The 115343-nt window shown below is 60.0% G+C and carries 95 protein-coding genes (1 of these 95 running past the window's edge); 46 read left to right on the top strand and 49 right to left on the bottom strand.

The window, feature by feature from the left end; all coding sequences use genetic code 11:
- Positions 1-1643 carry the 3' portion of an excinuclease ABC subunit UvrC gene (uvrC, locus tag LGH70_RS14165; protein ID WP_226186816.1) on the top strand. 175 nt of this gene lie to the left of the window's left edge, so 1643 of the gene's 1818 nt are visible here — the last part of the coding sequence; the start codon falls outside the window, past its left edge; its stop codon occupies positions 1641-1643.
- A gap of 67 nt (positions 1644-1710) precedes the next feature.
- Here uvrC and porN read toward each other — a convergent pair whose 3' ends face one another.
- From porN to lipB, 10 genes are all read right to left on the bottom strand, one after another.
- Positions 1711-2598, bottom strand: a complete 888-nt coding sequence (gene porN, locus LGH70_RS14160) for a type IX secretion system ring subunit PorN/GldN (RefSeq protein ID WP_226186813.1) — start codon at positions 2596-2598, stop codon at positions 1711-1713.
- Between the two features lie 47 nt (positions 2599-2645).
- Positions 2646-4226, bottom strand: a complete 1581-nt coding sequence (gene porM, locus LGH70_RS14155; protein ID WP_226186811.1) for a type IX secretion system motor protein PorM/GldM — start codon at positions 4224-4226, stop codon at positions 2646-2648.
- Between the two features lie 55 nt (positions 4227-4281).
- A complete protein-coding gene (gene porL / locus LGH70_RS14150; RefSeq protein WP_262905356.1) occupies positions 4282-5049 on the bottom strand; it encodes a type IX secretion system motor protein PorL/GldL in 768 nt (255 codons plus the stop codon).
- Between the two features lie 110 nt (positions 5050-5159).
- Complete coding sequence (gene porK / locus LGH70_RS14145; RefSeq protein ID WP_135396255.1) at positions 5160-6164, bottom strand: T9SS ring complex lipoprotein PorK/GldK; 1005 nt, start codon at positions 6162-6164, stop codon at positions 5160-5162.
- Positions 6165-6401: 237 nt separating this feature from the next.
- A complete protein-coding gene (locus LGH70_RS14140) occupies positions 6402-7394 on the bottom strand; it encodes a PorP/SprF family type IX secretion system membrane protein (RefSeq protein ID WP_226186805.1) in 993 nt (330 codons plus the stop codon).
- Positions 7395-7535: 141 nt separating this feature from the next.
- A complete protein-coding gene (locus tag LGH70_RS14135; protein ID WP_226186801.1) occupies positions 7536-8366 on the bottom strand; it encodes a uroporphyrinogen-III synthase in 831 nt (276 codons plus the stop codon).
- 72 nt (positions 8367-8438) lie between these two features.
- A complete protein-coding gene (locus LGH70_RS14130) occupies positions 8439-9635 on the bottom strand; it encodes a DUF4271 domain-containing protein (RefSeq protein ID WP_226186798.1) in 1197 nt (398 codons plus the stop codon).
- A gap of 3 nt (positions 9636-9638) precedes the next feature.
- Complete coding sequence (locus LGH70_RS14125) at positions 9639-10655, bottom strand: MraY family glycosyltransferase (protein ID WP_226187201.1); 1017 nt, start codon at positions 10653-10655, stop codon at positions 9639-9641.
- Positions 10656-10773: 118 nt separating this feature from the next.
- On the bottom strand, positions 10774-11190 hold the full coding sequence (locus LGH70_RS14120) for a hypothetical protein (protein WP_226186795.1): 417 nt from the start codon (positions 11188-11190) through the stop codon (positions 10774-10776).
- Between the two features lie 2 nt (positions 11191-11192).
- Entirely contained in the window at positions 11193-11987 is a 795-nt protein-coding gene (gene lipB, locus LGH70_RS14115) for a lipoyl(octanoyl) transferase LipB (protein ID WP_226186793.1), read from the bottom strand.
- 258 nt (positions 11988-12245) lie between these two features.
- On the opposite strand from lipB, the gene LGH70_RS14110 reads away from it, so the two are divergent.
- Positions 12246-12608, top strand: coding sequence for a YraN family protein (locus LGH70_RS14110; RefSeq protein ID WP_226186789.1), 363 nt, complete (start codon positions 12246-12248; stop codon positions 12606-12608).
- Positions 12609-12677: 69 nt separating this feature from the next.
- Here LGH70_RS14110 and LGH70_RS14105 read toward each other — a convergent pair whose 3' ends face one another.
- The 3 genes from LGH70_RS14105 to LGH70_RS14095 form a co-directional block, all read right to left on the bottom strand.
- The gene (locus tag LGH70_RS14105) at positions 12678-13634 is read right to left on the bottom strand and encodes a toxin-antitoxin system YwqK family antitoxin (RefSeq protein ID WP_226186786.1); all 957 of its coding nucleotides are present in this window, start codon (positions 13632-13634) and stop codon (positions 12678-12680) included.
- A 234-nt stretch (positions 13635-13868) separates the two neighbouring features.
- Entirely contained in the window at positions 13869-15698 is a 1830-nt protein-coding gene (gene htpG, locus LGH70_RS14100) for a molecular chaperone HtpG (protein WP_226186784.1), read from the bottom strand.
- A gap of 287 nt (positions 15699-15985) precedes the next feature.
- The gene (locus LGH70_RS14095; protein ID WP_226186781.1) at positions 15986-16498 is read right to left on the bottom strand and encodes a hypothetical protein; all 513 of its coding nucleotides are present in this window, start codon (positions 16496-16498) and stop codon (positions 15986-15988) included.
- A gap of 513 nt (positions 16499-17011) precedes the next feature.
- Between LGH70_RS14095 and LGH70_RS14090 the strand changes: the two genes are divergently transcribed.
- From LGH70_RS14090 to LGH70_RS14040, 11 genes are all read left to right on the top strand, one after another.
- Positions 17012-17350, top strand: coding sequence for a hypothetical protein (locus LGH70_RS14090; RefSeq protein ID WP_226186778.1), 339 nt, complete (start codon positions 17012-17014; stop codon positions 17348-17350).
- A 145-nt stretch (positions 17351-17495) separates the two neighbouring features.
- Positions 17496-19904 carry a TonB-dependent receptor gene (locus LGH70_RS14085; protein WP_226186775.1) on the top strand — a complete coding sequence of 803 codons (2409 nt, stop codon included), beginning with the start codon at positions 17496-17498 and terminating at the stop codon, positions 19902-19904.
- Positions 19905-19940: 36 nt separating this feature from the next.
- Positions 19941-20507, top strand: a complete 567-nt coding sequence (locus LGH70_RS14080; RefSeq protein WP_226186773.1) for a hypothetical protein — start codon at positions 19941-19943, stop codon at positions 20505-20507.
- A gap of 170 nt (positions 20508-20677) precedes the next feature.
- On the top strand, positions 20678-23140 hold the full coding sequence (locus LGH70_RS14075) for a TonB-dependent receptor (RefSeq protein ID WP_226186770.1): 2463 nt from the start codon (positions 20678-20680) through the stop codon (positions 23138-23140).
- Between the two features lie 106 nt (positions 23141-23246).
- On the top strand, positions 23247-24197 hold the full coding sequence (locus LGH70_RS14070; protein ID WP_226186768.1) for a cation diffusion facilitator family transporter: 951 nt from the start codon (positions 23247-23249) through the stop codon (positions 24195-24197).
- Between the two features lie 3 nt (positions 24198-24200).
- Positions 24201-24536, top strand: coding sequence for a hypothetical protein (locus LGH70_RS14065; protein WP_226186765.1), 336 nt, complete (start codon positions 24201-24203; stop codon positions 24534-24536).
- 48 nt (positions 24537-24584) lie between these two features.
- Complete coding sequence (locus LGH70_RS14060) at positions 24585-25853, top strand: MFS transporter (RefSeq protein ID WP_226186762.1); 1269 nt, start codon at positions 24585-24587, stop codon at positions 25851-25853.
- Between the two features lie 64 nt (positions 25854-25917).
- A complete protein-coding gene (locus LGH70_RS14055) occupies positions 25918-26259 on the top strand; it encodes a hypothetical protein (protein WP_226186760.1) in 342 nt (113 codons plus the stop codon).
- Positions 26260-26377: 118 nt separating this feature from the next.
- Positions 26378-26827, top strand: a complete 450-nt coding sequence (locus tag LGH70_RS14050) for a DUF6526 family protein (RefSeq protein WP_226186758.1) — start codon at positions 26378-26380, stop codon at positions 26825-26827.
- Positions 26828-26969: 142 nt separating this feature from the next.
- Positions 26970-27272 (top strand): DUF4286 family protein, encoded by a 303-nt coding sequence (locus LGH70_RS14045; protein ID WP_100338541.1) that lies wholly within the window; start codon positions 26970-26972, stop codon positions 27270-27272.
- Positions 27273-27384: 112 nt separating this feature from the next.
- Positions 27385-28638 carry a sterol desaturase family protein gene (locus LGH70_RS14040; RefSeq protein WP_226186756.1) on the top strand — a complete coding sequence of 418 codons (1254 nt, stop codon included), beginning with the start codon at positions 27385-27387 and terminating at the stop codon, positions 28636-28638.
- Here LGH70_RS14040 and LGH70_RS14035 read toward each other — a convergent pair.
- From LGH70_RS14035 to LGH70_RS13985, 11 genes are all read right to left on the bottom strand, one after another.
- Positions 28572-29099 carry a GNAT family N-acetyltransferase gene (locus LGH70_RS14035; protein WP_226186753.1) on the bottom strand — a complete coding sequence of 176 codons (528 nt, stop codon included), beginning with the start codon at positions 29097-29099 and terminating at the stop codon, positions 28572-28574. The two genes, LGH70_RS14040 and LGH70_RS14035, sit on opposite strands and share 67 nt — an antisense overlap.
- Before the next feature lie 154 nt (positions 29100-29253).
- On the bottom strand, positions 29254-29493 hold the full coding sequence (locus LGH70_RS14030) for a hypothetical protein (protein WP_226186750.1): 240 nt from the start codon (positions 29491-29493) through the stop codon (positions 29254-29256).
- Positions 29494-29570: 77 nt separating this feature from the next.
- The gene (locus LGH70_RS14025; RefSeq protein ID WP_226186745.1) at positions 29571-31814 is read right to left on the bottom strand and encodes a prolyl oligopeptidase family serine peptidase; all 2244 of its coding nucleotides are present in this window, start codon (positions 31812-31814) and stop codon (positions 29571-29573) included.
- Between the two features lie 207 nt (positions 31815-32021).
- Positions 32022-32708: an OmpA family protein gene (locus LGH70_RS14020; RefSeq protein WP_226186742.1), complete on the bottom strand. Its 687-nt coding sequence runs from the start codon at positions 32706-32708 to the stop codon at positions 32022-32024.
- A 241-nt stretch (positions 32709-32949) separates the two neighbouring features.
- A complete protein-coding gene (locus tag LGH70_RS14015; protein ID WP_226186739.1) occupies positions 32950-34407 on the bottom strand; it encodes a hypothetical protein in 1458 nt (485 codons plus the stop codon).
- Positions 34408-34532: 125 nt separating this feature from the next.
- Positions 34533-34865: a hypothetical protein gene (locus LGH70_RS14010; RefSeq protein WP_226186737.1), complete on the bottom strand. Its 333-nt coding sequence runs from the start codon at positions 34863-34865 to the stop codon at positions 34533-34535.
- Between the two features lie 45 nt (positions 34866-34910).
- Positions 34911-36464 (bottom strand): hypothetical protein, encoded by a 1554-nt coding sequence (locus LGH70_RS14005; protein ID WP_226186733.1) that lies wholly within the window; start codon positions 36462-36464, stop codon positions 34911-34913.
- A gap of 76 nt (positions 36465-36540) precedes the next feature.
- Entirely contained in the window at positions 36541-40011 is a 3471-nt protein-coding gene (locus LGH70_RS14000; protein WP_226186731.1) for a hypothetical protein, read from the bottom strand.
- Between the two features lie 135 nt (positions 40012-40146).
- Positions 40147-41595, bottom strand: a complete 1449-nt coding sequence (locus LGH70_RS13995; protein WP_226186729.1) for a hypothetical protein — start codon at positions 41593-41595, stop codon at positions 40147-40149.
- A gap of 156 nt (positions 41596-41751) precedes the next feature.
- Positions 41752-42144: a hypothetical protein gene (locus LGH70_RS13990; protein WP_226186726.1), complete on the bottom strand. Its 393-nt coding sequence runs from the start codon at positions 42142-42144 to the stop codon at positions 41752-41754.
- A 108-nt stretch (positions 42145-42252) separates the two neighbouring features.
- Positions 42253-43626 (bottom strand): hypothetical protein, encoded by a 1374-nt coding sequence (locus LGH70_RS13985; protein ID WP_226186723.1) that lies wholly within the window; start codon positions 43624-43626, stop codon positions 42253-42255.
- A 318-nt stretch (positions 43627-43944) separates the two neighbouring features.
- On the opposite strand from LGH70_RS13985, the gene LGH70_RS13980 reads away from it, so the two are divergent.
- Positions 43945-44493, top strand: a complete 549-nt coding sequence (locus tag LGH70_RS13980) for a hypothetical protein (protein ID WP_226186720.1) — start codon at positions 43945-43947, stop codon at positions 44491-44493.
- Positions 44494-44572: 79 nt separating this feature from the next.
- On the opposite strand, the gene LGH70_RS13975 is transcribed toward LGH70_RS13980, so the two are convergent.
- Positions 44573-45571: a sugar phosphate nucleotidyltransferase gene (locus tag LGH70_RS13975; RefSeq protein WP_226186716.1), complete on the bottom strand. Its 999-nt coding sequence runs from the start codon at positions 45569-45571 to the stop codon at positions 44573-44575.
- Positions 45572-45765: 194 nt separating this feature from the next.
- Here LGH70_RS13975 and LGH70_RS13970 point away from each other — a divergent pair, with 194 nt between their 5' ends.
- The 3 genes from LGH70_RS13970 (at position 45766) to LGH70_RS13960 (ending at position 47695) form a co-directional block, all read left to right on the top strand.
- Positions 45766-46344 carry a LemA family protein gene (locus LGH70_RS13970; RefSeq protein WP_226186714.1) on the top strand — a complete coding sequence of 193 codons (579 nt, stop codon included), beginning with the start codon at positions 45766-45768 and terminating at the stop codon, positions 46342-46344.
- Between the two features lie 86 nt (positions 46345-46430).
- Positions 46431-46886 (top strand): TPM domain-containing protein, encoded by a 456-nt coding sequence (locus LGH70_RS13965; protein WP_226186712.1) that lies wholly within the window; start codon positions 46431-46433, stop codon positions 46884-46886.
- 20 nt (positions 46887-46906) lie between these two features.
- A complete protein-coding gene (locus LGH70_RS13960) occupies positions 46907-47695 on the top strand; it encodes a TPM domain-containing protein (RefSeq protein ID WP_226186709.1) in 789 nt (262 codons plus the stop codon).
- A gap of 82 nt (positions 47696-47777) precedes the next feature.
- Here the strand turns inward: LGH70_RS13960 and LGH70_RS13955 are convergent, their stop codons facing one another.
- The 5 genes from LGH70_RS13955 to LGH70_RS13935 all read right to left on the bottom strand — a co-directional run bounded on the left by LGH70_RS13955 (position 47778) and on the right by LGH70_RS13935 (position 56767).
- On the bottom strand, positions 47778-50201 hold the full coding sequence (locus tag LGH70_RS13955) for a T9SS type A sorting domain-containing protein (RefSeq protein WP_226186707.1): 2424 nt from the start codon (positions 50199-50201) through the stop codon (positions 47778-47780).
- 122 nt (positions 50202-50323) lie between these two features.
- Positions 50324-50929: a 3'-5' exonuclease gene (locus LGH70_RS13950; protein ID WP_226186704.1), complete on the bottom strand. Its 606-nt coding sequence runs from the start codon at positions 50927-50929 to the stop codon at positions 50324-50326.
- A gap of 44 nt (positions 50930-50973) precedes the next feature.
- Positions 50974-51600: a DUF1684 domain-containing protein gene (locus LGH70_RS13945; RefSeq protein WP_226186702.1), complete on the bottom strand. Its 627-nt coding sequence runs from the start codon at positions 51598-51600 to the stop codon at positions 50974-50976.
- A gap of 78 nt (positions 51601-51678) precedes the next feature.
- Positions 51679-54186, bottom strand: a complete 2508-nt coding sequence (locus LGH70_RS13940; protein ID WP_226186700.1) for a T9SS type A sorting domain-containing protein — start codon at positions 54184-54186, stop codon at positions 51679-51681.
- Between the two features lie 97 nt (positions 54187-54283).
- Positions 54284-56767 (bottom strand): T9SS type A sorting domain-containing protein, encoded by a 2484-nt coding sequence (locus LGH70_RS13935; RefSeq protein ID WP_226186698.1) that lies wholly within the window; start codon positions 56765-56767, stop codon positions 54284-54286.
- Between the two features lie 446 nt (positions 56768-57213).
- Between LGH70_RS13935 and polA the strand changes: the two genes are divergently transcribed.
- Together polA and LGH70_RS13925 are read left to right on the top strand one after the other, a co-directional pair.
- Positions 57214-60084: a DNA polymerase I gene (gene polA, locus LGH70_RS13930; RefSeq protein WP_226186696.1), complete on the top strand. Its 2871-nt coding sequence runs from the start codon at positions 57214-57216 to the stop codon at positions 60082-60084.
- Between the two features lie 118 nt (positions 60085-60202).
- Entirely contained in the window at positions 60203-60622 is a 420-nt protein-coding gene (locus tag LGH70_RS13925; protein ID WP_431357426.1) for a DoxX family protein, read from the top strand.
- A gap of 74 nt (positions 60623-60696) precedes the next feature.
- On the opposite strand, the gene LGH70_RS13920 is transcribed toward LGH70_RS13925, so the two are convergent.
- Positions 60697-61158, bottom strand: coding sequence for a lipocalin-like domain-containing protein (locus LGH70_RS13920; protein ID WP_226186691.1), 462 nt, complete (start codon positions 61156-61158; stop codon positions 60697-60699).
- A gap of 129 nt (positions 61159-61287) precedes the next feature.
- On the opposite strand from LGH70_RS13920, the gene LGH70_RS13915 reads away from it, so the two are divergent.
- Entirely contained in the window at positions 61288-62277 is a 990-nt protein-coding gene (locus LGH70_RS13915) for a YpdA family putative bacillithiol disulfide reductase (protein WP_226186689.1), read from the top strand.
- Between the two features lie 83 nt (positions 62278-62360).
- Here LGH70_RS13915 and LGH70_RS13910 read toward each other — a convergent pair whose 3' ends face one another.
- The 4 genes from LGH70_RS13910 to LGH70_RS13895 form a co-directional block, all read right to left on the bottom strand.
- Positions 62361-62852 carry a DUF5004 domain-containing protein gene (locus LGH70_RS13910; protein WP_226186687.1) on the bottom strand — a complete coding sequence of 164 codons (492 nt, stop codon included), beginning with the start codon at positions 62850-62852 and terminating at the stop codon, positions 62361-62363.
- A 341-nt stretch (positions 62853-63193) separates the two neighbouring features.
- A complete protein-coding gene (locus LGH70_RS13905; protein ID WP_226186685.1) occupies positions 63194-64666 on the bottom strand; it encodes an SGNH/GDSL hydrolase family protein in 1473 nt (490 codons plus the stop codon).
- Positions 64667-64687: 21 nt separating this feature from the next.
- Positions 64688-65983, bottom strand: a complete 1296-nt coding sequence (locus LGH70_RS13900) for an OmpP1/FadL family transporter (RefSeq protein ID WP_226186682.1) — start codon at positions 65981-65983, stop codon at positions 64688-64690.
- Between the two features lie 132 nt (positions 65984-66115).
- On the bottom strand, positions 66116-66928 hold the full coding sequence (locus tag LGH70_RS13895; protein ID WP_226186680.1) for a cyanophycinase: 813 nt from the start codon (positions 66926-66928) through the stop codon (positions 66116-66118).
- 415 nt (positions 66929-67343) lie between these two features.
- Here LGH70_RS13895 and mgtE point away from each other — a divergent pair, with 415 nt between their 5' ends.
- The 3 genes from mgtE to LGH70_RS13880 all read left to right on the top strand — a co-directional run bounded on the left by mgtE (position 67344) and on the right by LGH70_RS13880 (position 70547).
- Positions 67344-68729 carry a magnesium transporter gene (gene mgtE, locus LGH70_RS13890; RefSeq protein ID WP_226186678.1) on the top strand — a complete coding sequence of 462 codons (1386 nt, stop codon included), beginning with the start codon at positions 67344-67346 and terminating at the stop codon, positions 68727-68729.
- 117 nt (positions 68730-68846) lie between these two features.
- On the top strand, positions 68847-69767 hold the full coding sequence (locus LGH70_RS13885) for a magnesium transporter CorA family protein (RefSeq protein ID WP_226186676.1): 921 nt from the start codon (positions 68847-68849) through the stop codon (positions 69765-69767).
- A gap of 63 nt (positions 69768-69830) precedes the next feature.
- On the top strand, positions 69831-70547 hold the full coding sequence (locus LGH70_RS13880; protein ID WP_226186674.1) for a hypothetical protein: 717 nt from the start codon (positions 69831-69833) through the stop codon (positions 70545-70547).
- A 4-nt stretch (positions 70548-70551) separates the two neighbouring features.
- Here the strand turns inward: LGH70_RS13880 and arfB are convergent, their stop codons facing one another.
- Both arfB and LGH70_RS13870 read right to left on the bottom strand, forming a co-directional pair.
- Positions 70552-70980 (bottom strand): alternative ribosome rescue aminoacyl-tRNA hydrolase ArfB, encoded by a 429-nt coding sequence (gene arfB, locus LGH70_RS13875; RefSeq protein ID WP_348533748.1) that lies wholly within the window; start codon positions 70978-70980, stop codon positions 70552-70554.
- A gap of 27 nt (positions 70981-71007) precedes the next feature.
- A complete protein-coding gene (locus LGH70_RS13870; protein ID WP_226186672.1) occupies positions 71008-71442 on the bottom strand; it encodes a hypothetical protein in 435 nt (144 codons plus the stop codon).
- 247 nt (positions 71443-71689) lie between these two features.
- On the opposite strand from LGH70_RS13870, the gene LGH70_RS13865 reads away from it, so the two are divergent.
- The gene (locus tag LGH70_RS13865) at positions 71690-73744 is read left to right on the top strand and encodes a M13 family metallopeptidase (protein WP_226186670.1); all 2055 of its coding nucleotides are present in this window, start codon (positions 71690-71692) and stop codon (positions 73742-73744) included.
- Between the two features lie 154 nt (positions 73745-73898).
- Here LGH70_RS13865 and LGH70_RS13860 read toward each other — a convergent pair whose 3' ends face one another.
- Complete coding sequence (locus tag LGH70_RS13860; protein WP_226186668.1) at positions 73899-74372, bottom strand: nuclear transport factor 2 family protein; 474 nt, start codon at positions 74370-74372, stop codon at positions 73899-73901.
- A 164-nt stretch (positions 74373-74536) separates the two neighbouring features.
- Between LGH70_RS13860 and LGH70_RS13855 the strand changes: the two genes are divergently transcribed.
- A complete protein-coding gene (locus tag LGH70_RS13855) occupies positions 74537-75532 on the top strand; it encodes a DUF3667 domain-containing protein (protein WP_226186665.1) in 996 nt (331 codons plus the stop codon).
- Between the two features lie 15 nt (positions 75533-75547).
- Here LGH70_RS13855 and LGH70_RS13850 read toward each other — a convergent pair whose 3' ends face one another.
- Positions 75548-76084, bottom strand: coding sequence for a hypothetical protein (locus tag LGH70_RS13850; protein ID WP_226186662.1), 537 nt, complete (start codon positions 76082-76084; stop codon positions 75548-75550).
- A 213-nt stretch (positions 76085-76297) separates the two neighbouring features.
- Here LGH70_RS13850 and LGH70_RS13845 point away from each other — a divergent pair, with 213 nt between their 5' ends.
- The gene (locus tag LGH70_RS13845; RefSeq protein ID WP_226186659.1) at positions 76298-77245 is read left to right on the top strand and encodes a 3-oxoacyl-ACP synthase III family protein; all 948 of its coding nucleotides are present in this window, start codon (positions 76298-76300) and stop codon (positions 77243-77245) included.
- Between the two features lie 2 nt (positions 77246-77247).
- Here LGH70_RS13845 and LGH70_RS13840 read toward each other — a convergent pair whose 3' ends face one another.
- On the bottom strand, positions 77248-79314 hold the full coding sequence (locus LGH70_RS13840) for a T9SS type A sorting domain-containing protein (RefSeq protein ID WP_226186657.1): 2067 nt from the start codon (positions 79312-79314) through the stop codon (positions 77248-77250).
- 146 nt (positions 79315-79460) lie between these two features.
- Entirely contained in the window at positions 79461-80375 is a 915-nt protein-coding gene (locus LGH70_RS13835) for a DUF72 domain-containing protein (RefSeq protein ID WP_226186655.1), read from the bottom strand.
- 413 nt (positions 80376-80788) lie between these two features.
- On the opposite strand from LGH70_RS13835, the gene LGH70_RS13830 reads away from it, so the two are divergent.
- The 4 genes from LGH70_RS13830 to LGH70_RS13815 all read left to right on the top strand — a co-directional run bounded on the left by LGH70_RS13830 (position 80789) and on the right by LGH70_RS13815 (position 85220).
- Positions 80789-81550 (top strand): septal ring lytic transglycosylase RlpA family protein, encoded by a 762-nt coding sequence (locus tag LGH70_RS13830; protein ID WP_226186652.1) that lies wholly within the window; start codon positions 80789-80791, stop codon positions 81548-81550.
- Between the two features lie 122 nt (positions 81551-81672).
- On the top strand, positions 81673-82278 hold the full coding sequence (locus LGH70_RS13825) for an outer membrane beta-barrel protein (protein WP_226186650.1): 606 nt from the start codon (positions 81673-81675) through the stop codon (positions 82276-82278).
- A gap of 86 nt (positions 82279-82364) precedes the next feature.
- Positions 82365-84806, top strand: a complete 2442-nt coding sequence (locus LGH70_RS13820) for a penicillin acylase family protein (RefSeq protein ID WP_226186648.1) — start codon at positions 82365-82367, stop codon at positions 84804-84806.
- 105 nt (positions 84807-84911) lie between these two features.
- Positions 84912-85220: a hypothetical protein gene (locus tag LGH70_RS13815; RefSeq protein ID WP_226186645.1), complete on the top strand. Its 309-nt coding sequence runs from the start codon at positions 84912-84914 to the stop codon at positions 85218-85220.
- Positions 85221-85331: 111 nt separating this feature from the next.
- Here the strand turns inward: LGH70_RS13815 and LGH70_RS13810 are convergent, their stop codons facing one another.
- Positions 85332-86552, bottom strand: coding sequence for an alpha/beta hydrolase family protein (locus LGH70_RS13810; protein WP_226186642.1), 1221 nt, complete (start codon positions 86550-86552; stop codon positions 85332-85334).
- Positions 86553-86724: 172 nt separating this feature from the next.
- Here LGH70_RS13810 and LGH70_RS13805 point away from each other — a divergent pair, with 172 nt between their 5' ends.
- From LGH70_RS13805 to LGH70_RS13795, 3 genes are all read left to right on the top strand, one after another.
- Positions 86725-87141 carry a BlaI/MecI/CopY family transcriptional regulator gene (locus LGH70_RS13805; RefSeq protein WP_226186640.1) on the top strand — a complete coding sequence of 139 codons (417 nt, stop codon included), beginning with the start codon at positions 86725-86727 and terminating at the stop codon, positions 87139-87141.
- 289 nt (positions 87142-87430) lie between these two features.
- Positions 87431-88534: a TonB family protein gene (locus tag LGH70_RS13800; RefSeq protein WP_226186637.1), complete on the top strand. Its 1104-nt coding sequence runs from the start codon at positions 87431-87433 to the stop codon at positions 88532-88534.
- Positions 88535-88633: 99 nt separating this feature from the next.
- The gene (locus tag LGH70_RS13795) at positions 88634-89671 is read left to right on the top strand and encodes a hypothetical protein (protein WP_226186635.1); all 1038 of its coding nucleotides are present in this window, start codon (positions 88634-88636) and stop codon (positions 89669-89671) included.
- 247 nt (positions 89672-89918) lie between these two features.
- Here LGH70_RS13795 and LGH70_RS13790 read toward each other — a convergent pair whose 3' ends face one another.
- The 4 genes from LGH70_RS13790 to LGH70_RS13775 form a co-directional block, all read right to left on the bottom strand.
- The gene (locus tag LGH70_RS13790; RefSeq protein WP_226186634.1) at positions 89919-91490 is read right to left on the bottom strand and encodes a DHA2 family efflux MFS transporter permease subunit; all 1572 of its coding nucleotides are present in this window, start codon (positions 91488-91490) and stop codon (positions 89919-89921) included.
- Between the two features lie 383 nt (positions 91491-91873).
- Entirely contained in the window at positions 91874-92983 is a 1110-nt protein-coding gene (locus tag LGH70_RS13785; RefSeq protein ID WP_226186633.1) for an HlyD family secretion protein, read from the bottom strand.
- Positions 92984-93055: 72 nt separating this feature from the next.
- Positions 93056-93487 carry a universal stress protein gene (locus tag LGH70_RS13780; protein ID WP_226186632.1) on the bottom strand — a complete coding sequence of 144 codons (432 nt, stop codon included), beginning with the start codon at positions 93485-93487 and terminating at the stop codon, positions 93056-93058.
- Between the two features lie 141 nt (positions 93488-93628).
- On the bottom strand, positions 93629-94954 hold the full coding sequence (locus tag LGH70_RS13775; RefSeq protein WP_226186630.1) for a TolC family protein: 1326 nt from the start codon (positions 94952-94954) through the stop codon (positions 93629-93631).
- A 214-nt stretch (positions 94955-95168) separates the two neighbouring features.
- Here LGH70_RS13775 and LGH70_RS13770 point away from each other — a divergent pair, with 214 nt between their 5' ends.
- From LGH70_RS13770 to LGH70_RS13740, 7 genes are all read left to right on the top strand, one after another.
- Entirely contained in the window at positions 95169-97262 is a 2094-nt protein-coding gene (locus LGH70_RS13770; RefSeq protein WP_226186628.1) for a sigma 54-interacting transcriptional regulator, read from the top strand.
- Positions 97263-97318: 56 nt separating this feature from the next.
- Entirely contained in the window at positions 97319-98632 is a 1314-nt protein-coding gene (locus LGH70_RS13765) for an AAA family ATPase (protein ID WP_226186625.1), read from the top strand.
- 86 nt (positions 98633-98718) lie between these two features.
- Entirely contained in the window at positions 98719-99750 is a 1032-nt protein-coding gene (locus LGH70_RS13760; RefSeq protein WP_226186623.1) for a 5-methylcytosine restriction system specificity protein McrC, read from the top strand.
- 366 nt (positions 99751-100116) lie between these two features.
- On the top strand, positions 100117-101766 hold the full coding sequence (locus LGH70_RS13755; protein WP_226186621.1) for a TldD/PmbA family protein: 1650 nt from the start codon (positions 100117-100119) through the stop codon (positions 101764-101766).
- Positions 101767-101784: 18 nt separating this feature from the next.
- Positions 101785-103119, top strand: coding sequence for a TldD/PmbA family protein (locus LGH70_RS13750; RefSeq protein WP_226186619.1), 1335 nt, complete (start codon positions 101785-101787; stop codon positions 103117-103119).
- Between the two features lie 80 nt (positions 103120-103199).
- On the top strand, positions 103200-103892 hold the full coding sequence (locus LGH70_RS13745) for a hypothetical protein (protein WP_226186618.1): 693 nt from the start codon (positions 103200-103202) through the stop codon (positions 103890-103892).
- Between the two features lie 305 nt (positions 103893-104197).
- On the top strand, positions 104198-104644 hold the full coding sequence (locus LGH70_RS13740; protein ID WP_226186616.1) for a hypothetical protein: 447 nt from the start codon (positions 104198-104200) through the stop codon (positions 104642-104644).
- Positions 104645-104711: 67 nt separating this feature from the next.
- On the opposite strand, the gene LGH70_RS13735 is transcribed toward LGH70_RS13740, so the two are convergent.
- On the bottom strand, positions 104712-105344 hold the full coding sequence (locus tag LGH70_RS13735) for a porin family protein (RefSeq protein ID WP_226186615.1): 633 nt from the start codon (positions 105342-105344) through the stop codon (positions 104712-104714).
- A gap of 357 nt (positions 105345-105701) precedes the next feature.
- Between LGH70_RS13735 and LGH70_RS13730 the strand changes: the two genes are divergently transcribed.
- Positions 105702-106325, top strand: a complete 624-nt coding sequence (locus tag LGH70_RS13730) for a DUF4159 domain-containing protein (RefSeq protein ID WP_226186614.1) — start codon at positions 105702-105704, stop codon at positions 106323-106325.
- A 10-nt stretch (positions 106326-106335) separates the two neighbouring features.
- On the opposite strand, the gene LGH70_RS13725 is transcribed toward LGH70_RS13730, so the two are convergent.
- Complete coding sequence (locus LGH70_RS13725; protein WP_226186612.1) at positions 106336-106779, bottom strand: hypothetical protein; 444 nt, start codon at positions 106777-106779, stop codon at positions 106336-106338.
- A gap of 291 nt (positions 106780-107070) precedes the next feature.
- Positions 107071-107790: a hypothetical protein gene (locus LGH70_RS13720; RefSeq protein WP_226186610.1), complete on the bottom strand. Its 720-nt coding sequence runs from the start codon at positions 107788-107790 to the stop codon at positions 107071-107073.
- A gap of 189 nt (positions 107791-107979) precedes the next feature.
- Between LGH70_RS13720 and LGH70_RS13715 the strand changes: the two genes are divergently transcribed.
- From LGH70_RS13715 to LGH70_RS13695, 5 genes are all read left to right on the top strand, one after another.
- On the top strand, positions 107980-108957 hold the full coding sequence (locus LGH70_RS13715; RefSeq protein ID WP_226186609.1) for an AAA family ATPase: 978 nt from the start codon (positions 107980-107982) through the stop codon (positions 108955-108957).
- A 93-nt stretch (positions 108958-109050) separates the two neighbouring features.
- The gene (locus LGH70_RS13710) at positions 109051-109929 is read left to right on the top strand and encodes a DUF58 domain-containing protein (RefSeq protein ID WP_226186607.1); all 879 of its coding nucleotides are present in this window, start codon (positions 109051-109053) and stop codon (positions 109927-109929) included.
- Between the two features lie 77 nt (positions 109930-110006).
- Positions 110007-111557, top strand: coding sequence for a BatA domain-containing protein (locus tag LGH70_RS13705; RefSeq protein WP_226186604.1), 1551 nt, complete (start codon positions 110007-110009; stop codon positions 111555-111557).
- Positions 111558-111610: 53 nt separating this feature from the next.
- On the top strand, positions 111611-113812 hold the full coding sequence (locus LGH70_RS13700; RefSeq protein ID WP_226186601.1) for a DUF4175 domain-containing protein: 2202 nt from the start codon (positions 111611-111613) through the stop codon (positions 113810-113812).
- The coding region (locus tag LGH70_RS13695) for a hypothetical protein (RefSeq protein ID WP_226186598.1) at positions 113809-115343 on the top strand (1535 nt) is incomplete at its 3' end. The genes LGH70_RS13700 and LGH70_RS13695, both read left to right, overlap by 4 nt.

Here is a 115343-nt window from a genome sequence, read left to right as displayed (position 1 = left end):
TGCGCAACATCAAGCGTATCGAGTTTACCATCGTCGACAGTGAATCCGACGCTTTTCTGCTGGAAAACAACCTCATCAAGGAGAACCAGCCCAAGTATAACATCCTGCTCAAGGACGGCAAAACCTACCCTTACCTCTGCCTGACCAATGAGCGGTTTCCGCGGCTGCTGCCCACGCGCAAGAAAATTAACGACGGCTCGCGCTACTACGGTCCCTACGCCAACCTGACGGCCATGAACATCCTACTGGAGCTGATCAGGGCTCTGTACCCGCTGCGCACCTGTACTTACAACCTGTCGCCCGAGAACGTAGCCGCCGGCAAGTTCAAAGTCTGCTTGGAATACCACCTAGGCAACTGCAAAGGGCCTTGTGAGGGCTTGGTCAATGAAGAAGCCTACAACCAGAACATCCAGCAGATCCGCAATATTCTCAGCGGCAACCTGAGCGTTCCGAAAGCTTACTTCCGGGAGAAGATGATGGCCGCCGCCCAGGACCAGCAGTTTGAGCTAGCACATTCCTTCAAGCAGAAACTTGACCGTCTCGATGAGTTCCAAGCCAAGTCGACGGTCGTGAATGCTTCGCTCTCCAACATCGATGTCTTCAGCATCGCCGCCAACGAGAAAAATGCCTTTATCAACTACCTCAAGGTGATGAACGGCTCCATTATTCTCACTCAGTCGGTGGAAGTAGTGAAGAAGCTCGATGAAACCGACGCGGAGATTCTGGCTCCCATGGTGATGCAGATGCGGGAGGAGTTTGAAAGCCAGTCGAAGGAAATCCTGGTTAACGTCTCCTTACCTGACTTGCCGCTTGCCAACACGACGGTAGTCGTGCCCCAGATTGGGGACAAACGCAAGCTGCTGGAGCTGTCCATCAAGAATGTGATGTACCTGCGTAAGGAAAAGGAGAGCATGAATGATCGTTCCAAAGACCTCAACGAGGTCCGAATTATGGAAACGATTAAGAAGGATTTGCGCCTTACCGAGCTTCCTAAGCACATCGAGTGCTTCGACAACTCCAACTTCCAGGGCGACAACCCGGTGGCTGCTATGGTGTGTTTCCGCAACGCAAAGCCCAGCAAGAAAGACTACCGCCATTACCACATTAAAACAGTAGTCGGCCCCAACGACTTCGACTCAATGTACGAAGTCGTGACGCGGCGCTACCGGCGCCTGGTTGATGAGGGAGCATCACTACCGCAGCTCGTTATCGTTGATGGTGGTAAGGGGCAGCTCAGCATGGCTGTCAAAGCACTGAAAGACCTCAACCTCTGGGGCCAGATACCGGTCATCGGTATTGCCAAGCGTCTGGAGGAAATATACGTTCCCAACGACCCACTACCCCTCTACATCGATAAGAAGAGTGAGTCCCTCCGCTTATTCCAGCGCATGCGCGACGAAGTACACCGCTTCGGCATTACGTTTCACCGCAGCCGGCGCGACGCGGCTACGCTCAAAACCGAGCTTACCGATGTAAAAGGCTTAGGCCCCATCTCCGCCGAAAAGCTGCTGAGCAAGTTCAAGTCCGTCAAAAAGATTCGGGAGCTAAGCGAGGAGGAGTTGGTAACTGAGATTGGCAAAGCAAAAACCCGCATTCTGCTCTCTTACTTTCAGGAACAGGATCAGAAACAGGAAAGCCAGTAACCTTCAGCAACAAAAAAACCCTTGCTCACGAGCAAGGGTTTTTTTGTTATGTAATCCTAGACAGCTATTAGAAGCTCCAGAGGTTGTACTCATACTCGATAAGGTCAGACGCGGCCTGCTGAGCAGCCAGAACGCCTTGCTGAGGACCACCATACACTTCGTCGAGACGAGAGTCGTTGGGGTTCGACACCTTTACGATGTAGGAGTTAAACAACCAGAGCTCAAACGCGTCAGCCAGGTTCTTATGCTGAGCATCGTTCTGCGAGTTAAACCAGATAGCCTTATCAGGGTTAGCGCGGAACACCCGAACCAAGTCGCTATACTTGAACGTCCCAATTGGAGTTTCAATACCCGATACGTTGGAACTGAGCGTCGAAGGAACCAGCAGCGTAACGGTTTTGATATCGTGATACATCCGTGACCGTTTCTTGTCAAAGATCATATCCTCCTTCAATTCCATCTGATACAAGTCCTTGTAACGGTACTCATAGCTTGGGGGCGCAGCAGGAGCTTTAGGCTTGGCAGCCGTCTTGCCCTTTTTACCCTTGGCTTTGGGCGTGCCCCAATCATCGTCGGTGCTTTCTTCGCTGAAACCAGCGGCCTTCTCTTCTTCGCTCAGACCGGCGCTAGCTTCTACATACGACATCCGGCCGGATACTTCCGTAGGAGTGAAGGTAGAAGTCAGCGAGTCATTGCGGTAAGCCTGAAGTTCACCGCGTTTCACGGCTTCCATGATTACCCGGCTGATTTCTTTGCCCTCCGAGAACATTGGCTTGTTCTGCTTTTCGCGAAGGTCAACCGCACGCCAGATCGTCTTCCGGAACATGATATCCGAATTAGGAATCGGGCGATACGAGCCGTTGCTGCTGGCGGTCGTAGCTTGCTCCTGAGCCGATGCTGAGACCGACAGCGTCAGGCTGGCCGCCAAAGCGGCGAAGGAAAGGAATTTGTTCATACCGTGGTAATCAAAAAAGCGCTGCAGTTAGTTCAGATGAATAACGCTTACAGCAACGGAATATTGAACTGCTTCGCTACGTTAACTTCTTCCTGCTGATCCTGGAAGTTCAAACGACGAACCTCTTTCACTTCGATGTAGAGACGGTCGCCTTCACGAGCCGAGTTTACTACATCCGACAGGTTGGCCTCAGGGCCGCTGATGGTACGGGTTGGAATAGCAGGACGCTTACCACGTACCAGAGTCACTTCGTAACGGGTTACGCGGTACCGGGCATCATCAGGAAGGAAGGTAGCGAAACCAGCGTCCGGCACAGCCTTCAGGCTCATGTTACGGACTGCGGTAATCGGGGTGCCTTGCTTTTCGTTAGCCTCACGGCCACCTACGATGCACTTAATCTCGGGCTTAGGAATGGGACGAACCTGGAAGGTCTGCGAGCCAATAGCGTTGCCGCTGCTGCTTACGCTCAGAGTTACTTCACGTGAGTTGGGCACCAACGTTACATCACCCGTTTTCGAACCCGAAATAACCGAAGCACCGGAAGCAGAGAAGCTAGGCTTGTACTGGGCACCCAAAGCAGGTACCTGTACGCTCAGCTTGTTGCCACACTTGAAATACAGAGCCTGCACCGAAGCCGACTGAATCTGCATTACGGGCTTGGTTACCGTGTAGGGAACCGTCACCTTGAAGGTCGTGTCGCGGCCGTTCTGCTTGAAGCGGATCGTACCAGTCCACTGAGCTTTAGCATTGCCAGCAGCATCAAACGAGCCGGGACGAGCCGTGAATTCCACTTTGCCTTTGCCATCGGGACCAACTGCCAGCGGGCTGCCGTTCAGGGTCATCGAGGGCTTCAGGCCCGTGGCCGAAGCCGTCAGAAACAGCTCAGCTTTGTACTTGGTGCCAGCGGCTACCGTGTTCGACTCAGCACTGGCGAATGCACCAACTTTGTCGAATACGATGATGTTGCCACCTACTTTTGCCGACTGTGCGGCAAGAGCATCCGATTCGTACTTCAGCACCTCAGCTTCTTTCTGGGAAAGAGTGGCCAGAGCAGCTACTACTGGGGTGTTTTCGAAGTTCAGCTCAGCGAAGTTCTTATTCCGCTGCTCTTTATCCGTAACCATTGGGTCATCCTTGGCATCAAGTGCCAGAGGAGCAATACCAGGAACGTACTTCTGGATATAAGTAGAATAAGCATTGAGCTTGTTCTTCATATCGTAAGCAATACCGTCCTTCTTGCCACCCAACATGGTGCTAGCGACTTTGTCTTCAGCACTCATGTTCTTAAACTCATTTTTGCCCGTGTTTTCGGTGGCAGCCAAGAGTTTTTCACGTACTGAACCCAGGTAGGTAATCATCTCCTGAGTTGTCTTGCGAATTTCTTCGCTTTGCTTTAGAACGGCTAGGTCAGAGGCTTGATTGCGGTTTTTCTCAACCTGCGCCTGAATACCCTTAACCGTACCATCGTTCGACTTCGACACCTTATTGTTAATAGCAGAAAGGCTATCGTCGAGGAACTTGAATTTGAGCAATATTGCCGAGTTTACCTGAAGGGCTAGAAGAGCAGTCAGTACTAGGTACATCATGCCAATCATCTTCTGCCTTGGAGTTTCTTTTCCTCCCGCCATCGTGTCGTGCCTAATCTATATGTAGTGGACGGAAATTAGTATCGCTGCTACCAAATTAGCTGGTAGCGCGCATAGCATTCAGCATGTTGCCATACACCCGGTTCAACGAACCCAGGTTGCTGGTCAGCTGCGTTACTTCCTGCTTGAACTGGTCGGTTTCCTTGCCAGCTTCGGTCAGGTTTTCCATAGCCTGGCTCAGGGTGCCATAGAACTTGTTCATGGACTTCAGGTGCGTGTTGGCATCCTGCAGTTCCATTTCGTACACGGCATTCAGGGCGCCCAAGTTCTTGGTTACGTTCTGCACCTGCAGGTGATACTCCTTGGCATCAGCCGTAGCACTCGACATGGCTGTGATGGCCTCTACCGTGTTCGAGTAAGCACTGTTGATTTTCTCCAGCGACTGAGCCGCGGAGCGAACTTTAGTCGTGTACTCTTCCGTAGCGTTGGTAGCGTCGCCCAAGGAAGACAACTGCTGAGTTGTCGTCGACAGACGGTTCAGACCAGCACCCAGCGAGGAAATAGCCTCTGGAGTTACGTTGGCATCCTTCAGCATGTCGTCCAACTTCTTGGTTAGGCCCTTGCTGTTGTTGTCGGCCGAGAAGCTGTTGCTATTCGTCGATGGGTCATAGCCCTCGCTCAACTCTGGGTAAACCAATGACCAATCCGGCTCGTGCGAAGCAGGCTGGAAAGCACTCAGTAAGAAAATCAGTGCTTCAGTGCCAAGACCAACGATTAGCATTTCGCTAGCGCCATCCCAGTGCTGAATTTTAAACAAAGCCCCGACGATTACGACTGCGGCCCCGATGCCGTACACCTTAGGCATAACCACGTCATACAGGAAACTTCCGCCTTTTGCTGCCATTTGAATTTGAAATTGAAAAAATGTTGTGTGATGATGTAAAAGCGAGGGGGGATGCGAGTATTGAGTTTTCGCTAGAGAGCTGAACCGATTTGGATCATAGCCGTCCGGAAACCAATGTAAGAGCGAGCAGAATCCTGGTATTCGAAGTTCCGAGTGCCAGTCTCCAAGAAGTAAGAAATGTCTTTCCAGGAACCGCCACGCACTACTTTGCGGGGCTCATTGTCATCAGGGTTCGTTGGGTTCATATCCCAAACCACTGGCACCGATGCCTCCATGTAAGCATCATCGCACCATTCCGATACGTTGCCCGACATGTCGTACAGGCCAAAGTCATTCGGGAAGAAGGCACCTACTGGAGCTGTGTAAGCATATCCATCGCTGGCATAGTCACCGCGGCCGGGCTTGAAATTCGCCAGCATGCAACCTTTGGAGTTGCGCAGGTAAGGACCGCCCCAGGGGTAAGTAGCCAAGTCACGGCCACCGCGGGCGGCGTATTCCCATTCGGCCTCGGAGGGCAGACGGAAGTTGGGAGTGGGAGCTAAGCCAGCTTCGGCGTTAGCAGCATTTTTGTTTTTGGTGCGCCAGTTGCAGAAATACTTAGCGGCAAACCAGTCAACACCTACTACTGGGTAGTCATCGAAGGCGGGGTGAGTATAGTAGTACTCCATCAGCGGGTCACCCATATGATAGGTGAAGTCGCGCACCCATACCGTGGTATCGGGATAGAGCTCAGTCATTACATACTCTTCGCCGAGAACGTCAATTGAATCCTGCCGGATGGCATTCATAAACTGACGGTATTCATTGTTAGTAATTTCGGTTTCATCCATGTAGAAGCCGGCGATAGTCACCTGCTTGTTCATGTTAACCATAGAGGCAGATATATCCTGATCGGTCTGACCCATATGGAAGGTTCCGCCGGGGCAAGGAACCATGCCGAAAGGCACCTCCTGGGGATTGAACTCGGGGCGGTCCTCCGCTCCGACCAAATCGCCTTGCGGTCCTTTGCCGAAACCACAGCCTCCCAGAAACAGCGCCGAGAGGGCTACTAGGGGCAATACGAGAAACTTGTTCATGTTAAGGAAAAAAAGACTGTTCAGGCGGCGATACCCTAAGATTACAATTTAATGAGCCGGCAAATCTAGCGAATATTACGCTCGCTCGCAAGCCTGTCGCTCAATGCTTGCCTTTTGTCTACGAACTGGTACGGATACCGGTTAAACGATGGAAAGCAATGAGTTAGTGTAAATGCCCCTCTTGATTCATCAGATACGCAATCAACCACCCAACAATCCTGGAAAACGCCCCTAGAATTAGAAGCTGTAGCGAGGAGTACGGATAGCTGGACGAGTGGCCAGCCCTGGCTTGGGCAAGCGGTAGGAGAGCATGATTTCGTGGGAGCTGAATGCACGCGCGTCTTGATTAAATGCAATAAAGTCGAAGGCATAGCCGAAGCGCAAAGCATTGTCTTTAGCAAAGCTCATGCCTAATAAACCGGTAATTGATTCATCGTAACGGTACCCCACGCCTCCCCAGAACTTATCGTTGATCGTAGCCCGAACACCACCTTCGTAGGAGTTGTTCTGCAAGTTGAATTTATTATTATCGCCGAATTTGCCGGGCAGTACCATCTTTACAAGCACTGTGGGGGTAACTACAACGGAAGAAGTAGCTTCGATATTGTAGCCAGCGGTGAGATACGCATGGTTCTCACCGATAGCCTTGGCACTGTTTTCTCCTCCAACACTCTTAAAACGGTACTCGGAACGCAGCAAATTATTGGCGCTTAAACCCGCGTACAGTTTGTCTGATTCGTACCAGACCCCTATTCCTGTGTCAAACTTCTGGTCAGAGCCATTCCTGGGCACACTGTTATCGACACGCTCATCGGCCGTGCGGTACTCTCCTTTGCCCAAGTGGTTTAAAATCCCCTGAACGCCGAGACCTAACATACCCTCCCCTACTTTGATATGTTTGGAGTAGGACAGCTGTACGTTAGTAATACTGGCCTCACCTATCTTATCCCGGAAGATGCTCAGGCCAACGCCCCCGCCAATAGCAGCTACCGGCAGGGAGGCGCTCAGAGCGTAGGTTTGAGGAGAGCCCCCGTCGTCGAATGACCCGTCGTAACCTAAGTACTGATAGCGCCCCAGCGTGGTGATATCCCCCTGACCTTTTATACCGGCGTAGGCAGGGTTCAGGTACATCCCGTTAAAGCCGTAGTGGCTGAATTGGGGCTGCTGCTGAGCGAAGGCAGTAGAGAAAATTGCTGAGGTCAGCAATACAGAAAGTAAAGTTCTCTTCATAGAACTGATTGATTAGTGGTCTGTTAGGGCTCGGGTGGGCCAACGTAGGTGTTTCCAAATGTATGGAAAAAACCATGCGCAACAAACCGCGAAAAAAACAAGCGGAAGTGCCTTTGGGAGCACTTCCGCTTGTCTTACGCACTAAACGTTCTGTTTGCCGCTTTTATTTTTCTCTTTTCCGACATCCGGTCCGTGATGCAAACGGATGTAAGCCTCTATGGCTCCGGTCATTGACGGAGCATTCGGCTGGGGCGCTTCAATGTCTAACTCAAGCCCGGCGTCGAGCACAGCTTTGGCAGTAGTAGGGCCAAAGGCAGCTATACGGGTACCATTCTGCTCGAAATCAGGGAAATTGATAAAGAGCGAGCTAATCCCGGAGGGACTGAAGAAGGCGATGCAGTCGTACTTCACATCGGAGAGGTCAGACAGGTCGCTGGCAACGGTATGGTAAATTACCGCCTCCGTAAACTTGAAGTTGTTGGCCCGCATAAACTCCGGAATATCGTCTTTGCGGATATCGGAGCAGGGATACAAGAACTTTTCGCCCTTGTGCTTTTTAATCACATCGAAGAGGTCGGCAGCCGTACGCTGTCCGACAAACAGCTTGCGCTTACGCAGCACGATGTACTTCTGCAGATAGTTAGCGGTCTGCTCGGAGATACAGAAATACTTCATCTCCGCTGGCATCTCAAGCTTGGCTTCCTGGCAAATGCGGAAGAAGTGGTCCACCGCATTGCGGCTGGTAAAAATCACAGCCGTGTGTTCCGCAATATTGACTTTCTCTTTGCGAAAATCTTTATACGAAACGGGGTCAACCTGAATAAACTCGCGGAAATCAACCTTAATACCATACTTCTCAGCAATGGCAAAGTAAGGGGAGACGTCGTTGGTGGGCTTAGGCTGGGTAACCAGAATGCTGGAGATACGCTTGGCATGACGGCCCGTTCCCGGTTTGTCTGTGCTCTCGGCCATAGGGTAGAAAAAAGTAAAGCTAGGGCAATAAGGCGGCGCTGGGAGTAATAGAAGGCTCCTGCTAAAGCCGGATCAGTAGGTGAACACTATCAACTTGAGCAGAACGATCAAGGGAATCACTTCTGTGGCGCAAAGGTACGAAAACAAATGCAGATTTAGTAGGGACGCCCGGCGGTGTAACGTCCGGGCGATGCGAACGACCGTACCAATCAACATCAAGGAAACCACCCCGTTGGACACCCACAGTACTGTTTCGGGCAGGGTCTGGTTCAGCCCGAGGTAGAGCAGCATTACGCCGGGCAGGAAAAGACCCATAAATAAGATTGTGCGCATAAACTCCCGGTACTGTACCATAACCAGCTGCGTCACGTCGAAGATATAGCCCATTACCTCCAGAAAGAGGTATTTACCCAGCACGAAGGCCACAATCAGGGCGGCGTAGAGCAGTACGCGCACAATAATGGCCGACTCGGGCACGTCGAAAAGTCGGCGCAGAATGATAATACTCTGAATGTTGGTGTGGATGGCTACCAGCAGCAAAGCAAAGGAAAGCGAAAAGACGACGACCAGCAGCAGGTTTAGCCAAGTGACGGTCGGCTTCGTCAGGAAGTCCTGGTCATTGGAGGTTTTACCCCACAGGCCCTCGAAATGATAAATGCGGGCAAAACCTGACTGATAAGCCGACCGGATGCTCCCGTAGAACAAACCAATCAGGAGCAGAAAGCTCAGGAACACGTTCTGCCCCTGATGCCCACGGGGCAACGGCATGGCCGCTACAGAGGCCACCGGGCTCCTACTGGCTTTGACGACCGGCACGGCATTCACAAAAGAAGCCAAGTTGGGGGCTATTTCGGGATGCCAGATACACAGCAGATGCGGCCCTGGCGCCGAACCCGCAGGCAACAGCTTGGTCAGATCGAGAGTGTAGGGAGCCGATGTGGCGGCGGTAAAGACCAACCGGTTATTCAGGAAGAGGCTGAGTCCCTTGGGAGCAGCAAACGTAATGGCCAACGGGCGCCCCGGCTGGATGGATACCCACTGGTAGTAGGCCAGCGCCGGCGCGTGGTAATCGGGGAGGTAAAGAACCAGACGGTTGCGCGCGGCATCGTGAATCAGCCAATCGGCAGACAGCCCCCGCTTAGGCGTAGGGGGCAGCGGGCGGTATTCGGCGGCAAATGCACCGGGCAGCGGCAGCAGCCACAGAAAGCTAATCAGCCATACTAGTTGCCGGTAGATGCCCTGCCTGACCCGTAACACAGATACTGTCAAACGTTAGGATGCAACGCGCTGCTGCGCGCTTCGGCTCTGGTAGACCCCCAGGAAAATGCTGATCAGAACTGAAAAGGCTACCAGTGCCCCAATCAGCAGCGTGTTGCCGAGAGCCGAGAAGTTGATGACAAAAAGAATAACAACCAGATTCAGCAGGCCCAGCAGCATTACGGTACTGATTTGCTGGAAGCCCATGGCTAGAATACGGTGGTGAACGTGGTTCTTATCGGGGGAAAACGGCGAGCGGCCGGCCATCATCCGGACGATAAACACGCGCAGCGTATCGAAAAGCGGCACGAACAGAATGCCGATAGCCACGGCCGGGGAAGAAGTGCTGAACGGGTCGCCGACGCGCAGGCCCATCTCGATGAACTGAATGGTCAGAATCGAGACGATGAAGCCGCAGACCAAGGAGCCGGTGTCGCCCATAAAGATGCTGGCCCGATGAAAATTGTAGCGCAGAAAGCCCAGCATACCTCCAATCAGGCAAACCGAAACAAAAACGTAGTTGCCGTAGCCAGCACCACCGTAGCGGGCAAAGTAGTAGCCATAGGTGCTGGTGATAATCAGCACAATAGTGCCGGCCAACCCATCGAGTCCGTCAATGAGGTTGATGGCATTGGTGATGCCCACAATGGCCAGAAAGGTGAAGGCGTAGCTGATACCAATGGGCAGCTCGTGAATGCCAAGAATGCCCTGGAAGCTGGTGACGCGAATGTCGGCCATAATCATGACCACGCCGGTAGCCAGCAGCTGGCCCACAAACTTCTTCGACACTGAGATACTGACCAGGTCGTCTTTCAGGCCCACGAAGAACAGCACGATGCAGCCGGCCAGCAACTGCTGAATGCCATTGCCGAGGTCGGCGAAGATGGTGAGGGCCGACATAAAGCCGGCAAACACGGCAACGCCACCCAGGCGGGGCGTCAGTGACTCATGCACGGTACGCACGTTGGGCGTATCCAGCATATTCTTCAGGTGGGCAATATAGATGATGGAGGGCACCGCGAAGAGTGCCACCAAAAATGCCCAGAGAAAGGACAACCCCAACTGAATTCCGAGTGCATTCATCACGTATCGGCTCAAAATTAAGCAAATAGCTCGGAAAATATACCCGAACTGGTTTGCGACTTGGTGATTAGCTGTGCAACACGCCTTCGCGGTCTAGCAAAGCAATATGGATCAGGTTGGCGGCGACAATCGAATCGGGAACGAAGATGAACTTCTTATCGAAGATCTGCGCGCCCCGGTAATAGCTCACCCAGTACTGATTGTTGAGGTGAAACAGGTCGGGGTCGATGGGCTCGATGGGCACGGCCGACTGCGGTGCCACTTCCAGCAGTACGTGCCGGAGCGTGGAAGTTCGGACACTGTCCCCATTTTCCTGCGTGCCATAGCCGTTGGAACTCACAATGACGTTGCTGAGCGGAAAGGAGTTATGGTTGAGCAGATATACCTGCCACCCGGCCTTGCCCTGGTCTGTAGCCGCCGCCTCGTCGGGCACTATAGCAATGGAAACGCCCTCAACCGGGTCGAAAGTAATGTGTTCTTTCATGGTTACGCGGCAATAAAATCTGCCTCAAACAAGTCGGCCAGGTGCCCCACCAACAGGTGTTCGACTTCGGCCAAAGGCACTTCCCGGCCCAGCTCCTGCTGAAGGGAAGTAACGGCTTTGTCGGTGATGCCACAGGGCACGATGTGGCCGAAATACGAAAGGTCGGTGTTAATGTTGAAGGCAAAGCCGTGCATAGTCACCCAGCGGCTGCATTTTACGCCCAGCGCACAGATCTTGCGTGGGTTGACGGCGCCTTCTGTAAAGTCCAGCCATACTCCGGTGAGCCCGGCAATACGGCCGGCGGCCAGGCCGTAGCTGGCCAGCGTACGGATAACGGCTTCCTCCAGCAGCCGCAGGTAGCGGTGAATGTCGGTAAAGAAGTTGTCGAGGTCGAGAATAGGATAGCCTACCAACTGGCCCGGGCCGTGGTAGGTAATGTCGCCGCCCCGGTTGATGCGGTGAAAGGTGGCACCATGCCGGGCCAGACCATCCTCATCAAGCAGCAAATGCTCGGGCTTGCCGCTTTTGCCCAGCGTGTACACGTGCGGATGCTGGCACAGCAGCAGGTAATTGGGTGTAGGCTCAGGGGTGCGGCCTTCCTCCGCAGCCAGCCGGTTCTGCACCTTAATAGCCAGTATCGAGGCCAAGAGCTCCTCCTGATACGCCCAAGTTGCTTCGTACGGAGCTAATCCTAAGTTCCGGACGAGCACCTGCCGGTTGAGCCCAGGCTCACCGGATGCAGCACTGGCTGGTGCCGGGGTGCCGGAGGAAGTAGCGTAGGAGCTGGATAGAGACATAACAAGCGTATTAGGAAGCAGACTGCCGAAACTCACTTCGGAGCATTGCCCGGAGAACTGCCGACGGCTCCATAAAAGATGGAAACCGGAACAGCTTTCCAGATAACACCAGCCAGGCTAAAGTGTCTAAAAAAGACTTGCCAGTCGATTTTTACCGTATTTAGCCCGCTCAACCGGAACCGCAAGAGTACCAGAGAAAGTCCGCAAAGGTACTAGATTTAGTCCCAAAGCCAATCTGACCACCTTCCCTCCCTGCTTATGGCGGCCTTTGCAGCACACGAACTTGGCCAGGCGGGTGAGCAGGCCGCGGCTGCTTTCCTGATCAGCTTGGGCTACACCGTGGCCAGGCGCGGCTACCGGTACCGACGCGCCGAAGTAGACCTTATTGTGCAACGGGGACAGGAGTTGCTGGTCTTTGTGGAAGTAAAAACGCGCTCCTCCGCTCAGTTCGGATTCCCGGAGGAATTCGTGACCGAGCGCAAAAAGCAGCTGTTTCGCCTGGCGGCCGAGAATTACCAGGAGGAAACCAACTGGGCCGGTGACATTCGCTTCGATATTCTGGCCCTGGCCCCCAACAGCGCCGGGTTCCGCATCGAGCACTTCGAAGATGCTTTCTACTAGGCCCCGCACGAAAAAGTCCACCCGGGGCCGGATGGACTTCACTCCTATATAGTATATAGCGCAGAAAGGTTACTTCTTGCCGCCGGGCCGGTCGGTTACGGCGTCGCGCTTGTCGATGCCTTTCTCCTTATCGTAGACCAGCACGGCATTGCGGTTGTACTCCTTCACCAGCTCCGGCTCGGCTACTTCCGGGTCGTAGCCCGACTCGCCGTACTGGTACTCGTAGTGACGACGGTTGCGGAAGCCCCAGTACTTGGTCCAGACTCCGACTTTCTTGCCGTTCTCAAACTGCCCGTCCCAGTCGCGCTGGCCGTTTTCGAGGTAGCGAACATAGTCGCCCTCAATTTTGCCGGCCACATAGGGAATCACCTCTTTGATTTTCTTACGCTCCGCGTCATAGTAGCTCACGGCCGCGTCGCGCGGGAAGCCCATTTCGTAGTGCGTTTTGGTGAGCAGCACATTGTCCTTGTTGAACCGCTCCCAGCGCAAGTGCCGGGTGCCGAGGGCGAAATAGCCGGTTTCCACCACTTTGCCGCCCTGCATCTTTTTGTAGGGCCCGTGCAGCACCTTGTCGGTAGCCGGGTTCAGCTCGGTTGTCGCCTTGAAAATCTTGCGCTTCTTGGGATTGAAGTAGTACAGGGCCGGCGCATACTCGCTGGGCTGCTGGAACGCTTTGAGGAAGTAAAACACCTCTATCACCTGGTTGCGCCCCTTGGGGCCCGACTTGGTGAAGCTCTTTTTGATCTTCTCCCCCAGGAATACGTTTTTCTTCTTTTTGGTCTTGCGCTGCCCTTCCTTCTCCTTTTCCTTGGCGGCGCGCTCCTGCTCCTTGGTCATGGCCAGGCGCTTAACGAGCAGCGAGGGTGCTTTCGTCGTGTCGGCGCTGTTGGTCAGCGAGTCGGTTAGCAGTACGGCCAGGCCGGGTTGCTCGGGCTTGCTGTTAAAGGAAACCGTCTTTTTGCTGCAGGCTCCTAGTATTAGCAGCAGCAACAGCATGGGCAGAAAGGAGAACCGAAGTAGGCGCATCAAGGAAGCAGTCTGAATTCGTAGGGTCGAACGTAAAGATAGAGGGATTTAGTGCCGCCGCGGTGAGACGGTAAAGTCGCGAAATGGTGAGTTTGCTGTTCCGGCAGCTCTTCAAAACACAAAACGGCTCCGGTAGCAGTGCCACCGGAGCCGTTTTATCTTCTTGCGCTGTGAAGTGTGGATAGCGCCGGCGGAACGACAACGCACCATTTCACCACTCCACTAGTTCACCACTTAAGCTGTCAGCAAATCAGCGCTGCGCTTCACAAAGGCCGTCAGGGCTTCGCCTTTCAACAAGCCTTGGGCCAGCAAGGCCAGATCGAAGGCTTGCCGGGCCAGTTTCTGGCTGGCTTCGTCCTCGGCGCTGAGCACACGCTGGGCCACGGGGTGGTTGGCATTCACGCTCACGGTGTAGCTGTCCGGCAGGGAGCCAAACATCTGCATGCCACCACCACCGCCAGCGCGCTGCATATCCTTCATGCGGCGCATAAATTCGGGCACCGTAATGATAACCGGCGCATCCTGGGGCGACAAAGCCTCGACCTGCACGTGCATCTGCGGATTGCTGATGGCCTTGCTGAACAGCTCCTGCAGCTTGGTCTTGTCGTCGTCGCTCAGTACACTTTCCGTCGTTTCCTCTTTCTCGATGAGCTTCCCGATGGTATCGGCGTCCACGCGCTTGAAGGTGACCTTCTCGAGCTTCTGCTCCAGCTGGCCAATGAAGTGAGAATCGAGTACGGCGTCGAGCTTCAGCACATCGTAGCCCCGGTCGAGGGCGGCCTGCACGAAGCCGTGCTGCGCTTCCGCATCGGTGGTATAGAGCACCACCGTCTGCTCGTTCTTGTCCTTCTGGTTGGCCTGCACGAACTCCTGGTACTCGCTTAGGGTAAAGAACTTACCGGCGGTGTTCTGCAGCAGCACGAAGTCCTTGGCCTTGTCGTAGAACTTGTCGTCGGAGAGCATGCCGTACTTCACGAACAGTCCGATATCCGACCACTTCTCCTCGAAGCCCGCGCGGTCCTTGCGGTAGAGCTCGGCCAGCTTATCGGCGACTTTCTTGGTGATATAGGTGTTGATTTTCTTCACCGCCGCGTCGGCCTGCAGGAAGCTGCGCGACACGTTCAGCGGAATATCCGGCGAGTCAATCACGCCGTGGAGCAGCATCAGGAACTCCGGCACCACGTCCTTCACCTCGTCGGTAATGAACACCTGCCGCGAGTAGAGCTGAATTTTGTTGCGCGAGAACTGCAGCTCGTCCTTCACCTTGGGGAAGTAGAGAATACCGGTCAGATTGAACGGATAATCCACATTGAGGTGAATCCAGAACAGCGGCGGCTCCGAGAAAGGATACAGCTCCTGGTAGAACTTGGTGTAGTCCTCGTCGGTCAGCTCCGAAGGCTGCTTGGCCCAGATGGGCTGGGTCTGGTTGATTACCTCGCCCTCAAACTCGATTTCGATGGGCAGGAACTTGCAGTACTTGGTCAGGATGGTACGCAGGCGGGCCGGCTCCAGAAACTCGTCGGAGTCGGCGGCTACGTGCAACACTACATCAGTGCCGCGGTCAGCCTTGTCAGTAGTTTCGAGGCTAAACTCGGTGCTACCGTCGCAGGTCCAGTGGGCGCCTTCGGTGTTATCCTTGTAGCTCTTGGAGAAGATTTCCACGTTGTCGGCCACCATGAAGGCCGAATAGAAGCCCAGGCCGAACTGACCGATAATCTGGTCTTTAGCCGCGGTGTCCTTCTCTTTGTACTGCTCCACAAACTCGGTGGCGCCGGAGAAGGCAATCTGGTTGATGTATTTCTTGATTTCCTCGGCCGTCATGCCCAGGCCGCGGTCCGAAATGGTGATGGTGCGAGCTTCCTTGTTCACGCTCACCTTCACTTTCAGCTCGCCCAACTCCCCCTTGAACTCGCCCAGCTGGCCCAGGCTCTTGAGCTTCTGGGTGGCGTCTACGGCGTTGGAAACCAGTTCCCGCAGGAAGATTTCGTGGTCGGAGTAGAGAAACTTCTTGATGATGGGGAAGATATTCTCGGTATGAATCGAGATGCTACCTTTCTCTTGCATAGCGCGTTGGCAAAAGGGTTTGAAATAAGAATCCGGACGAAACGCCAGCCTCTACGGGCGGCTATTCGCAGGACGAGCCGCTTCAAAACCTGTTCCACGACTGCTCAACTGTCAGTTTGACAGCAGCCTGAAGCTATTTTATCTAATAAATGGCCCCCGCCACCTTCGCTCTTCGTCTTTCCGCCCGGGCACCATGCCTTCCTCTCCTACCCCACTATGTTCCTCCTCCTAGTCAACCGCCCAGCTTACGGTCAGGCTACACTTTGGCTTATTTAAATCGGGTTCTTTTAGAACGTACGCGGGAAACGCCCAGCCGCAACGAATGAACCATGCTTGTGCTCTATATTATACTTTTCTATTTCCTCCTTATGCTGACTTTCCCATTCAGCTTCCAGCTCCGGGCCACGCCCCGATGAATTCGTAAGCCAGTCAAGTGCCGAAGTAACATCCGAGAAGAATTGAATTTCTCCACAGTCATAACGCTGTCCATCAGCCAAAACCGTTTCAATAACGAGCTGATTGTGCAGGTTAGCCGGCAAGATGATGGCAATGTCTTTTACCTGCAGCCCGGCGAAGAGAGGCAGCCAGGTTTCGCTAAGCCAGGCCTGCTCATCGATACCAACTACCGGCATGTCGGAAGTATCTACCAACCAACGCCTAACTTTCTTGTTATCAGAAACTTCCAGCAGATAGTAAAAAGCCGATTGAAACTGAACGGGATGCATTGCTCCTTTCCATTGCCAGCGTAGCAAGCGGAGCCCTTCATCGTGGTGTACAAACAGAGAATTTGATGCAATCATGAGTTCTTAAGACAACACAACATACGGGATGCCTAGTAAACAAAGATAGATTGCAAAAAGGCTACTTCTATAACTTTTCGACTACAGTGCTTTATTGCCTGCTTAAGCTCGCTGTGGTGGCGCCTAAGGGCCGGGAGCAAACTACAGCAGGGCTTTTTTCTTAAGCACGGCCACAACAACTGGCTTATTAAATTGCATTAAATACATAGCAAAGGCCTATCAATATGGCTAACAATGGATTGACCCCATCATGCGCGTATTGCACTATACATGTAAGTCACTACCATTTGCGTGAAAAAATGTTTATCCTAACCAATCTTATACACTTACCGTTTTAGACGAGCTATTCTAACATCAGCATAGGCACCAAGAAGAGAAGCTCTGGCTTTATACCTGCATGCTGTCAGTAACTTACCCAAGAGCACCGCCACCTAAAGCAGTTTATGAGCGGCATACTTTGTCAGCTCAGATTTTGTTTTACCTTTGAAGCCTGCTTCTGATACATTGTTGCAAATGCACGCACTCCGGTCCCGTTTAGCTATTCTGCTGCTGCTCTGCTTTACGCGGGTGCTGCTGCCGGATGCGTGGATTTTGGCCTTGCACTCGCACGAGCACACGCTGGAGGAAACGGCGCCACCGCCCGGGGTATCAAAAGCCAAGGCCGTGCTATCGGCCAAGCACCAGCACTGCGCCGTCGACCATTTCTTCGACGTACCCTTCCAGGCGGCGGTGCCGCTTGAATTTACGCTTTTCACAAGTTATCAGGCTCCGAAGGCGGAGTCGGTAGCTTCTGTGTGGCGGGCTGCGGCCCCGGCCACTGCCGACCTGCGCGGCCCGCCCTGCCAGGGGTAATTTCCTGTTTTTCGAGCTACGCAGTGTGCCTGCCCCACTTTGGCAGGGCTACCGACGGCTCGTACTCAGCGTTGCTGCGCCCTAGCAAGCCCTAGTGTGCCTTGGCATGCGCAGCAGCGGGTTTCCCACTGGCTTCCTTTTTTTTATGGATTTTCGCTTCTTGGCCGTTGCCAGGGTAGCGGGTGCCCTCTGGCTGATGCTCTTAGCGTCGGTAGTAGCGGCACGCGCTACCCAGGCACAGCCCGAGTGCATGCTCTCTTTGAGCGGCCGCATCACCGACCATGAGTCGCGTGAGGGGCTGCCGGGCGCGACCGTAGTGGTGCTGGAAACCCAGCAGTCTACCCAAACGGATGCCGCCGGCAACTACCATTTCCACCTGTGCGCGGGCTCATATCAGGTGCAGGTTTCCTACGTGGGCTACAGCCGCGAAACGGCAGTCGTACGCCTCGACGGGGCCTATATCCGGAACTTCCAGCTGCATCCCGATGCGGTACTGCTGAGCGGAGCGCTAGTACAGGGCCAGCGAGCTACAGCTCCCTCTCCCCAACCTTCCACTACCCTGACGGGAGCCGCCCTGCAACAAACCCGCGGTCAGGCCCTGGGAGAAGCGCTACAGAAGATTGCGGGCGTAACGGCCATTCAAACCGGCCCGGGCATTTTTAAGCCCATGATTCATGGCCTGCACTCCAACCGCGTAACGGTACTGAACAACGGCGTACGCCAGGAAGGGCAGCAGTGGGGCACCGAGCACGGACCAGAAATTGACCCTTTTATTGCGTCCCGCCTGACGGTGGTGAAAGGCGCGGCCAGCGTCCGTTACGGCTCCGACGCCATTGGTGGAGTGGTGCTGGTAGAACCAAAACCGTTGCGTGATTCAGCAGGCCTCGGGGCCGAGCTGAATCTGGTGGGAATGAGCAATAATGGCCTGGGAGCGGCATCGGCAACGCTTGATGGCAACATTGGCAAGCTGCCCGCCCTGCGCTGGCGGGCCCAAGGTACGCTGCGCCGGGCCGGCACCATGCAAACGCCGGACTACTATCTGAAAAACTCCGGCTTTGCTGAGCAGAACTTTTCGGGCGCGGTAGGCTGGCGCAAGGCGGGCTACGGCCTGGAGCTGTTCCACAGTCAGTTCAATACCCGTATCGGGATTCTGCCGGCTTCGCACGCGGGCAGCAAAACGGATCTGCTGCTTGCCGTAGCCCGCCCTGCTCCCCTAGAAACCACAGGCTTCAGCTATGACATTGACCGTGCCTATCAACAGGTACGGCACGACGTAACCAAGCTCACGGGCTTTCTGCAGACTGGCACGGCCGGGCAGCTGCAGTTTACCCTAGCCCAGCAGACGGACTACCGGGATGAGTACGACAAGTTTCGGCCGCGCAACGACAACCTGGCTTCCCGCAACCTGCCCGAGCTGAGCTACACCAACCGCACCAGTACCGGCGAGCTGCTGTGGGAGCACAAAGCCTGGCACCGTCTTACGGGCAGTCTGGGCGTGGCCGGCACCTACCAGTTCAACCGCTACGCCGATGGTAGCCGGCAGTTTATTCCCTACTACACTAATCTGACGGGGGGCATCTTCTGGATTGAGAAGTGGCAACTCAACAAATGGCTGCTGGAAGGCGGGCTGCGGCTCGACCGCCGTGACCTGGCCGTGAAGCGCGGCGACCGGAGTGCCAACGGCGCCTTTTTCGTGGACCGCACCCGCTTCCGTTACACCACCCCGGCGGCTTCGCTGGGTGCCACCTACGACCCCACGGCCCACCTTACCCTGAGCCTGAACACCGGCCTGACCCGCCGAGCACCGGCCGCTAATGAGCGGTTCAGTGAGGGCGTGCACAATGGCATGTATGAGTTGGGCAACGACCTGGTGCCCGGCGCGGCAGCCTTGGCGCCCGAAACGGCCCTGAACACGGGACTGAGCGTGCACTGGCACACCAACCCGCGGTTCAACGGCGAAATAACCGTGTACCAGAATCGAATTCTGGACTTTATCTACCAAGTGCCCCTGACCGAGCCCGTGCAAACGGTGCGCGGCAGCCACATCAGCTGGCAGTACCAGCAAACCGATGCCACCTTCCGGGGCATCGACCTGAGCAGCAGCTACCAGCTGGCGGCCCGATGGCTGCTGGCGCTGAAAGGCTCGATGGTGCGCACGCGCGACACGCGGGCCGATGAGTGGCAGATTCTGATGCCCGCCGACCGGGCTGCCGCCTCCCTGCGCTACGACTGGACCGAGCATACGGGCCGGTTTCGGGGCCGCTACGCGCAGCTGGGCGTGGATGCCGTGGCCCGGCAAACCCGTGTGCCAGACAACTACGAAGCCCGCGACCTGCTGGCGACTCCGGCCGGCTACGTCCTGCTAAGCCTGGAAGCAGGAGCGACGGTGCGCTGGGGCCGGCTGCCCCTCTCCGTGAGCCTGGCGGCTACCAACCTGCTCAACCAGCGCTACCGCGACTACCTGAACCGCTACCGGTATTTCGCCGATGAAATGGGCCGCAACCTGACGCTGCGTCTGCATATTCCCCTGGAACTGTCCCGTTCCGCCCAGTAAATCTTTCACCCTGACCTTTCTTTTTACCCCCTTCTCATGAAAAATCCTGTGTTCAAGAAATCCCTGTTTGCCCTGCTGCTGGTGGCACCCTTGCTGGGGGCCTGCAAAAAAGATAACGACGAGGAACCCACTCCCGACGACGACAACGAGCAAATCACGACGGTGCGCTATGAGCTGACGCCGGCAGGTGGTGGCACCCCTGTGACGGTGCAATACCGCGACCTGGACGGCGACGGCGGGGCCGATCCTACCATTGGCACCCTGACCTTGGCTGCCGGTACCACCTACACGGGCAAGCTGGTGCTGCTCGACGAAACCAAGAATCCGGCTGTCATCATCTCCGATGAGGTGAAGGAGGAAGCGGATGAACACATGTTCTTCTTCGAGCCCAGCAACGTGAACCTGACCATTACGCGCACCGATAAGGATGCCAAAAGCCTGGAGGTGGGCCTCGAAACCCGTGTAGTGGCCGGCACGGCTAATGCGGCCAACACCACGGGCACCCTCAAAGTGACGCTGCGTCACCAGCCCGGCACCAAAAATGGCACGTTTGCCCCCGGCGACACCGATGTGGAAGTCCGCTTCCCGACGGCCGTCCGCTAGGCTGGCTCTCCGATAGTAAGGCCCGGCTTGGCCGGTGCCTGTGTCTCCATATGGTTTGGTTTGGAGAACAAAATGAAGGCATCGGCTTCTGGCCGATGTTTTCTTGTTTCCGGGCGCATCCTCCCGCCCTATTTCCCGTTCATGCGCTACGACGCTTTCTGCAGTATTTTATGTCTCGTTCTTTCTGGGCCACCGGCCTGTTCTTTGTTGCCTTTTCCGGAAGCCTGCTGGCCCAGACAACCGAGCCCACCCCTACCCTCGCCCCGGCCCTGCGTACTGCCCGGCTCCCCGCGAATTCCGTAACGGGCCGCATTCTGGATGGCGCTACCCAGGAACCCTTGCCGGGAGCCACCATCGTATTCCCGGATTTGCGCCAGGCCACTACCGCCGGCCCCGACGGCACGTTCCGGTTTGCCAATCTGCCCCGGGGGCGTTTTCTGATGCAGGTCCGGTTTGTGGGTTACAACACCGTGGCTAAGATTGTAGATACCGGCACCGGCCAGCCGGTAGATGTGGCCCTGACCACGGCCACCACCGAAATCGGCCAGGTGGTCGTCACGGGCGTATCGGCTTCCACGGAAATGCGCCGCTCCCCGGTGCCCACCACGGTGGTTGACCGGACGCAGCTCAATCAGGCCGCCGCTACCAACGCCATTGACGCCATTGCCCACACCCCGGGAATCTCGCAGATAACGACCGGGGCCGCCATCAGCAAGCCCGTCATTCGGGGGCTGGGCGCCAACCGCGTAATTACCTTGAACAATGGCGCCAAGCAGGAAGGCCAGCAGTGGGGCGATGAGCACGGCATCGAAATCGACGAGTACGCCATTGAGCGGGCCGAGATTATCAAAGGGCCGGGCAGCCTGCTCTACGGCTCCGATGGCATGGCCGGCGTGGTCAACTTCTTGGCGCCCGACCCGGTGGAGGAAGGCAAAGTGCTGGGCTCGGTGGCTGTCAACTACCAGACCAACAACCGCCTGCAGGGCTACTCGCTGATGAACGCCGGCAACAAGAACGGCTTCAACTGGCTGGTGCGCGGCAGCGGCAAAATAGCCGGCCCCTACCGCAACCGCTACGACGGCCCGGTCTACAACTCCGGGTTTCGGGAGCTGGACGGCAACGGCTACGTGGGCGTGAACAAAAGCTGGGGCTTCTCGCACCTCACCTTCAACTCGTTTAACCAAGAAGTGGGCCTGGTGGAAGGTGAGCGGGACGAAGAAACCGGCCGCTTCCTGCGCCCCGTGAACGTGGGCGGGGATGCCGTGGCCGAAGTGCCCGTATCCGACCAGGACCTGCGCGGCTACGACCTGGACGTGCCCAAGCAGCAAATCAACCACCTGCGCATTGGGTCCGACAACAACTTTATCCTGGGCCAGAGCCGCCTCACGCTGAACGTGGGCTGGCAGCAGAACCTGCGCCGGGAGTTTGGCGACGTGCTGGCTCCCACCGACCCGTCGCTCTACTTTCAGCTGCGCACCCTGGACTATGCCGCCCGCTATTTTCTGCCCGAAGCCAATGGCTGGAACACGACCATCGGACTGAGCGGCATGCGCCAGGAAAACATGAACAAGGGCGTCGAATTCCTGATTCCGGCTTACCGCCTACTCGACGGCGGCGTGTTTACCGTGACCAAGAAAACCTTTGGCAGCTTCGACCTGAGCGGCGGCCTGCGCTACGACATCCGCCGCATCACGGCCGACGCCCTCTACCTGGACCCCGACACGGAGCAGCCCGTAAGTAGTGGCGAAGGCGAGGAAAAATTCGGGGGCTTCACCAGTACCTTCCGCAACGTATCGGGCAGCCTGGGCGGGGCGTTCAACGTGACCGAAAAGCTGCTGCTCAAGGCCAATGTGTCGCGGGGCTTTCGGGCGCCGAACATTGCCGAGCTGGGCTCCAACGGCATTCACGAAGGCACTATCCGCTACGAGCTGGGCGACGCGGGCCTCAAAGCCGAAACCAGCCTGCAGCTCGACGGTGGCGTGAGCTACGACACGGAGCACATCAGTCTCAGCCTCGATGCCTTCCGCAACCAGATTCAGAACTACATCTTCCCCGAACGGGTCGAGGATGCGGTGAGCGAGGAGGGTGACCCGATCTTCCGCTACAGCCAGGGCGACGCCCGCCTGACCGGGGGCGAGGTTACGGTCGACGTACACCCCCACCCGCTCGACTGGCTGCACTTCGAAAACTCGTTTTCCATGGTGCGCGCCCTGCAGCTCAACCAGCCCGAAGGCCAGCAATACCTGCCCTTTATTCCCGCCGACCGGTTGCAGTCGACGCTGCGGGTGAATTTCCGCAAGGTGGGCAACTCCCGCCTGAGCAACCTCTATGCCCGCGGCGGAGTGGAGCATACTTTCGCCCAGAACCGCTTCTTCTCGGCCTTCGACACCGAAACCCGCACACCCGGCTACACGCTCGTAAACCTGGGCCTGGGGTCCGACATTGTGAATGCGCGGGCCCAAACGCTGTTTTCGCTCTACCTGACCGCCAACAACCTATTCGACGTGGGCTACCAGAGCCATTTGAGCCGGCTGAAATACGCGGCCTACAACGTAAGCAACGGCCGCACCGGGGTCTTCAATATGGGCCGCAACGTGAGCCTGAAGCTGGTTGTGCCGCTGGCTTTTAATTAGCCCGTAGCACCCTGCGCAGCGCTTTTGAGGACACTTTTGTCGGCAAGCCGCAGTTGGCAGCAAGTAGGTATCTTGCTGCCAACTGCTTTTCAGCCCCTTGCACTGTATGGCTCATTCTCACGACCATTCCGGCCACGACCACCATCACCATCATACTCCCACCGAGTTCGGGCGGGCGTTTGGGGTGGGTATTGCCCTCAATATTGCCTTCGTTATAGTTGAAGTAGCGGGCGGGCTATGGGCCAACTCCTCGGCTCTGCTTTCGGATGCGGGCCACAACCTGAGCGACGTGCTAAGTCTGGCCCTGGCCTGGGGCGCCACGCTGTTGGCCCAGCGCCGCTCCTCGGCGCGCTACACCTACGGCTATAAGGGCGTTACCATTCAGGCCGCTTTGCTGAACGCGGCCCTGCTGTACGTGGCGCTAGGCGCTATTCTGTGGGAAACCATCAGCCATTTGCGCCACCCCGAGCCGGTGAACGGCAAGATGGTGATGCTGCTGGCCGGGTTGGGCATCGTTATCAATGGCTTCACGGCCTGGCTGTTCAGCAGCGGGCAGAAGGGCGACGTGAATGTACGCGGCGCCTATCTGCACATGCTCACCGACGCGCTGGTATCGGCGGGCGTGGTGGTCGGGGGCGGCCTGGTGCTCTGGACCGGCTGGCTGTGGCTCGACCCGCTCATCAGCTTCCTCATTCTGGCTTTGATCGGCTACAGCTCGTGGGGGCTGCTGCGCGAAACCCTGCAGCTTAGTTTGCAGGCCGTACCCGCCGGCATCGACCTGGAGCAGGTGCGGACGTTTCTGCTGGCCCGGCCCGGCGTCACGGAAGTCCACGACCTGCACGTGTGGCCCCTCAGCACCCAGGATACCGCCCTTACGGCCCACGTAGTGCGCCCCGGCGGCAGCCCCGATGCCAACCAGTTCCTCCAGAAACTGCAGCACGACTTGGTCCACGAGTTCAACATCGGGCACTGCACCGTGCAGATTGAGCAGGACACGGCCGTAGCCGGCCACCACGGCTGCTGCGACGCGGAACATCTAGAAAAAAGAGTCAGTTGAGCAATGGCCTTGCCGAAAGAATATAAACGCCGAATTGACGACCCACAACTTTTGCTTATTGGTGAGCTGGAGGGCTACGCTCCGATACAAGGCACCGGTACGGTAGCCGGCAACCCGTTTTATTTCCGTTCACGCTGGGATACATGGAGCTTCGCTATTTCCGATGATCCAGAAGTTGATGTGCTGGATATCTGCGTTCCGGAGTCAGCCAAGTACGGCTTCTTCGCCGAGGCTACGGTATCTGGTGGCCCATATGCTGCCAGTTACTTGCCCTTAGACACCGCTGAGCAAATCATCAAAGACTGCTGCCGCCAATACCACGAGTTGCGGAGCCGGTAAATCTTTGTAATCTGCGTGCCTAAGTCCTTTCCTGCTCTTTTCCTTCGCATGGCTCTTACCTCCCGCCCTGGTTCCGCTCCCAAAACGGCTTCCCTCTTCAGCGCCATCGTCATTGTGGCCTCACTGGGCTACTTTGTTGATATCTACGACTTGATTCTATTCAGCATCGTGCGGGTCAAAAGCCTCAACGACCTGGGCATTACCGATCCGGCCGCCGTGACCGACCAGGGCCTGTTTCTGATTAACATGCAGATGGGCGGCATGCTGCTCGGCGGTATTCTGTGGGGCATTCTGGGCGACAAGCGGGGCCGGCTCTCGGTGCTGTTTGGCTCTATCCTGCTGTATTCGTTGGCGAACCTGGCCAATGGTTTCGTGCAAACCATCGACCAGTACGCCTGGCTGCGCCTGATTGCGGGCATTGGGCTGGCCGGGGAGCTGGGCGCGGGCATCACGCTGGTTTCCGAAACGCTGCCCAAGGAAAAGCGCGGCTATGGCACCATGATAGTGGCCACCGTGGGCGTATCGGGGGCCATGCTGGCCTACTGGGTGGGCGAGGCTTTGGGCTGGCGCAACGCGTACTTCGTGGGCGGCGGCCTGGGGCTGGCGCTGCTGGCGTTGCGGGTAGGCGTATACGAGTCGGGGATGTTTGAGCAGGCCAAGCAAACCGAGGCCGTACGCGGCAACTTCCTGAGCTTGTTTACCAAAGGCCCACGGCTGGCCCGCTATGTGAAGTGCCTGCTTATCGGCGTGCCCCTGTGGTTTGTGGTCGGCATCTTGATTACGCTGGCCCCGGAATTTGGCCGCGAATTGGGCATCACCGGGCCGGTTTCGGCGGGCCTGGGCGTGTTCTGGTGCTACTTCGGCCTCGTCTTCGGCGACTTTGCCAGCGGCACGCTCAGCCAGCTGCTGCGCAGCCGCAACCGGGCACTGCAGCTGTTTTTGTTGCTCTGCGGCCTGCTGTGCGCCGTGTATCTGTTTGCCATTCGCGGCGCTTCGCCCACGGCTTTCTACGCAGTTTGCTTCGTGCTGGGCTTCACGGTGGGTTTCTGGGCCTTGTTCGTGACGGTGGCCGCTGAGCAGTTTGGCACCAACCTGCGGGCCACGGTAGCAACTACGGCGCCCAACTTTGCCCGCGGCTCAGTGGTGATGCTGGTGCCTATGTTCACCGGGCTGGCCAAGCTGCCAGTGGGCGGGCAGCCGCTGGGTATTATCGGCAGCGCGGCCATTATTGGCGTGGTGTCGTTGCTCATAGCCTTCTGGGCCGTAAGCACCTTGCCCGAGAGCTACGGCAAAGACCTTGATTATCTGGAAGAATAAACGCAAAACTTATGCCCTGCCGCTACCGGGAGCCGTTACAGACTAAACAGTAACTCCCTTAGCCATGAAAAAGATTTTCGCCATACTTGCCATTGCCGCGCTGGGTACCAGCGCCGCGCAGGCCCAAACCCAAGTAGCTCCTACCGATACGGCCCAGGCCCGCCTGCAGATGCAGCAGCAGCGCACCGCCGATGCCAAAGCCACGCTGGCCAGCCAAAAGGATCAGGCCACGGCCAGCAGCAGCGCCGTAGCCGACACCAAAGCCCAGCTCCGGCAGCAGAAAGCGCAGCTCAAGGAGCAGGAAGTGGCCGCCAAAGAAGCCCGGCGGCAGGAGAAAATAGCTAAACAGGCCCTGCGCGACGAGAAGAAGCGCACCCGGGCGGCCAAACAGGCTACCAAAGCCTAGGCTTTGCTGCTACCTTTCTACGCTGCTCCGCGTATAGAATTTCGCACTCCGGCTCTTGAGCCGGAGTGTTTTTTATGTTCCTTGCCCTCTTCCCTTACTCTCACTTCTTTTCTGCACTATGGCCGACCAACCGACGAAAAACAAACCCATGTACTACCCGTGGCACCACTTTGTGCTGTTTCCGGCCGCCGTGGTGCTGGCCGGCTACGGCATCCGGCGCTACCTGAACGTAGCCGGCAACGACGATGAGATTTCGCGGCTCTGGTTTACCATCATGCTGCTGGCCGTGGTTGGGCTGGGTGTGCTTATCATGCTGCGCCAGCACTACGCCTTGGCCCTGCAGGACCGCCTGATTCGGCTGGAGGTACGCCAGCGCTACTTTGAGCTGACCGGCAAGAGCCTGCGGGCCTGGGAGCCTCAGCTGCAGATGAGCCAAATTCTGGCTTTGCGCTTCGCCGGTGATGCCGAACTGCCGACGCTGGTGGAGGCCGCCGCCCGCGAAAAGCTCAGCTCCAAAGATATTCAGGCCCGGATTCAGGACTTCCAGTTCGACCACCTGCGGGTGTGATTTTCGGCTGGCAGCGGGCGAAATACCCGCGGTTGGATTTTTCCGCCGACTTTTGTGTTAGTCTGTTTCGCCGGGGCTGTAGGCTGCGGCGCCACTAGCGCGACTTCCTGAAAAAGCGCCTTTAAGTACCCCAACAACGCATATGATTCTCTACAACGTCACGACCAGCCTTGATCCGGAAATTGCCGAGGAGTGGCTGGTGTACATGCGCGACACGCACATGCCCGAAGTAATGGCCACCGGCTTTTTCCTGAAAAGCCAGCTGTGCCGCATGCTCAATGAGGAAGACAACGGTGTTACCTACGCCTCGCAATACTACTGCGTGAGCTTGGAGCAGCTCGAAGAATACCAGCAGGTAGCCGCCCCGGCGCTGATCCGGGAAATGGAAAAGCACTTCGGGGGCCGCTACGCCTCGTTCCGCACCATGCTGGAAGTAGTAGACTAAGCTTCGGCTGAAGTTTTCGTATCGTTTTAAAAGGGCCGCTTCCGTCAGGGAGCGGCCCTTTTTTAGTATATTTCTCTGCCCGACCTGCCCTCTCCCACCCCACTATTTGGCCATGAGCATCAACCCGATTGTCTTGTCCATCCCGATCTACTTCGCCCTTATCGGGGTAGAGCTGCTGGTCGAGCGGCTGCAGCACACGGAGCGCTACCGCTTCCACGATGCCATTACCAACATCAGCTGCGGCGTCACGTCGCAGATTACGGGCGTGCTGCTCAAGGTCGGCGTCATTGGCATGTACGAGCTGCTCTACACCCACTTTGCGTTGTTCCGGATTCCGCGCACCTGGGCCTGGGGCATCGTGCTGTTCGTGCTGGCCGACCTCTGCTACTACTTCGCCCACCGCTACTCCCACGAAATCAGCTTCTTCTGGGGCGGCCACGTGGTGCACCACCAGAGCGAGGACTACAACCTGTCGGTGGCCCTGCGCCAAAGCTCGTTGCAGGGCTTCTTCACCTTTCTGTTTTACCTGCCGCTGGCCATTCTGGGCTTCGAAACCGAGTTCTTCGTCTACGTTTCAGCCCTGGTCACGCTCTACCAGTTCTGGATTCACACCGAGTTTATTGGCAAGCTGGGGCCGCTGGAATGGGTGCTGAACACGCCTTCCCACCACCGCGTGCACCACGGCCGCAACCCCAAGTACATCGACAAAAACTACGCGGGCACCTTCATTATCTGGGACCGGATGTTCGGCACGTTTCAGCCGGAAGAGGAAACCCCGGTCTATGGTATCACCACACCCGTGCGCTCCTGGAACCCACTGTGGGTGAACTTCAGCCACTATTTCCAGATGCGGGAGCAGCTGCGCGAAACGCCCGGCCTGGGCAATAAGCTGCGCATAGTAGTCGGCCGGCCCGGCTGGCGCCCCGCCGCGCTGGGTGGCCCCCACCAGATTCCGGAGGTCAGCGCCGGTACCCTGCAGAAATACACGACCAGCGCCCCGCGTACTGTCAACTTCTATGTGCTGCTGCAGTATGTGGTGCTGCTGGGCGTAGCGGCCGTATTCATGTTCACCCAGAAAGACATGGCCCCGATGCTGCGCTACCTCGTAGCGGGCTGGTGCCTGTGGACGGCCGTGGCCTGTGGGGCCCTGTTTGAAGCCAAACGCACGGGCTACCTACTGGAACCCGTGCGTCTGGTAGCCTCGTTGGTCCTGCTGCTGTTTGCCCTGCGCGAGTCGTCGTGGTTTATGCCGGCTGCGGCAGCCGGCTCGGCCTGGCTGCTTCTTTCCCTGCTGTGGGCTTACTCGTTTCGCAGGGTATTTGCTTCCACGGCTTCTACCACCGAGGCGTCGCACGCATACGCCTGAAGCTGCTCGGCCGTGAGGTTGCCGTTGAACCACTCGGGGTCGAGGTTGGCCCCGATGCGCTTGTAGAAGCCAATGGCGGGCTCGTTCCACTCCAGCACCTGCCACTTCAGGCGGTAGGCCCCGGTGCGCCGCGCTTCGGCCACCACGGCGTCAAACAGCTTCTTGCCGATACCCGTGCCGCGGGCGGCTTCCGTCACCACCAGGTCTTCCAGGTAGAGCATGCGGCCTTTCCAGGTCGAGTAGGCCGTGTAGAATAGCGCGATGCCCAGAATTCCCTGCTCGGGGGCTTCCGCCACGAAGAAGCCAAAGATGGGCTCGGGGCCGAAACCGTCGCGGTGCATATCCACCAGCGTGTTGGTCACTTCCTGCGGGGCGCGCTCATACACGGCCAGTTCCACGATGAGCTCGTGCACGCGGGCTAAGTCTTCGGGTCGGCCGCGCCGGATGGTGATGGTTGACATAAAAAGGACAGATTATAAGATCAAAAAAGAACGTCATGCTGAGCTTGCCGAAGCATGACATACGACTTTAAGACAAGACAAAGCAAAAACACCAACGCCCATCTGCGCAGGTAGCGGCAGATGGGCGTTGGCAGAAAAAGCCCGAAGGCGGAAATTACATCTGGGGCTGCATCTTCTTGATGTCCTCGGTAGCGTTGGCCGCGTTGATTTCGCGGGTAGCGGCATTCTGAGGGGCCGTTTTGCCGCCCGTCGTGTCGGGAGCCGCCGGAATGGGGGGCAGGGGCTGAGCGACTACCTCCTCATTGGTTTCGTTATCGGGGTTTTTGCACGAAGAAACGGACAGCGTCAGCAGCGAAGCGCCGGTCAGCAGACCGAGCAGGAACTTTTTGTTCATAGTAAGCCGAAATAAGACAGGCGTTTGGGACTTTGGGGCCGCAAGATACGAAGCGACGCCCGAAACCACCCTACGTGCTAGCGCCCCATCGGGTACGGATTCACGCCCATATTGTGGAAGGCAAACGACCAGATGTCGGCCCACTCCTGAATCTGCAGGGCTGTGCTCTTGCCCGCCCCGTGCCCAGCATTCACATCCACCCGAATTAGCTGGGGGTTGGGGCCAGCATTCATTTCCTGCAGCGTCGCCGCGAATTTGAACGAGTGCGCGGGCACTACCCGGTCGTCGTGGTCGGCGGTGGTAATCATCGTGGCCGGATACGTGGTGCCGGCCCGCAGATTGTGCAGCGGGGAAAACTTGTAGAGGTTCTTGAACTGCTCGAAGTTGTCGGAAGTGCCGTATTCGGGGGCCCAGTTCCAGCCGATGGTGAACTTCTGGTAGCGCAGCATGTCCATCACGCCCACGGCCGGGAAGGCCACGTGGGCCAGCTCGGGCCGCTGCGTCATGATGGCGCCCACCAGCAGGCCGCCGTTGGAGCCGCCGGCAATGGCCAGGTGCTTGGCGTCGGTGTAGCTCTGCACGGTGAGGTACTCGGCGGCGGCAATGAAGTCATCGAATACGTTCTGCTTGTTGGGCGTCATGCCGGCCTGGTGCCAAGCCTCACCATACTCGCCGCCCCCGCGCAGGTTGGGAATCGCCAGAATGCCGCCGTTTTCGAGCCACAGCATACGGGCCACACTAAAGCCAGGCGTCAGGGAGACGTTGAAGCCGCCGTAGGCATATAGGTAGGTCGGGTTCTGGCCGTTGAGTTTCACACCCTTCTTGTACACGATGAACATTGGAATCTTCGTGCCGTCCTTGCTGGCGTAGAACACCTGCGTGGTCACGTAGTCCTGGGGGTTCACCTCCACTTTCGGGGCCCGGAATACGGTGCTTTGCTTCGACTCCAGGTCGTAGCGGTAGATAGTGGTGGGGTAAGCAAACGAGGTGAAGGCGTAGTACACGCTCTTCGCGTCGCGGCGGCCCCCGAAGCCCGAGGCCGTGCCAATGGCGGGCAGCTCGATGTCGTTCTGGAACTCGCCTTTTTCCGAGTACACCTTCACTTGGCTGCTGGCATCCTTGAGGTAGGTCACGATGAGGCGGCCGCCCACGTGGGCCACGTCTTCCAGCTTGTTTTCGCCCTGCTTAATCACCTCTTTCCAGTTGGCTTCCTGGGGCTTTTTGGGGTCAATCAGCACAATGCGGTAGCGCGGGGCCTTGTAGTTGGTGAGCATCAGCAGTTGCCCGCCCACGTTGCCAATCACCGAGTTGTTGTGCTCGTAGCTCGAAATCAGGGGAGTAAACTTGGTGGCCTGCTTCGGGTCGGTCAGGTCGCGCACGGCCAGACGGTTGCCGTCGTTTTTGCCGTCGGTGGTGTAGAGCACCAAGAACCGCTCGTCGTCGGTGGTGCCCACTGTGCGGAAGCCCAGGGGCATGGTTTTGTCCTCGTACACCAGCTTGTCGGCACTCTGGGCGGTGCCCAGCTTGTGGTAGTACACCTTGTGGAACTCGTTTTTGCCCGACAGCTGATTCTGCCCGGCTTTGGGCGCGTCGTAGCGGCTGTAGTAGAAGCCGTCCTTGGCCCAGGCCGCCCCCGATACTTTCACCCACTGCAGCTCGTCTTTGAGCGGCTGCCGGGTTTTGAGGTCCAGCACCTTCATTTTCTGCCAGTCGGAGCCACCGCCCGAGGTGGCGTAGGCCAGGTAGCGGTGGTCGTTGGAGAAGTAGGTGCCGGCCAGGGCGGTGGTGCCATCGGCCGAAAACTTGTTGGGGTCGAGCAGCACGTCGGGCTGGCCTTCCTGCCCGTTCTGCTGCACGTAGAGTACGCCCTGGTTTTGCAGGCCGTCATTTTTGGAGTAGTACAGCTTATCCCCCTCAATCTGGGGCACACCAAACCGCTCGTAGTTCCAGATTTTGGTGAGCCGGTTCTTGATCTGGTCGCGGAAGGGAATTTTCTCCAGATAGCCGAAGGAAACCTTGTTCTGCGCCGTGACCCACTCTTTGGTTTCGGGCGAGTCGAGGTCTTCGAGCCAGCGGTACGGGTCCGTGACGGGCGTGCCGAAGTAGTCGTCGGTATGGTTGGTTTTGCGGGTTTTAGGGTATTCCACGGCGAGTCGGGGCAAGTCGGCCACGGCCGCCGCACCGCGACGGCTCGGGCCATTAGGTTCAGTGGTAGGTAGTTCGGTCAGGGGCCGGCGCGCGGCCACGTCGTTGGCGGGTTGAGACGACTTACAAGCCGCCAGGGCCGTCAGCGCCAGTAGCGGGTAGGATAGGTTGCGCATACGATACGGAGCGTAGAAAGGAGGATGGGGCCGAATATAAACCCATAACCCGCAACCCGCGCGAATTGCGACTTTTTGTTTGGGGCAGGCGCCGTTCCAAATGCCACTGCCTAAGTTTCCTGTCTGCGGTAAGTCAAACTAAGAACAACGGCATGCTTCGCCTAGCTCAGCATGCCGTTCATATTTTCAGAACGACATAATATATCGTTACCGCACAGTGGTGCTGGTAATGCGCCCGATCTTGGGAATCACCTGAATCAGGAAGCGTTTGTTTTGGCCTTCTTTGGCGCCCCGGTAGCGGCCAGTGCCGAAGAAGCCGCTGCCCCCGATAATCAGCTCCACGCCGCTGTCCTGGCTGAAGTCAAGGCCGTTCTGCTTCCAGAAGTTGAGCAGGTTCAGGGCCCGGCGGTAGCTGAGCTGGTAGGTAAGCTGCTCCTCGGCGCGGTTGCGGGCGTCGTTGCCGCTGTAGCGGGCGGCCATGCCTTCCACAATGACGAGGTAGCGCACCGGCTGCTCGGTTTTGATTGTTTTGAGCACCGAGCGCAGCGTGCGGCCCGCCTGCAGCAGAGCCGGCTTATACGCATCCTGGATTTCGTCGCGCCCCGATTTAAACTGCACCGGCACCAGCAGCTCGTGCCGCTCCAGGGCCGGGTCGTACTTGAAATACTTGCCTTCGAGGCGCTTCAGGGAGTTGCGGATCTTGGTAATCTGCTCCAGCTCCTCGGCCTTGGCTTTCAACTCGCCGTTGGCCGCTTTCAGGTCGTGCTCCCGATCCTTGAACAGCTTAAAGCTGTACACGAACAACACCAGCATTACCACGAAGAGCGACGTCATCAGGTCCACGTAGCTGGGCCAGAAGAAGTCGTTGGAAGAGCGGTTTTGCGGATCGTTCATGGGTAATTAAATGGATTGACGGTCTACTTCAGCACTAAGAATCATTCCCCAGGCCATTAGTATGGGCCAGCCTACAATCAGCAAAAAGGCAATCAGGCGCAGTAAGAAGCTTTGCCAGCTTCCACTTTTTGGCTTGAGCAGCAGAAAGAAGAAGCTCACGGCACTATGACGGAATACAGCAGCATAACGCCGACGTAGAACAAGATCAAAACGTTTGGCATTTGCTGGTATATATACCTTTCTACACCGGCTTCACGCCGCCAAACAGGCTGTCCATAAACCGCTGAAACCGGTTTTTAGACGTGGCTTTCACCAGCACCGTGTTCAGGTTCGACAACTCGGAAAGCAGCTTGGCCTGAATCTGGGAGTCCAGCTCGATTTTGCGCAGCAGCTCGCGCTGGGTGGCGGTTACGTCGCGGTTCAGGGCTTCCTGCTGGCCGTTGAGGTTCTTGAAGGGCTCCAGGTACTGCCGGATTCGGTCGAAGACGTTGTCTTCGTTGAGCTTCTGGAAGTGCTGCTGCCACTTTTCGTAGGCCTGCTGGGCGTCGCGCTCGTGGAAGCTCAGGCGCTGTTGCATCAAATCGGTGAGGCGGCCGGTGGCTTCGTCGAAGTACTGCTCGGTGCGGGAAGCCAGGTTGCCCATTTCCTTCTGGTGACGCTGGAAAAAGTCGAGCTGGGCCTGCACCAGGTTGTCGTGCTGCCCGATGTACTGGCCCACGTTGTTGATGCCCCGCTCGAAGCCCACGAGGCGGTCCAGGATGCTGCTCACGGCCTGGGCGGTGGCGGTACCGTCCTCCAGCATCTGGTTGAGCCGCTCCTGGTAGCCCACGAATTGCCCGAACATCTCGGCCGACTGGCTTACCTTCTCAAACACGGCCACGTTGGCGCTGGCCATCTTGTCGAACCCGATTTCGTTGAGCCGCATCAGGAAGTCGCGCTGCACCTTCACGTTCTCCGTGAGTGTGCCGATAACGGGCTCGAACACGGTGACTTTGCTGACGAAATCCTGATTGAACGCATCGAGCACGGCCTTCAGATTCGACAGGCTGCCGGCCATATCCGAGTGCAGAATGGGCAGCAGGCGGGCTTGCAGGAAGGTGTAGTAGCTGTTTTGGCCCTGGTCGAGCTTTTGGTGGGCGTTGCGCACCAGGCCGTTGCCAAGCAGCGTGAGCAGCAGGCCCACGAAGGAGCCGGTCATGGCAATGAGCACGCCGGTGAGAAAGGGCGTCAGGGCCTCGTCGTCGGAAACCCCGTTGCGGGCAATGCCCACCAGGCCCAGGATTACGCCCAGAAACGTGCCGAGCAAGCCCAGATACAGCGGCGTGGCCACATTGGCCTGCACCGCGTTTTCCATTACCTGACTCTGACGCTCCGAAATATCCTTGAGGATACTGAAATCGGCCGCGCCCTTGTTGAAGCGCAGGTAGCCGTTGGTATCCACCATGATTTCCCGAAAGCCCTCCGACACGGCATCGGCCTTGATAATCTCGACTGGAAAGGAGCCCTCGGGGGCATTGGCTGCGTAGTCGGGCAGGTCTTCGCCATTGGGCGCCACGAGGCGGCGCTCCACGCGCAGGGCGTTTTTATCCGGATACAGCTGGCTGAGCTGTTGGGCCTGCTTACGGGTCAGCAGAAACGTACGAATCTGCAGGCCCACGACAATGGCCACCACAACGACTTCGAGGATGATTTCGAGCATGAAACTTACAACGGGAACGAAGCACAAAGGTCAGCGCAAAACCGCTGACCTGGGAGTGAAGATGCAAAAAAGGCGTCGTTCGGGATTGGCCGAAGGAAACGAAATGGGTTGGCAAGCCTGGAATCTTACTTCTCTGCCGCTTTAACCGGATTTTTGAGCTGCTCCAGCGCAAAACCCGGGTTGGTTTTAACCACGCTAAACAGGCGGTTGGCGCACCGAACATATTTTGTCTGCTCATTGAGCTGGACGGTATTATGGGCCCAAGCGCCGGCACGAGACAGCAACGCACCTTTACGGTAAGTAATAAACAGCGTGTCGCCGGCTTTTTCCTGCCGGATAATACGGGTTTGAATGGCCGAGTTGTAGGAGGATACTTTAGGCTGGCTGTTTTCCTGCACAATCATCAGAGCAGCATCTTCCTGGGTGGGGCCGACCTTGGCAGTCAGGCAGCCGGCCAACGGCAAGCTCAGCAGCACCCAATATCTCCTCATACGGCTTACCACCTACTCAAAGTGAATAGCGGCTTTCTGCTCAATCTGCCAGGCGCCGTTGCTCTTCACCAACGTTCCTTCCTTATCCGTCACAATGCGCGACACGGGGCCGTTGGGCTGCTGGTAGGCGCAGGCTTCGCGCAGGGAATACTGGGCACTCTGGATGGCGTAGGCATGCACGCTGGAGTTGGAAGTTACCCGAAACGTGGCGCGCTCGGGCACTTTTGCGTCCGTCGTTATTTCGTAGATGCTGTCGTGCTGGGGCTGGTCCTGCAGGTCGTATTCGCTGAACCCGCCATTCACGGGCACCTTCACGTAGTAGCGCGTCGGCACTGGGGCAGCGGGGGCAGCAGGCGCCACCGGAGCCGGCGTTTCCCAGGTTTCGGGACCGGGCAGCTGCACGGGCGGCACGAGGCTATCGAAGTCGTCACGCGGGGCTGAGGCCGGAGAGCCGGCCGGAATGGGCTGCGGCATCGGGGCTGTTTCGTGCATCGGCACCTGCGGCGGGGCGTAAGTAGTCGGCGCCGAGGCAATATTCTGAAACTGGTTCGGCACCGGGGGCGCGGGGGCCGGAGCCGGGGCCGCCGCACGAGCTGGGGTATTAGCAGCCCGATTAGGAGCCTGAGTCACCGGGGCAGCCTGGCGCGGGGCGGGAGCTTCTACTTTCGGAGCCGCCACTGGGGCAGCCTGTTGGTGCTTACCCAGCTCTTCGGCTACGCGTTGTTGCACCAGCCGCTCAATTTCCCGCTGCAGCTCGGGCGTCAGGCGCTTGGGCGCACCAGCGGCAGCCACCACGCCCGCCGAGGGCGCACTGCTGCTCACCGCCGCCGCCTTCACCGATTCCAGCTCACTGCGGTGCCGGTCGGCGCGGGTACCCAGAGCGCTGATGCTACGGCGCAGCATTACGTAGAGGAAAATGCTCAACAAGGACAGAATCAGGGCCAGTGGGGCAAACAGCTTGCTCATCAGGCTCTCACTGGCCGCGGCTTGGCGAGGGGCCGCCGCATCGGCGGCTAAAGCGCCCTCCCCGGCTCCGGCGTCTGTGGCGGCCAGCGCGGTTTCGTCGGTTATGGCCGTGTCTTCGGCATCGGCGCCAGCTGTTATGTCACTGTTTGGGTCGGCGGGCGGGGTGCCATTGGTTACGTAGGCGTCGAGCTGCTCTTTGAGCGTGGTGAGCTTAGCCATGCGCTCCGGATCGGCCCGGCGGGCGGGCGAGGCTTGCAGCTTGGTGATGATTTCGGTAGTCAGCTTCTGCAGGCGCGACTTATCCGAGCCCAGGCCTTTGTACATCGTGCCCTTGCCTTCCAGGGGCTGATACAGCATGCTGTATACTTTCTGGCTGTCGGCCTTGATGCTGGTCACGAAGTCCGGCAGCGGCCCGCCGCAGTTCAGGCTGTTCTTCAGGTTGGGGCGGTTGTTGTCGTCGTACACGTAGCGGGCCGTAGCGCACCAGATCTGCACCTTCTGCTCGTCGAGCGTAGGCTGGCCCAAGGGCGTTTGGGCCGATACGCTGGTAGCGGTTAGCAGCCCGGTGAGCAACAGAACAAGGCGGGAAAATGACCTCATCAGGAATGGCTTTTTGAAAGAAAGTTACAGTCAAAACGGCCCTCCTTTTGCAAGAAGAGCCGTTTAGTTAAGTATTTTACCCGTTCGAAATCAGCTCCCGGCTCAGGTTGTACAAGGCCTGCTTCATCGGATAGAAGAACAGCGTTTCGGGGAGGGTTTCGCCCTGACCGAGGTTGCGGCCAATCTGGTGCAAACCCAGGTTGAGGCTGTCTTCGATTTCGCGCAGCAGGATTTCCTTGATGCGGGTCCGGTCCACGTCTACGCCCACCTCGCGCATGAGCGGGGCCACGTCGTCGTTGTCGAGCACGATTTCCAGGAAGCGGCGGGTGTTGTCGATGACGCTCTGCTTGAGGTCGGCATCCACCTGGGGCATTTTCAGGCGGGCCGTGTCAATGTCCTGGCCTTCCAGCGCGCCGTTGAGCTTCACGGTACGGATCTGGTCGAAGTCGGCGGCGCTAGTGGCGCTTTCCTCGAACAGCACGCCACCGTTGGTCGTGGCTTCCTTGGGGTTGTCGGCCAGAATTACGCGGAAGTTCTGGGGTGCCTCCTGGCCCGTAGCGGCCTTGAATACAGCTTTGCTGATTTTCTCAATGGCGGCCATGCTGGCCCCGCCGCTGAGCAGACGCAGGTACAAACTGCCTTTACCCGAGAAGCATAGGTAGCGCGGGGGCTTGAGGCCGAGGTGCTGCACGAGCTGCGCCACGTGGTAGACGATGGCCGTGTAGTGCAGGTAAAACAGCACCCGCAGCTGCCGCCCTTTGCCCAAGCCCAGGCTCTGGGTGAAGCGTAGCGCATCGTTGTAGGTGAACAGCAGGCTGGTCACGTCGGCCGAGCCGAAGTCGGGGTTTTGCAGGGCGGCGCGCAGGTAGCCTTTGTACTCCTGGTTTTCCTCCGAGTCGGGCAGGCTTTCCACGTACTGCACGCCGAGGCGGAGCAGGCCGTTCTGCTTGGGTGCACCCTGCACGCGGGCGTAACCATCACCCCACAGGTCGTCGCCGGCAAAGCGGAACGAGGAGCTGAAGGCGGGCTTCTGCTCGGCGAAAATCAGCAGGTCTGTGGTGCCGCCGCCGATGTCGATGTTGATGACGTTTTCGTCGCGGTTGGGCACCACCTGGTTGGTGGCCGTGAGGTAGTAGTACGGGGCCACCGATTCCGAAATGCATTGGGTGGGGCGGCGGGCCCGGAAAATCTGTTGGAAGGCCTCGTCCCACACTTGCTGGAACTGGTTGCGCAGGAACATGTCGAAACTCAACGGGGCGAACCACACCACACGAGTGTCTTCCAGGATACCGCCCTGCATGGCCGCCTTGTGCTTCATCAAGAGCAGAATCTCCTTGAAGAAGGCTGCAATACGGTTCACGCCTTGGGGGTCCAGCTCGGCGCTCCACTTCAGGTTGGTCACGAAGCGGTTCTGGGGCGGCTGTCCGGTCTCGGTGTTGATGCTGAAGCCGATGTTGATGTTGCTGAGCACTTTGCTGGGCTCGTTGGCGTAGGAGTTCGTCTCGCACACGGCCGTCCGGATCGGGAATTCATACACCGAGCCCGCTTCGCCAATGATGCTGGGCACAAACTCGCGGTTCTGAATCAGCGGAATGTCGAACAGCTGGCCGGGGCCGCGCATGTAGCGCTGGAAGGCCGAGTAGCCGGTGTCGGGCAGCGGGGCGTTGAGCAGCTCCATCTGCAGGTCGTTTTCGCCAATGGTGAACGGACGCGGGTGGGCCGAGGGGCCGTCAGCGTAGGCCACGTGGGTGTTGCTGGTGCCAAAGTCGACGGCGAAGGTAAAGCGGCGGGTGCCGCGGTCCAACTCCCGCCAGCGCGGCACGATGAGGCCCCGGGCAGGCGGCGCGCCGTGGAAAGCCGGCGGGCAGGTCAGCTCAGCCAGGTCAAAGTGGGTCCCGGTGATTTCGTAATAGGTGCTGCCGGCCGTGGACACGCTCTTCTGGGTGCGCTCAAACTTGGTAGCCCGCTTGGCTGCTCCTTGGTCGGTAAGCCTCTCGCCGTTCACGAAAAACGTGAGGTCGTAGCGGCGCTGCAGCATCGTGGGCGAGTTGTCGGCATCCACGAGCATGACCTTATAGAAGTCGTTGTACTCCGGCTGGGCGCGCATCTTGTAGAACGGAAACACGCCCAGGCCGATGTTGGCCTTCACGATGCGGCCCTTCTCGGGAATCTCCCGGCCCTGCGCGTCCTTGGGGTTCTGCGGGTTCTGGTAGTAGCTCCGCTCAAAGGTGATGAAGCGGCCACCCTGCACCGGAATCCGCAGCGCGATGCGCACGTGGTTCAAGTCGATGGTGAAAGTGAGCAGCTCGGCCAGGTCGTGGTCGGAGAAGTATTCGAAGAAGGTCTGGCGCAGCGGCAGCAGATACGGAAACCGTGCCCGGCCCTGAGTATCGGCTCCGTACTGGAACGTGACCTTGCCAGTGTGGAAGCGCTGGGAATTCAGCTCGTAGGGCAGCTCCACCAGGGCATCTTCCAGAAAGTCACCAACGGTCAGGTAGGGGTACTTAAAGCCTTTGCCGGGCAGCACGCGGTTTTCTAGGGTTAGCTCGTCGGCGTAGGGCACCGGCGTACGGTCGTCCCAGGGCTGGCCGTTCAGGTAGTTGGCGCCCTGCATGGTCAGGTTGGGGCGCAGCACCAGCGGCGTGGGCCGGCTCTGGTTTGTTTGCCGCGTCGGCGCAATGAACAGGTCCGAGCTGGTCACGGCCGACTGGTCGGCGCGGCTTGGCAGCGGCACGTGCTTTACGCTGGCCAGGTTGCCCTGGAAATCGGCAATGGCGGGGTACTTGGTGGCAAACTGCTGGGCCGTATGGTCGCCCCGCATCTGCATCTGGTTGATGACGTTCCGGTCCAAGCCAGCAAACACGCTGCCGGCAAAGTCGCGGCGCTGCAGCTGCGGATAGGCCAGAAACAACTCGTAGACAAACTCCCGGAAGGCCGGGGACCGGTCTTCGAGCAGCACTACCTGATTGTCGAAGTAGTGGCCGCGGGCCTGGGCGCGCTCCAGGTCGAGCTGGCGCACGGCCGGGGCCGTGAACAGCATCGTCAAGGGCGAGGTGCCGCCGAGCAGCTGCGGGCCGCCGGGCAGGTTCGGCGACTCGTAGAACACGAGGTACATGTCCGAAAAGTCCCGGAACCGGTCATCCTGCAAAAACAGGCGCAGGGTTTCGCCCAGCAGGCGGGTGCCTTCGTCGCCCTGCATCCGCCGCAGCTCCGACTCCACGTTCCAGCGGCGCAGCGTGATTTTGCGGCCGGCCTGGGTGTAGAGATTGTAGTTGTAGAGGATTTCGAACAGGTCCCAGAAGTGAGACACCAACTCGTGGTACACCGAGCCAGGGTTGCGCTGCCCTTCCCTTGCAAGGAAGTCGAAAGCCGTTTCGAAGAGGTGCATCCGCGCAAAGGGCGTCGGGATGCTGACCGCCACGTTCTTAGCCCGCCCGCCCGTAGGGTCGGTTACGGTATTGATTTCGGTGCTGGTGATGGGGGCGGTTTTCTGCCAGCCCTGCACCTGCTGGGAACCGTTGTTATGAAGACGAAGAACTTTGGGCATTGCGTGGACCCCACCCCCGGCCCCTCCCCTCAGGGAGAGGGGTGCCAGACAAGGTATTCGGGGAGTTTGTTTTTAGACTAAAAACCAGAAACTGCTGCTAGAGCCCCTCTTCTATAAGAAGGGGTTGGGGTGGGGTTACACCACTTTCACCTTTTCCTCGAAGGCCTTGTCGGTCACTCTATCGAACAAAGCCACTAGCTTCTTGAAGTTGTCGGGCTCCTGCACGGACTTGGCGGCGTCGTTGAGTTGGTTGAGGAAGTAGTTCTGACTGAGGCCCTTGTTGAAGAAGTCGTTCCACTTCTTCTCCACGGGCTTGCCGGCAATCATGGCGTTGAAGTCGTCGGTGGTCAGGTCGAAGGGGCGGAAGGCGCGGCGGTTCTGGGCCAGCTCCTTCAGCCACTCGTCGACGCCGTACTCGGGGCTGTGCAGGAAGTTGTTGAGCTCCTTGAAGATGGGCTCGTTGCGCAGGGCGTGGTCTAGGTTCAGGTTGTCGAAGTAGGGCGCCTTGTCGGTGGGCAGGTGCTGCTTGTGGTAGCGCGAGAAGTACAGCAGTTGGGTCAGGTTCTTGGCTACCAGCTCCCGGCTTTCGTCGGGCAGGTGGCTGAAGTTGAGCTCCTGGGTATCGACGCCGAGGCCGTACTCGTGGTGGTGCGGACCGCCATTGCGCAGCTCGGCATCGGAGTACTGCATGAAATCAACCACGCTCAGGGCGGCCAGCAGCTCGATGAGGTGGGCCTTGTTGCGCTGGGCCGTGCCGCCGGGCTGGTTTTCGTAGGGTGTGTCGGGCGTGTCGGCCAGGTAGTACAGCGCGTCGAGGCCCTGCAGGTTGTGCTCGTAGTAGCTGAGCGCGGCCTTGGTTTTGGTCAGGAAGGAGTTGGAGTCGATGATGGAGTTGTCCTCGCTCTGCAGGGCGAAGTAGGGCATCACCGTCACGGCCCCGGTGAGGGCGTCGCGCAGGTAGCGGGCGTTGCTCAGGCGGGTGTTTTGGTCTTTCAGGTTCTTGAGCAGCAGCGGGAAACCAGCCGCGCCGGTACCACCGAAGATGCTGGAAATAAAGAATACCCGGTCCCCGGCCTGGAAGTTGTCGGCGAAAAAGCGGATTTCCGGCGACTCCACCACTTTGTTCAGCACGATGCTGCCCACGTTGGGCGAGCCGCGGAAACCAATGGTCAGCGGACTTTCCAGGTTGTCCTGGGTGAACAGCAGCTCCACCAAGCCCTTGGAATCGACGGACAGCTGGTCGTAGCTCAGGTATTGGCGGAAGCTTTGGTTGATGCCGCCGAAGTCGAACACGAAGGTGTCTTTCACACCGCCGTTGTTGTCGGCCGAGATGCTGCTGAGCGTGCTGATATCGGTCTGGAAGAAGCCCTCGTCGCGCTTGCCCAGGCGCTGGTAGATCTGCTGGTAGCTCTTGAGCATGTCGACCGTGCGGTTCATGTCGCCGTTGTGGGCGTCGGGGTCGATGATGATGGGCACCACCCGGTCGCAGTTGGCGAGCTTCACGCCCGAGGCCAGCAGCATGGTCAGGGACCGAATAACGCGGGAGCCGGTGCCGCCAATGCCGAAAATGAACAGTTTAGCCATGTTGGAGTTGAAGTTTGACGAATCTCCGCGGGAGAGATGATGCGGGGATGATGCAGTTTTTGGTGGGCTTGGCTGACGATGGTCGTTCTGGCGTTTCAACCACCACGCCCTTCGGGCACCTCTCCTTAAAAAAAGGAGGGGAACTGATATTCTGCTTTAGAAAGGAGTCGTGCTGGCGTTGGTTGAGCCGCGCTTAAGGATGACCGAGAACAGGAAAAACCACACCAGGCCCAGAATGGCGTTCCAGGTCGACATCCAATAGATGTAGCTGTGCGAGGCCACCTCCTGGGAGTTGGTCTGCCAGATGCCGATAATGAAGGCCAGTATGGCATTGGCCACCAGAAAGGTTACCCAATGGCGCACCTTATTAAAGGTGGCGACGCCCATGGCGCGGTTAATCAAGTAGTAGAAAATCAGCACCATGGCCAGGGACAGACCGATGGTGAGCAGGCCCACGTTGGGGAAAATCACCTCCCGGTACACGGGCGTTTCGGACGGGGGCTGGGGGGAGCCAATGAGTTCGTAGATAAAGCGGAAGAAGCCTTTCATAGAGCGGAATGTAGAGCAAACGGTGGTTTGCGGAGCGTGGAACGAGGGTGAAAAGCGGTAGTGTGGGTGCCGATGATACGGAAAACGACTCTTGCCGTTACCGCCAGCTTAGTCGGCGGGCTGCAAGGTAAGCGGGATGGTGAAAATCGGGGCCTTGTTCTGTTCGCCCGAGGTTACGGCCTCCACGCCGTCGAGCAGGCTGCTCAGGGCGAAAGTTTTGGCACCGGCCTGGTTGATGTTGCTGTCGTTTTTGGTGGTCCACTGTCCTATCCAGGCCGGACGCTGGTTGTTTAGCGTCAGCTGGAGGGGGCGGGCCGCTTTGCCGAGCTTGGTAACGCGCACCTTCACGAAATGCGTGTACTGGTTTTCGGCCCCGCTGCTGTTTTTAGTCTGGTCGTTGGCAGCAAATACGTCGGTAATCTTGGCGTCGGTGTCCTGGGCCTGCAGCTGCAGATTGGGTTTCAGGTACTTCACGTCGCGGTAGAGGCCGGGCAGGGTCTTCAAATCCAAACCCACCACAAATTCCACTGGCTCCTTAGCCGACACCTTGCTGACGGCCACCGTGTGGTAGGAAGCCCCCGCGGCCCGCTTGCTGGCGTCTTTTTCGCCGTAGTACCAGGAACCCACGTTCTGGAAGCGGCTGAGCAAAGACGAAGCCGGCGTAGGATACCCCACGCCAAAATGAGCCTGCTGGGCCGGCTGCTTCTCCAGCAAGGCCGCGTCGAAGCGGCGCACGGCATCGGCGGGGCCGATTACCCAGAAGTAGTAGGGAATATCCGTGTCGCAGCAGCCGGTGATTTTCTTGACGCTGGCGTTCAGCGCCGGATAATAGGTACCGCGGAAATCGGACGAGTAGCCGTAGACCGACACGGCCAGATCCTGACGCTGCGTGCGGTTCAGGGCGTCGGTTACGTCGGTGCTGATGTAAGGAATGGCCCCGGCGTTTTTGGGCGAGTAGATAAAGTCCGAAATCAGCACGTTCACCGTGTTGGGGGCGTAGTAGCCGCTCACCAGCGTGTCGAGCACCGTCGGGATGTTGGTGCTGCTGGCCGGCTGCTGAATGCCGCTGCGCACGGTTTGCGACAGTTGCTGGTACGAGTCGCGGTAGGGCTTCTCCTTGATGCGGAAGTAGGTTTTGCGGGCCGCCGAGCTACGGTTTACTTCCGACAGAAACTGCGCGACGTGCTGCTGAAACCGGGTATTGGAGGCATCGGCGCCGGTTTTGGGCATGAAGCCTTCCATCGAGCCCGACACTTCCAGAAACACATTCACCTGGGCCAGCGGGCCCGAGCCTGCCGCAGCAGGAGCAACTTCGGCGGCCGTAGATTCTTTGGGCGCTACGGCCCCGGGCACCTCCGTGGGTGGCACCTCTGGGGGAGTTTCGGTGCCGGCTTCCTCCTTAATATCCTTGCGGGAGTAGCAGCCGGGCAACAGCAGCAGGCCAAGGGCCAGAGCCGGAAGCAGACGGAAAGAACTGGTCAAATGCATTCGAACAAATTAAGAGCTGCTGACAGATGCCGCCCTCTGCGTACTGCCAGCAAGGCCGGCAGGTTGTGGCAGGAACGTATGTAAGGCTATAAAATTTTATGGCAAAAACCGCATATACGCCGGGCTGCATTAACAAGCCGGTACCCGTCAGCGGGTTAAAACGTTGCCAGAAAGCCTGCTGAGTGGCAAGCGCCTTGTCAGTTGGCAACCCAGTCAGTCCCAATAAGGCACTGCAGGCCACTACCGCTGTCAATCCCGCAGTACCTTTGGCCTCAGCAGCATCAGGTGCTTTATGGGTGCTCTATAATTACTATGCTCAAAAGCAAAACCGGGCTGTTCTTCCTTATTAGCTGCCTTATTCCTTACGCGCAGGAGTTGCTTCAGCCGCACGACAGCAGCTTTCTCTTGAATTTTTTGGCTTTTGTTTGCTTAATCATTTCCACCGGCATTCTGGTATATCGGACACGATTTAGCGGCAGATCCGTCATCTACCCGCTTGTAGCGGTTGGGGCTGTGCTTCTCTTTCTATACACCTTCGAATTCTTTCAGCACGCTGGTGAATATATAGCCTTCAAGCGTCAGCAGCCCCAGTTAGAGAAATTCGTGGTGGAGCTGAAACGCAGCCCCCGGCCCGACAGCCTGCTGATTTCGGTGCAGGATTATCCATTGCCCGGAATTGGTGGCTATTCAGTCTTACCCGATGGCACCTACCTATTTACGCAGGGCGGACAGCATAGCGCTTCCTTTTGGGGCGTTGCCTATTCTACAACCGGCAAAGCCCCAACGCGCCACGACTCCCCGATGCACTACTGGTATCAGCTTGAAGGCCACTGGTACATGTGGTTTCGGTACGATAATTAGCCCTGCCTAAACACAAACAGCTGCCTCCGTAAGGGAAGCAGCTGTTTGTGTTTAAAAGTCCGCAAAATCCGGCTACCCACTAGCTGTAGTCGATTTCGGTATTGTCGCCGATGTTCAGGCTGTGGTTCAGGCCCCGGAACGAGGCGTCGGAGCCCACGATGCAGTCGTGCATCACGGCCTGGCGCAGCTCGGAGTAAGAACCGATGATGGAGTCGCTCAGAATGGTGTTTTTCACGATGGTCCGGTCGCCGATAGCCACGTTGGGCCCGATGATGGAGTGCGAAATCTGGCAGTCCTTGCCGATGCTGACCGGCGGAATAATAATGGTGTCGGGAAACTCGGGGTACTTGTTGCCCAGAAACTCGGGCCGGTTCAGCAGCTTGGCGTTGGCTTCGAGCAACGAATCCTTGCGGCCGCAGTCAAACCAGTGGTCCACGGGCGCGGTGGTCATCTGGGCGCCGTCCTGAATCATGAGCATCAGGGCATCAGTCAGCTGGAATTCGTTGTGGGTGCGCAAATCCTGCTCGATGATGCGCTCCAGGGCCGAGGCCAGCCAGGCCGGGTCCGCAATTTTGTAGAGGCCCACCAGGGCGTAATTCGACTTCGGAATGCGCGGCTTCTCAATTACTTTGGTGACGCGGCCGCTATTGTTGGTTTCAACCACCCCAAAAATGGAGGGCGTCTTTACCTCCTTCACCGCCAGCACGTTGCCTTCCGTGCGCAGCAAGTCGCGCAGGTCCACGTCCACGATAGTGTCGCCGAGCATGACGAGCACGCCATCCTGGTCGTGGCGGAAGGTTTCGCGGGCCAGCCACAGCGCGTGCCCGATACCTTCGCGCGGCTCCTGCACCACGAAGGTAGAACGCAGCTGTGGGTAGTAGCGGCGCACGTAGCTTTCTATTTTCTCGCCCAGGTAGCCGATAATAAACACAAACTCCTCAATACCGGCGTCTTGCAGCCGGTCGATGATATGCCCCAGGATGGTGTTGCCAGCCACCGGCACCAGCGACTTGGGCTGGGTGTGGGTGTGCGGGCGCAAACGGGACCCGATACCGGCGACAGGGATAACAGCTTTCATGCGTTGTGAAACAAGCGTAAGTCCGCAAAATAGTGAATCATTGTGGGAGCGGACCATAGAACAACCGCAATGAGCTGAATTCGTACGTGCAACCCAGCAGTAACCCTTGCCGGGGCATTCAGTTTATCATCTGATCTGCTACTTTGCCTTCAAACTTTCTTCCTTTCCTTTTTCACTCCCCTATTCCTTTGCTCATGAAACGTCTTTTTCTGTACCTAGTCGGGTTGATAGTGCTGCTGAGTCAATCGTCCTGCGGCTACAACACCATGGTGTCGAAAGACCAGGCCGTAAAAGCCCAGTGGGCCAACGTGCAGAGTGCCTATCAGCGCCGCTCCGACCTGATTCCGAACCTGGTGAACACCGTGAAAGGCGCCGCCAACTTCGAGAAGTCCACCCTGACCGACGTTATCAACGCCCGCGCCAAGGCTACCAGCGTGCAGCTGTCGGCCGAAAACCTGACGCCCGAGAACATCAAGCAATTCCAGGAAGCTCAAAGCCAGGTGAGCTCCGGGCTGGGCCGCCTGCTGGCCGTGTCCGAAAACTACCCCGAGCTGAAGGCCAACGCCAACTTCCAGGAGCTGCAGGCCCAGATTGAAGGCACTGAAAACCGCATCAACGTAGAGCGCAACAAGTTCAACACCGTCACCAATGACTACAACGGCACGGTGAAGTCCTTCCCCAACAACATATTCGCCGGGATGTTCGGCTTTAAGGAGAAACCCTATTTCGAGGCCGACGCAGCTTCGCAAAAGGCCCCTACCGTTCAGTTCTAAGGTCGTTTTTGGCTTCTGGTCTTTGGTTTTGGCCCTTTTATTGGCCCAAGCCAAAAACCACAAACGAATCACCAAAAACACACACCATGACCAATCCTATTACCCCGGAGCAGGAAGCCGTGCTGGTGGCTGCCATCCGGCAGGCCGAAATCACGACTTCAGGTGAAATCCGGGTGCATTTGGAAGACACCTGCCCCACGCCCGAGCCCCTGGACCGCGCCGCCCAGGTGTTTGCCGAGCTGGGCATGCACAATACCGCCCAGCGCAACGGCGTGCTGTTTTACCTGGCCTGGGAAACCCGGCAGTTTGCCGTCATCGGCGACTCGGGCATCAACGCGGCCGTATCCGACGATTTCTGGGAAACCACGAAGGAAACCGTGCTCGAGCAGTTTCGGGCCGGCAAGTACGTGGTGGGCCTCGAAAGCGGGGTGCGCATGGTGGGCGAGCAGCTTAAGCGATACTTCCCCTACGACGCCAAGACCGACAAAAACGAGCTCGACGATTCTATTTCATTTGGCGACCCCGCGCCGCCACGCGTATGAGCAGCTTCTCCCCTCTTCCTGTGCTTCGGCCCTGGCTTCGTTTTGTTCTGCTGCTGGCCGGCCTGGTCCTGAGTACCGGCCTCAGCTTTGCCCAGCCGCCCCGCCCCAATCCGCCCCGCCTCGTCAATGACCTGGCCGACATGCTGCGCCCCGACGAGGAGGAGGCCCTGGAGCGGAAGCTGGTCAGCTACAACGATTCCACGTCTTCCCAGATTGCCGTCGTCACCGTCAAGACCCTGGGCGACGATGAAATTGCCAACTACGCCCAAACCCTCTACGAAAGCTGGAGCATTGGGCAGAAAGGCAAGAACAACGGCGTGCTGGTGTTAGTGGCCGAGCAGGAGCACGTAGCCCGCATCCAGACCGGCTACGGCCTGGAAGGCGCCATTCCGGATGCCCTAGCTAAGCGCATCATCTCCAACACCATCGTGCCGGCCTTCCGCGAGGAGCGCTACTACGAGGGCCTCGACCGGGCCACCAGCCAGCTGATTGCTCTGGCCAAGGGTGAATACCAGGCCGACCAGGCCCCACCCGCCCAGCGTGGCCGTCAGGACACGAGCGGCTCGGGCTGGATGTTCTGGGCTATCATTGGCATCATCGTGCTGTTCATTCTGATGAGCAAGCGCGGCGGTGGCGGCCGGGGCGGCGGATTCCGCGGCGGCATGATTCCGCCCATCATCTTCGGTGACTTCAGCGGCGGCCGCGGCGTATTTGGCGGCGGCGGTGGCTTCGGCGGCGGAGGTGGCGGCGGTTTCGGTGGCTTCGGCGGCGGCTCGTCCGGCGGCGGCGGGGCCAGCGGCAACTGGTAAATCTTCCGAAACCCTAATTTCAGCAGAAAGGCCTGATCCGACGCGGTTCAGGCCTTTTTTTGTGAGGCAAGTACTACCTTGGTTACTCCACCACCACGCGGCGCGTGACGGGGCCGTGGGCGTAGTTCACGCGCAGCAGATATACACCGGCTTTGAGCTGTTGCACGGGCAACGTCAAAGCTGGCTGAGCAGCACGTTGAGTCAAAACTATGCGGCCTAGGTTGTCGAGCAGTTCTACCGTCGGGGGCTGGGCGCTGGCGTCGAGCGAGAGGTGGAGCATGTCGTAAGCCGGTACAGGCCAGGCCTGGGTGCGGGCCTCGGTCTGGGCATGGCCAACGTGCAGCACATTGGAGGCCGTGAGGCGGGCGAGGCCCGTAACAGGCTGGCCGTCGACAGTGGCAAAGCCGCCTGCGACCAAAATTTTACCATCAGGCTGCACCAGTACATCTTCCACCGGACCATCAAAACCAGCATTGCCAAAGGAGGTATCAGTTGAGCCATTGTTCATTGTGCGTAGCAGGATATTGCCGTAAGCAGCCACCAGTACACGGCCGTTGGGCTGTAGAGCTAATCCCTTTACCCAGCCATACCCGCCGCTGGTGGGCAGGTTGGCAGTAAATGTGTTGTCGGCAGCACCGGTGGGCAGCAGGCGAAACAGACCGTACGGCACAGAGGACGGATAAGTGGCACTTGTGAAGCCACCCACAATGATTTTGCCGTCGGGCTGCAGGAGGAGTTCATCCACTTCCGTATCGGCTACCGACTGGATGGGCGAAGAGAAGGTAGGATCCAACGAACCATCGGCTCGCACCCGCACCAATGCCTGACGTGGCGTAGAGTTAGAGCTCAAGAATTGTCCCAATCCTCCTACGAGCACCTTACCGTCAGGCAAAGGCAGCAAACTAAGGATGGAAGCGTTAGCTTCAAACGGATAAAATCCCGTTTCGACGATACCACCCTGACCATTGGTCAGCAACAACTCCAAGACGCTGCCGTTGGTTACGTAGATTTTTCCGTCGCTGCGGAGAGTAAACTGACTTACACTGTTGCCAATATTTATACCTCGTGGCCCCAGCCAAGTATTGTCGGGAGAGCCGTTAGGTAGCAGCCGAATCATATTGTTATTAAGGCCGGGTGCCAGACCAATGGCCAACACTTTGCCGTCTGGCTGCAGCACTAACTTTTCTACAGTCAATAGCAGACTGACCGGTACCGCAAAACTGGGGTCTACGCTTCCATCAGCATTGAAACGGGCTATATTATTGACCCGGACCCCATTGACCTCATCAAAATCACCGGCCGCCAACACCTTTCCATTGGGCTGCTGCACCATACTTCGCATGGAACCCAACTTAAGCAACAGCGGGTTGAAAGCTGTGTCGATGCCCCCATCAGGGCTTAGCGCTACGGCTGAGTTGCGCCGGTTAGGAAGCCCGAAGTAGGAACCACCTATCAACAGTTGGCCATTGATTTGCTGCTGCAGCGAGTTTACGGTTCCAAACGATGCAGGAGCGGCAAACGTGGCGTCGCGGGTACCATCGGAATTAAAACGCGTCAGCAGTTCCTTGGGCTGCGAGCTGCTGAAGATGAGTGGAACAACAACTTGCCCATTAGGCTGCATCACAAAATCCGTAACATCGTTGCGATTGGTAATTGAGAAGGTATAAGTAGCATTACCAATCCTATTGGTAAATGTAATATCATGCGTTCCATCAGGCAGCAAGCGCACGAAAGATGAACTTGAGGAGCTAGCAAAGTATAGAGCACCGCCTACCAGAATTTTGCCGTCAGGTTGCAGCCCTACCATGGTCACGGCAGCAGCGGCTGTGAAGGGCGAAGTGAAAGAGGGGTCGAGGGCACCAGTGGATAGCAGCCGGGCCACACCAGCCGGCGCATCAAAGCTGCCGCCTACCAAGATGCGGCCATCGGTTTGGAAGGTAATATCGGCAACTGCGGTATTAAATACGGTACCGGGATTGAACGATGGATCTACTGCACCACTAGCCAGCAAACGAACCATGTTACGACGCGCTACTCCATTATAGCTGGAAAACGTGCCACCGAGCAGGATTTTGCCATCGGCCTGCACCGCCGACACGCGGGCTAGCCCCGTGCCACTGGCCGTACCGGCGTCGAAGCTGGAATCAAGTGTGCCGTCGGCATTGAGCAGCATCAGGTCCTGGCGCGTTACGCCATTGAGCGTAAGCGTGCCGTCGCCGACAAGCAGCAGCTTACCCGAGGGCAGCACCCGCACGTTGGAGAGGGTAGTAGACAACAGCACCCGCAACCCGGCGACATTATTCGTGAAAGCCTGGTCGATGCTATTGTCGGCATTGTAACGCACCAAAAATGCGCTGCTCCCTGCGTCTGTTCGAGCAAAGTTGCCGATTACCAGTCGTTTCCCATCGGGCTGAGGAACTGCTGCAGTAACTGGAGCCGAAGCATAGAGCGTGGTGGGCTGAAAGCTAGGGTCGAGGGTTTGCGCCCTACTGGCGTGCGCAGCCAATAAGGCCGAGGCTAGAGTCAGGAGGCGGAGTAAACGTATTCTCATCCGAATAGTGGTAAGTAAAAGGCATGCAATATACGGCCGCCTGACCGCCTCGCCCTACTACTATCCGTGCTAGTCCTCTACTGGTCCCCTCCTACCTGCTTATAAAACGGCAGCTCATAGAACGGCCGCAGCAGCTCGACTACGTCCAGGGCGTCGGCCAGGGCCTGGTGGGCCACGGTGTCGTCGGCAAAACGGGCGCGGGCCTTGCAGATGCTCATCGTGGGCAGGCGGGTGTCTTTGCGCCAGTTCAGGTAGAAGACGGCCGGGTCCAGCAGGGCCGGCTCGTGGCGCACCAGCGGGCCCCAGCCCGGCAGCTGGCGCAGAAAGGGCACGTCGAACGAGCCGATGTTCTTGCCCGCCAGCGTCACGACCACGCAGTCGTGCTTGTCGGCCCGGAAGCCGTGGTGCAGCAGAAACTCGCGCAGCTGGGGCACCAGCTCATCGGGGGTACACCGCTCGGGGTTCGGCTCTTTGCGGGCCAGCTCTTGCAGCAGACCGGCATTCAGGGCCAGGGCGCCGGCCGTGCCCACGTATTCGGGGTGGCGCACGCAGCGCCGGAAGGCGGGCAGCTCAGCCAGGGGCCGCACCTGCCTGGTGTCTTCCACCACCGCCGCGAGTTCGATAATCTGGTGGCGGTCAGCATTGCCGCCGGTAGTTTCTAAATCCAGGGAGACGTAGCGCATAGGTCGGCTATACGGCGGGCCTGCTCCTGCCGCCGTCGGGGAGCTTAATGGTCGCTGCGCACCCCGGCCCGGATGGCCACGGGCAGGCGGTTTTCGGGCGGCGGCACCGGGCAGGAATACTTGCCGCTGGCATCGTAGGCGCAGTACGGGTTGTAAGCCCGGTTGAAGTCGAGTAGGACAGTTCTGGATTGGGGAATCCGGAAGTCGAGGTAGCGCCCGCCGCCGTAGGTGTCGTGCCCGTTGGTGGGGTCGGTGAAGGGCACGAACAGGTAATCCTCGTAGCCGGGTTTGCGCATCAGATCCAGGCTCTGGTACACGTTCAGCCGCAGTTTTTTGCCATTCAACGTGAAGTGCAGCTCGCCGTATTTGCGGTAGTCGGGCACGCGCAGGCCGGTGGTTTTCATCTTGAACGGGGCCGAGGTTGAGTCGCGCACGAAGGTGGCCTCGACGTAGTAGCGGTAGTCAGCCGGAAAAAACGGCAGGCCCATAAAACCGGGGCGGGCCTCGGCGAGCAGCGGGGTTCTGGCCGGGTCGCGGTATTCGGCGTCCAGCTCCTGCTGAAAGGCCAACACCTCCTGAGCGTGGGCCGGGGGCGTCAGGCGGGTGGCATTCTGCGCGCGGCCGGGCATTACCACCGCCAACACCAACGCCATAATCAACCAGTATTTCATAGGAATCCGCGTTACAAAAGAAAGCCGCCGCACCAAAGGGCGCGGCGGCAAACCTACGGAGGACCCGCAATATTCCGACTACTCCACCACGATGCGGCGCGTCACGGGGCCATCGGCATACTCTACGCGCAGCACATAGAGGCCGGCGCGCAGCTGCTGCAGCGGCAAAGTGAGGCGGGCCTGCGTCACGGGCTGCCGTAGCACCACCCGGCCCAGGTTGTCGAGCAGCTGCACGGTGCGGGGCCGGGCCTCGGCGGCCAGCTGCAGCTGCAGCGCGTCGTGGGCCGGGTTGGGCCACGCTTCCGTGCGGGCCGTGCTCTGCCGGCTGCCCACGCTCAGCACGTTGGGGGCCGTCAGGCGGGCAATACCGGTGCGCGGCTGCCCGCTTACGGCCGAGAAGCTTCCGCCAATAGTAATCTTGCCGTCGGCATGTACCAGGATGCTGCGGATGCCCCGGGAAACCAGCGCGGGGCCGGCGGCAAAGCTGTTGTCTAGGCTGGCGTCGGCGTTGAGGCGGAATAGCGTGCCCTGGTTGGCGCTGCCAATGAGCTGGGAAATGGAAGTACCGACCAGAATGCGGCCGTTGGGCTGCAGACTCAGCTCACTCACCACGCCGCCGCCCAGGTTGGCATTCAGGCCCGTATTCACGCTCCCATTAGCATTGAGCCACACCAGATTGGTGCGCGCTACTCCCGCGTAGCTGGCAAAGCTGCCGGCAACCAGCAGCTCGTCGTTGGCCAGCGGCAGCAGCTTGGTAATGGAGCGGGGAGTTCCGGCCGCGGTGGGCAGCAGGAAGCTGGGGTCCAGAGCGCCCGTGGACAGCAGCCGCACTACGCTTTCGGTCGGGGTGGTATTCATCCGGGTGAACGTACCGCCCACGTAGTGACGGCCGTCGGGCAACACGGCAATATTCGTCACCGCGCTACTGGGGCCGGTGCCAGTGGCCTGCGCATAACCCGCGTCGGGCAGGCCGCTCGGCAGCAGGCGGTGCAGAAACGCCGTACGGCCGTTGAAGGTAGCGCCGGAGCCGCCGGCGCCAACGAGCAGGCCGCCATCAGGCTGCACGCCCACCGATAAGACCGATAAGCCCGCAGCGGCGTAGCTGGTAAAGGACGTGTCGAGGTTGCCGTTGGCCAGCAGGCGCGCTAGGCCGGGCGAGGACGTGCCCGCCACGGTCGTGAAGCTGCCGGCAACGACCAGGCGGCCATTGGGCTGCAGGGCAATAGTGCCAATGGGGCCATCCACGGCCGGAAAGCCGAAGGTAGCATCGGGGGTGCCGTCTAGGTTCAGGCGCATGAGGCCGGTGGCGGCCTGCCCGTTTACTTCCCGGAAAGAACCAGCTACCAGCAGCTTGCCATCGGGCTGCTGCAGTACTTTTACCACCGAGCCGTACGTATCCAGAATGGGCCGGAAGGCAGTTTCTACCTGAAGGCTGGCGTTCAGGCGCACCAGGGAGGTGTTGGTCAGGGTGCCGAAGCGCGTGAAGCTGCCACCCAGCAGCACGCCGCCATTGTCCTGGGGCACTACCACGTTCACCAGGCTGTTGAGCAGGCCCTGCCCGTTCAACTGCGGGTCGAGGTCACCGTTTTCCAGGTAGCGGGTCAGGTACTGGTTGCCGGGCGCTATGGTTCCGGTGGTCACGCAGCTGCGGGCCAGCAGCACCCGTCGGTTTCGGTCTACCAGAATGCGGGTGTTGCCGTAGTCCGAAGTAGAGGCGCAGTAAGAGGGGCTGACCACTTGGAAGGAAGCGTCCATTGAGCCGTCAGGATTCAGGCGGGCCAGCTCCCTAAACACGCCCTGCACCAGGGCCTGGCCGGTAGTGGGGTCAATGCCAATGGCCGTTACGCCCCCCACCGACGAAGCGGGCGGAATGAACGTCGGGTCGTAGGCTCCTGAGCTGAGCAGGCGCGTGAGCTTGCCGGCCGATTTGCCGTCGAAGCTGGTGTAGCTACCGCCGACCAGCAGTTTGCCGGAAGGCTCCTGGGCTACCACGTATGCTTCGCCCCCGGTAATGCCGGTGCCCATAGCCGTAGTGAAAGCCTGGTCGACGCTGCCATTCGGGTTTAGCCGCACCAGGCCCGGCGTAGGCGTGCCGTTGAAGCTGGTGAAGCCGCCGGCCAGCACGATTTTGCCATCGGGCTGCAACACCATGGAGCGGACTGAGCCACCAGCGGCGCCGCTACCGGTGCTGAAGCCGCTGGCCACCGAACCATCGGTATTCAACTTGACCAGGTTGGGATAGTTCTGGCCGTTGATGCTGAGCAGGCCGACGCTAAAAGCCAGAATCTGGCCGCCGGGCAGCACTTCCAGCTTGGCGGCCGACGTGCTGCTGTTGCTGACAAAGCCCGGGTCCAGGGTTCCGTCGTTGTTCAGGCGCACAATAGCGGTGGTAGCCGTGCCATTCGCGCGGACAATGTTGCCGCTGATGATGTACTTGCCATCGGGCTGCTGGGCGGCGGCCGTGATGATAGCCGTCTGGAACAGGCTGGGCGCGGCGAAGCCGGCGTCGAGGCTCTGGGCGCTACTCTGGGGCGTGCTTCCCCACAAGAGCAGCCATAAAAGGATGAACGGTAAACGCTGTTTCATGCGGATAAATGCTGGTTGAGACGCTGCAATAATAAAGGCAAAGGAAAAGCCGGCAGGAGACGTGGCCACGCTGCCAGCGTTTAAAGCTACACGTGTCCTACTCCACCACCACGCGGCGCACAACGGGCCCGTCGGCATAGTCCACGCGCAGCAAATACAGCCCTTTGGCCAGGTGCTGCAGCGGCAAAGTCAGCTCGGGTGTGGTTACGGTCTGCCGCATCATGGAGCGCCCCCGCGCATCGAGCAGCTCTACCGTGGTGGGCTTGGCCACCGCGTCCAGACGCAGGCGCAACTGGTCGTGGGCGGGCACGGGCCAGGCGTGGGTACGGGCCTGCAGCTGCTGGCTGCTCACGGATAGAATGGCGGGCGAGGTCAGGCGGGCCAGGCCGGGGCGGGCCACGCCGCCGACATGGGTGAAGTTGCCGGCCACGAGCAAGGCCCCGTTGGGCTGCACGGCCAGCGTACTCACGTAGGTTTCGTAGGGAGTCAGCACGTTCTGGGTACTGAAGCCCGCCACGGGTGAGCCATCGGCTTCGAGCATGGCCACCGGCCCCCGAGAGCCGCTCCCGATTCGGCTGCCCCCCAGCAGGATTCGGCCATTGGGCAGCGAATACAAGACGTTGATGGCGACGTTACTCAGGGTCAGCGCAAAAATGGGGTCCAGGGCGCCGCCGTTACTCAACCGGGCTACTCGCCCATACTCACCATTGATATTTAGACCGCCGACCAACACTTGCCCGGAGGGCAGGGGCTGCACGCAGGATGCTCTGTTCTCACCAAGTGTAAAGGCAAACGTATTGTCGCGGCTACCGGTAGCGTTGAGCCGCACCATGGTCGGGGCCGGCACGCCGGCAAATTGGCTGAACGAGCCGGCTACGTAATGCTTGCCATCGGCCAGCACGGCCAGATCGTACACGACGGGAAGCGTGCCCGGATAGGTAGGGCCGCCAGCCAGGGCCGTATTGTAGGCGGCATCGGCTACGCCTGCCGCCGAAAGCCGGTGCAGTGGCCCCGTAATGTTATTGAAAGTTGCGGAGTTGCCGCCTACCAGCAGGCTGCCGTCGGGCAGCTGGGCCAGGGCGAGTACCGGATCCGACGATAAAGAAGAGCCGACACCAACCGTGGTAGTAAAGGAAGCATCAGCGGCTCCATCGGGCAGCAGCCGGCCTACCAGGGCACAGGCCCGATCATCGACGGTCGTGAAGGAGCCTCCCACCACGATACGGCCATCAGGCTGCACCAGTACCTTGGTTATCTCCCCATTAGCACCAGTGCCCCGAAAAGTGGCATCCAGGGTACCATCGGCAGTAAAGCGAGCCAGGTTGCCCACGCTCTGGCCATTGGCAAGCCAAAAGTTGCCGCCCGCCAACACCTTGCCATCGGGCTGCACCTTCAGGGAGTTAATTGTACCCGGTTGGGTAATCACGGGGCGGAACGTGGCCGAGGCCTGCGCCTGGTTGTTGAGGCGCAGCAGGCACACATTGCGCAGGGTGCCGTAGCGCTGAAACTCACCCCCAACCAGGATGTTGCCATCGGCCAGGGCCCGCAGGCTGATAATACGGCCATCGAGCTGGCGCTGCACGGCAAACTGGGTATCAAGCTGGCCCGAAGGCAGCATCCGAAACAGGTAGTCGTTGCCGCCCACCGCCCCGGTACCCGCAAAGCAGCTCTGGTACGTGATGCGGCCCTGGTTGTCGACCACCAGCGTCTCGTTCTCCGAGCTGCTGCATCCAGGAAAGATGGCAGAAGTAAAGGTATTGTCAAGCTGGCCCGAGGGCAGCAGGCGCACAAAGTCACGACTGTTCAGGGCCGCCCGGCTGCCACGCACCACAATGTTGTTAGTGCGCGGGTCTAGGGCCAGGGCGTAGATGGTCGGGTAGGGAAACGACGCAGACGTAAGCAGGACCGGGTTGAACGACGTATCCAGGGTGCCGTCCGCTTGTAGGCGCACTAAACCTGCGCGGCCGGTTCCCTGATAGTTGCTGAAGGTACCTCCCACCAGGATCCTGCCGTCGGGCTGCACCACCACGGCCCCCATCTGGGAGCTGGGGCCCGTCCCATTTACCAGGAAGCCATTACCCAACGCCGTAGAAAAGGCCTGGTCTACCGAGCCGTTAGCGTTCAGGCGCACTAGGCCCGGCGACTTCACCCCATTAAACGTAGCGAAGCTGCCGCACAACAGAAACTTCCCATCAGGCTGCACGGCAATACTCCTGATAATGGCCGTCGTGCCGGTACCCGCGTTGAAGTCGGCGGCCACGGTTCCGTCGGGGTTCAGCTTGGCCACTGTATTGAAGGTGCGCCCGCCCACCTGCACCGCGTTGGCAAAGGCCAGCACCTGGCCATTGGGCAGCAGCCGCACCTTTTCAATCCGGGCCCGGCCGGCAGCAGTGGCCGTAAAGGCCGCGTCCAGGGAGCCATCGGCGTTGAGACGAGCCAAGCCGGTAGCCGCCGTGCCATTAATCTGGCCGAAGGTGCCACTCACCAGGTATTTGCCATCAGGCTGCTCCAGGGCATCCGTCACCACACCCGTGCGCTGCACGTTCACGGGGGCAAAGCTGGGGTCTACGGTCTGGGCCATAGCGGCCGGATAGTGGACTAGTCCGACGGACAACACTACTAACAATCGTATTAGTTTTTTCATATATCAACAACGTAATGCACTAGCAAAGCTAACCAGAATTCAGCCACTGTCGCACGATTTTCCCGGCAGGCCCACCCGTGTCAGGTTTATGATCAGCCTTTATTTAGCGGAGCTGGGTATAAAGCAAAAGTGCTGAAGCTCACCGCTCAGCACTTTTCTGCGGCCATAGCCAAAACTAGCTTCACCGAACTACCTCACGAGTTGCTTGGCGTAGTCCACGCGTGGCTAAGCCCCCCTTCGGCTGGATGCGTATAAGCAGCATATCCTTTTTGCCCGGTGTCCTGTTGGGTAAAAGAGCCGTTTTTTCGTAGCCGAACTTCGTTCTCAGCATCTCATCTTCGCCTGCTGCAACGCTCCTACTGTTGCTTACCTTCGCCCCTACTATGACCGACACCGCCCAGACTCCCAAGAAGCTTTTCCTGCTCGACGCCTTTGCCCTGATTTACCGCGCCCACTTTGCCTTCAGCAAGAACCCGCGCATCAACTCTAAGGGCATGAACACCGGGGCCGTGCTGGGCTTTACCAACACGCTGGTGGAAGTGCTGCAAAAGGAAAAGCCGACCCACATCGGCGTGGCTTTCGACGCGGCCAAGAAAACCTTCCGCCACGAGCAGTTTGCTGAGTACAAGGCCCAGCGCCAGGCCATGCCCGAGGACATTGGCACGGCCATTCCCTACATCAAAAAGATCATCAAGGCCTTCAACATTCCAATTCTGATGGTGGACGGCTTCGAGGCCGACGACGTGATTGGCACCCTGGCCCAGCGGGCCGAGCAGCACGGCTTCGAGGAAGTATACATGATGACGCCCGACAAGGACTACTGCCAGCTCGTGACCGAGAAGGTGAAGATCTACCGGCCGGCCTTCATGGGCAACTCGGCCGAAGTCTTGGACCTGGCCCACGTGCTGCAGCGCTTCGAAATAGACCGGGTGGAGCAGGTAACCGACATTCTGGGCCTGCAAGGCGACGCCTCCGACAATATTCCCGGCATTCCCGGCATCGGCGAGAAAACGGCCAAAACGTTGATTCAGAAGTACGGCTCGGTCGAAAACCTGATTGCCCACGTGGATGAGCTCAAGGGCAAGCAGCAGGAAAACGTGCGCAACTTTGCCGAGCAGGGCCTGATGAGTAAAGACCTGGCTACCATTCACGTCAACGTGCCCATTCCCTTCGAGCCCGAGGAGCTGTGCTGCTCCGCCCCCGACGAGGCCGAGCTGACGGCCCTGTTCGACGAGCTGGAGTTCCGGCAGCTGGCCGCGCGCGTGCTCAAAACCGGCCCCGCCCGCACCTCGGCCACGCCCATTAGCCCCGCCAAAGGCAAGAAAAGCTTGGTTCCAACCGGGGCCGGCCACCAGGCTTCGCTGTTTGCCGGTCCGGTCGGCATCACCGAGTTTATCGAGGAAGACCCCGCCGACGCGGCCACCCAAGGTCCGCGCCGCACCCTGGCCGACGTGCCCCACCAGTACCACCTCGTCGACTCGCCGGCCCTGCGCCAGGAGCTGCTCAAGTTTCTGCTGCTGCAACAGGAAGTCAGCTTCGACACCGAAACCACCGGCCTCGACACGATGACCTCCCGCCTGGTGGGCCTCTCCTTCTGCTGGCTGCCTGGCGAGGCCTACTACGTGCCCGTGCCCCACGACGACCCCGAAGCGGCCCAGGCGCTGGTCGACGAGTTCCGGCCGTTTCTCGAGCACGAGGGCATCACCAAGATCGGGCAGAACATCAAGTACGACCTGACCATTCTCAAGCACTACGGCATCCGCATCGGCGGGCCGCTGTTTGATACCATGCTGGCCCACTACCTGCTGGAGCCCGACATGCGCCACAACATGGACGTGCTGGCCGAAACCTACCTGCACTACACCCCGGTTTCCATCATCGAGCTGATCGGGCCCAAGGGCAAAAAGCAGAAAACCATGGCCGACCTGCCGCCCGCGGAAGTTTCGGACTACGCCTGCGAGGATGCCGACGTGACCCTGCAGCTCAAGCACGTATTCGAGCCTAAGCTTGAAGCCCTGGGCTTGCTCAAGCTGCTCAACGAGGTGGAAAACCCACTGGTGCCGGTGCTGGCCGACGTGGAGTACGAGGGCGTCCGGATTGACTCCAGCGCCATGGGCGAGTACTCGGCCCAGCTGCAGGGCTACATTACCGACATCGAGAAGCAGATTTTCGCGGCGGCCGGGCAGGAGTTCAACATTGGCTCGCCCAAGCAGCTGGGCGAAATCCTGTTCGATAAGCTCCAGCTCGGGGGCGGCAAAATCAAGAAAACCAAGACCGGGCAGTACGCCACCGGCGAGGAAGTGCTCAGCGTGCTGGCCGTTGAAAACCCCGTGGCCGCCCTGATCCTGGAGCACCGCCAGCTCACCAAGCTGCGCAGCACCTACGTGGAGGCCCTGCCCCAGCTGGTGTGCGTGGCCGACGGGCGCGTGCATACCTCCTTCAACCAAGCCGTCACGGCTACCGGCCGCCTGAGCAGCACCAACCCCAACCTGCAGAACATTCCGATTCGCACCGAGAAGGGCCGGGAAATCCGCAAGGCCTTCGTACCCCGCGACGCCGACCACATTCTGGTAGCAGCCGACTACTCCCAGATTGAACTGCGCATCATGGCCGACTTCTCGAAGGACGCCACCATGATTGAAGCTTTCCGCCAGGGCATCGACATTCACAGCAGCACGGCCAGCAAGGTGTTCAAAGTGCCCCTGGACCAGGTGGACGGTGAAATGCGGCGCAAGGCCAAGATGGTCAACTTCGGCATCATCTACGGCATTTCGGCCTTCGGCCTGGCCCAGCGCCTGGGCGTCGGCCGCAAGGAAGCCGTGGAAATCATCGACGCCTACTTCCAGGAGTTTCCGGCCGTGAAGCAGTTCATGGATGCCAGCATCAACAAGGCCCGGGAGCTGGAATACGCCGAAACCCTGCTGGGCCGCCGCCGCTACCTGCGCGACATCAACTCCCGCAACGCCACGCTGCGCGGCTTTACCGAGCGCAACGCCATCAACGCCCCCATTCAGGGCACCGCCGCCGACATCATCAAGATTGCCATGATCCGCATCCACGACTGGCTGGACAAGGAAAATCTGGGCACCAAGATGATTCTGCAGGTGCACGACGAATTGGTGTTCGACGCGCCCAAGGAGGAAGTCGACTACATCATCCCGCGCATTCAGGAGCTAATGATAAACGCTCTGCCCCTGAGCGTGCCGATGGAAGTGGAGGTGGGCACCGGCCAGAACTGGCTGCAGGCGCACTAAGCATTTCTGAAGCAACAAAAAGCTCGTCAGGCAATATCCCGACGAGCTTTTTTGTACCTTTTTTTATCCAGGCCGCCGGCAGGCCGTATAGCAGAAGTATCCTTCCATACCGATTATGATGCCGCACCCAACTTCTACTACCACCTTCCAGAATGTGGCCCGCATCGGGCTGGGGGCCTTTATGGTCGTGGCCGGTCTGGGTCATCTCACCTACGCGCGCCGGGAGTTCCAGGCCCAGGTTCCGGATTTTGTGCCCTTCGACAAGGATACCGTGGTGCTGCAGTCGGGCGTGGTCGAAATCGGGCTGGGGCTGGCCCTGCTGCTCTGGAAGCGGCGACGGGTGGAAATGGGGCTGGGTCTGGGCGCCTTCTACGCGGCCGTCTTTCCCGGCAACATCCACCAGTATACCCACCACATCTCCGCCTTCGGCCTCGATACCGACGCCAAGCGGCTGGGCCGGCTCTTCTTCCAGCCCGTGCTCATCGGCACGGCGCTATGGTCGACGGGGGCCCTGGCCGCCCTGCAACGCAAACGGTAATTCCGGCGGCAGCCTGAATAGCAAAGGCCGGAACCCACTGGGGCTCCGGCCTTTGTTACTGGCTTGTGGTCTGCTTACTTGGCCGAGAAAGTCGTCACGGAAGTAATGGTTTCGTCGGGCTGTACCACGACGTTTTTCAGCACCAGCTTCGAGGAGGTCAGCTCGATGATGTCGGACTGCGCGGCGGCGCTGTTGCCCAGCTCCGGCGTGTTGAGGTAGAGCTTGGTCTGGTCGGCATTGATGTCCCAGGTGCCCATAGCCATCTGCTCGCTGTCGGGGCACAGGTTTTTGCCCTCGTTTACTTCCAGCGTCTTGTCGGATTTGAAACGGAGGTAGTTATCCTTTTCACAGGCGTTCATCTCGGCGTAGGCGTCCTTCGTACTGGTCTGGGCGCCGGCATACGTAACGGTGGCGGCGGCTACCTGCCAGTCTTTGCCCACCAGCAGATCCTGCTTGGTTTCGGTTTTGTCTTTTTTGCAGGCACCAAGGGCACCGGACAGCAGTAGAGATAGTGCAATAAGGGAAGAACGCTGCATGAAAGTAATGGAGTTGAAAAAAGTGTGGAGCAAGTTAAGCTCTTTTAGGCCTAGTAACCAAGCTTTTCGGCTCGGCAGCCGTTGGGCTCGACCAAACACTGCACCGCATCTGATGGTATAGTAGCCACTATGAGTCAACATCCGATTTCCACTTCTCCCCTCGACGTCGTTGTCATTGGGGCGGGCCCCGTGGGCCTGGCCTGCGCGCTGGAAGTGCAGCGCCGCGGCCTGCGCGTGTGCGTGGTCGACAAAGGAGCGTTGGTCAACTCCCTGGTGGGCTACCCCACCAACATGGAGTTTTTCTCGACGCCCGAGCTGCTCGAAATTGGCGGCTACCCTTTCCCTACGGCCCACTACAAGCCCCTGCGCGAAGATGCCCTCGACTACTACCGCCGCGTGGCGCAGTCCGAAAAGCTGACCCTGCGCCTTTACGAGCGGGTGCTGCGCCTCGACGGGGAACCTGGCGCCTACGAAGTCGTGACGGATAAAGGCCGTCTGGCCACGCGCTACGTCATCATTGCCACCGGCTTTTTCGACGTGCCCAACCGCCTAGGCGTGCCGGGCGAAGATGCGCCCCACGTAAGCTACTACTACAAAGAGCCCTACGCCCACATGGGGCAGCACGTGGTGGTCATCGGGGCCAAGAACTCGGCGGCTAAAGCGGCCTTGCAGCTCGTACGAGCCGGCGCCCGGGTTACGCTCGTGGTGCGCGGCGCCGCCATATCCGACTCGGTGAAATACTGGATTCGCCCCGACCTGCTCAACCGCATTGCCGAAGGCCGCATCCGGGCCCTCTACACCACCACCATCCAGCGCATCGACCCCAGCGGCCTGGCGGTGCTCACTCCCGAAGGCCCCAGCACTTTGTCCGCCGACTTCATCTACGCCCTCACCGGCTACCGGCCCGATTACTCCCTGCTGGCAGCTCTGGGCGTTTCCTTCCAGGACGACGCGGCCCGCACTCCCACGCACCACCCCGAAACCCTGGAAACCAACCGGCCCGGCGTGTACGTGGCGGGCACTGTCTGCGGCGGGCTGAATACCAGCCGCTGGTTTATCGAGAACGGGCGCCACCACGCCGCCGTCATTGCCGCCCGCCTAGCCCAAAACGTATCCTGAGCAAGCTTGGTCACTTGCCGTCCTATCATAAAAAGGGAGCTTCTGCCAGCAGAAGCTCCCTTTTTGCGTCGTAACAGACGTTCTTACTTTTTAGCGTAGGTGTATGTGAAGCGGTAGGTGTCGCCTTCCAGACTGCGGACGCCACTTACTTTCAGTGTTTTGTCGCTCAGCTCGATGATGTTGTAGCTGCTGCTGCCCAGACCCTGCATGGTGGTTTTCAGAACGGTTTCGTTGCTGTCGAACGACCAGGTGCCGCTGTACTGCTGCGGGTCGGTCGGTACGCAGCGCGAGGCGCCCTCGTTCAGGGTGCAGCTGCCGGCGGTTTCAAAGCGCATCAGGTCATCCTTGTTGCAGTCGTCGATGTAGGGAAACAGGTCGGTTACTACTTTGCCGTCGTCGTCTACCAGGCCGGGGTCCACGGTTTGGGCCGTCAGCACCCAGTTTTTGCCCGACAGCAGCTCGGTTTTGGTTTGGGCCTTGGGAGCCGGCTCACTCTCGCTGTCCTTCTTGCAGGAGCTGACCAGGGCAGTAAGAGCGAACAGGGCGAGCAGGGGTAAGCGGAATTGCGTTTTCATAGCGCGGGAAAGGGTTTATGAAGGTTGGAAAACTCTACTTGTGTGCTGCCAAACTCTTGTCCTTCAGCACGAAACAAAGGTAGACACCTCCCTTAGCGCCCTGCAAAAACGTGGGGTCACATGATAAAGTGACGCTTCACCCAATCAGCGCTTTGCTATACATATTCCAATATTTTCCTGCACCACATTTATATGTACCCAACTACCATCAGAGTCTGCGGCCAAGCTCTGAATGGCAGCCGATACCACTGGTTGCGTAGTCGCCTCGCAACGGGAGGAAAAGAAAAAGGGCCTTTCCCAGCTGGGAAAGGCCCTTTCTACTAGACCGTAATCGGTTACACTTACGGGAAGATAATGGCCCGGTAAGCGTTGGGGTTCACGGCCTGCAGGCTGGAGCCATACTTGGCGTTGATGGCCTTAATCATCTCGTTGGCAATAACCGCGTAGCCACGGGGCGTGGGGTGCACGCCGTCCAGCGAGAAGAGGTTACCGGCAATAAAGCCGGCCGTGTTATTCGTTCCGTTGATGGCAAACCCACGCGCGGCAACTTCGGCGAAGAACTGGTTGGCGTCGAAAATAGCCAGGCCTTTTTCGTTGGCTTTGCTCTTCAGCGCGTCGTTGAAGGCCGTGGTGCGGGCCAGAACAGCGGGCTGCTCCAGATCATCCAGCACCAAGGTGCTCGGCATCGGATTTTCGGTGCTGGCTCCAAATGCTTTGGTCGTGTCAATACCATTCACCGTCAAGAAGAGGCGCAGATCGACATTCGGTGGCAGCGAAGGCCGGGCCTGGGCATACACATCACGCCAGGCTTTGCCGTTGTTGGTGCGGCCATACAAGGTTACATACGGCGAAGCCGTGAGCGTGAACAGCTGCTTGCCGTTGCCATTGGCATCCCGGATATCATCCCGCGGAATCGTCTTGCGGGTAGGTGCGCCCGTGCCCGTGAAGACCGGACCAGTGGTAACAACGACGCTGGCAGTAGCGGGTAGGCTGGCCCGGAAGCTGGGGCCCACCGTGGTGAAAAACGGCACGTTGGTTACATCCGGAATGGTGGCTACCACGCCTTTGGCGCCGTTGGCCGTCAGATCGTCCAGAATACCGTTGGCTAGGCGCGTGAAGTCAGCAATGGGCGTAAGGGAGCTGGCGGCGGCACCGGCCGTAGCGAAGCCCAGCACATCGTTGTTGCCCAGCCAGAAGGTGAAGAAGGTCGGCGCCGAAGCGGCTACCCGCTGCCGGTATGTCTGGTTGCTGCCCGCCGGCGTGATCCGCTCGAAGTACGAGTTAAAAATCGGCGTTGGAGCCAAAAAGGTACCCCCATTCAGGGCAGTATTCCCAAAACCTGGCGTCTCAATGTCGGACATCCGGATACCGGGCACGCCCAGGTTATTAATGGGGTCGAGGTACTTGGCATAAGTGAACTGATTGCCCGCACGCGTCGGTACAGCCCCAACAACAGCCAGATTATTGGTCACGTTGACCGTGAGCGGGGAGCCCGTAGCGCCGAAGCCGGTAAAGCGCAGATACCCCGAGCCGTTCAGCTGAGCTTCCGTGAACAATGGCTGCGTGAAGTCGCCACCGCCAGCTGCTTTAAACTGGCCCGCCAGAATGTTAGGGTACGAGTTCAGCTGACCTTCGCGGTACAGGCCACCGTCGCCGAAGCCAGCGGTCAGCGAGTTACCAACGGCCACGTACTTGGTGAAGTCAGCCGAGCCTTTGTCGATGCCGGGGGCATCAATGTCGGGTTGGCACCCCGCCAGGGCCAAGCCGAGCAGGGCTAGTGCCGGCGTCCCTTTCTTGAGCAAAAATGTGTTCATATGAGTTGGTGGGAAGAGGCGTTAGAAAGTGTAGTTGAAGCCAATACCGGGGATGACGATCCGCGTTTTGTACGTACCGGCAACCCGGTCGACAGTACCGGCCGCCGTCAGCTCATCCTGGGTCTGGGTGCGCTCCTGCAGGTCGATAAACTGCGTGGAAACGTCCACGCCAAAACGGTCATTCACTTTGTACGAAATACCGGCGGTGAGGCCCAGGCGGTTGGCATCGGGCGTTTCGGGAGTCACGAAGCCGTCTTTCACCGGCGACAGATCGTAGGAGCCACCGGCACGCACGGTAAACGCGTCCGTGAGCTGGTACTGACCACCGAGGCGGAAGGTGAAGGCATCCTCGTACTCGCGGCGCGAGGAGCTGGACGTAACGCCACCTACCTGGCCCGAAGGAGCCACCAGGCCACCAGCACCGTTGTTGCCCCGGAATTTGAAGTCAAGCGACTTATAAGCACTCCACTGCACGTAATTCACGTCGAGGGCTACGGTCAGCTTTTCGCTGGGCATGAAGCCCACGCCCAGGCTGGTCGTGGCGGGCAGGGGCAACGTCACGTCGAATTCGGTAGCCGTGAAGCGGGCACCCACCGAGGTGGGCACGTTCTTGAACTCTACCTCGCCGCCGTCTACGGTAGCATCGATGCGGGAGCGGTAGCTGGCCCCGATGCTGAGCTTGTCGGTAGGCTTGTAGTAGATACCACCGTTGAAGCCGATTTTAGTCAGGGCTTTGCCGTCCAGGGTTACGTGGCCGGGCACGCCGGGCTGGCCTTCAATCGGAATATCGCGCTGCAGGTTTACGGCGCCGTAGGCCAGAATCACCAGGCCACCACCTACGCTCAGCTGGTCGGTAATGGCATAGCTCACCGTGGGCTGCACGAAGATGGACTTCAGATCAATGTCGGTCAGGGAGAAACGGCCTTCCCAGCCATCGGCGTACTGCAGCTTGCTGCCGAAAGGCGTGTAGATGGCAATACCGGCGGCAAACTTGTTGTCGCTGGAGCCGAAGCCGGCGAAAACGCTGAAGGGCGTTACCACCGAGTTGCGCAGCTCGCGCTGCTCGCCGCCAAACTGCGAGCGGAAGGCGCTGCGGGCGAAGGTGGCATTGCCCCCAATCTGTACGCCCCGCTCCCGCACCATAGCCAGAGCCCCGGGGTTGTAGAACATAGCCGCCTGGTCGAGGGAGAGGCCTACACCTACGCCGCCCATGCCGTTGTTCTTTATCCCGGCCAGCGACACTTGGAAGCCACCCGCCGAAGCTGCCGTACCCGAGAGTAGCGCACCACCCGCGAGGAGTAGAGTTTTTAGATTCATAAAAAGGAGAAAAGGGTGAGAATGTAGGGTTGTTGGGACTAAATGTAGGGAGAAAAACGAATTAAGTAGTAGGCGTGCCGACTAATTTACGCCCGTTTTCCGTGGTTGAGAAATCATGGAAAAATGTACTCATTATTCCTCATTCATTACGCGCCGCGTCTCTAGGTTCAGGCGCTGCCCGCTGACGAGCAGGTGTACCCGAAAATCCTGGGCGGCCACGGGTTCCCCGCGGCCGATGCGGCCCAGGTTGTTGCCCTGCAGGTGTTGCCCATCCACGACCATCACCACGCCGTCGCCGAACACTTCGGCTTCCTGCCCGTGGCGGATAATAATGCCCGTTTCTTCGGCCAGGCCCAGGCCCAAGCACAGGGAGTGGGCCAGCAGGGCGTGAGCCAGGCGCCCGAAACGGCCGCGCTCCACGAAGTGCTGGTCGATGAGCACGTTGCGGAGCAGGCCCAGGCCATGGTCGGTGCGGATGCCGCCCTTGCGCAGGGCCCGCCAGCCGTAGCCGGCCACCAGCATGTGCTCGGGCAGCACCGATGCCCCGGCGCTGGTACCGGCAATGATAAACTCGGGCTCCGTCTGGTACAGGCGCGTAAGCTCCCGCAGAAACTCGGTGCCGCGCAGAAACTCGGTTATCATTTCCTGGTCGCCGCCGGTGAAGAATACCAGCCGGGCTTCGCGTAGGCGCCGCAGCGAGGCGGGCTTGTCGGCCGAGTGGCGCTCGTCTATCTTGACGTGACTGACATTGGTGCAGCCCAGCTCGCGCAAGGCCCGGGTGTAGTTTTTGGCCGTCTCGGTATCGTCGCTGGCGGCCATGGCCAGAATAATAACGCTGGCCTCGGGGCTGGGCAGCATGTCGCAGAGCAGGGCCAACAGGGCATCATCATCGCCACCCCCAAGGGCAACGAGGGTTCCAAGCGGGGGCACGGACGACTGGGACATAAGAAACAAGGGTAAGCAGGAGCCAAATGTACACGGGATATTGAAATGCGCACGGGAACGGCCTGAGGAAAGCCCCGGGCTACTGATTTTGCCCTTGCCCGTGCTAGGCGCCCCGTTCGGGCATTTCCTTGACGAGTCCGGCCGGGGTTTGGTTGGGGACTTTGGCCCGTGGAGCGTCGCAGCTGAGTTGCTGCGGGCCGGTGGTACGGGCCCCGTACGGTTCAGCTGGCCGGGCGGGGCCCAACGCCGATAAGTGCAAGATTTGTGCGGCGGCCCGGGAATTGCCGAGCTGGGTTTGGCGTTAGGAAAAATGACGGAAAGCAGCGCGGCCGGGCCATTTTTTTGGTCTACTTTTGCGCGCCGAATACTCACTCAATCTGCTGCCTAGCGAAGCACCTCCCTCCTGACTTATTCCATGAATCAGCATCCAACTACTGACCAAATTACGTCCCTGATTCAGGAGGGCGAGTTTTTTAAATTAAAAGAGCTCCTTAAGTCGTTCGAGCCCTCGGAGCTGGTCGAGCTGATTGACAACGAGGAGGAGCGCGAGCAGCTCATCATTTTCCGGCTGCTGCCCCTGCAGCTGGCCACTGAGGTATTCGAGTACCTGGACCTGGATATTCAGCGCCACTTTCTGGCCAACCTGTCGCAGGACAAAATCTCAGACATCCTCAATGAGATGTCGCCCGATGACCGGACGGCCCTGCTGGAATTTCTGCCCGACGACTTTGTAAAGGAGCTGATTCAGACCCTGTCGGAACCCGAGCGCAAGGTGACGCTGGAGCTGCTGGGCTACCCCGAGTACTCGGTGGGCCGCCTGATGACGCCCGACTACATTGCCATTCGCGAGAACTGGACCGTGCAGCAGGTGCTCGACTACATCCGGCGCCACGGCGGACAGTCCGAAACCCTGAGCGTGCTCTACGTCACCGACCACCGGGGCGTACTCATCGACGACATCCGCATCCGGGAATTTCTGCTGGCCGAGCCCGAGCGGCGCGTCAGTGAGCTGATGGACCGCCGCTATGTGAGCCTGAATGCCATGCAGGACCAGGAAGCGGCCATCGACGTGTTCCGCAAAAATGACCGGGTGGCGTTGCCGGTCGTCAACGACGAGGGCGTGCTGTTCGGCATCGTGACCATCGACGACATTCTCGACATCCGGGAGGAAGAAGACACCGAGGACATCCAGAAGCTGGGGGGCTCGGAAGCCCTCGACGAACCATATCTGGCCACGTCCATCTGGGGTATGGTGAAAAAGCGGGCCGGCTGGCTGGTTATTCTGCTCATCGGTGAGATGCTGACTACCTCGGCCATGCATCACTTCGAGGACGATCTACAGAAGGCGGCCGTGCTGGGCTTGTTTATCCCGCTCATTATTTCAGCCGGCGGCAATGCCGGCTCCCAGGCCACTTCGCTCATTATCCGGGCCATGAGCCTGGGCGAATTCACGCTCTCCGACTGGTGGCTGGTGATGCGGCGCGAAATCATTTCGGGCCTGCTGCTGGGCTTGATTCTGGGCGTGGTCGGCTCCTTGCGCATCGTACTCTGGGCCAAGGTCGTAGACCCCGGCTATTTCGGGCCCTACTGGCAGTTGATTGCCGTCACGGTGGGCTTCTCCCTGCTCGGCATCGTGCTCTGGGGCGCTCTGGCCGGCGCCATGCTGCCCATGCTGCTCAAGCGCCTGGGCCTCGACCCGGCCACAGCTTCGGCGCCATTTGTGGCCACACTGGTCGACGTAACCGGCCTGATTATCTATTTCTCGGTGGCGACGCTGGTGCTGAGCGGCACGCTGCTCTAACCCAACGGGCAGCCCGTTATTTGACTTCTCCAACGAAAGGCGCAAAGCATTGCGCCTTTCCTGCGTATGCACGGTAGGGTTCCGCTTGCGGGCTGGGCCGACTGCTTATTCCTTGTTATGACCGAAGATCTTCTCACCAAGCAGGAGTGCCACTTCGCCTGGCTCGACATTACCAACCCTTCGGCGGCCGAGCTGCAGGCCGTGGCTGAGCGTTACGACCTGCCCGATTCGCTGGTGCGCGACTGCTTGGAACCCACCCACCTGCCCAAGTTTGAAACGACCAACGGCCTGAACTTCGTGATTCTGCGCGTGTTCGTGACGCCCGAAAACAACGAGGCCGACACGATTCAGGAGCTGAGCACCAAGATTGCCGTGTTCTACGCCGCCGACTACCTCATTACGGTGCACCGCCGCGCCCACCCCGTGCTAAGCCAGTTGAAACGAGTGGCGCAGTCGCCGGGGCAGGAGTGCATTTCGCCCGCCGAGGTGGCCGTGCACCTGGTGCGCTACGCCCTGAACAGCTTCGTGCAGCCCGCCCTGGTGCTGACCAAGGAGCTGGACGACTACGAGGCCGAGATATTTCTGAAGCGCGAAGTGCCCAACGCTCTGCAGGGTCTGTACTTTCTGAAGCGCAAGGCCTCGGCCGCCAAGCAGCTGCTGCTGCTCACCCGCGACATCATGACTATGCTGCGCCGGCAGACGCTAACCTCCTCGACCACCGACTCGACCCTGCTGCAGGACACCCAGGACTTGCAGGTGAAGGTAGAAACGCTCTACCAGCAGCTCGACGGCGCGGCCACCAACCTGATGAACCTGTATTTGTCGTTGTCGTCGCAGCGCACCAACGAGGCCATGCGCGTACTCACGGTGTTTTCGGCCTTCTTTCTGCCCCTGACCTTCATTGCGGGCATATACGGCATGAACTTCGAGTACATGCCTGAGCTGACCTGGAAGCTGGGCTACCCCGGCGCCATGGTAGCTATGCTGGTTATTTCAGTCGGGATTTTCGCCTGGTTCCGGCGCAAGGGCTGGATTTAAACCGTCCCGTATCATTGCCGGGAAAAACCCGAAGCCTGGGCCCTTTTTCCGCATTTTTCTTCCATGCCGATTCCACGCTTTTGTTTCGTCGCCGCGCTGTTTGGCTTGCAGGGCCTGCTGGCCGGCTGCGCCGCCGTGGGCCACCTGCCCACGCTGGAGCCCGGCGACTACCAGTTTTTCGATACCAACGACCCTGCTCTGGCCGCAACCGTAGGCTCAGAAAAGGCCTTTTACGTGGAGCAGGTTCAGGATTCGCTCACGTTTCTGGCCCAACCCGAAGCGGCCGGCCTGCCCCGCCGCTTCGCCTACGCCGTGCAGCCGGGCAAGCACCTGGTGCTGCTGGACCGCAAGTTTGACCTCGACGTATTCACCATTCCCTTCAAGGCCCGGCCACCGCGGGGCCCGGTGCCGGTGCAGCTCAACACCAACTTCAACGCAGCCCTGTACTTTGGCCGCCGCCTGGATTTCTACCACGTGAACGGCCGCAAGCTGCTCAACGGCCACCAGGTGCCCCAGATCCGGACGGTGGGCCTGGGCTACGGCCTGTTTACCGGGCTGGGCTCTACCATCGTGAATCCGGACGTGACCGGGCAGCAAAGCCGTGTGGCTGAGTACGAAGGCTTTGTGGTGCACGCCGGGGCCGCCACCATCTACGATGCGCGCATCTTCAACCTGGGCCTGGCCGTGGGCTTTGACCAGCTGCTCGGCCCCGACGGCCGCCACTGGATTTATCAGCGCAAGCCATGGTTTGGGGTGCTGTTTGGGCTTGATTTGAACTAGGCTGCTAAAAATCCAGCTTGCCGCGGCCGGCCTTTTTCTCGCCGTGCTTTTTCTTGGATTCCAGGCGCTTGCGCACGGCACCTTTGCTGGGCTTGGTGGCTTTGCGGGCTTTGGGCTTGTGCAGGGCCGTGCGCAGCAGCTCGTGAAATTTCTGCACCACGATTTCCTTGTTGCGCAGCTGGCTGCGGTCTTCCTGGGCCGTGAGCAGCAGCTCGCCTTCGGTAGTTAGCTTGGAGGCCAGCTTTGCCAGCAGCGTCTGCTTCTGCTCGTCCGTGAGCAGCTGGGAGCTGCCGATATGAAAGCGCACTTCCACCCTGGATTCGACCTTGTTCACGTTTTGTCCGCCCGGCCCGCTGCTGCGGCTGGTCTGAAACTGGAGTTCGGGCAGAAAGGCGTCGGCGGGTGGCAGCATGGGCAAAGGAACGGCGGGCAAGCCGCAAAGTTACACGCTCAGCTCTGGCTACAGCCGCTGCCAGAGCAGCCACCCCAACAGCAGCAGCCGCAGGGTCCAGGCCAGGGTGCGCAGCCAGTTGGTGCGCACCAGCCCGTCGATGGCCACGTAATTATATCCTTCCTGGCCCAGGCGGTTGTGAAACGGCACCGAAACGAAGAACGTGGCCGCCCAGATGCCGACCACCAGCACCAGGCTCCACCACCCGGCCGCCCCCAGCACCTCCCGCCCAGCCCAGCCCAGCCCGGTGGCCAGCAGCAGTTCGGCCACCATGGGCGCCAGCACCACCCAGCCCATACGCCGCAGGTGGGCTTGGTGAAACGCCCCAAAGCCCGCGGCCGGCACCTGCGCAAAGCCGGGGTAGTGTACCAGCTGCACCGTCCAGATTACGCCGGTGAGGTAACAAGCCAGGGCAAAGTTGAGAAACAGGAGCTTAAGCAGCATAAGCGGGCAAGTGGAACGGTGTGGAGACGCAACCTTGCGTCTTGGCGTTGAACGGCTAAATGAGGTAGCTAACAAACAGTTTCGCAGCCTGAATAAACAACGCCCCACAACGATTGAGACGCAAATATGCGTCTCTACGCCGTTTTGAAACCTGCTGGGCTGCAACTCCGCTGTATTTGCCTAGTCCTATATGCCAGCCGAATCTTTACCTTCGGCCTCCCTTCCCTATTCTTTCATGCTTCCTTCTATGAACAAAGCCTCTGCGCTCAGCAAATGGCTGCTGGCCTGCGCCGTAACTACGGCGGGCCTTTCGGGCTGCAACTCCGGCGGCAAAGCCGGGGCCGGCCAGCCCGACCTGCTGCAAGCCAACCTCGACACCACCGTAAGTCCCGGCGACGACTTCTTCACCTACGCCAATGGCGGCTGGCTGAAGCGCCACCCCATTCCGGCCTCCGAAAGCTCCTGGGGCATCGGCAAGGAAGTGCAGAACGAGGTGTACGCCCGCCTGCGCGCCCTGAACGAGGAAGCCGCCAAGGCCAACGCCGCCGCGGGCACGAGTCAGCAGAAAATCGGCGACTTCTGGGCTGCCGGCCTCGATTCGGTGGCTATTGACCAGCAGGGCACGGCGCCGCTGAAAGCCGAGTTGGACCGCATTGCCGCCATCAAATCGGTGGCCGATGTGCAGAGCGTGGTGGCGCGCCACAAGGTGCTGGGCGTGAATTCGCTCATCGGCCTCTACGTGGGGCAGGATGCCAAGAACAGCGACAAAATGGCCCTGCACCTCTACCAGGCGGGCCTGGGTTTGCCCAACCGCGACTATTACTTCAACAAGGACTCGCGCACCAGCAACATCCGCAAAGAGTATGTCCGCCACGTGGCCCGCATGCTGCAGCTGCTGGGCCAGGATTCGGTAACGGCCCAGCGCCGCAGCGCCCAGATTATGCAGCTGGAAACCCAGCTGGCCGCCGCCTCGCGCAAGCTCGAAGACCTACGCGACCCGTACGCCAACTACAATAAGCGCGCCGTGGCCGACCTGGGCAAGCTCACGCCCGGCCTCGATTGGACGCCCTGGCTGGCCCAGATGGAGCTCAAGACTGACACGGTAATCGTGGGGCAGCCGGAGTTCTACCAGAAAGCCGGGCAGTTGCTAAAGTCCGTGCCGCTCGACCAGTGGCAGGCCTATTTGCAGTGGCACCTGGTCAATGCCTTTGCCGGCCAGCTCAGCCGCCCCTTCGACAACGAGCATTTCCGCTTCTACGGCACCATTCTGCAGGGCAGTAAGCAGCAGCGGGCCCGCTGGAAACGGGTGCTGGATGAGGAGGAAAGCGGCATGGGCGAAATCCTGGGCCAGCTGTTTGTGAAAGAGTACTTCGCCCCCGAAACCAAGGAGCGCTACGCCAAGCTGACGCAGAACGTGGTGGAATCCTTCCGGGAGCATATTCAGGCCCTGGACTGGATGAGCGACTCGACTAAGCAGAAGGCCCTGGTGAAGCTGACCAAGATTACTCCGAAAGTAGGCTACCCCGACAAGTGGCGCGACTATTCCAGCCTCACCATCAAGCGCGACTCGTACGCCCAGAACGTGATGCGCGCCAACGAGTGGCAGTACCGCTACAACATCAACAAGCTGGGCAAGCCCGTGGACCGCACCGAGTGGGACATGACGCCCCAGACCTACAACGCCTACTACAACCCCTCCAACAACGAAATCGTGTTGCCGGCCGCCATCTTTGCCATTCCCGGCCTGGCCGATAAGGATGCCGACGACGCCATCATCTACGGCTATGCCGGCGCCAGCACCATCGGCCACGAGCTCACCCACGGCTTCGACGACGAAGGCAGCCAGTTTGATGAGAAAGGCAACCTGCGTAACTGGTGGAGCAAAAAAGACCGCGCCGCCTTCCAGCAGCGCGTCAATGGCATCGTGCGCCAGTTCAACGGCTACACCGTGCTCGACTCGCTCCACATTAACGGTAAGGCCACGGCCGGCGAGAATATTGCCGACCTGGGCGGTATCGTCATTGCCTTCGATGCCTTCAAAAAGACCGAGCAGTACAAGAAGGGTGAGAAAATCGGGGGCCTCACCCCTACCCAGCGCTACTTCCTGGGCTATGCTCTGGGCTGGCAGAACCACCAGCGCAACGAGGTGCTTGCCCAGCGCATCATCACCGACGTGCACTCCCCGGCCCAGTTCCGCGTGAACGGCCCCTTCGCCGACGTGCCCGAGTTCTACGAGGCCTTCCAGGTGAAAGAGGGCCAGAAGCTCTGGCGCCCCGATTCGGCCCGGGTGAAAATCTGGTAGCCCGCTGTGTTATAATAAACTGTCATGTCGAGCAAAGCGCGACACTCGCGGGCAGTGGCATTGTCATGCTTCGACAAGCTCAGCACGACGTTCTAAAATCAAAAAGGCCTCTCCATGTAATGGATAGGCCTTTTTTGTTGTCAGTACTGAATCATCACACCCCGCGCAGAGCCTGAAACTGGCGCAGACCCTGCGCGGCGGTAGCGCGCACCTTGCTTTGCAGAAACGGCGTCCAGCCCAAGAGCCAGCCCACCGGCCCCAGCGCCTGCCGCGACCAGCGCCAGAAGTTGAACTGGTCGTGGTGGGTCAGGATTTTACCGTCCCGGAAGGTAAAGCTGGCGTTGATGTGGTTGTGCACGCGCCGCTTGGTTTGCGAGAACGTGTAGCGCGCGTCCCACACGGCCTGGCCCTGCCCTTCATCGGCCCGGATGTGGTTGTAGGTCAACGACAGATCCTTGCCCCGCTCGCAGAGCATGCGCCACATAGCCCCGATTTCGGCGGCTCCCCGCAGGGAAAAGGCGGCATCGTCGAAGGTGGCCTCCGGGTGGTAGCAAGCGGCCATAGCGGCATGGTCGCGGCGCTGAAAGCTTTGGTAGAAACGGTGGAGTAGCTCTTCGTGCGGGTGCATGCCAACGGAATTGAATGGAAAGCCTAAAGGTGAAGAAATTCCGGCAGCAATGGCGCTTGGCAGCCTAGCGGCCCGAAACAGCGGCGGCTATTGGCATATTGAATCAGGCCTATGTTTATTTGTGCTGCACCCCGCTTTCTTTTCGGCCCCTTCCCCCCTTCCGTATGGCACACTCTTCTCATAAGCTCCCCGCCTGTGCCAACTGCGACTACCACTTCCCGCCCGAGCAGCCCAACGACTTCTGCCCCACCTGCGGCCAGCAGAACCAGGAGGTGAACCTCTCCTTCGGCCACGTGGCGGAGGAGTTTCTGGAAGGCATTTTCCACTTCGACAGCAAAGTGTTTCGCACGGCCAAGCTGCTGCTGCTGCGCCCCGGCGAGCTGACGAAGCAGTTTCTGGCCGGCCACCGCATGCCTTTCGTGCCGCCTATCCGGCTCTACGTCTTCATCAGCTTCGTCTTCTTTTTCCTGCTTTCCCTCAGCATCACGCCCAACTCCACCCGTCCTTCCCGGGAGCTGATTCAGGATGCCAGCCTGCGGGCCGCCGCCGATTCGGTGCGCCGCAGTACGGGTCAGTCGAACATCATTGTCTTCGACGGCGACAGTCCCATGACGGCCAGCCTGGGCATGGACTTCAGCCAGGCCGACCTCTTCAAGCTCAGCCGGGACCCCACACCAGCCCGCATCGATTCGGCCATTCGCAGCCGCGGCGTCGAGCCTACGTTTATGCGCAGGATGGTGCTGCGCCAAACGGTGCGCACCCTGAACATGTCGCCCGAGGATATGACACGCAAGTGGCTCAAGAGCCTGCCGATTCTGATGTTCTTTCTGATGCCGCTGTTTGCCCTGCTGCTCAAGGGCTTATACCTGCGCCAGCGGCAGTACTACCTTTCCCACCTCATCTTCTCGATCCACTTTCACTGCTTTGTCTTCCTGCTGTTTATCGTGAATCTGGTGCTGGCCAAGTTCGACAGCAACGACTGGTTCGATACAGTGCTGGTCTTTGTGCCGGCCGTCTATTTCTTTCTGGCCCTGCGCAACAACTTCGGTCAGTCAGTTCTGAAAACGCTCAGCAAGGCCCTGCTGATGATGGTGGCCTACGCCGGAGTGCTCATCGTCTGCGTTATCCTGTCGGTGCTGGCCAGCGTGCTGCTGCTCTGAGCGGATTCAGCGGGATTAGAAGTCGAACAGGCCGCGGCGCTCGGCGGGCTTTTCCTTGGTTTTCTGCTTGTTCTTCCGGTTGGGCTTGTCATCGTCTCCGCCCAGGATTTTGTCGAACAGGCCGGTTTTTTTCTCCTTGATCAGCACGTAGCGCACCGAGAAGGCCGTAGGGAACCGCGCCCAGTCGGCCGAGTTGAATTCGACGCTGGGCTTGAAGTCGAACGACAAGACCAGGGGCACGAAAGCCACCTTGTACTCGGCCCCGATGATGCCGTCGAAGCCCCCGAATACGCCGTCGTCCTTGTGGTTGCCGAGGTGGCCGCCGGCGCCCAGGTAGTAGTTCAGGCTGGGCCCCAGAATGCCGAAGTGACGCTCGGCCAGCACCGTGCCGCTCACCTCGCGGCTGCCCACGATGCCGATGCCTTCCAGCGTGGTTTTGTCCAGAATCTTCTGCTGAATCGTGAGGCCGTAGTTGCCCGCGCCCAGGCGGCCACCCACGGCCGTCCGGTATTTCTGGGCCTGCGCCGGCGTGGCGGCCAGCGCCAGCATCATAGCCACTGTAGCCCAACGTAGTACCCGGCAAAAAGCCACTGGAAAAGCCATAATCTTTATTGGAGGGAGCTTAAACTTAGTCTGGCAAACAGCGTTTGAACGCAGGAATGCCTTGCAAAGTACGGGCCGGGCGCGGAATCAGCCCATTTTTTGCCGGGCATTGGCGTACCTTGCCGCCCATTCACCCGAGTTCCTCCGCTTAGATTTCCACCCGTGTACATTCATCAGGTGGCGGCATATCTGCCCGCCCATGTCATTACCAATAAGCATTTCACCCACCTGAACGGTCTGTCGCACGAGTGGATTATTGAGCGCACCGGTATCCGGGAGCGGCGCAAAGCGGCCAAGGGCGAAAATACCAATACCATGGCCATCGACGCCGCCGAGCGGGTGCTGGCGTTATCCTCCCTTTTCCCCGCCACCGATGTTGACCTTATCGTGGGCGCTACCTACACGCCCCACGACACGATTTATACCGTGGCCCACGCCGTGCAGCGCGCCATTGGCGTGGCCGACATTCCGGTGGTCAGCATCTCCTCGGCCTGTTCGTCGCTGCTGAATGCCATTGAAATCGTAGAGGGCTACTTTGCTATGGGCAAGGCTCGCCGGGCGCTGGTGGTGGTATCGGAGCACAACACGGCCTACAACAACGAGCACGACACCGTGGCGGGCCACCTCTGGGGCGACGGCGCGGCGGCCCTGCTCATCAGCAAAGACCGCCTGGCCCCTACCGACCTGCGCATGGTGGACCTGCTCACGGCCGGCGCTGGGGGCGTGGGCAAAGCCGATGAGGCCGTCACGCTGAAGCCGGTGGAAAAAGGCATTGTGATGCCCTACGGCAAAGATGTGTTTATCAATGCCTGCCAGTATATGGCCAGCGTGACGCGCAAGGTACTGGAGCGCAATCAGCTGACTGTAGCCGATTTGAACTGGCTGATTCCGCACCAAGCCAACCTACGCATCACCCGCAACGTGCTGCAGGCGCTGGAGCTGCCCGAGGAGCGGGCCGTATCCAACATCGAGCGGCTGGGCAACACGGGCTGCGCCGGTGCCGCCATTGCCCTGGCCGACCAGCTCGACCAGATTCAGCCCGGTGAGCGGATCATGATTACGGTGTTTGGCGGCGGCTACTCCTACGGCGCCATGCTGCTGGAGCGGTAAGTTTAGTTCACTTTCACAAACGGTACCGTGCCCGTGCGCCCCGCCGGGTCGCGCCAGCGCAGCATGTACCAGCCCGCCCGCAGCTGGCTCACGTCGATGCTGCGCACGTTGAACCCCGTGCGGGTATCGACTCCGACGGCCTGGCAGCCCCGGCCCAGCACGTCGTACAGGTACACCGAGAGGTTGCCGTCCGAGTTGCCCGTGTACAGAAAGCGCAGCTGGCTGCCGTCCACGGGGTTGGGGTAAATCTGGAGCACCTGTTCGCCCACGGTATTATCGCGCACCAGCAGCGGGGCCGCGTTGTCAATAACGCCATCGGGGCGGCGCAGGCGCAGGCGGTAGTAGCTGATGCCCGCCAGCGGCTGCGGATCGATTATGCGGTAGCTGTTAGTGGCTGCTCCCGCGGCCACAGTGGCTACGGGCTGCCAGGCGGTGGTATCGGCAGCCCGTTCCACCAGAAAGTTGCTGAGCAGGCACTCATCCTGGGTAGTCCAGGTGACTTCGGCCCCGGTACCGCTGAGATAAGAGGCCGTCACCCGGGTCAGGGGGGCGGGCAGCATGGGCGCCGGACCGCAGCCGGCCGGTACAAAGCTGCGGTTGCGCACCACGAAGCGCCCACCGGCCCGGTCGTTTACATTCAGCGCCCGGTTGGAGCGGCCCCGCCCTACGCCATAATACAGCACAGCCGTGGCCGTATTCACGTGGCCCAGCTGCTGGGCGTGCCCCAGCTCGTGCAGGGCCACCGACTCGAAGTCGAACTGCGCGGTGCTGGGAAAACCCGGGCCGAACTGCCAGGCCGTCACGTCGTCGAACTGCATGTCGATTTCCCGCACGTGAAAGGAAATCTTGCCGTCGGGACCGGTACAGCCCGTGTAAAAGCTGGTGGTGCGGCCCAGCACGTTGGCCGGCAGCTCGGCTCCCGCATCAAAGCCCACCGAGTTTTCCCCGTCCGAACCGGTGGTCGTGGTTGTCCGGGTGGCCCCTACAATCCAGTTCACGCCCGTCTGACACCGCCAGCCCGTGCGCAACGCCCGCCGAAAAGACTCGGCAGCGGCGGCGTTATTCACAAAATTTGGCTCAAACCGAAACGTGTAGCCGCCCACTCCATTCTGGTTGATATGGTTGGGGCGCACGATGGTCTGGGTGCCCTGCACCAATACGTTGCTGGCAGCAAAGGGCACCGTCAGAAACGCCGTGCTGATGGTTTGCAGCGTGGCGCCCGTCGTAACCCGCACCGTGCCCGAGCCGGCCGGACTACCCGTGGTGCTGTAGGAAGGCACCCGCACTCGAATCTGGGTGTCGGTCCAGCTGACGTAGTCGGTGGGCTGGGCTTCTACAAACGTGGCCCCGCCGTCATCGGCGTTGCGAAAGGCCACGCTGCCCGTACCCCGCTCATTGCCGAAGCCCGAGCCACTGATGGTCAGCACTGCGCCGGTGCCGGCCGCTACCGTTGTGGGCGCCAGACTACTGACAACCGGGGCCTGACCTTTGGCGGCTACCACCGGCTCGGTGCGCCGGAGCTGGGCTTTTTGCAGGGCAACGTTGGGCTGCAGCTCGCGGCGGGCCTGGCCCAGCGTGCGGCTTAGCTCGGCATAAAACCCGGGCCCAATGAGTGGGTAGCGCCGGAATGGCTCGGCGGCCGACGCATCGCTCAGCTGGTAGCGGATAAAGCCCTGCTCACTGGCAAAGGGCGTCCAGGTGGCGCCGGCCGCAGTGCCCGCAAACGAGGCGGGAGCCAGGAAGAATATGCCCTGGTCGCCGGGCTGCAGGCGCAGCGTGTTGGTCATCACCTGCTCGGTGAGGTCTACTTGCCCGCCCTCGGTCAGGATAGTGAGCTGGGCGGGCAGAGTACCTTTCAGCAGGCTATACACCCGAATCTGGTGGGCCGTGTAGATGTGCCGCCGTTCGGCGTCCCAGAAGCTGCGCGCGTCCAGCACCTCGCCTTCCACCACCAGCCCCGCCTGCCGGGCCCGCTCGGCCGCGGGCAGCGGCACGAGCAGGCAATGCGTGTCGGGCTCCGCCCCCTGGGCCGCACTATTGGCCGGAGCCAGACCCGATAATATAAGCACACCGGCAACCAGCCGGCACAGAGTACCCCAAGGCTTCATACGTCAGCAAGAAATGGCGACTGATACTAAAACTCAAGGTACGCTAATTCGGCGTGGCCGGGATGTAGCAGCGGAGCTTAAATTAGCCGGCCCAGTTGACTGCTGCGCTAAAACAGGCTACCCTGCACCACCTGCGGAATAATGCGGGGCGGCGTTACTTCCAGCCCGGTCAGGGCGTTGAGCTTTTCCAGGAAAAACTGCGTCCAGACCGGCGAATGCATAATGTCTTTCTGGTGCACGAAGAAGTAGACGGTCTGCAAACCGGCCTGTATCCAAGCCGCCAGCCGCTCGGCCCAGGCCATGGCGCGGGCGTAGTCGCTGCTGATGAGGCCGTGGCCGTTGAAGCGGATAAAGGCCGTGGGCGTAGTCAGGCGCTGGTGCAGCACGTCGCGGCGGCCGGCCACGTCGGTCAGCACCAGGGTTTTGCCCAGGGCTTCGAGCATGGCAAACACCGCGTCGCGCAGGCCGGGGTCGGTAAACCAGGCGGGGTGGCGCAGTTCCACGGCCAGCGGCACATAGTCCGGGAAGTCGAGCAGGTAGCGCTCCAGGCGCGGCAGGTGTTCGGGTCCGAACGTGGGCGGCAGCTGCAGAAACGCATGACCCAGCTGCTCATCCAGCCCACTGATAGACCGGCAGAACGTGGTGGTCAGCTCGTCGGCGTTGTACAGCTCCCGGTCGTGGCTGATGATCTGGGGCAGCTTGGGGCAAAACCGGAAGTGGGCGGGCACCGCGTCGCGCCACTTGCGCACGGTGGGCGCGTCCGGAATGCGGTAATGGGTGGTGTTCAGCTCGATACTATTGAACTGGCGGGCGTAGTGGTGCAGGTAGTCCGCGTCCTTAATACCTGCCGGAAAGTAGGAGCCCAGCCAGGCCTTGTTGGTCCAGATGGGGCAGCCTATATAGATAGAAGGCGGGCCCGCGGCGGCACCCCGGGCCCGGGCCAGCACGGCGGCTGTGTCGGGGTGGTCGGGAGGGAGGCGAAAGTCAACGTAGCGCAGGTCAGAAAGGCGGCCAAAATCCATGGGGCAAAGTACGGCAAAACCGGCCGGGCAGACGGCCTGCACCTATAGTAAAATTCCGGGAGGTTTGCAACCTAGCTCCGCAGATAGCTCAACCGTCAATGACAAAATTTTTTAAACGGCGCATAGTCTTATTTCCAACGCCATTCGCAAGGCGTCTATTCATAGTGCAAAATATGCCTTAAGGAAACACAATCAATCATTTTTGGTCAGACACCGCAATTAATTAAATGCAAATTTTACAGAAAAAGGACAATTTACAGCAGCACAGCTTGGCTAATGAGGTTGGAATGGGTTAGGTAGTTTGAAAAGGCCTTATAGATTTGTTATGCTCACCAACCAGTAAACGAATGAAGTTGACACCGACACGACTGCATGTTTCCGGCTTGCTGATGGCCTTGCTTTTTGCATTCTCTATGGCCCTCCCGCAAGCAGCCCGGGCTACGCGTTTTGAAGAGGAAAAACCAGGTTCGGCTTCGGCCTCCCGCTCCGTTGTATTGCGCGGCCGGGCTTCCTGGTACGGACGCGAGCATCAGGGGCACCGGACCAGCAACGGCGAACGGTTTGACCGCTTTAAGTATACCTGCGCTCATAAAACCCTGCCCTTCGGCACCAAGCTCCGCGTTACCAACCCCAGCAACGGTAAGTCGGTGGTAGTGCGCGTCAGCGACCGAGGCCCGTTCCGTCACCAGCGGATTCTGGACCTCTCGGAAGTAGCGGCCCGCCCGCTCGATATCGTGCGCCGCGGCGCCGTATCGGTGGTGGCCGAAGTAGTACCCAGCACCACGCCCCTGGGCCCCACCGAGGCTCCCGACGACCTGGCTGCCCTCGCCTCCGACTCGGTGGCGACCATCAAAGCAGGCGTAGTTGCCCTGACGGACATCGTAGCCGGCGAAACGGAAGCTGCTGATGTTGTAGTAGTTCCGGCCCCGGCCCCCAGCTTCGTGGTACAGGCCGGCACGTTCGGCGACCCGCGCAACGCCCAGAGCCTGCAAACCAAGATTCAGGCCCTCGACCAGAACCTGACCGTCACCATTGCCGAGAGCAGCCAGAACGGCAAGCCCTTCAACCGCGTTATCGTGGGCCAGTTTGCCGACAAGGCCGAGGCCGAAGCCGTGAAGCTGCGCCTCAAGCAGTTGGGCGTGGTAGGCATGGTGCGCCAGGCCGAGAACTTATAAACGCTACGTACAGTCCCGCAACGGCACTGTTACATGCTTCGCAACACAAAAAAAGGCCGCTTTATGTGGCCTTTTTTTGTGTTGTTTGTCTTTAGACTTAGGTATCCCCATTTCCAATTTTCATGAAAAAGCTATTTACCACTAGTGTCCTGGCGCTTTCTTCCCTCACGGCCGCCTTTGCGCAAACCGAGCCCGGCAGCGTGCTGGTCGGCTCCAGTATTTCGCAGCTGGCTTACTCCACTTCCTCCGGTGGTGACCAAAACACGTTTTCTGCGGCCCTGACGCCTACAGCGGGTATTTTTGTAGCCAAGCGGCTGGCCGTAGGCGCGGAAATTCTTTTGGGGTATGCTACCAGCAATAATGACTACAGAATAGGCAGCGCGAAGCTCAAGGAGTTTACCTACGGCCTAGCCCCTTTTGCCCGCTATTACGTGCTGGACGCACCCAAGCACAAAGTTTTTGGGCAGGCTTCGTATGGTCTTATCGGCTACAGCGCCACGTACGAAACAGACTTTGGGGGCTCCCCTCAGCGTAGCAAGGATTCTTACTGGAGCCCGCGCGTGGGTCTGGGCTACAACTACTTTATTACGCCAATGGTGGCCCTGGAAGCGCAGCCCTACTACCGCTACACGCCCACGCAGGTGGTATCGGATACCCGGGCCAACCAGTGGGGCTTGTCGGTGGGCCTCCAGATTTTCTTCCCGAAAACGGCCGGGGCCGCGCAATAATCGTTTTTAACTAGTAATTATACTGGCCGCCCGGATGCTTCCGGCGGCCAGTTTTCGTTTCCGACTACGCTCTGTCAACCTGGTTCATGAAGTGGATTAAAGCCCTGTTAGCTACTGCTATTTCCCTGGCCCTGACCTGGGTGCTGAATACCAAGCAGGGCGATATTCCCCCCTTTGGCAAGTTTCTGAGCCCATTTCAGGGCTTTTGGCGCAATGCGGAAGCGGCCAACGGCTTCCCGGCGGCCCAGACGCTGGCCATACCCGGCCTGCAGCAGCCGGTGCAGGTGCGCTTCGACGACAAGCGCGTGCCCCACATCTTTGCCCAGAACGACCACGACCTCTACTTCGCTCAGGGTTACCTCACGGCCCGGGACCGGCTCTGGCAGATGGACTTCGTGACCCACGTGGCGGCGGGGCGGCTGTCGGAAATCGTGGGGCCGGCCCGCCTCGAAACCGACCGGTTTTTCCGGCGCATGGGCCTGAAGTACGGGGCCGAGAAGTCGCTACAGGCCATGATGGCCAACCCCACCACCCGCACGGTGCTCACCTCTTACTCCGACGGCATCAACGCCTACATCAGCAGCCTCTCGCCCCGCGACTACCCCTTCGAGTACAAGCTGCTTGACTACGCACCCGAGCCCTGGGAGCCGCTCAAATCGTCTCTGCTGCTCAAATACATGGCCTTCGACCTGAGTGGCCGCTCGGATGATATGCGCATGTCGAATGCCCTGGGCAAGTACGGCGCGGCAGTTATCAACGACCTGTTTCCGGACTATCCGCAGCGCGAAGACCCGATTGTACCCGTCGGTACGCCTCTGGATTTCAAGCCCCTGCCGGCCCCGGCCACGCCGCCTTCGTTCACGGCCTCAATGTCGGACAAAGTGCCGCGCAATGAGCCTGACCCGGAGCTGGGCTCCAACAACTTCGCCGTGGATGGCAAGAAGTCGGCCTCGGGCTACCCGATTCTGGCCAACGACCCGCATTTGCAGCTCAACCTGCCCAGCATCTGGTATCAGGTGCAGCTCTCGGCGCCCGGTGTGAACGTGTACGGCGTCACGATTCCGGGGGCGCCCACGGTTATCATTGGCTTTAACGACCAAGTGGCCTGGGGCGTGACCAACGTGGCGGCCGACGTGATGGACTTCTACCAGCTCAAGTTCAAGGATGCTTCGCAACGTGAGTACTGGCACGACGGCCGCTGGAAGCCGGTGCGCCGCGTGGTGGAGCGCATCGTGGTGCGCGGCCAGCCCGACCGCGCCGACACGGTGCTCTACACCCACCACGGCCCGATTGTGTATGACAAGGACGAGAAGCCTTTCCTGGCTCAGACCCCTATCCGGCACGCCATGCGCTGGACAGCCCACGACGCCGACAACGAGGTGCTGGCTTTTTACAACCTGAACCGGGCCCGCAACTACCAGGATTACACGGCGGCCCTGGCTTCCTACGGCTCGCCGGCCCAGAACTTCATTTTCGCCAGCCAGCAGAACGACATTGCCATCTGGCCCAATGGCCGCTTTCCGTTGAAATGGCGCGACCAGGGCAAATTTATCCTCGACGGCACCGACCCGGCCTACGACTGGCAGGGCTGGATTCCGCAGGCGCAGAACCCGCACGTAAAAAACCCGGTTCGGGGCTTCGTCAGCTCCGCCAACCAGTTTTCGACCGGCCCCGATTATCCTTATTACCTGCACTGGAACTACGCCAGCTACGAGCGGGGCCACCGCATCAACCAGCGCCTGGCCCAGATGACGCACGTGACGCCCGACAGCCTGCGGGTGCTGCAAAACGACAACCTGAATCTGAATGCCCAACTGATGCTGCCGCGCATGCTGAGTCTGGTTGGCACGGCACCGCTCAAGGACGATTCGCGCAAGGCCTACGACGAGCTAAGCCGCTGGAATTACTACTACGAAGCCGATGCCATTGGGCCCAGCATCTTCGAGCTGTGGTACAACAACCTGGTGAAGCGGCTCTGGGACGACGATTTTGGTTTGCAAGCCACTGGCCTGGAAATGCGCAGCCCCACTCGCGACCGAACCAACACGCTGCTGCTGCAAGAGCCCACGTCCCGCTGGATTGACGACCGGCGCACGCCGGAAAAGGAAACCTTGGAAACCCTGGCCCGGCAGTCCCTGCTGTTTGCCGCCGACTCGCTCAGCCGCAAGTTTGGGCCGCTGGGGCCGGAGTGGCGCTGGGCCAACCAGAAAAGCACCGACATTCTGCACCTGGCTCAGCTGCCTGGCTTCGGCCGCATGGATCTGGACGTGGGCGGCGGCGCGGGCATCGTGAATGCTACCTCCGAGCGCAATGGCCCCTCGTGGCGCATGGTGGTGGCGCTGGGGCCGCAGGTGAAAGCCTACGGGGTGTACCCCGGCGGGCAGTCGGGCAACCCGGGCTCGGCCTACTACGAGAACCTGATTGACACCTGGAGCGCCGGCCAGCTCCACGAGCTGATATTCCTGCGTAGCCCGGATGAGAAGCACCCCCGCGTGCAGGCCGCCTGGACCATGCAGCAGAAAAAGTAGTTCCTACCCACCTTCCTGATTCTGATGCGTCTTTTCCTTTTAATCTTTGTTTTAGGTGCCCTGACGCAGTTGTTCCTGCCCTGGTGGTGCATAGTCCCCCTGAGCTTGGTCGCAGCTTTCCTGCTGGAACGCCACGGTGGCCGGGCTTTCCTGGCCAGCTTTCTGGGCATTGGGCTGGGCTGGCTACTGCTGGCCGCGTGGTGGTCGGTGCAGAACGACGGACTATTGGCCCACCGCGTCGCCCAGCTACTGCCGTTGGGCGGCAACCCCTGGGCGCTGGTGCTGCTCACGGCTGTACTTGGTGGCCTGGTAGGTGGGCTGGCCTCCCTGGCAGGCACCTGGCTGCGGCAGGCCATAGCACCAATTCCTGCCCAACCAGTAGAACGGACAGAACAGCAGACTACGGCCGCGTAACGACTGCTTATTCAGGCTACACATACCGCTCAAACGCCCAACAGCGCCACCTCCGAACTTGGGAAGTGGCGCTGTTGGGCGTTTAAGCCGACGAGCAGTCAGCCTATTTTATTAATACTGCGAGATGAACGCGTAGGCCTGCAGGGTGTAGCTGGCCGCCGAGGAGAAGTGGTTGCCACCCGGAATGGGCCGTAGCGTCACGTTGGTAGCGCCGCGGGCCTTCATGGCATTGTAGGCATCCTGGGAGTTGAAGAACGGCACGTAGTCATCGGCCGTGCCGTGGAACAGGGCCAGCGGAGCCTTGGGCTGCCAGTCGTAGATGTCGTTGTCGCGGAAGGCATTCAGCATCTGCTGGTCGGTTTTCTCCAGAATACCCTGCCGGAAAGTGGGCGTAAACAGCTCCTTGGGGCGCCCGGGTACGTCGCCATACAGGTTGGTTTGCAGCTGCGCGGCCCAGGGCTGATTGACGTAGTACGGAATCGGCCGGTTGATGCTGTACACGCGGTTGTAGGTGTCGAGCACCCACACGTAGGTGCTCAGGAAGTTCAGCGGCTCATCCGACTTCAGGATGTAGTCGGCGAAGGCGGACTTGTGGTAAGCCCCGGCCCCGGGTGCACTGGCCGTCACGGTGAATTCGCCGGCCGCTTTTTCCTCTATCAGCTTGTGCAGCGCCATGGTGGCAAAACCGCCTTCGGAATAGCCTAGCAGGAAGTTTTTCTGGTTTAGCGTCAGCTTTTCCTTGGCGGCAAACTCGCGGGCAGCTCGCAGCATATCCAGCGAAGCCGAGGCCAGGGAAGCCGCGTGCTCGTACGGGTGGGGCTGGTTTTTGGAAGCCCCGTAGCCGATGTAGTCGGGCGCCGACACGACGTAACCCGTGGAGGCCAGCACCGATACGGCCGACCATACCTCACTGCTCTGGGAGTAATACGACGGCGCGCGGCCCTCATCGTCGGGCCGGATGGTGCCGTGCTGGTAGCTGAGCAGCGGCAGCGCCTGCGGAGTCACGGGCACCAGCAGGGCGCCCGAGGCCGTCACGTTCTGGCCGTCGGTGTTGCGGGTGGTATACGTCAGGCGGTACACCCGAATCGGGTAGCGCACCAAGGCCCCGGCAATGGGAATTTCGGACACGCGGCCGGCCAGCTGGCCAGGGGAGTATTCGCCTATCAGCGTGCTGCTAACCAGGCGAGTTTCCGGGGCCGCTACCGGGGTTTCGGTGGCCGCTTGCGGTGTGGCCGCGTCTTTGGTGCAGCCCGAGCCGGCGGCAGTACTGATGCCGACCCACAGCAGCAGGCTGAGGCGGGCCAGATGATTCTGAAAGTTGGGTAGTAGCACGTTGATTGTTAAGCTGGTGTAAAAGAGCCTCTACAACACCGGCCACCGCAAAAGATTTCCTGAGCGGGCATATTTCAACGGACTCGTTTTCAGCCGGCCACTTGCTTGACCTAAAAAAATAGTTGTTTAACTAAATTTTTAGTTTTATATTCAATAACTCAACTCCGACACTATGGAAACCTTTCCCGAACTCACGAAGGCTGAAGAGCAGGTGATGCAGGTGCTCTGGCAGCGCGGACCTTCATTTGTGAAGGAAGTGCTGGCTGACATGCCCGGCCCGCCCCCGGCCTACAACACCGTCTCGACCATCATCCGCATTCTGGAGCAGAAGGGCTTTGTTGACCACGAAGCCTTTGGTCGCACCCACCGCTATTTCCCACTCGTGGCCCAGGACGACTACCGCCGCTTTTCGCTACGCAAGCTGCTAAGCGGCTATTTCGGCGGCTCGTTTAGTCGGCTCGTGTCCTTTTTTGCCAAGGAAGAAGACTTGGATGCTGCCCAATTGGAAAAGCTGCTGCACTTGGCCCAGCAAGACCTCACCAAACCCACCGACGACGATGCACGTCCCAACTCTCCTCACGCTGATTAGCTGGTGGTGGCAAAGCACCCTGCTTCTGGGCGCTGGCTGGCTGCTTTATCAATTGGTTTTGCGCCGGGAAGCCAGCTTTGGCTTCAACCGAAAGTTTTTATACCTAACACCTTGGCTAGCACTGGTTGCCCCGCCTCTGCTCACGCTAACTACTGCTCCGTTGGCAGAATGGCTGCCCGTTGCGGTACCCCCAGCCGCTCAACCAGTTATGCCCGCGCTGCTGCTGCCAGCAGTGGTTCTATCCAGCCAGGCTCAGACGCCGCATGCGGCTTGGCTGGCAGGCTTGTACTTGGCAGTTGCAGCTATCCTGCTGGGGCGGCTGGCGTTGCAGCTGGGGCGCCTGTGGCGGCTTACGCACCGGCTGCCGCGGGAAATGCACCTCAGCTATACTCTGGTGTATACTGATGGTCGGCTGCCCATCAGCTCGTTCGGGCGCTGGGTGTTCTGGGACGAAACGGCCCCGCTCACATCCGCCGAAGCCCGGCAGGTGCTGCAGCACGAAGTAGCCCACGTAACTCAGGGCCACACTCTGGACCGCCTGGGCCTGGAGGTGCTGCGCGCCGCCCTCTGGCTGAATCCATTTGTGCACCTCTACCCCCGGGCCCTGGAGCTCACCCACGAATACCTCGCTGATAAGGCGGTGCTGGGCGCCGGAGCGCAACCCACTGTGGTTACGGCCTATAGCTCTCTGCTGGCCCGCCTTACCCTTCACCGCCTGACTTCACGGTCGTCCCTGCTTCATTCTTTCACTTATTCCCAAACCCTAACCCGGATTGCTATGCTGACCTGCTCCCACCCCGCCCGCCGCTGGAAACAGTGGCTGACGCTGCCCACTACGCTGGGCTTGCTGCTGACCCTGGCTTTGGTCAATGTAGCGTGCGAAAGCACCCCGCCCCCCCCTCCGCCGCCGCTACAGGCCGAGCTGGCACCTGCACCTCCCCTCCCACCAGTTCCAGCCTTGCCGCCACCGCCACCGGCCGAGGAAACGGTGTACGACAACGTGGACCAGCTGCCGGAGTATCCTGGTGGGCAGCAAGGGCTGACGCAGGCTATTATGGCTACCCTGAAGTACCCGGCGGCAGCCAAGGCGGCCCGGCTCGGCGGCATAGTGTTCGTGCAGTTTGTGGTGAGCTCCCAGGGCCGTACGACCAGCGTAGCACTGAAGAAGGGCATCGTGGCTCCGGGACACGAAGCAGGGGCGCAGGCGATGAACGAAGCCGCAGTAGAAGCCGTCAAGCAGCTTACTGCCAACTGGAGGCCGGGGCGCCTGCAGGGTAAGCCGGTAGCCGTGAGCTTCACGCTACCAATTACTTTTGAGCCCTATTCGGAGCCGCGTAGCACCGGCCTTATTTTACCGTTTCAGCAGTGGAATGGGATGTTTTCGGCCTGCTGAGCCGGGGTTGGACGGGGCACAAACGAAAACGGACGGATTTTTTCGCGGCAAAAAGCCGTAACTTGCTGACCAGTCTTGCTTTCAACGTTACCTTCTTCAGTGTCTTCTCTTTCCAATTTCTCCCGCTTTTCCCGGCCGCTGCTGCCAGCACTGGGCCTTGTTTTCTCACTGGCTTTCACAAGCTGCGGCACCCGCTCGGAAGGTGAAAACGCCGATACCAAAGCCACGGCCGAAGTGCCCGCCAAACCTGTCGTTATCGACAGCGCGGCCCTGAAAAAGCAGGTCATGCTGCGCGACTCGCTCAAGGCCGACTCCATCGTAAAAAAGAGCGGACAGCTGCCGGGCGCCATTCTGCCGGGCAAGCGCATCATTGCCTTCTATGGCAACATCCGCTCGAAAGGCATGGGTATTCTGGGCCGGGAGCCCAAGGAGCAGATGTTCCGCAAGTTTGAAGGTGTGCTCAAGGAGTGGCAGGCCGCCGACCCCAGCATTCCGGTGCAGGCCGCGCTGCACAACGTAACCATCACGGCCCAGGGCACCGCCGGCAAGGACGGCAAATGGCGCCTGATGAACTCCAAAGCCACTATTCAGGAAGTACTGAGCTGGGCCAAGGAGCACAACTGCATCCTGTTTCTGGACGTGCAGCCGGGCCACAGCACCCTGGAGGCCGAGCTGCCCAAGCTGACCGAGTACCTGAAAGACCCGATTGTGCATCTCGGCATCGACCCCGAGTTTTCGCTCTCCACCATGCCCGGCGTGCGGCCCAACCAGAAAATCGGTACCCTCGACGCGAAGGACATCAACTTTACCATCAACTTCCTGGCCCGCATCGTGAGCGAGAATAACCTCCCGCCCAAGGTGCTGACGGTACACCGCTTCACGCGGAAGATGGTGACCAACTACAAAAACATCAAGCTCGACCCGCGCGTGCAGGTGGTGATGCACATGGACGGCCACGGCGAGCCCACGCTGAAAAAGGACTCGTACCACGACTACATCCAGACCGAGCCCGTGCAGTACACCGGCTTCAAGCTGTTCTACGAGTACGATGCCCGGCCCAAGCCCCACCATATCATGACCCCCACCGAGGTCCTGACCCAGCTTACGCCCAAGCCCCTCTACATCCAGTACCAGTAAAAACTGAACTGGTGAGTGTCGCTCTGACGCTTATGTTTCCTCATAACAAAGCCCCGTCGTGTCGCACGACGGGGCTTTGTTTTGTAGGGCGGCCCGGGGTTAGTGCTGCTTAGCGCCTCTGGTCCTTGACGACAGACCTCCACGAGAAAGCAAAAGGCGGCCGTGCTTACGCGCAGCCACCTCTTAGTAGCAAAGTAAGCGCCGCCTAAACGACAACTCACCTGTTCACCACTTCACCATCTCGCCGCTAGTGCGCAGCGTTCAGGTCAATGGCTTCGCCGCCTTTAGCCCGCTTAATGAGGAATATGAGCGGCAGGCAGACAACGAAGAAGAGGCCAATCATAGAGAACACCTGTGAGTAGGTGATAATGGAAACCTGCTTCATCAGAATGCCTTCCAGAGCCGCGTAAGCCTGTTTCTGGGCCTGCTCGAAGGAAAATCCGCGGGCCATGAAGTTGGCCGTGAAAGCCTGAATGCGCTGCACTGTATTGGTGTCGTAGAGCGAGATGTGCGCCAGCGGGCTGATACGGTTCTGAGCAATACTGCGCTCCAGGTACGTGCCCACGATGGCTACCCCAAACGAACCGCCGAGCTGGCGAATCATGCCGGTGAGGCCGGCCGCCTGGCCCGCGTCTTTGCCCTTGAGGCCCGCCAGGCTCATGGTGGTAATGGGCAGGAAAATTAGGCCCATACCCAGGCCGCGCACCATCAGGGGCCAGAAGAAGTCGTCTTCGCCGGCCGTGGGCGAAATGATTTGGGCCATCCAAAAGGTGAAGACGAAGAAGATGAGGAAGCCGGCCGGAATCATGTACTTCTGCGGCACGCCGGCTTGCAGCATCTTGCCGATAACGGGCATCATCAGGCCCGAAGCCAGGGCGCCGGGCAGCAAAATGTAGCCGGTTTGGGCGGCTGAGAAGCCCAGAATACGCTGGGTGAAAATCGGGAAGATGAACACCGAGGCAAACATGCCGAAGCCCAGCACGAACGACAGCACCGCGCCCACGGCCAGGTTGCGGCTTTTGCCCAGCACGCGCAGATCCACAATGGGCTGGGCGGCCGTCAGCTCGCGCCACACGAAGCCCACGAGGCCAATAACGGCCAGGGCGGTGAAGCTGTTGATGTAGGCGCTTTCAAACCAGTCTTCCGACTCGCCCTGCTCCAGCACCAGCTGCAACGAGCCCACACCCAGAATCAGCAGGAAAATGCCCGCCCAGTCGATTTCGCGCAGGGGCCGCGGCACGGCGTTCTTAATGCGCTCGGGGTCCCGGATAAAGAGCAGCGTAAAAATGGCCGCCATGATACCCACGGGCACGTTTACGTAGAAAATCCAGGGCCAGTCGTAGTTATCCACGATGTAGCCGCCCAGCGTGGGGCCGATGGTGGGGCCGATGATGACGCCCATACCAAACAGGGCCTGGCCCAGCGGCAGCTGCTTGGGCGGGAAGGTATCAATCAGAATCGATTGGGAAGTAGCCATCAGAGCGCCGCCGCCGATGCCCTGCACGAAGCGGAAGGCCACCAGCTCCCAGATGTTGGTGCTCTGCCCGCAGGCAATGGAGGCCAGGGTGAAGATGACCACCGACACGAAGTAGTAGTTGCGGCGGCCAAACTGCTCGGCCAGAAAGCCCGTCATGGGAATCACGATGACGTTGGCAATGCCGTAGGAGGCAATTACCCAGGTTACTTCCTGCTGCGTGGCCGAGAGGTTGCCCATCATCTGGGTCAGGGCCACGTTCACGATACTCGTGTCAATCAGCTCCAGCAAGCAGCAGAGTACCACCGTAATAACGATGATCCACTTGGTAAGTCCGGTTTCCATTCTTGGTTAGGGTAGGAGGGTATGGAGGTGTGGGGTAGGAGTTGCTTTCTTTGGGGCACTACTCCCCGCTCCTTCTTATGTCGAATAACCTATCGAATTTTGATTTTGCTGAAGATTTTCGACAGCGGACCAAGGCGTTTGCCTTGCGGATTATGACGAGTCGGTGTTGTGGCTGGAAATGCTGAGCGAAGGCGGACACTTACCCGAAGACAGGCTTGATGAACTGCTCACCGAAGTGAGAGGGGTTATGTCCATTCTTGGCAAAGCAGAGAAGACGGCCCGCGACAAACAGAAAAAAAGCAAATAGCCGATCGGCAGAAAGTGGCGACTAGAGGTACTGGAAGAAATAAACCTCCTGCCCCCAGGCCCTCTTACCCCAGAAACTACTTGACCTTCACTGTGGCCGTTACGCTCATGCCAGCGCGCAGCGGGTGCTGGGGGTCTACTTTGTCGAGCACGATTTTGACGGGCACGCGCTGGGTTACTTTCACGAAGTTGCCGCTGGCGTTGTCGGGGGGCAGCAGGGCAAAGCGGGCCCCGGTAGCGGCCGACAATGACTCGATGTGGCCCTCAAACTCCTGGTCCGGATACGCGTCGACCTCCACCGTCACGGGCTGGTTCACTTTCATGTTGCCCAGCTGGGTTTCCTTGAAGTTGGCAATAACCCAGGTTTGCTCGGAAGCCACCAGGCCCATCAGCTGCTGGCCGGGACTGACCACCTGGCCGGGCTGCACGTTCTTTTTGCTCACGATACCGTTGCCGGGCGCTGTGATGGTGGTGTAGCTCAGCTGCAGCTTGGCGTTATCCAGGTCGGCCTGGCGCTGCTTCACCACGGCCTGGGCCACGGCTACCTGCTGCTGGGCGGCCACTACCTGCTGGCGGGCCACCTGCACCTGCTGCTGGGCCGTGGCGCGCTGGGCACTGGTCGACTTCAGGTTGGCCTGCACCGCGTCGTACTCGCTCTGGGGGATGATGTCTTCCTTGCGCAAAAAGGCGCTGCGCTTGAGGTCTTTTTCCAGCTTGGCGCGGGTAGCATCACTCACGCCAATGGTAGCCGTGGCCGAGCCCACCGTAGCCGAGGCCGTGCTGACGCCGGCGCGGGCCGCCACAACGTTGGCTTGCGCGGCCGCCAGGGCAGCTTCCGCGGCATTGATACGCTGCTGGTAGTCAGCCGCGTCGAGCACGATGAGTACGTCGCCTTTCTTCACGGGCTGGTTGTCCTGCACTTTCACTTCCAGTACGGGGCCACCCACGCGGGGCAGAATGGGGTACACGTCGCCTTCTACCTGGGCGTCGTCGGTTTCTTCGTGCGTCTGGCCAAACTGGTAGCGCTGGTAGCCGAAATAGCCACCCACCAGCAGCACCAGGGCCAGAATAATAAACATGATGGGACGCTTCGAGCGGCTTTCCTGCTCTTCAACTTCCGGCTCGTAAGCGGGAGCCGAAGCGTGACGGGGTGCAGCGGCCTGATCGGGGTGAACGGGAGTTGCCATGAAAATGAATCAGTGAGTAGTTGTTCGTTGAGTAGTGTTGTGAGGTGGAAAGCACCCAGAGGCGGCGTTTCCTTAGGCAGATTTCCGGTATTCGCCCGGGTTCTGCGCGTTAACCAGCAGCGTGGCGCACGGGGCCGTGCGCACCACGGCCTCGGCGGTGCTGCCCATCAGAAAGCGGGTCAGTGCGGTTTGGCCGTGTGCTCCTATTACGATTAAATCGGCGGCGTGGCGGCGGGCAGCCGCCACGATTTCGGGGGCTGCCTCGCCGCGCAACACGCTGGTTGTCACGCGGGCTCCGGCCTGTTCGGCCGCCGCCCGGTAGTGGGCCAGGTGCGCCGCCAGGGCTACATCGGGCGTGTCGGTGGCCAGCACCGGCTGCGGCTTGAGCACGTGCAGCAGCCGCAGCTCGGCCTTCGCTCCCGCTGCCAGCGCCGCGGCATAAGCCACCAACGACGCCGTAGCGACCGAGAAGTCAATCGGGCAAAAGATGAGCGAGAGATGCATGAGTGAATTAGTGAAATGGTGACTTAGTAATTTGATGAGTTTGATGTTCGGTTGGTGCAGCTCGATGCAGTTTGCGCGACTTGCGCAGGTGGCGCATATTGTGCAGCATGAACGACAACTCACTAACTCACTAACTCACCGCTACCATATCTGCTCGCCGGTTGCGCGCTTGAGCTGGTACTGACCGAGGGTGTAGTTGTAGATGGCCTGCAGGCGGGCCAGGCGGGCCTGCGCCAGGGAGGTTTCCGCATCCAGCACGTCGAGGTTGGTGCCTACGTCGTAGCGGTAGCGGGCCTTGGCCCGGGTGAGGGCGTCGGAGGCCTGGGCAATCTGGAGTTGGGCGTTTTCGTAGCGCGCCGTGCTGCTCTGCAGGTTGTTGGCCGCCTGCCGCACATCGGCCCGGATCTGCTCCTGCGTATCCTGAATGCGCGACTGCGCCCCGCGAATGTTGGCCAGAGCTTCCACCCGCTGGTTCTTGTTCTTGTTGCCGTCATAGATCGGCACCGAGAGCTGCACCACGCCCACCGTGTTGGGCCGAATCCGGTCCAGGTTGGGCTGGTAGCCGTTTTTGGCGCCTACCTGCGCGCCCACGCCCAGCACGGGCATATTGCTGCGCTCAATAAGCTTGAGGTTCAGGTTGGCACTTTGCTCGGCGTCGCGGGCCAGCTTTACTTCTGGCCGGTTTTCCACGGCCTGGTTGAGCGCCGCCGATACGTCCACCGGCTGCGGGGTGTAGGTGAAGCTGCCGCGGACAGGCACGTTCGCATATTCGGGCTTGTGGAGCAGGCGGGCCAGCTGGGCCTGCTGGTTTTGCAGCTGGTTTTCCAGGTCGATGCGCGTGTTCTGGGCCTGGGTGATGCGCACCTGGGTGGTCGTCACGTCAAACTTGGTGCTCACGCCGCCTTCCACCCGCTTTTCCATTTCGCGCTGGTGCTGGCGCAACGAGGCAATCTGCGCGTCCTGCACCTTGATACTCTCGCGCACAAACAGGATGTTGTAGTACACCTGGGCCGCCGAGTACGCCAGGTCGCGGCGCGTCACGTTGATCTGGTCGACGGCCGTAATCCGGCGACTTTCGGCCAGGTTGTAGGTCGCGTCCTTCTTGCCGAAGTCCAGCAGGCCATACTGCAGCGTGATGTGTGCGTCGTAGTTATTGTTGGGCTGAAACTGAAATGCCGGGGACTCAGGCGCGATTTGCAGCTTCACCACCGGATCAATCCGGGTGTAAGTGGCCACGCCGCTCACCTGGGGCAGAAACCCACCCCGGCTTTGCGTTACGCGGCTGGTGGCGGCATTCACCTCTTCTTCCAGCGTCGTAATGGCCGGGTTAGCGTCGAGTACCGAGCGAATGGTGCCGTCCAGGGACAGAGAATCGGCAATAACCGGCCCTTGGGCGTGGGCCGTACCGGCGACCGAGGCAAGGCCAAGAGCAAGCAGCGGAGCGGCAAATAATGGTCGGGGAAGCATCAGAAATACGACTTGTTGGTACGCCCTGCTTACCTAACCTTGTGCCAACCCATTAAAACCAAATTAATCTTTACCAAAATCGCCTTTACAAGCTCATAGATGATGATAATATTTTTTAACTGGGTTTTATAAACTCTTTTTGGGGCCAGCGGTTTTCCTTATATGTCAGGAAATCCTATTTAATGTTCCTGCTATTTCAGGAAAGTTTACTGCTATGCCCAACCAGGATGAATCTCTGCTGCTGTACCTGAATGAGGCCATAGCCACGACGCGCAGCAAGGATAAGCTCTTCCAAATCGTCACGGAAAAGCTCCGGCTCATTTTCCCGTTCGATATGATAGCCGTGGTGACGCTCGACAGCGCCCATCAGTACAAGCGCCTGTTTATGCGCGACTACCTCGGCGACGTGCCCTACCAGGCTAATTCGCTGAGCGAGGCGACCTTGGTGGCCAATTCGCCCACGGAGTTGTTCGTCCGCGACCCGCGCGTGCAGCAGGTGGACATCCGGGACCTGACGCCCGACTACCCCGAGTTTCTGCCGTTTCTGCTGCTGCAGCAGCGCGGCATCTACTACACCACCTTTGTGCCCCTGCGCACGGGTGGGCAGCTCATTGGCCTGCTGTCGATGGCGGCCCGGCACCGCCCCGATTTCACGGCCGACGATATAACGCTGCTGGAGAAAATCGGGAGCCTGATTGCAGTAGCCGTCAGCAACGCGCTGGCTTTTGAGGAAGTGGCCCGGCGCGAGCGGGAAAAGTCGCTGCAGCTGACCGTGACCAACGCCCTACTCAGCCGCAAAGACCGGGCAGCCCTGTTTCTGACCGTGGCCGAGGAAATTGACCGGATTGTGCCCATCGACTACTTCGGCGTCCGGATTCGGCGGCCGGCCCAGGGCACGCTGGGCTTCGTGGAATTTTCCAAGCAGGCCGACGGCAGCTTCCTGGTGCTGGACGACAGCCGCTGGGAAGGCGTGCCCGACCGGGAGCAGATGCAGAGCGAAATCATCGGGACTTTCACCCAGCCTCTGCTCTTAACCGGCCTCGACTTCGAGCTGGCCGCCCGCCGCTACCGCCTGCTGCAGTACTCCATGGAAAAAAACGGCACCCGCGCCATGCTGGGCGTGCCGCTCTGGAACAAGGCCGAGCACGCCGCCGTCCTGATTCTGGCCAGCCACCGCCCCGACGCCTTCACCCCCGACGACCTGAACCTGGTGATGAGCCTGGCGCCGCAAATCACGCTGGCCATGCAGAACCTGCACGCTTTCGAGCAGATAGAGGCGTTGCGCGCCCAGCTGGAGCGGGAAAAAACCTACCTCATCGACGAAATCAACACCACGGCCAAGTTCGAGGATTTCGTGGGACAGAGTGCCGTGATGCAGCAGGTTCAGACCCGCATTGCGCAGGTAGCACCCACCGATACTACCGTACTGATTATGGGCGAAACCGGTACTGGCAAGGAACTGGTGGCCCGGGCCCTGCACAACCTCTCGCCCCGCAAGGAGCGGGCCCTGATCAAGCTGAACTGCGCCGCCTTACCCGCCCAGCTGATTGAATCCGAGCTGTTTGGCCACGAGAAGGGTGCTTTCACCGGGGCCCACGACCGGCGCATCGGCAAGTTTGAGCTGGCCGACGGCGGCACGATTTTCCTGGATGAAGTCGGCGAGCTGCCGCTCGATTTGCAGGCCAAGCTACTGCGGGTGCTGCAGGAAAAGGAGTTTGAGCGCATCGGGGGCCGCCGCGTGATTCAGACCGACGTGCGCGTTATTGCCGCCACCAACCGGGTGCTGGAAGACGAGGTGGCCGCCGGCCGCTTCCGCGCCGATTTGTACTACCGGCTCAACGTGTTTCCCATCCGGCTGCCGGCCCTGCGCGAGCGGCCCGAGGACATCGAGCCGCTGATGCGCCACTTTCTGGAGCGCTTCACCAAGCAGATGGGCAAGCCTGTGCGGGGCCTGCGCGAGCGGGATTTGCGCACGATGCAGCTCTACGGCTGGCCCGGCAACGTGCGCGAGCTGGAACACGTGCTGGAGCAGGCCGTCATCGTGAGCCAGGGGCCATTTCTGGAGTTTTCGGGCTTCTCGGCCGTGGCCGCGCAGGCCGCGCCGCCGTTGTCGGTGCTGGAGCAGAGCGCGCCGCTGAAAACCCTGCGCGAGCAGGAGCGCGACCATATTATGGCGGCCCTGAAACGTACCGGCGGCCGGGTGAGTGGTCCTAATGGCGCGGCGGCTCTGCTCGACATCAACGCCAAAACCCTGGAAGCGCGCATGAAAAAGCTCGGTATCCGGCGCGAGCACCAGGTAACAGAGTAGCCACTCAGCCGAACCCCCAGCGGTTTGTTGGCGTTTTGCGTGTACTTTTCCTGTTGATGCCCGACTCCCCCACCCCGTTTACGCCCGCCCAGCTTACCCGCGACCATGTGCTGCGGGCCCTGCGTCTCATCGACCGGGAAAGCCACCCACTGCCGGCCAGCACCGTGTACGATTTGGTGTATAAAGGCCGGCGCTACCCGCCGCGGCCGGTGGTGCAGCTGGCGTTTCGGCTGGCCAGCGGGCAGCCCGAAGCTGCGCTGCCGCTGCTGGCCGGCAACCCCACCAACCACCTGCTCGAACGGCTGGATTTCACCGTCACGACCAAGCGGCCGATTCTGGCCAACTCGCCCCACGACGGCGACGTGGCCGCCCAGGAAGCCATGCAGGAGCTGTACACCGGCAAAGGTCGGGAAGCTGCTACCAAGCCCGCTAAAGCGTTGCAAACAGCGGCGGAAGTTGCCGAGCCGCTGGTGCCCTACGAGCTGCCGCCCGCTGTGCCGTATGATAAGGCTACGGCGTTGCGGGAGCTGTTCGTAGCCGAGGAAACCCTGATCCAGGCCCAAAGCGCACTGCAGCGCCGCCGCAACCTGATTCTGCAGGGCCCGCCCGGAACCGGCAAGACGTTTCTGGCCCGGAGGCTGGCCTGGCTGGGGCTGGGCAGCACCGATGCCAGCCGCGTGGAGTTGGTGCAGTTCCACCCCAGCTACAGCTACGAGGACTTCATCCAGGGCTTCCGGCCCGATGGGCAGGGTGCGTTTCGTCTGACGTCCGGGGTGCTGCTGGATAGCTGCCAGAAAGCCGCGCAGGAGCCTGAGAAGCCGTATTTCCTGCTGATCGACGAAATCAATCGGGGCAACGTAAGCCGGATTTTCGGGGAGCTGCTGCTGTTGCTGGAAGCCGATAAGCGCGGACCCCAGCACGCCGTGCGCCTGCCGTATGCCCCGGCCGAGGCGGCCCGGTTTTTCGTGCCCGACAACCTGTTCGTTATCGGCACGATGAACACCGCCGACCGGTCGTTGGCCCCGCTGGATTATGCCCTGCGCCGCCGCTTTGCCTTTTTACAGATGCAGCCCGAGTTTGGCTCGCCGCTCCAGGACTTTCTGGCCGCGCACCAGGTGCCCAAAGCCGTTATCAGCCGCTTGGTAAGTCGGCTCACGGAGCTGAACCAGGCCATAGCCGACGACCCGGAGCTGGGCCCCGACTTTCAGTTGGGTCACAGCTACTTCTGCCAGCTGCCCGCTAGTTCAGCCGAAGCTTCTGCCTGGCTGGATTCCATTCTCACCCAGGAAATAGCGCCTCTGCTGGATGAGTACTGGCTCGACCAGCCTGCAAAGGCCGCCGCGCACCGCAAAAAGCTGCTGAGTAAGTAGGCCCGCTGTGGCAGTTCTTACCAAGTAATTCAGAGGCGCAGTGGTGTGAGCAAAATCCGTGTCATCCGAAACATCCGCTCGAATCCGTGATTCCGATTCAGAACCTGTACTATTTGCTGTGCTACGCCTGGAACCGGCTGCCGGAGCGCGAGGAGCTGCTGGCCGTGGAAGCCGCCGCGTTTCACAAGCCGCTGGAGCTGCTCACGCAGGTACTGCTCACGGGCACGCGGCGGCTGTTGCGCCAGGGCCTCGACCAGGTTTATATAGAGCGCGAAGAAGAGCTTTCCGAGCTGCGCGGCCGCCTGCTGCTGGCGCCTAGCCTGAGCCGGGATTTGCTGCGGCGGGGCCGGGCCGTGTGCGCCTACGACGAGCTGAGCACCAACACGCCCTTCAACCGCCTGCTGCTGGGCATGCTGGAGCAGCTGAGCCGCACCCGTAGTCTGGCGCCGGCTCTGCGGCAGGAAGTGCGGGCGGTGCACCGCCGCTTTTCCCCGGCGGTAGAAGCTACGGCCTGCACCACCCAAACGCTGCGGCAGGTGCGCCGCCTGCGGCCCCAGGGAATAGAGGGTTTTCTGCTGAATATTTGTACGTTGCTGCACCAAAGCGCTTTGCCGGCCCCCGACGCGGCGGGCCGCACCCAGTTCCGGGACTTTCGGCGCGACGAGCGGCTGATGGCCCAGCTGTTTGAGGCCTTCGTGCGCAACTTCTACCGCCACGAGCAGCGCCGCTTCCGGGTGCTGTCCGAAACCATCGCCTGGCAGGCCGACGCCGAGCAAACCGCCGACATGGCCCTGCTGCCGGTGATGATAACCGACACCACCCTGGAAGCTCCCGACCGCAAAATCATCCTCGACACGAAGTACTACAAAGCCGCCCTGCGCCCCCGCTACGACCAGCAGAAGCTGATTTCGCCCCACCTCTATCAGCTCTACGCCTACCTGCAAAACCAGCCCAGGGGGATGGGGCAACAGCTGGAAGGCATTCTGCTCTACCCCGCTGCCCGGCACGAAATGGCGGCCCGCTACACCCTGGGCGGCCACCCGGTCCGCGTCGTCACCATCGACCTGAACCAACCCTGGCCCGGCATCGCCCAGGATCTGCTGGCCCTGATCAGCTAATGTAGGAAATGTGGAGAATGTGGGAAATGTGTCATTGCGAGGTGCAACCAAAGCAATCCGTCCTCTGCGCAGGTAGTCACGCCCTTTTACTAAAAAGCTCTAACGTCTGAGCTGGCGTTAGGGCTTTTCATTTTAGGAAGCTCAGCACGTTTCAGAGGGCAGATTTGCAAGCTCGCAATGACACGTTTCTCACATTTCGCACATTAAGCATCAGCACATTCTAGCATATCAGCACATTCCAACACCTAAGCACATTAAAATTACCTTTTGCAGCCCCGGGGCAAAGTTTGCGTCTGTGGAGTTGAGTTTGCCCGCATTTCTGCTTAAACTGCCTTTCCCTCCTTCTATTTACCAAATTTCTACCCCTTGAAACGACGCGATTTTGTAGGGCTGACCAGCTTAGCGGCCGGCGCCCTGTTCCTGCCCAGTTTCCCCGGTTTCGGTGGCACCCCGGTTGATCCGGCGCGCCTGCTCGAAGGCGTGGACCCCGCCCTGAAAAAGCGTCTGGCCGATGCGGCTCTGAATGCGGCCAAGTCGGCTGGTGCCACTTACGCCGACGTGCGTATCGGGCGCTACCTGAACCAAAGCATCTTCACCCGCGAAAAGCAGGTGCAGAACATTGCCAGCGGCGAGAGTTTCGGCGCCGGCGTACGGGTGCTGGCCAACGGCTGCTGGGGCTTTGCGGCCACCAACACCGTGACCGAAGCCGGCCTGGCCAAAGCCGCTCAGCTGGCCGCTTCCATTGCCAAGGCCAACTCCAAAATCCAGAAGGAAAAGGTGAACCTGGCCCCGCAGAAAGGCTACGGTGAGGTAAGCTGGAAAACGCCCATCGTGCAGAACGCCTTCGAGGTGCCGATTGCCCAGAAGGTAGAGCTGCTGCTGGCCGCCAACGCCAAAGCCCTCGACAACGGCGCCAACTTCGTAAACTCGGCCCTGTTTCAGATCAACGAGCAGAAGTATTTCGCCAGCACCGACGGTTCCTACATCGACCAGGACGTGCACCGCATCTGGCCCACGTTCGGCGTGACGGCCGTGGACCGCACCACCGGCAAGTTCCGCACCCGGGAGGCCCTGAGCGCCCCCATGGGCATGGGCTACGAGTACATGACGCCCAAAGCCGCCGACAAGATTGCCGGCCCCGCCGGCACCGGCCTGATTGGCTACAAAAACAGCTTCGATATCATGGAAGATGCCGCCCTGGCCGCCCAACAGGCCAAAGGCAAGCTCACGGCCAAGTCGGTGACGCCGGGCAAGTACGACATCGTATTGGACCCCAACCACCTGGGCCTGACCATTCACGAAAGCATCGGCCACGCCACCGAGCTGGACCGCGTGCTGGGCTACGAGGCGAACTACGCTGGTACTTCGTTTGCCACCCTGGAGTGGAAAGCCAAGAACCAGCCCTACGGCTCGAAGCTGGTCAACATCATTGCCGACAAAACCCAGCCCGGCTCTTTGGGCGCCGTGGGTTACGACGACGAAGGCGTGAAAACCAAAGAGTGGGACATCATTAAGGATGGCAAGCTGGTGGACTACCAGAAAATCCGGGACCAGGCCGCCATGGTGGGCCAGAAGGAGTCGGATGGCTGCTGCTACGCCCAGTCGTGGCAGGATGTGCAGTTCCAGCGCATGGCCAACATCAGCCTGAAGCCCGGCACCCAGAAAATGAGCGTGGACGACATGATTAAGAACGTGGACAAGGGCATCTACATTGCCGGCCGCGGTTCCTTCTCCATCGACCAGCAGCGCTACAACTTCCAGTTTGGCGGCACGGTGTACTATGCCATCGAGAAAGGCAAAATTGCCGGCATGCTCGAAGATGTAGCCTACCAGGCCAACACCCAGGAATTCTGGAACAGCTGCTCGGCCATCTGCGACGAGTCGGACTACCGTTTGTTCGGGTCCTTCTTCGACGGCAAAGGCCAGCCCCCCCAGGTGTCGGCCGTGAGCCACGGCTCGGCTACCACGCGCTTCAACGGCGTCAACATTATCAATACGGCCCGCAAAATCGGGTAATCCCACGTCTATCAACCCATGGCAATACTAACTAAAGACGAAGCCCAGGCCATCCTGAAAAAGGTCCTGAGCTTTAGCACGGCCAATGAGTGCGAGGCCACGCTGAACGGCGAGATGGGCGGCAACGTCCGCTCGGCCCGCAACGCCATCAGCACCGCCGGCGCCGTCGAAAACGTGCAGCTAATTGTAGAATCCCGGTTTGGCAAGCGCAGCGGCGTAGCTACCTGCAACGAGTTTGACGACGCGACCCTGCGCCGCTGCGTGCAGCGGGCCGAGGAAATTGCGAAGCTAGCCCCCGAAAGCCCCGAGTACATGCCCCTGCTCGGCGCCCAGCAGTACCTCGACGGCTCGAAAGCCTACGCCCAGAACACGGCCAACATCACGCCCGACTACCGCGCCCAGCAGACGGCCGCCAGCCTGCAGCTATGCGAGAAGCGCAAGCTGTCCTCGGCCGGCTTCCTCAACGACAGCACCGGCTTCCTGGCCAAGCTCAACAACAAGGGCCTGGAAGTGTACCAGCGCTACACCGGCCTGGAATACTCCGTGACGGTGCGCACGCCCGACGGTACCGGCTCGGGCTACGCCACGGCCGACTACAACGACATCAGCAAGTTCGATGCGGGCCGCCTGACCCAGATTGCGGCCGACAAAGCCGCCGGCTCGGTGAATGCCAAAGCCATTGAGCCCGGCAAGTACACCGTGATTCTGGAGCCCGCCGCGCTAGTGGCCAACACCGATGCCTCGCTGCTGCAGGCCCTGATGGGCGCCATGGATGCCCGCGCCGCCGACGAAGGCCGCAGCTTCCTGAGCAAGAAGGGCGGTGGCAACAAGAAAGGCGAAAAGCTGTTCGACGAGCGGGTTACCATCTACTCCGACCCCACCAGCGCCGACATTCCCGACCGGGTGTTTGCCAACGACGGCCGGCCGCAGAAAAAGGTGACCTGGATTGAGAAAGGCGTCGTGAAAAACCTGTACTCGTCGCGCTTCTGGGCCCAGAAAGCCGGTATTCCCGATATTCCACCGCCCGGCGGCTGGATTATGGAAGGCGGCACCCAGAGCGTGCAGGACATGATTAAGGGCACGGCCAAGGGTATTCTGGTAACGCGCCTGTGGTACATTCGCCCCGTCGACCCGCAGACGCTGCTCTACACCGGCCTCACGCGCGACGGAACCTTCTACATCGAGAACGGTAAAATCAAGCACCCGGTGAAGAACTTCCGCTTCAACGAAAGCCCCATCATCATGCTCAACAACCTGGAAGCCATTGGCAAACCCCAGCGCGTGGGCGGCAACATGGTGCCCCCGCTGAAAATCCGGGACTTCACCTTCACCAGCCTCTCCGACGCGGTATAGGTTGCGGTTTATTTCCATAATTTGCGGCTTCCTCCAGTGTGGAGGAAGCCGTTTTTTATTCTTTTCGCTTGTATCCTCTCATGAAGCAATTTCTCTACGCAGCTGCTTTTTTAGTGCCCTTCGCTACTGCTGCCCAGCAGGTGCCCTCTGCCGCTTCCGCTGCTGCCAGCATAGCATTTTCTGATACGGCTGTGTATCGCCCCAACCGCTTTGTATACTTCATGCCCGGTACCATGCAGCTGATGGATGGCCGCACCGTGCGGGGCTACCTGCCCGTGCAGACGACGTATCCGGGCATTGATTATACCTTTATCTACTATCTGGCACATCCCGAAAGCAAGCCGAAACCGGCAAAACAGGTTGTAAAGGTGGCACAGGTGCAAAGCATGACTGCCGGGAAGCACTACTTCGAAGCGATGCGGGTACCAGGCCAGGAAAAGGTAAAAATTCTGGCCGAGCGATTCGTGAACGGCCCGGTAGAGGTTTTTCTGCAGGCCGAGGCTCAGCGTATGCCCCTGCCCATTCCGGTGGCAGGCGCCATGCTGCATTCAGCAGTACCGTATACCAATAGCCACTTTTTTGTACGCCGTAACGGGATTCTGACGAAAGTAGAGCGCAGTTCTTTCTCCAAAGAGATGAGCCAGTATCTAAAGGACTACCCCGAGCTGGCGGCGAAAGTGCTCAAAGGTGAAAAGAACTATCATTACCGTAACACGCTAGCCATCATTACCGAGTATAACGCCCACCTGGGTGGTGCTACCGGTGGCCAGTAATAATTGAAAAGCCGAGCAACCGACCCGTTTGCTACACCGGCCACTACCTGTAAAGCGACACTATTCCGTGCAGGCGCCTGCGCGAAATAGTGTCGCTTTATGCAGTTCGGGATGTGTGCCAGCAGCGTGTGCGGGGCGGCTAAATGCGCCGAGTCAGAAATTCATGAGCTACCATTGCAACCATTATGAACCGCTAATACTCCCCTCTATACTGGCCCGCCTTTGCTGTTGCCGACAACCTAACAACGTGTTGTTGTAGCCGGGCTACTACAGTCCCATTCTCTTACCTACTTATTGCTTTACTTATGCGCTTAAAAACTACTCCCAGTCGGTCCTTGCTGGCCTGCCTCGCGCTGCTGGCCGGCCTTGGACTGGCGGGCTGCTCCGAAAAAGAAAACGTGGCCCCCGAAGAAGCCGAAGTGCCCTGCGGCACGCTGGCCACCGTGCGCCTTTGCCACGGCTACACCGCCGGGTGCCTCACCGAGCACACCACGCTGAGCCTGCCCGATGGCACCCTGATTTCGCCCAGTGGCCCGATCTGGGAAGCCTATGAGCAAAACCAGGTTCACGGCCAGGTGCTGGTGGTGGGCTACGCGCTGGGTGGCACCGCCCCCGCGGGCTCGTTGGCCACCACCAATGCCACTATTACCTGCCTGGAGTCGCGCAAGTCAGTAGATTGGTGCGGTACTCCCGACATCATGAACAGTAAGCCCTCCAAGCCCTCACTGCTGCGCAGGATGCGGCAGAAATAAACAGCAAAAGCCCCCGCCCTTCTGATAGGGCGGGGGCTTTTTTTATGCCGATTCAGGGCCTTGGGCCTTAGTTGATGCTGGGCAGCTGAAAGCTGAGGTAGGCCTGAAACACCCGGTTTTTCAGCTCCGGGTCATTCACGCCCCGCACCGATTTCACGTTGTTGATATCATTCAGGCCCGCATTGAAACGGCCGCCCAGGGCAAAGCCCAGCGGCAGCTTCACGCCCGCGCCCACGCACACGCCCACGTCCAGCTTTTTGTAGTCGTTCCAGGAGCTGCGGTCATTGGTGGCGTAGGTAGCCCCGCCTTCGCCCTCCTGGCTGACGACCATCACGCCGTCTTCCCGGGCCTTAAGCAGAAAGCCTGCCTGCGGGCCGCCCTCCACATACACCGGCCCGATGGTTACTTTGGCCAGCAGCGGCACGTTGAGGTAGTGCAGCTTGGAGCGGTAATTCTCAAAGTCCGACTTTCGCTCGGTGCCCTGTAAGGAATACAGCAGCTCGGGCTGAATGGAGATAATATTGCCGATGACCTTCATTTCGTAGAAAAGCCCCGCGTGGTAGGAGGTCTGGTAGGTGGCGTCGGTGCCGACGGTGCCTTGCAGCACGGCCGCGTTGAGGCCCCCTTTCAGACCCAGCTGGGCCTGGGCCGGCGCCCAGAAAAACACGATAAAAAGCAACAAAGCAGCAATTCGTTTCATAGCAGGTAGAATTAGAGAGGTTGAGTACTTGACTGACAGACACCTAACGGCGGCTTCTCCCCTATTCGTACGCACATTTTTTTGGAAGGCTGCGGCCCAGGTATGGGAGCCGGCATAATTCAGCGGCCATGAGGAACATAGCTTCCGGCACTTGGGCGGCGACTGGAGCGGCCAGAACCCCGACCCGGACCAGCGCGCAACTGCTCCCGAACAGCCAAAACGAACCAGCTCCAGCGGCCGGCCGTTAGCAGCGGAGCCGGCGTTCCTCGTACTTTCGGGCCGCTGCCAAGCCACCTTGCCGCCGCCCTGGTGTCTTTGCCCCGTCTTCCTTTTTCCGATTCGCCTTTTCGCCGCCGCATGCCCGTTCCGTTTACCTTCGTGCGCCTCCAGTACCGCTCCGGCGACTGGGATTCGGTAGACGAAAGAATGCCCGCCAACCTGCTTCACTCCCTGATTCAGTACACGACCGTACCGGTCAATCAGAAGGAAAAGTCGGTGGCCCTGGACAGCCCCGAGCTGTTCAACTACCCGTTTTGCTACCTCTCGGGGCACCGGCTGGTGCAGTTTTCGGCCCAGGAGAAAAAGAACTTTACCCAGTACGTGCGCAACGGCGGCTTCGTGTTCGTCGACGACTGCAACCACGACATCGACGGGCTGTTTGCGCGCTCCTTCGAGGAACAGATGCGCCAGTGCTTTGGGGCCGGAGCCCTGAAGAAGATTGCCAAGAACCACCCCATCTACTCGCAGTTCTTCAAGTTTCCGGAGGGCCCGCCTCCCACTTCCTTCGAGCTTAATGGCTGGGGCGACGACCTGGTGCACGACTACCTGAAGGGCATCGAAATAAACGGTAAGCTGCGCGTGCTTTACTCCAACAAGGACTACGGCTGCGAGTGGGACTACGACTTCCGCAACAAACGCTTCCTGGCCGAAGACAACACCAAGTTCGGCGTCAATATTCTGCTCTACGCCCTGACGGCCTGAGCCGAGGCGGTTAGAACTGGTAGCCAATACCCGCACGCATGTCCACCTCTACGCTTTCAGCAAAAACGCTGGAGGTAATGCCTTGGGTATCTTCACGGTCGGCACCGAGGCGGTGCGAATACACGCCGCCAACGGCCACGTCCAGGACCAGGCCGCGGCCGTGAGTAGCGCCAAGCTGCTTCTGCCACCCTGCGAGCAAGCCCGGGCGCAGGCGTGCCCCGCTGGTCATGTAGGTTTTGTCCTCCGTCCGCAACATAACTTCGGTGAACTTACGGTAGTGCAATACCGGCGACACGTACCAGCCGGCCAGGGGCGCAGGGTTCCGCTTACGCGGCAGCACGTAGTAGCGCCCCATAACTCCCGCGCCGGCGCGGCGCTGCTCTGGCGTTCCGCCATTCAGCAGAATTTCTGCCCCCACGCTCCAGCGTTTCTGCAGCTGCCGTTCGTAGGACAAGAGCGCCGGAAATACCAACCCACGGTCGGCGAGGGCATTGTAAGCCATATTGTAGCCTAAAGGGGACAGTAAATCAAGGCGGACAATGTTGCTTCCGGGTTTTGCCACCGAGGCCGTGCTGGCTGTCGAAGGGGCTGGCTGCGCCTGAGCATAGCAGCTACCAGCACACCCGCAGATGATCAGGCCCAGAGCACTGACGCGGCCATAGTTTCGGGCGGCGGCAGCAATACTATGTAAATAACTCATTGTTAGCGGTTTTTGAGAAGCAGTTACTGTTGAGTATGGGGCTTTCTAGAATTTGAAGCCAATACCCAGGCGACCATCAATAGTGACCGGGGTCCGCTCGTAGTAGCTGTCGGGGGTGTAATAGCCCGGCGGCATTTCTCCCGCAACCTTATTTTTGCCCAGCTGCTGCCAGGCCATCAGCCCTAGTGAGGCATCCAGAAACAGGCGGGAGCCGCGTGAGGCAGCCAGCTGCCAACCCACCATGGTGCCCACCCCTGCGAAACGCTGCTTGGTATCGGGCTGCCGGTACCCGCGCAGCCCCACGGCGCGGTAGCTCAGGACCGGCGCCACGTAGAGGCCCGTCAGGGACGCGCGGTTGCGCGTCGGCAGCAGGTAATAGCGGCCCTGCACGCCCAGGCCGGCCTTGCGCTCATCGGATGTGCCCCCGTTCAACAGGCCCTCTGCCACCACGCTGAAGCGCGGCGTGAGCTGCCGCTCGTAGGATACCAGCACCGGCACCAGCGTTTCCGGCCTCGTATTCAGCAAGCCATTGACCAGGTTGGAAATAACAATACCGCCCAGGTCGAAACGAATTGCATTACGGTACGTGGGCTGCTCGGCCGTCACTGCCGGGGCAGCCGCTGAAGCCGGAGCGGGGATAGGAACCTGCTGGGCCTGCGCGGCGGTAGCAGCCAGCAGGGCGCCCAGGCAAAAGGCAGCGGCCGGGCCCCGGCTTACCCGAAGTTGAGCGGATAAGGAATAGCGGATTTTTGCGCGTAAAAACATGGCTTCTGTGATTTTCGATAGATCTTGAGCTAAATGTAGAAGACGGCCCGGCCTAGCTCAAGCGAGTTATTGGCCGGGTCAGACTTTTAATATTTGGCTGCTTTCACTTCTAATTGGGTCAAGCAAGCAGCTATTACCAAAATAATCAGACTTTACAGCAGACTATTCCTCTGCCTTATTCCTTCCGTCTTGACTGAATCTACCGTTCGCACCCTGTTAGCCAAGCTGCCGCCGCTGCGCGAAGAAATCGGCAAAATCATCGTGGGCCAGCAGCAGGTGCTGGATGAAGTGCTGGTGGCCTTGCTAGCTGGCGGCCACGCTCTGCTCGAAGGCGTACCGGGCTTGGCCAAAACCCTGCTCGTGCGCACCCTGGCCTCGGCCACCGACTTGCCCTTCCGCCGCATCCAGTTCACTCCCGACTTGATGCCGACCGATATTCTGGGGACCGAGGTGCTGGAGGAAGACCACGGCACCGGCCACCGCTCGTTTAAGTTCAACCAGGGCCCGATTTTCGCCAGCTTGGTGCTGGCCGACGAAATAAACCGGACGCCGCCCAAAACCCAGGCGGCCCTGCTCGAAGCCATGCAGGAAGGCCACGTAACCTACGCCGGCCAGGAGCATGCCCTGCCCAAGCCCTTCTTCCTGCTGGCCACCCAAAACCCGATTGAGCAGAGCGGCACCTACCCGCTGCCCGAAGCCCAGCTCGACCGGTTCCTGCTCTACATCCGCATTGGCTACCCCACCGAGCAGGAAGAGCTGGCCGTACTGAGCGGCACCACCGGCACGGCCCGGCCCGAGGTCAAGCCCGTACTGGGCGGCGAGGATATCCGGCAGCTCCAACAGCTGGTGCGCCAGGTGAGCCTCAGCCCCGAGCTGCTCGACTTCGTGAACCGGCTGGTGCGCGCTACGCGCCCGGCCACCAGCCCGGTGAAATTCATTCGGGAGTACGGCCGCTGGGGCGCTGGTCCGCGCGCCGGACAGGCCCTGATTCTGTGCGCCAAAGCCCGGGCTTTGCTGCAGGGCCGCTTTGCCGCCACCCTGGACGACATCCGGACCCTGGCCCCGCCCGTGCTGCGCCACCGGGTGCTGCTGAACTTCAACGCCGAAGCCGAGAACCTCACGCCCGACGATGCCGTGGCCGAGCTGCTGAAGGCCGTAACTGTTTAGTTGCTGGCTATTGGTTGTCAGTTGCCAGGCCGTTCTAATTGGGCTTTCGAATACACAACCAACAACCAGCAACTGACAACCAACAACTAAAAAATGCTTTCTCCCGAACTCCTGCATGCGCTTAACAACCTGCCGCTGGCGGCCAAACAGGCAGCCGAAGGCTTTCTGGCGGGCCACCACCTGAGCCGGCGGCGGGGCGCGGGCATGGAGTTCAGCCAGTACCGCCCCTACCAGCCCGGCGACGACCTGCGCCGCCTCGACTGGCGCCTGGCCGCCCGCTCCGACCGGTACTACATCCGCGAGTCGGAAGTGGATACCAGCCTGACGGTGCACCTGCTGCTCGACGCCAGCGCCTCCATGAACCACCGCGACGACAACGGCTTGACCAAGCTCGACTACGGCCGGCTGCTGCTGGCGGCCCTGGCGTACCTGGCCCAAAACCAGGGCGACGCTGTGTCGTTGAGCATTCTGCACCCCCAGGGCCTGCTGCACTTGCCCGCCCGCGCCGACGCCCGCCAGCTGCCCCGGCTCTATCAGGCGTTGCAGAACACCACCGGGGCCGGCCGTTTTCCGGAAGCCACGCAGCTGGCGCCGTTGCTGGCACGCCGCCAGCGCGCCCTCACCGTGTGCGTGAGCGACTTATATGAGGAGCAAAGTGAAATAAATGCCCTGCTCACCCGCCTGCGGGCCGTGGCCGGCGACGTGCTGGTGCTGCACCTGATGGCAGGCAACGAGCTAGCCTTCAGCTACCGTGGCGCCGTCACGTTTCAGGATCTGGAAACCGGCCAGACCCTGCAGCTCAATGCCGAGCAGCAGCGCGGCGCCTATCAGGAGCAGTTGCAGCAATGGCTGCGCACCACCGCCCAGGCTGCCCGCCGCCAGGGCTTCGATTACTATCAGCTCAGCACGGCCGAGCCGCTGGATGGAGCCCTGCGGGAATTTTTGCGCCGCCGCCAAGCCACTTCCCTCTGATGAGCGGTGTCTTTGCGCCAGTTGCCGGCCTGCGAGGCTATCTTCATTTTTCTTTCGTCTCATAACTTTTAGCCGCGTTGCTCACCTTTCTTGCTCCTTCCGGTTTGCTGGCTTTGCTGGGAGTAGCCGTTCCTATTGCCATCCATCTGTGGAACCGCCGGCCGGGCCGCACGGTGCAGGTAGGCAGCATTCGGTGGCTGGCCGCCGCGGCTAACCGCCGGATGCGGAACCTGAAGCTGGAGCAGCTGGCCTTGCTGCTGCTTCGGGCGCTGCTGCTGGTCGTGCTGGCCATGGCCGTAGCCGGCCCGGTGTGGCGCCAGCCTCCGCCGCCCCGCCGCGGCCAGGTGCTGATCAGCGCTGACCTGCTGAGTTCCGAGTCGCTGGCGGCTGTGCGCCCCAGCATCGATTCGCTGCGCCGCCGGGGCTACACGCTGCGGCAGCTGACGGCCGGCTTTCCGCGCATTTCGGATACCACCTGGCAAGAGGCCAGCCGGCAGCCGGCAGTAGCAAATCTGCTGGCAACGCAGCCCTTTTGGGCCCGGGTAAGTCAGGCGGCCGATTCCTTTCCCGGCCAGCCGGTACGGGTTTATTCGTCGGCCACGCTACGGCACTTTCAGGGAATCCGGCCGGCGCTGCCCGCCAACGTCACCTGGCAAACAGTGCCCCTGCCCGCCGCTTCAGCTGCCTGGCTGACCGACGCCAGCCTTGCGGCGGATAGTCTGAAGCTGATTCTGAGCCAGGGCACGGAAGAGAATGTTTTGACCAGCAGCCGTACGGTAGCCAAGCCTCGTTCAGCCTCAGCCTCACTGCCCCGCTTGGCGGGCCTGCCACCCCTGCGCTACGAGCAGCTAGCCGATGGTACTATGAGTATTCAGACCCTGGCCGCCGACTCGCCCCGCGTGGCCGTCCGGACGCAGCCGCTGCGCCTGTGGCTGTACCATGATGCCGACCACGCCCTCGATGCCCGTTACCTACAGGCGGCTTTGCGGGCCGCCGCGCTGGGCATGGCCACCCGGCTGGAGCTGACGGTTTCGACCAGCCCACCCCCAACCGGGCAGCGCCTCGACTGGCTGTGCTGGCTGGCCAACGCTTCGGTGCCAGCCGCGTGGCAGACCCGGGTGCGGCAAGGCCTCACGCTGTGGCAGGATGGCCGGCGCCCCGGCCTGGCCGTTGCTACTACTTTCGGGGTAGCTCCGCACGAGGCCCGCTACGCCGTGTCCCGCCTCGATACGCTATTAGGCACGATGGAAACCGTCGTCTGGCAAACGGGCCAGGGCCACGCCGTGCTTTCTCGGCAGGCCCTTGGGCAGGGCGTTTCCTACCGCTTTCACAGCCGCCTGCACCCGGCCTGGAGCACCTTGGCCGACAGCCCCGACCTGCCGCTGCTCTGGCTTGGGTTGCTACAGCCGGCTACCGACCCCCGACCCGACCGGCACGACCCGCGCCAGCTCGACCCGGCGCAGATTGTGAGCCGACAGCCAGGTACGGCTCCGGTAGCGGCACCACTCCCGGCGGCCCCAACCGACCTGGACCTGCGCGTGTGGCTCGTGCTGGCGGCCGCTCTGCTGTGGGCAATGGAGCGGCTACTGGCCGGGCATATTTCTTCTGCTAAAGCCGTAGCTGTATGAAAGCTGAAACAACAGTCGCACCGGCTTCTTCGGCCTTAGCTACTTTGCACGGGGTGCACCAAACGAACCATTGGCACCGCACGGCCCGGGTGCTGCTGCCGGCGCTGGCCTTGGCCGCCGTGCTGGGATTAGTGGCCTGGCGCGCGCCGCAATGGCTACCGCTGGCAGCTGGTCTGGCACTGGTATTGGCCGCCGCAGTGGCCTGGCTCCTGTGGACTATCTGGCGCGAGCCTCTGCCGCTTACTGCCCAGCAGCTGGACCGCCGCTTTCCCGAGTTGGAAGATAGCGCGGGTTTGCTGCTTCAGCCCACAGCAGCGCTTAACTTGCTACAGCAGTTGCAGCAGCAGCACGTTGCCGGCCGTTTGCAGGAGCTGCAGCAGCATACTGCTACGCTAATACCCGTGCGTTTTGCACCGGCCCTCGGGCTTACCGGCGTGGCTTTGGCGCTGCTGGCGGGCGTCTGGTTCTGGCCGCTTCCGCCATCGACCGCCGCGCCTCCAGCTGCTCCGAAGGTGGCACTGCGCTTCCCGGCTCAGCCCGCCAAACCCAATACGCCAGCGCCGGCTCGTATTACCGATACGCGCATCCGGATTGCGCCGCCAGCCTACACCCGCCGGCCCGGCTTCACGGCCGCGGATGCCTCGTTCCGGTGCCCGGCAGGTTCCCGCGCACAATGGACGGTGCAGGTTTCGCGCGCGGCCGGTACGCCCCAGCTGGAAATTGGCCGGCAGCGCCTGAACTTTCAGCCCGTACCGGGCCAGCCGTTGCAGTTTACTGTCAGTCACATGTTTACTGCCTCCACACTCTACCGAATCCGGTTTGCCGGGCAGGTTTCCGACGACTATGCCGTGGAAGTACTGCCCGACCGGAGCCCGGTGGTTCAGATAGTGGCGCCCAAGCCCTACACGCTGATAGAATTTGGCCAGAAGCCCCAGGTAGCGGTGCGGCTGGCGTTGAGTGACGACTACGGCCTGACTCGCGCCCGGCTCGTGGCGACGGTAGCCCAGGGCCAGGGTGAGGCCGTGAAGTTCAAGGAAGTGGCTACCGACTTGAGCCCGGCCCTGCGTGGGCAGGCTACCCAGGCTTCTCTTACGCACCTGCTGCGGCTGCCCGCTTTGGGCCTCACCTACGGCGACGAAGTGTATTTCTACGTGCAGGCCTGGGACAATGCCCGTCACTCCACCCGATCCGATACCTACCTGGTGCAGTGGGAAGATACCACCGTAAACGACGCGGCTTCCGATATGGCCATGGGCGTGAATGTCGTACCTGCCTACTTCCGCAGCCAGCGCCAGGTTATTATTGATACGGAAAAGCTGCTGGCCGAAAAAAGCAAGCTCGATGCTACCACCTTCACCAGCCGCGCCAACGACCTGGGGCACGACCAGAAGGTGCTGCGGCTGCGCTACGGCAAATTCCTGGGAGAAGAGTTTGAGGAAAGCTTCGGACAAAGTGCCACCCGCCCGCCCGTAGCGGACGCCGACGAGCACGCCGAGGGCGAGCATACCGACGAGCCCGGCCACTCGGAAGCCGAGGAAGCCGGCCACGACCACAGCGCCGCGCCCGAAGCCGGCGGGGGCTCCGTTATTGCCGAATCGGCGCAGCTGCTCGACACCTACGTGCATCACCACGACGATTCCGAAACGGCTGATTTTCTGGAGCCCGCCGTGAAAGCCAAGCTGCGTGGGGTGCTCAGCCAGATGTGGGAAGCCGAGCTGCGCCTGCGTACGGCCCGGCCCGCCGAAGCACTGCCCTATGAGTACCGCGCCCTGCGCCTACTCAAGCAAGTGCAGCAGCAAACCAGGGTCTACGTTCGCAAATCCGGTTTCGAGCCCCCCGTCATCCCCGAATCTACTACCCGCCTCACTGGTGAGCTGACTGCTGCTGCTGCCCCCCAGCTGCGCCAGCAAGTAGCGGCCGCGCCAGCGCAGGAAACTGTGCAGGCGGCCCTGCGCCTGCTCACAGCGCTACGACAAGGCCAGCCGGCCCGGCCCGCCGATGCCGCCCGGCTGGACCGCGCCGGCGGGTCCCTGGCCCAGGCCGCCCTGCGCAACCCCGGCCGCTACCTGGCGGCCGTGCGCGACGCCCGGCAGCTATCCACTGAGCTTCGCGCCGGCCGGGCACCCTGCAGCTCCTGCCTGGTCAAAGTCGAAGCCGCCCTTCACGACCTGCTACCCGCCCCGCCCCCGGCCCCGGCGCGTGCTACCGGGCCCGACCGCCTGGCCCGGCGCTACTTCCAGGAACTAAGCCGATGAGCCTTTTCTCCAGCATGCCCTATTCGCCCGCGGCCTACGCCCTCTTGCTGCTGTGCCTGCTCCTGGCCGTAGGGCTTACCGTAGCGGCCCTGCGCCGCACCAACCGTCAGCGCCGGCTGCTGAGGATAGGTGCCGGCTGGGTGGCCGTATTGGCCATATGGTTTACCGCTTTTCCGCCCCGGCACAGTGTGCGGGGCACCAGCATCGAGGCCATCATACTTACCCCTGGCTACCACCCCGACAGCGTACGGCAGGTAGCACAGCTCTTGGGGCCGGCCACCAAGCTTTGGCGCCTGGGTTTTAGCGCGCCTTCCGACACTCCTAGCCTGCCCAGCTTGCTGCTGCTGCGCGAGCGGTACCCAGCCCTGCGGCGGCTGCACGTGCTGGGTATTGGCTTGCCAACCGCCGAGCTGGCTAACTTGGGGCCGCTTCGTCTGGTGCTGCACCCCGCCGCACCCCGCCCCGGCTTTCGGCAGGCAGCTTGGAGCCGCCGTCCGGCAGCGGGTCAGCCTCTGGTTGTAGAAGGCGTGTTTACGGGCCTGAGCAAGACTGCCGCGTGGATAAGCCTGCGGGGCCCCGGCCGTAGTGCCGACTCCGTACGGCTACCGGCTGGCACTGGGTCCTTCCGCCTGCAGTTCCGCCCCAAAACGCCCGGGCTGGCCGTGTACCAGCTGGTAGCCCGGCAGGCGAATCAAACGGTAGCGGCTGAACCGGTGCCGGTGGAAGTAACGGCTCCGCAGCCCTTGCGAATTCTGCTGTTGAGCAGCTCAGCCTCCTTCGAGTTCAAGTTTTTGAAGAACTACCTCGGCGCACAGCAGCACCGCGTAGCCCTTCGCACTGGACTCAGCCGCGGCCTCACCCAAACCGAATTCCTCAACCAGCCCAGCCACGACCTGAGCCGCCTGAATGCCCCGTTGTTGGCTCGTTACGATGTGCTGGCGGCCGATGCTGGCATACTGGCAACCCTATCTGCTTCCGAGGTGCAGACGCTGACTAGCGCTATTCGCGGGGCCGGACTGGGTTTTATTCTGTTGGCTGATGCGGGGCCGTTGCCGCGCGCCACGCCGGCCAGGGGCAGCTTTACCGTAGCACCTTCTTCCGGCACCGCAGCCGAGCGCCCCCAACGCATCCGCTGGCGGGGTACCCTCGATTCGGCTACGGCCCTGGTTCCGGCTACGCTGCGGCTTGCGCCCACGGCCCGCCCTTTGCTCACCGATGGCCAGGGCCGCCCCGTTGTGGGCGCGCAACGCCTAGGCCTTGGCAGTATCGTAGTATCCGGGCTGGCGCAGACGTATCCGTGGGCACTGCAAAATGCGGACGATACCTACGCGGCGTATTGGAGCTATCTGCTGCGGGCTACAGCCCGGCCGCTGGCACCGCTGGCCCAGTGGCAGTCATTAGCAGCGTGGCCACGACCGCACCAGCCGGTGGCCTTGCGGTTGGTGTCAGCGGCCCCGGTTAGTAGTTCACCGGTTGTTTCCGGGCCACAGTCGGCCCCGGGAGTGCGGCTTGCTCTGCGGCAGGATGCGCA

The sequence above is a fragment of the Hymenobacter nitidus genome (assembly GCF_020447315.1).
Taxonomy (GTDB): domain Bacteria; phylum Bacteroidota; class Bacteroidia; order Cytophagales; family Hymenobacteraceae; genus Hymenobacter; species Hymenobacter nitidus.
Note: the sequence above shows the minus strand (reverse complement) of the source record. Positions and strands in the feature narration are given on the sequence as shown.

Coding starts and splice junctions, on each gene's coding strand:
- porN (WP_226186813.1), bottom strand. CDS start 2,598: ATGAACAAATTCCTTTCCTTCGCCGCTTTGGCGGCCAGCCTGACGCTG.
- porM (WP_226186811.1), bottom strand. CDS start 4,226: ATGGCGGGAGGAAAAGAAACTCCAAGGCAGAAGATGATTGGCATGATG.
- porL (WP_262905356.1), bottom strand. CDS start 5,049: ATGCCTAAGGTGTACGGCATCGGGGCCGCAGTCGTAATCGTCGGGGCT.
- porK (WP_135396255.1), bottom strand. CDS start 6,164: ATGAACAAGTTTCTCGTATTGCCCCTAGTAGCCCTCTCGGCGCTGTTT.
- LGH70_RS14140 (WP_226186805.1), bottom strand. CDS start 7,394: ATGAAGAGAACTTTACTTTCTGTATTGCTGACCTCAGCAATTTTCTCT.
- LGH70_RS14135 (WP_226186801.1), bottom strand. CDS start 8,366: ATGGCCGAGAGCACAGACAAACCGGGAACGGGCCGTCATGCCAAGCGT.
- LGH70_RS14120 (WP_226186795.1), bottom strand. CDS start 11,190: ATGAAAGAACACATTACTTTCGACCCGGTTGAGGGCGTTTCCATTGCT.
- lipB (WP_226186793.1), bottom strand. CDS start 11,987: ATGTCTCTATCCAGCTCCTACGCTACTTCCTCCGGCACCCCGGCACCA.
- LGH70_RS14110 (WP_226186789.1), top strand. CDS start 12,246: ATGGCGGCCTTTGCAGCACACGAACTTGGCCAGGCGGGTGAGCAGGCC.
- LGH70_RS14105 (WP_226186786.1), bottom strand. CDS start 13,634: ATGCGCCTACTTCGGTTCTCCTTTCTGCCCATGCTGTTGCTGCTGCTA.
- htpG (WP_226186784.1), bottom strand. CDS start 15,698: ATGCAAGAGAAAGGTAGCATCTCGATTCATACCGAGAATATCTTCCCC.
- LGH70_RS14095 (WP_226186781.1), bottom strand. CDS start 16,498: ATGATTGCATCAAATTCTCTGTTTGTACACCACGATGAAGGGCTCCGC.
- LGH70_RS14090 (WP_226186778.1), top strand. CDS start 17,012: ATGCACGCACTCCGGTCCCGTTTAGCTATTCTGCTGCTGCTCTGCTTT.
- LGH70_RS14085 (WP_226186775.1), top strand. CDS start 17,496: ATGGATTTTCGCTTCTTGGCCGTTGCCAGGGTAGCGGGTGCCCTCTGG.
- LGH70_RS14080 (WP_226186773.1), top strand. CDS start 19,941: ATGAAAAATCCTGTGTTCAAGAAATCCCTGTTTGCCCTGCTGCTGGTG.
- LGH70_RS14075 (WP_226186770.1), top strand. CDS start 20,678: ATGTCTCGTTCTTTCTGGGCCACCGGCCTGTTCTTTGTTGCCTTTTCC.
- LGH70_RS14070 (WP_226186768.1), top strand. CDS start 23,247: ATGGCTCATTCTCACGACCATTCCGGCCACGACCACCATCACCATCAT.
- LGH70_RS14065 (WP_226186765.1), top strand. CDS start 24,201: ATGGCCTTGCCGAAAGAATATAAACGCCGAATTGACGACCCACAACTT.
- LGH70_RS14060 (WP_226186762.1), top strand. CDS start 24,585: ATGGCTCTTACCTCCCGCCCTGGTTCCGCTCCCAAAACGGCTTCCCTC.
- LGH70_RS14055 (WP_226186760.1), top strand. CDS start 25,918: ATGAAAAAGATTTTCGCCATACTTGCCATTGCCGCGCTGGGTACCAGC.
- LGH70_RS14050 (WP_226186758.1), top strand. CDS start 26,378: ATGGCCGACCAACCGACGAAAAACAAACCCATGTACTACCCGTGGCAC.
- LGH70_RS14045 (WP_100338541.1), top strand. CDS start 26,970: ATGATTCTCTACAACGTCACGACCAGCCTTGATCCGGAAATTGCCGAG.
- LGH70_RS14040 (WP_226186756.1), top strand. CDS start 27,385: ATGAGCATCAACCCGATTGTCTTGTCCATCCCGATCTACTTCGCCCTT.
- LGH70_RS14035 (WP_226186753.1), bottom strand. CDS start 29,099: ATGTCAACCATCACCATCCGGCGCGGCCGACCCGAAGACTTAGCCCGC.
- LGH70_RS14030 (WP_226186750.1), bottom strand. CDS start 29,493: ATGAACAAAAAGTTCCTGCTCGGTCTGCTGACCGGCGCTTCGCTGCTG.
- LGH70_RS14025 (WP_226186745.1), bottom strand. CDS start 31,814: ATGCGCAACCTATCCTACCCGCTACTGGCGCTGACGGCCCTGGCGGCT.
- LGH70_RS14020 (WP_226186742.1), bottom strand. CDS start 32,708: ATGAACGATCCGCAAAACCGCTCTTCCAACGACTTCTTCTGGCCCAGC.
- LGH70_RS14015 (WP_226186739.1), bottom strand. CDS start 34,407: ATGCTCGAAATCATCCTCGAAGTCGTTGTGGTGGCCATTGTCGTGGGC.
- LGH70_RS14005 (WP_226186733.1), bottom strand. CDS start 36,464: ATGAGGTCATTTTCCCGCCTTGTTCTGTTGCTCACCGGGCTGCTAACC.
- LGH70_RS14000 (WP_226186731.1), bottom strand. CDS start 40,011: ATGCCCAAAGTTCTTCGTCTTCATAACAACGGTTCCCAGCAGGTGCAG.
- LGH70_RS13995 (WP_226186729.1), bottom strand. CDS start 41,595: ATGGCTAAACTGTTCATTTTCGGCATTGGCGGCACCGGCTCCCGCGTT.
- LGH70_RS13990 (WP_226186726.1), bottom strand. CDS start 42,144: ATGAAAGGCTTCTTCCGCTTTATCTACGAACTCATTGGCTCCCCCCAG.
- LGH70_RS13980 (WP_226186720.1), top strand. CDS start 43,945: ATGCTCAAAAGCAAAACCGGGCTGTTCTTCCTTATTAGCTGCCTTATT.
- LGH70_RS13975 (WP_226186716.1), bottom strand. CDS start 45,571: ATGAAAGCTGTTATCCCTGTCGCCGGTATCGGGTCCCGTTTGCGCCCG.
- LGH70_RS13970 (WP_226186714.1), top strand. CDS start 45,766: ATGAAACGTCTTTTTCTGTACCTAGTCGGGTTGATAGTGCTGCTGAGT.
- LGH70_RS13965 (WP_226186712.1), top strand. CDS start 46,431: ATGACCAATCCTATTACCCCGGAGCAGGAAGCCGTGCTGGTGGCTGCC.
- LGH70_RS13950 (WP_226186704.1), bottom strand. CDS start 50,929: ATGCGCTACGTCTCCCTGGATTTAGAAACTACCGGCGGCAATGCTGAC.
- LGH70_RS13945 (WP_226186702.1), bottom strand. CDS start 51,600: ATGAAATACTGGTTGATTATGGCGTTGGTGTTGGCGGTGGTAATGCCC.
- LGH70_RS13940 (WP_226186700.1), bottom strand. CDS start 54,186: ATGAAACAGCGTTTACCGTTCATCCTTTTATGGCTGCTCTTGTGGGGA.
- LGH70_RS13935 (WP_226186698.1), bottom strand. CDS start 56,767: ATGGCCCAGACCGTAGACCCCAGCTTTGCCCCCGTGAACGTGCAGCGC.
- polA (WP_226186696.1), top strand. CDS start 57,214: ATGACCGACACCGCCCAGACTCCCAAGAAGCTTTTCCTGCTCGACGCC.
- LGH70_RS13925 (WP_431357426.1), top strand. CDS start 60,203: ATGCCGCACCCAACTTCTACTACCACCTTCCAGAATGTGGCCCGCATC.
- LGH70_RS13920 (WP_226186691.1), bottom strand. CDS start 61,158: ATGCAGCGTTCTTCCCTTATTGCACTATCTCTACTGCTGTCCGGTGCC.
- LGH70_RS13915 (WP_226186689.1), top strand. CDS start 61,288: ATGAGTCAACATCCGATTTCCACTTCTCCCCTCGACGTCGTTGTCATT.
- LGH70_RS13910 (WP_226186687.1), bottom strand. CDS start 62,852: ATGAAAACGCAATTCCGCTTACCCCTGCTCGCCCTGTTCGCTCTTACT.
- LGH70_RS13905 (WP_226186685.1), bottom strand. CDS start 64,666: ATGAACACATTTTTGCTCAAGAAAGGGACGCCGGCACTAGCCCTGCTC.
- LGH70_RS13900 (WP_226186682.1), bottom strand. CDS start 65,983: ATGAATCTAAAAACTCTACTCCTCGCGGGTGGTGCGCTACTCTCGGGT.
- LGH70_RS13895 (WP_226186680.1), bottom strand. CDS start 66,928: ATGTCCCAGTCGTCCGTGCCCCCGCTTGGAACCCTCGTTGCCCTTGGG.
- mgtE (WP_226186678.1), top strand. CDS start 67,344: ATGAATCAGCATCCAACTACTGACCAAATTACGTCCCTGATTCAGGAG.
- LGH70_RS13885 (WP_226186676.1), top strand. CDS start 68,847: ATGACCGAAGATCTTCTCACCAAGCAGGAGTGCCACTTCGCCTGGCTC.
- LGH70_RS13880 (WP_226186674.1), top strand. CDS start 69,831: ATGCCGATTCCACGCTTTTGTTTCGTCGCCGCGCTGTTTGGCTTGCAG.
- LGH70_RS13870 (WP_226186672.1), bottom strand. CDS start 71,442: ATGCTGCTTAAGCTCCTGTTTCTCAACTTTGCCCTGGCTTGTTACCTC.
- LGH70_RS13865 (WP_226186670.1), top strand. CDS start 71,690: ATGAACAAAGCCTCTGCGCTCAGCAAATGGCTGCTGGCCTGCGCCGTA.
- LGH70_RS13860 (WP_226186668.1), bottom strand. CDS start 74,372: ATGCACCCGCACGAAGAGCTACTCCACCGTTTCTACCAAAGCTTTCAG.
- LGH70_RS13855 (WP_226186665.1), top strand. CDS start 74,537: ATGGCACACTCTTCTCATAAGCTCCCCGCCTGTGCCAACTGCGACTAC.
- LGH70_RS13850 (WP_226186662.1), bottom strand. CDS start 76,084: ATGATGCTGGCGCTGGCCGCCACGCCGGCGCAGGCCCAGAAATACCGG.
- LGH70_RS13835 (WP_226186655.1), bottom strand. CDS start 80,375: ATGGATTTTGGCCGCCTTTCTGACCTGCGCTACGTTGACTTTCGCCTC.
- LGH70_RS13830 (WP_226186652.1), top strand. CDS start 80,789: ATGGCCCTCCCGCAAGCAGCCCGGGCTACGCGTTTTGAAGAGGAAAAA.
- LGH70_RS13825 (WP_226186650.1), top strand. CDS start 81,673: ATGAAAAAGCTATTTACCACTAGTGTCCTGGCGCTTTCTTCCCTCACG.
- LGH70_RS13820 (WP_226186648.1), top strand. CDS start 82,365: ATGAAGTGGATTAAAGCCCTGTTAGCTACTGCTATTTCCCTGGCCCTG.
- LGH70_RS13805 (WP_226186640.1), top strand. CDS start 86,725: ATGGAAACCTTTCCCGAACTCACGAAGGCTGAAGAGCAGGTGATGCAG.
- LGH70_RS13790 (WP_226186634.1), bottom strand. CDS start 91,490: ATGGAAACCGGACTTACCAAGTGGATCATCGTTATTACGGTGGTACTC.
- LGH70_RS13785 (WP_226186633.1), bottom strand. CDS start 92,983: ATGGCAACTCCCGTTCACCCCGATCAGGCCGCTGCACCCCGTCACGCT.
- LGH70_RS13780 (WP_226186632.1), bottom strand. CDS start 93,487: ATGCATCTCTCGCTCATCTTTTGCCCGATTGACTTCTCGGTCGCTACG.
- LGH70_RS13775 (WP_226186630.1), bottom strand. CDS start 94,954: ATGCTTCCCCGACCATTATTTGCCGCTCCGCTGCTTGCTCTTGGCCTT.
- LGH70_RS13770 (WP_226186628.1), top strand. CDS start 95,169: ATGCCCAACCAGGATGAATCTCTGCTGCTGTACCTGAATGAGGCCATA.
- LGH70_RS13765 (WP_226186625.1), top strand. CDS start 97,319: ATGCCCGACTCCCCCACCCCGTTTACGCCCGCCCAGCTTACCCGCGAC.
- LGH70_RS13750 (WP_226186619.1), top strand. CDS start 101,785: ATGGCAATACTAACTAAAGACGAAGCCCAGGCCATCCTGAAAAAGGTC.
- LGH70_RS13745 (WP_226186618.1), top strand. CDS start 103,200: ATGAAGCAATTTCTCTACGCAGCTGCTTTTTTAGTGCCCTTCGCTACT.
- LGH70_RS13740 (WP_226186616.1), top strand. CDS start 104,198: ATGCGCTTAAAAACTACTCCCAGTCGGTCCTTGCTGGCCTGCCTCGCG.
- LGH70_RS13735 (WP_226186615.1), bottom strand. CDS start 105,344: ATGAAACGAATTGCTGCTTTGTTGCTTTTTATCGTGTTTTTCTGGGCG.
- LGH70_RS13730 (WP_226186614.1), top strand. CDS start 105,702: ATGCCCGTTCCGTTTACCTTCGTGCGCCTCCAGTACCGCTCCGGCGAC.
- LGH70_RS13720 (WP_226186610.1), bottom strand. CDS start 107,790: ATGTTTTTACGCGCAAAAATCCGCTATTCCTTATCCGCTCAACTTCGG.
- LGH70_RS13710 (WP_226186607.1), top strand. CDS start 109,051: ATGCTTTCTCCCGAACTCCTGCATGCGCTTAACAACCTGCCGCTGGCG.